Here is a 115,343-nt window from a genome sequence, read left to right as displayed (position 1 = left end):
GGTGCAGCTTTTGATAGTGGTGAGTTCTTGAAAAATGGAAATTTTAAAGTAATAAAGATTACCAATATCCAGCATGATAGAATTGATTGGGATGATATAGAATTCATATCTGATGATTATGCCCAAAGCTTCCTTAGGTTTAGAGTTGAAAATGGCGATATATTATTCGCTTTAACTCGACCTATAATTTCAACAGGAATCAAATCAGCAAGGGTAGTGATTGAAGAGGATGCTAAAGTTTTGCTTAATCAGCGCAATGCAATTTTAAGGGCTGATGAAACTACTTCACAGGAATTCCTTTACTACTATACCTTATCTGATTATTTCTTTAAAATGTTTGAGGCAAGTATAGATAGCACTGGACAGCAGCCTAATATCTCGCCAGTATCTATTCATAATTTTTCTATTTGTTTACCTCCTTTGAACGAACAAATTGAAATTTCAAAGGCTGTTCAAAGAGAGTGCACGAGAATAGAGAACTTGAAGAATAGCTTTGTTAAAGAGATTTCACTACTCAAAGAATATCGTACAGCATTGGTTTCTGAGGCGGTAACGGGTAAGATAGACGTGCGTGACTACCAACCAGAACCAATCAACTTACAGCAGCTTGAATTAGCATAGACCCATGGCAACAGGCATCCATACCGAGCAGACCTTTGAAGAGGCCATAGAAGACTACCTGATTGACCAGGGCGGCTACTCCAAAGGCGAAAGGCATGACTTCAACAAAGACCTGGCTCTTGACGAGACGGTGGTATTCTCTTTCCTGCAATCCACGCAACCCAAAGCTTGGGATAACCTGAGCCAAATACATGGTGCGGAGATAGAGAAGAAGCTGCTCAACAGGCTCAATAAGGAGTTAGAGCTAAGAGGTACGCTGGACGTGCTACGCAACGGCATCACCGACTACGGGGTTAAGTTCAGGCTGGCCTACTTCAAACCAGAGAGCGGATTGAACCCAGAAGCCGAGACGCTGTATGACTTGAACCAACTCACCGTCACACGGCAGGTGAAGTACAGTAAGGTGAACGAGAACTCACTTGACCTGGTGCTTAGTGTGAACGGCCTTCCCGTGGCTACCGCAGAGCTGAAGAACCAGTTCACCAACCAGACGGTTGAGGATGCCAAGAAGCAGTACATGTATGACCGTGACCCCAAGGAGCTACTGTTTCAGGGCAAGAAACGGGCGTTGGTGCATTTTGCCGTGGACAAGGACGAGGTGTTCATGACCACGAAGCTTGACCACAAGGAGACAAAATTCCTGCCGTTCAACCTTGGTTATAAGCACGGTGCTGGCAACCCCACCAACGAATATGGCTACAAGACATCTTACCTATGGGAGCAGGTGTGGCAGAAAGACAGTTGGATGGACATCCTGGGCAAGTTCGTCCATTTGCAGGTGAGCGAGTATGAGAGCAACGGCAAGAAATTCAAGAAAGAGACCATCATCTTCCCCCGCTACCACCAGTTGGACGTGGTGCGTGGGGTAGCCAGAGACGCCCGCACGAACGGTGCTGGAAAGAACTACCTGATACAGCATTCGGCTGGCTCAGGTAAGAGTAACAGCATCGCATGGCTCGCCTACAGGCTTTCCAGCCTTCATGATACTCATGACAAAAGGGTATTCGATTCTGTAATTGTGATTACAGACCGCAAGGTGCTTGACCAGCAGTTGCAGAACACCATCTTCCAGTTTGACCACAAGCAGGGCGTGGTGCAGAAAATAGACAAAGACTCAGAGCAGCTTGCCAAGGCGCTCAACGCTGGCTCCAACATCATCATCACTACCCTTCAGAAGTTCCCTTTCATACTGGACAAGGTGAAGGAACTGCCCGCCAGAAGCTATGCCGTGATTCAGGACGAGGCGCACAGTTCCGCTCATGGTGAGTCTTCCAAGAAAATAAAAGAGATACTGGCGGCCAAGTCACTGGAAGAGGCCGAGAAAAACGAAGCCCAGACGGATGAAGATAATGATGCCGAGGACGAAATTAGGAAGTCCATGCTCGCCCGTGGCAAGCAGCCAAACTTAAGCTTCTTCGCCTTCACCGCCACGCCAAAGGAGAAAACCCTGAACGTCTTCGGGCAGATGGGTGCCGATGGTAAGCCACGCCCGTTCCACCTTTACTCCATGCGACAGGCTATTCAAGAAGGTTTCATCCATGACGTTCTGAAAAGCTACACGACCTACAAAACCTTCTTCCAGCTTACCAAGGCCATTGAGGACGACCCCGCCCTGAACAAGAAGAAGGCGAACAAGGCCATCGGCAAGTACGTGTCGCTGCACCCGCACAACCTGGCGCAGAAGACTGAGATAATGATAGAGCATTTCCGCCAGGTGGTCTCCAAGAAGATAGGCGGTAAGGCCAAGGCCATGGTGGTGACTGGCTCCCGCCTGCATGCGGTGCGCTATTACATGGAATTCAAACGCTACATCAAGGAGAAAGGCTACACCGACATAAAAGCACTGGTGGCGTTCTCTGGAAAGGTGTTGGATGGTGGCAGCGAGCTGACCGAAGAGCAGTTGAACGGTTTTAAGGAAAAGGAACTGCCCGAGAAGTTCGATTCTGACAGCTACCAGTTGCTGTTGGTGGCAGACAAGTACCAGACAGGCTTTGACCAACCGCTGCTGCACACCATGTACGTGGACAAGAAGCTGTCAGGCGTGAAGGCAGTGCAGACCCTTTCCAGGTTGAACAGAACCGCCAAGGGAAAGGAAGACACTTTCGTTCTGGACTTCGCAAACGAGCAGGAAGACATCCTGAATTCGTTCCAGCCCTACTACGAACTGACCACGGTGGACACGCCCACCGACCCGAATCTACTATCTGACCTTAAATACAAGATAGAGTCAGCGCAGATTATCTGGAAGTCAGAGGTGGACGCTTTCTGCGAGGTCTATTTCAAGTCAACCGACAGGGTGAACGCCAAGGTGCAGAAGAAGCTGGATGCAGCCATAGACCCTGGGGTGCAGCGGTTTAAGTGCCTGCCCACGGACGAAGAGAAAGACGATTTCAAGCACACGCTTATCACTTACATCAGGCTGTATTCCTTCCTTTCGCAGATTATGCCCTTTAGTGACCTTGAGATGGAGAAGCTGTTTGCGTACGGTAGGTTGTTGTATAACAAGCTTCCCAAGAACACGGGCGGGGGCAGTATCCATCTGGATGACGAGGTAGCTCTTGAATACTACCGCATCCAGAAAATCAGCGAAGGCAACATCGTTCTTGAAGACCAGGGCGAGTACGGTTTGGAGGGTACCACGCAGGCGGGTATGCGAGGCGGCAAGGAAGAGCAGGCGCAACTGTCCGAAATCATCAAGGTGCTGAATGACCGCTTCGGCACGGAGTTCACCGAGGCAGATAAGCTGTTCTTTGACCAGATAGAGGCTGAGTTGATGCTGGATGAAGACCTATCTCTTCAAGCGAAGAGTAATTCCATGGAGAACTTCAAGTTCGGCTTCGAGGACAGGTTCCTGACCAAAGTAATCCAGCGCATGGAGCTTAACCAGGACATCTTCACCAAGATTATGGACAATGACGAGTTTTCTCAACTTGTGAAGAACTGGATGCTGAAGAAGGTTTATAAGAAGATGAATGAGTAGATTTATGCTGCAAGGTTAAATCTTCTTACAAAATCCTAATTAGCTTTTGATTTGATTTGTCAATTGCTGTGTAGTAAATAACTAAGCAATTTGCCTATCCTTAAATGATTGCTATACATTAACTGAGGTAGATTGTGAACTACATAAAATTAATATTATTACTGTAAAAATGGTAGAACCTAAAGGATTCACTGCCATAACCTCTAATGATTTAGAGGATGTCGCAATACGTTTCTATAAGGATAGATTCAGAGTTCTGCTTATACTTTACTTTTTTGCTGAAGATATCCCTACTGATAAAAAGAAGGGATATACAAAAGCTTTCAAGTCTGAAGTTAAAATTCAGGCATTAGATTTCTTAATCAGAAATCCTGATTATTTAGCGTATGAGCTTCTTGTGCTGGCTGAAAATGACCCTTGTATAGACAAAGCAGAAGTAAAGGGTATTGTAAAGATGATTTTTAGCAATAATGAGCCAATTATAAGAAGGGTAGAAATGGAACGCTTCTTCTACGGAGCTTATGAAGATATTGACAACATTGTTGCTTTCTTGAAGAGCATAGGTTTTATTGATTTTGAAAGCCAAAAGAGAATTGATGGCAGAGTAGCTAATAAAGTTTATTACGTATCTGACCTTGCCATAGATAGAATAGAAAAAAGCCTTTCACAAATGCCATCAATTCAATGGTATTTTGATAGATGTACCCTTTTGAAAAGATTCTTTGGAGAGGTTACAGGGTCAGAATTAAAAATATCACAGTACAAAGTCGAAGAATATAAAAATACACTATACAAAACCTATATCTCAGAAATAACCGAAAAGGTAAAAGAAATGTATCAGGACTTTTATGGTGAGAAACTATGAGCTTTAATTTTAAGCAGTTCCGAACAAAAGCATTAAAAGAATTTAGCGATAACCTAAGTGAACAAGAAATTGACAGCCTGCTTACAATAGAAGGAGGATATGAAAAGGATTCCCCTATCTCGACTGGTAAAAGGCTGCAACTTACAAAAATCTTATTTTCAGGAGTTAAGAAGCATGCAGGAGAACGGTTTCGCTATGAAAAAGAATTATTCTCGGGGGTTAATCTTTGGATAGCTGATAATCTTAAAGGGAAGTCAACCTTATTTAAAGTAATAAAATTTGCATTAACGGGGAGTAGCGAAAGCCTAAAACCACAAGTGAAGGCATGGTTTGAGACGATTCAACTTGAGTTCAAGGTAGGGGAAAACACCTTCTCCACATCTTTAAATATGGGTGATGGGAGATTGAACCGTGCGCAAGTTTTTAGCACTACAATCAATGCTATTGAGAAAGGTGTAGAAGCAGACCACCACCTCTTGTACGAAGGCAACTCTTTCACATCATATGAAGAGTACATGCAAAAATTCTTTTTTGGCCAGTTCTCCTTTTATTCACTTAAATGGACTCAAAAGGATTCAAGAAAAGAAATCAATGAATTACATGAAGCGGGAGCAAGTTGGAAAACTTACTATAAAACAATATATCTGGAATCTGCTGATTCCAATACTCTGGCAATGGCAAGCCAAAATGAGCTTGTCTTTCAAATGTTACTTGGCTTGGAGCTTACCTCTCCTATAAACAAGCTTAAAGTAAAAAGGGATTTGTTATTATTTAAGTCAGCAAAGTTAGGCGATGTAACAACTGCTCAGGATACATTGAACAATGACTCTGTAGAAAAGCTTACGAAAGAACTTGCTGAAGTCAATGTGCAGATACAAAATCTACAAAACGAGAAGATAACAAGTAAATTGGAAGCTTTACTAAAAGCTTATTCTGCCACCTCAGAGCAAGCCTTAGGGGAGCAACAAAAAGTAAACGCTTACCAAAGGGAGATTGCCAAGCTTTCAGAGGAAGCCAATTTTTTGGTAGAAAAGGAAAATAGTCTGAATCGAGACGTTAAGAAGTATACCAATGAAGTTTTTGGGTTAAGGCGAAAGATAACTGATATAAAAGAGTATTTAGACTTAGGAATATTTTTTACCAACCTCGACATTACATCATGTCCACACTGCGACCACTCCATAACAAAGGAAAAGAAAGCGCAGGAGAAAGAGACACATGCTTGTATGTTGTGCAGTGAGCCTGTTCATAAACATGATATTGATACTGTAGCTTATGATGAAAAGGTCAGAAGCATGCAAGAAGAAGCCGAGAAGCTTTCTAAGTTGATAGAATCAATTGAAGGAGGTATAACTACTGTTAAAGCTGAATCTGTTCAAATCAGGAATAAAATTGATAGGTATTCAAAAGAGGCAACAATATTAAAGAATGATACTGTAGTAAAGTCTACTATGTCAGAACTCGAGTCACAGATTGATAATCTCAGAAACTCGATGTCTACCTCAAATAATCAATATGAAAAACTTGTTGAGAAGAAAGGGGAGTTGCAGTATAGATTAAAGAACCTTGATATTAAAACCACTTCCAATAAAGATGAAGCCCAGAATAATGCCTCCCGTATCAAATTGCTTGATTGGGCTTTGGGTGAATTAACAGTTGAACGAAGAAAACGAAGCTTAAACATCTTGGATAGGCTTAAGTCGCTCATGCTTAATGAGCTACATAGCCTGGGTCTTCTTAATTTCACAGATATTGAGATTGACGATGCTTTTAGGCTTGTATACACACAGCATGGTGCTGCTGTCCAATTTAAAGATATTGTTGAAGGCGAAAAGCTTAGAGTTAAGATGGCTTTTTATCTAAGTTTGATTCAACTGGACGTTGAGTTTAACTTTGGGAGACATCCCCGCTTTTTAGTAATAGATAGCCCTGCCAAAGAGGAAGGTGATAAAAAGTATTTAGAGGGATTGAATGAAGTTCTTTTGCACATTGAGAATAAATTCTCAGGGCAACTTCAAATTTTTGTTGGTACTGCTGTGAGAGAGCTTGAGTTTGCGACTACAAATAAGAAAGTGGAGATAAAGGAGCCTGAACGATACTTGTTCTAAACCATTGTGATAGATTTTACCAGAATTAAAAATTCGGAGTTTACAGAATTAAAGCTTTTTCAGAAGGTAGAGTTCTTCTTGGAACTATCCCAAACTTTGGGAGACCCAGGCAATGTTCAGATTGAGTGGAAGAAAATCAGGAAATTCTTAGATGAAGTTGTCAGAAATACTTCAGAAAATAATTTCATTCGAAAGCAATCGCTCAACCTACTATGTAGTCTTACCTTCCTTGGAAAGATTTCTCCTTCACTTGCCATAAGCACATTGCTAAGTGTTGAAGAAGATGATGATGATTTTTTGCTGGTTGACCAGTTGAAGTATCTTTTCTTTCTGCACGAACAAGTACCTGAAGAGGCTTCTGAAGCAATCCAAACGTTGACAAAGCATACCAGTGCTGAAGTATCCTCTGAGGCTTATTTGCGATTAGGATTATTAAAGTTCTTTGAGGCTCACCGTAGTCAGGGAATTGAGGAATTTTTATCAAAACTTGAAGAAGCCTATATTTTTTTCCGAACTTCTACGGCTGAGATTGAGAATAGGGTTGATGCTGATTTCTACCAAACGTTGACAGAATTCTTAATAGTCTCTTCTGCCAATGATGCTGAAAGGAAGGATACTCTATTCAAAAAGCTATCTAATATATTGTGGACGTATTCTGTATTTGACATAAAGAATATAGCTGGCAGTTTTTATCTGAAGCTATACGAGTTGGTAACTCATGTCAATAATATCACTACTCAAAAATTGGGTTGGCTTGACATTAGAAGACAGTTGAATGCTTTATTCCACCTCAACTATCAATTAATAAATCTGCAAGTAGAAAGCCACATTGCTCAAAACCAACTTCTTGGATTGATTAAAGAGAAGGTAGTGGGTGTAATAGTAGAGCCTTACTTTAGGCTTAGTCTACAAGCAAAGATGACTGCCATCGATGAAAGAATTGCGGAGGTTCAGGCTAACCAACCTGAAATGGATTTTCTTCTTTACATCAAAGAACTACTTTCATCAGAAGTTAGTAAAAAAAAAGATTTGGCCAGTGAGCATATCGCACGCTTGAGCATTGCATATCCACATATGGATAAAAGTATTTTTGAGGAAGACATCGCTACCTTTGATGATGTGGACGATGAATTTCTATTATTCAAGTTGTCTCAAAAGTACAACAAGAACCCACGGTACCATTTATTGGATTCTATCTTATATGCTGCTTCAGAGTTGCAGGGAGGGCATAAAATAGTTACCCATAATGAGGACAGTAGAAATGCTTTTATAGCTTCTATATTGAAAGCACAGGGTTTTATTACAAAAGACCAGACCAGGTGGGGTTCTTCTGCAACTGGTAAAACTCAAGGTGAGTTAGATATAAAAATTGAAGATGGTAATGGTGCTACAATAAGTATAATTGAAGGCTTTATTCTTAAAAGCTTAGAAAAAGCAAACATAGACCTTCATTTAAAAAAAGTTTTCAAATACGACCCAAATGGAGTAGAACAGAATTTTATTGTTGTTTATTCTGAAGCACATGATTTCATCGGTTTATGGAGGAAGTATCTAATGTATCTTCCTGTCATTGATTTCGATTTTCCAATAGATGATAACATGAAAGACATCAGTAATAGATTTAACATTGGCACTGATATCAGATTAGGTCTTGCTACCCATATTAGAAATGCAGAGCGAATAAATGTATATCATGTATTTATAAACATGCATTACAATTGATTCTAATGCTCTTCTGATTCTATTGGCCATAAATGATAAGAGCTTGTCTTAGGAATTGGGTCAATTTAATTAAGCACACCATCTATTTTGAGCTTTCTTATTAAAGCCATATCAAGATAATGCTGCTTGTGACCATTAATCAAAACAGGAACCTCAATAGGCTTCCTGTTGCTATAATAGGCAATGCAGTAACCTGTCTGGTAGCACATCTCGCACAATAAAAGACGATTCGTTAATTCATTAAGGTAGAAGTTGACCGAAGACATTTCTTCCACGCTAAATCCTTCCGTCTCTTTCCAGCCTATCAGCTTCAAGCTATCCATTTCCAGTCGATGTAACTTGCAGTCAATTATAATATATAGTGCGTCACCTTGTTTGACCTCATAGCCATTATCATCTGCATACATCAACTTGAAGTTATTTCGTGATGCTTCTTCTAATGCTTTTTGGTCAATATTGCAGATTGAATCCTTTATGTGCTTATTCATTTCATGTTCTTTTCTTTTTAGATACTAAATGGTTGGCTAAGAAGTCCAACCCATATGTTTGTCCAATAATCTTGAAGATGCCCTGTTCCAAATCTGGCATCTTGCATCACAAAAGGTGCAGGCCGTTTTTTTATACTCAATGTTAAAGCAGTTGCATCGTGAGTTTTTGATGATAGTGCTTCTGTATTCTTCTTTTGTCTCTTCATCAAGCTCATGTGTTAAGCCATTATAGTCAACCCATAGATAGTTGTCTTTTTGGTCTACGGCCACGGTTCTTGTGGAACCTTCTTCGAATTTGAAGATGTGCAGGAACGTAGGTTTAATTATGGTTCTTCGTTTAGAAGAGTGGATTCCGTAAAGCGTCTTTGTTTCATTGATTGTCTTATACAATATCTCTTCTTCATCAAAGAAGAGTATCTCGTTGATTAGTGTCACCATGCTTATTGTGTTTTACACTATATATATAGATGCAAATCCCGTTTTGGTAGAAAAGTGTAGTAGTGTATAAAAGCGGTTTCAGATTCAGATATATACTCTAAAAGAAAATATATCTATATTATGCAGCGCACAATTAAGATTAGCAGTCAAGCGGATGAAAATTTGGATGCCCTCAAATTACTCATATCCAGAAGAATAAAGAAGAAGGTAACCAAAGGGCAGGTAGTTTCTTGGTCACTCAAAATGCTCAGCGATAAACTAAAAACTACGCAGGAAGGAGAAAGTGATGGAGAGGCGTAGAAGGTTGATGCTTGAAACCAAAACCTTCGAGAATTTCATTGATGATTACCCTGGGCTACCCAACATTCCAGGGATTATTGAGCAGAATGGATACTTGCTTGCCCTGCCTGCCCCAATGGAAATTAATGGAATAGACGGTCTTTACAAGGTTGAAGCAACCGAGCAATTAGAAAGCAGCGAAAGCGTCTTCCATATTGTGACTGACAATGAAGATTATGAGTATGCCCTGCATCAATTCCTGAAATCTGACAGGTTTGTGATACCTGATACTATTAAGGTTCTTGTCCTATATTTTGACAATGAACTCGGGGTTTACACCACTTTGGGTCTAAAGGTTAAATTGGTCAGGCTGGATTGCAATGATGGATGTCTTTGCCCAATCCAAGCTTACCAGCACGTGAAGCAATTCGGCTGCTTTTTGGGTTGACCAATAGGTTAAATCTTTAAATAGAGATAAGGCTGCCAATCATGGTGGCCTTATCTTATGGGCTTTTTTTTGACTCTTTTATCTTAGTTCCAGGTAAATCATGTGATAACCAACAAAAGAATATCTGAGTCACACTTGGATATTAATCTAAAAGTGACTATTTTATATATCCAGAAAAAGGAGTGAATGACTAAATGTAATAAAAAAATAGCATTTCGTTTTTTAAATCGGATTATTATCCCTACCTTTGTAATATCAAAAACGAACAGTGCATGAAAAGCAAGAAGGAAAAGCAGAATCTGGTAACCTTATCTAAAGAGGTAGCTGATTTGATAAAGAAACTGCAAATCAGCCACGTTTATATGGCGAGTATCCTGTTCGCCAAGGAATGGAATAAGGTATTTGCAAACGAGAAAGACCAGGAAGGCAATAAACGTAAACTGACAGGTCGGTTAAGGAATAAGATTCAGGGCAGTGGATACCTGACGGACGAAGAGTTCATCCAGATACAAAACATTCTGCTCAATATGGCTGAAACAATCCAGAAAGAGGTTCGCAAGTCAATGAGCATTAATGCTGATGTTAGAAAAGAGAAAATCCAAAGCCTTATCCAATTCATGGAAGAGGACGATAAAAATGAAGCTCTGAAGTAGGGTAAAAAAATTTGCCCTAACTTAAAGTGAAAAGCTATTTTTTTATGACATTTTAATAAAATATAAAGCTCGTCACCACGTGCTGTGGCCATGGGCCAAAATGAAAGAACAGTTTATTTTTTAACCTTTTAAAATCATTTATGAAGAAGAATTTACAGTTAGGGTTGCCATACTTTGGCGGGAAACAGAATCAGGCGAAGTTCATGGAGGCGTTGTTTCCGTCCTCCTTCAAGACATACTGTGAACCTTTTGGCGGTACTATGAAGAACTTCCTGGTCTCTGACCTTGACTGTAGCAATGTTGTCTACAATGATATCAGTTACTACCAGGCTAACATGATGATGGCGTTCAAGTACCCGAAGAGGTTCCTTCGGGAGTGCAGGAAGCAGCTTAAGCCTGGGGGGCGTCTCTTCCACGTAGGTTTAACGGACACCATCAAGTACAAGGCTTTGCTCAAGGAGCATTACGGAAGTCTGTTCCACACCCTTAGCGATTACTTCGCCTTTTCCAAGCCAAACCCGATTGGCGAGTTGAAGAGCGTCAGTTGGGTTGATGCGGTCTTGTACGCATTCTGCCTTTCACACTCCACCTTGGGGGTTCCCCTGAAGTCATTCGTTTATTCACATGAATCCAACGCAAGGCCGAAATTCATGTCCGTGCTGAACAACCTGCCAGAGTTTGTCAAGCAACGGAAATTCAACAAGGTTAATTTTCATGTTGGGGATGCTATGCAGCTTATCAGGCAGCAGGACAACGCAGACGCATTCTTCGTGGTTGACCCAGGGTATTTCGGCATGGAACACTATTACAGCAACAGGTCAAGAAAAGGCACTCGACAGAAGGTGAACAACAAAGTTGTAAAGAACCTTAGCAATGACAAGATGCACATCGAGCTTTCCCAGACCCTTAGAAAACTGGAAGGCAAGTTCATGCTGTGCTACTACTACCATGAAGACCTTGAAAAGCTATACCCACGCAACAAATACACTTGGGTGGTAAAGGGTTACCGCAGACCGTCCGCAAACACCGCCAAGTCGCAGACGAAGAAAATAGAGCAGGGCATGGAAGTGCTTATCATGAACTACGGTGAAGAATTAGGCCAAAATTCTTTTTACAAGCAACATCTTTTGGATAGCGCAACAGCATTGATGCCAGAAGCGGATGGCAGGAGAACCCGTGGCAGCTATACCCTCGAATTCAAGCACAAGGTAATTCTGATGTTGGAATCAGGTCTGTTCAAGAGAAAGGAGATACTGGCTGCGCTTGCCATAAAATCATATAACACGCTGGCCAAGTGGCTTTCTGAGAAGAAACGGATTGAAACCACTATGGTACGGTTGAAGCAAGCTAATGACTTCCTTCGTGAGTTGAAGAAACCCTTAGCCGACAAAATTAATGCTATGACTGGCAATGTTCTTGTGCCAGAAAAGGCAAGGAATTTAATCGCTGACCTACGTCAACAGGCGATATTGTCCAACAAGGCAATCAGGGAGATGTTCGGCATCTCAGCCAGATGCGTTGAGGATTGCTTCCAAGAATGGTATGGGCAAAGGATAGCTGTTCCTATGAAGACTAAAATAGCGAGGCTCCTAACTTATTGGCACAAGATGGCTGCCTGATTATAAGTTTACCATTGATAATTATCTTTTATCAAGGTAGGCATTGTGGTGGTATTTCGGGATGTAATTCGTGTTAGGTAGTTCATAATAAAGGTGTTTCCAAGAAGGCCAGTTATAAGCTTAAATCACCAATAAAATTATTTAAGAAAAGTGTTCACAATAAAGTTTCGTGAACATTATTTAAATTTTGAAAACAACAAAATGATTAGAGAAGATTACTATAAAACATTGGCAGAATGTGAAGAGAAGTTCGAGAATTTCCGACTTGAAGTCATACATGTAATAAACAAACTTGATGGATATGCATGTTGGGAAGGGTATGACAACACTATTATTTTCACTTCAGAAGGTAGCTATGGACTTGATAATGTAGAAAGTTATATGAAAGAATTGCCTTTCATTGATGTTCATTACCGAGGACCAGATGAAGATGGTTATGAGGTTCTGATGGCAACATTGATTGAAGACAAGTACTTTAATAGTAGAAAATATAAGATAAAAGTTCTTTTTGAGGAAGAGTAGTTAACCACACCTTATACTGCCAATCCTGAAGATAGACGAATTAAAGTCGTTGTAAAGTAAAGAGGTATAGACATTTATAAGTGATAGTTATATAAGATTAATAAATTATGGCAAAGTTCTCAAAAAAAAGGTCAAAAAGAGTTTTTGTAAGCGTAGATAACAGAATTGAACTATTGGCTGCCTTCGATGATGCATTGAGTAGCAGTTATAATGACGTTGATAACTCACCTGTGAACTTTACACATTGGTACCGAAGGTCTAACTTAATTCATTCCAGTGCTTATAAAGCTGAATATCAAGTCTTTTTAAAAACGGATGAACTTAGAGACTCATTGTTTGCACATATAAATGAGTACGCTGTTGATTGGGCTAAGCGTATTACTACTGAAGAATTAAAAATTTATATGAGGAAAGAGAGAATTGCGGAATTATTTAAAGAGGAATAATATAGCTAACTTATTCACAGATAATTATACAGTGAGGCTTAGAAATCATCATCCTTAGGCATGTTTTATCCAAGAACTGTTGCATTTCATTATAAAGGCAAAAATTATGTTCTTTCCTCTCACCAATATTATTAAATAGTCAACTTAACCAAGGTGGCAAATGCGAGACCAACCTTCGTGGACAAGTTGACTATGCTACTGTTTCATTTGATAAGCTTTTCATTGCCTTCTTAATACGCTTCACTGTCGAAAGCCCCTTCTTTACAATCTCAGATATTTTAGTGTCAGGTAGAGCCGAGTGCTTGACCAAGTTTACGATATCTGGGTGCTTGGCCATTAGCTGGTCAAGTGAGTAAGTTGAGCCTTTTATCCTGCCTTTATATACATTCTTCTTTTTAGCCTCAGCGATACCTTCCAACCTTCTGCTCTGCTGATAGGTCAACTCCATTTCAGCCCCCAAGCCCAACATCATCAACATGGACTTTTGCAGAATATCAATCTTGCCAAATTTATCTGGTGAAAAGGTAAGCGAGCTTGGGTGCTGAACATGAACAGTAATTCCATATTCTTCAACTAAGTTCTCTATAGTGGCAATGGTGTGACTCACCCTACGTGAAACCCTGGATATTTCAGATACAAAAATCGTTTTGATGTTCATGTCTTGGCAGAACTTAACCATTTTTAGGTAGCCATCTCTTTCAAGGGTATGGGTTTTACCCGTGATTGAGTCACTAAAGAATTTTTCAATTTTAAACCCTTTGCTCTGGGCGAACTCTTCTAAATTTACTTTCTGCCGATAAACGCTCTGCGAGCTTGTGGAAATTCGCCCGTATGAAACTGCTTGAGTCATATTCAAAAAAGGATTAAGAAGGTGAATACCTGCTGTAGTGAGTTAAGCTTGTTCTAAGATACAAAATAATATTCAAATTAAGGTATAATCTAATTTGAGTAGTTCGTTTTAGTAAATCTATGTTATGTGCAGCTTTTACAATTTCTACATCAAATACAATGGCTAAAACAGTCCCATTACAAGTGAGCAGAAATTAAGGAGACAAGTATGAATAGTATATCTGCCTATTAAAACTATTTATTCAAAAATTTAAAACAAGCACATTCATTTTGCTTAAAAGACTTAAACTATATAAAAGCAAAATGAACGGAACATATAAAACAAGTAAACGCAACACATGTGGCAATGGCCTCGCACAAGACGAGTTTCACCTTTTATTCAAAGACTCCACCTGGGAACAGATGGTACTTTTTCCTCCATCTGGCAATACACGATTCTTTAGCAGATGTAACTTTGAAGTAGAAGGTGATAACGCATGGTTCAACGAAAAACAACTAAAACCTACGGACGTGCTTTTCTGCAAAGGCGAAGACGGTAAGGATATTCTTATTCCGTTAGAGGAATTAAAAATTTATGCCTACCAGGGATTAAGGCACAGATGGGAAATCCAAGAAGTTTCTTTTTTCAGCCATACTACTACAGGCACCATATACTTCCTGGAATCCTGCATTGACTGGATGAATCAATCTGAAGAGGACGATTTCACTCAATCAATCGCTGACCAAACGCTTTTCGCCCTTCCCCTTGCTGGCAAGGAAAGCAAAGTCATAAAGAAGAAATTCATTACATACTTTAATAAGCGGTGGTTCAAGCTCCATGGCATCCTTTAAGATGCTTCTTAGTATGCTTCCTTTTATAAGATGTCTTATGAAAAATAAAACTAACCACTAATGGGTGAAAGAAAAGTAAGGGAACCCAAGCTTGAGACGCATAAGTTCAATTTGATTTGTTACCTGGTTTTCTTTCCTAAGATATCGTGAAGAATGGGTAGTCCTTAAACTCTTGAGGTTGAGTAAAGAAACCTTTCGTTAGCTTACCATAATTGTTAATCGCCTCTTTACTTATCGGCAAGTTAAGTTACCTGGCATGGTTAATGTAGAGGTATTTATCAGCCTGCCCCTCCCTATTGTTTAGACAATAAGGCAGTGAGGTAAAGTGGGATAAGGGCAATACGTATAAATACCAGTTTTAAAGGATTATATTCCATTTTCAGACCATAGGTGTTTTCTTTGCCCCAATTGCTCATTTCTTTCTAATTAATACCATCCCCCAGGTAGCAACAGGGGGTTTGACCGTTCATTCTCCTAAATATGGTAGAACTGAATATTATATTCTTATTTTATGATGGAAACTATAGAACACGAAGCAGGAAGATTGGAAGCATTAAGGCGTTATGACATATTGGATACTCCCCCAGACGGTGCCTTTGACCGCATCACGGCCTTGGCCTCCAAGATGTTCAACATGCCTATCGCCATCATTAGCCTGGTGGACAAGGACAGAATATGGTTCAAATCACAGCACGGGATTGATGGGGTAGAGCAGATTGACAGAGAGCCAGGGTTGTGTGCCTCAGCTATACTCTCAAAAGACGTATATCTGGTTGAGAACGCCATTGAAGACCCTCGGTGCCTTGCCAACCCGCTCGTGTGCGGGGAGTTCGGCCTGCGCTTCTATGCAGCTGCCCCCCTTCACACGCATGACGGCTATAACCTTGGAACCTTCTGCATCATAGACAAAAAGCAACGCTACCTTAGTAGAGAGCAGATGGAGATGCTCGAGGACCTGGCCTCCATTGTTGTGGACGAGATGGAGATAAGGCTGGCATCTCGCAACTCTTTGGCAAAAAGTTACCAGCGCATCGCCCAGCTGGAAAAAGAAAACAATGAGTTGAGGAATTCGTAAGGCATCCCAAGTATTAATATATTTAGCGTAGGCCCACGGTGAAACTGGGCAAAGTATGACACAGGAATATAAAAACGTTTTCGGGAAGGTATTTTTGAATGTTACCGTGGATAATGTGAACAGATGGGTCCATACTGACTGGTTCGGCTATCTGACGGAAGAGAACATAAAAGCTGGCGCACTGGCGTACACAGAGGCCGTGAGAAAATCGGGGTATAGCTGCGTGCTGAATGACACCAGTAACGTGGTAGGCGGGTGGGACCATTCGCTTGATTGGGTGGTGAATGAATGGAGTCCGCAGGCAGCGGGGGCGGGGGTAAAGCACTTCGCCATGGTTACCGCCCCAGAGTCATTCGCAGCTGCTACCGCCTCCAATTTCGTTTCTTCGGTAGAGGCTTTTGAAGTTAGGATATTCCAAAGCATAGGGGATGCCCAAAGCTGGCTCCACCAATATACTATAAACGCCTAAACAGAAGGCCCTTGAGTATAACCTGAATATAATGGGAAATAAGATTGAGTTGAAGAAGGTGTACGGTGACGTGTTTTTCGAGTGTGCCAGGGATTATGACGAAAATGTGGTGATTGCCCGCTGGTTCGGCCCCCAGTCCGTGGAGACTGTGAAGGAAGGCGGTGCAAAGCTGCTGGAAATGATGGCTGATAAGCCTTACACCAAGCTGCTCAACTGCAATAAGGGGGTAGTGGGTTCCTGGGACCTGGCCTTAGGGTGGGTGCAGGAAGAGTGGACGCCCCAAATGAGGAAAGCAGGCCTACGATATCTTGCCCAGGTAGTGCCTAACAGTATCTATGTTTCCATGACCATCGAGAACCTGATTCAGCGGATTGGAAACGAGTTCGAGATAAGGACTTTCAGGGAAGAGGCTGACGCCATGGCTTGGCTACTTTCCATTGAGGGATAACCCAATCAAAAAGGCTTGTGCCTAATTGCTATTTTTTCTCTATCTCGTCCATCACCACAGAGGCAAGGCTTTCAAGCATCTTCTGGTCAGACTCGGAGAACTCCCGTGGCACTTTGTCTACAATGCATAAAGCACCGATGTTGAAGCCATCAGAGGTGGTCAAAGGGGCAGCAGCATAAAACTGCAAGCCAAAATCCCCAACCACCATAGGATTTGCAAGCAGGCATGGTTCTGCTTTGGCATTCTCGAATACCGTAACGTCACTTCTTAAAACTGCCAGTGAACACAGGCTAACACCCCTGCTCACTTCGTTAGAGCCTTCAACGCCCACACCGCCTTTGGTGACTACATAATCCCTGTCAACAAAATTTACCAAAGCTATCGGCACGTTGAACAAGCGGGATGCAATGGCAGCGATATGCTTGAAAGTCCCGTTCTCTTCGTAAGTGTCCAGGACGTGCAGGTTGCGCAGCGTGGACAGCCTTTCTTCTTCATTATCTGGGATTATCGGTATTCCGAAGGTGTTGTCCATGCTCTAAAAATCTAAAGTAACTGTTAAGTATACTCCCTACGGAGGTTTAGGTTCAAGGTGCCTTCCTTTTGCTGGATATCTTAATGCATATATAGCACAAACAAATCAAAAGGTATCAAATTGGGGGCTATTGGCTTGTATATGTCTGCTGGTGCAACTTTCCGACTGAGCTATTTCACAAAGTCTACCTGTATCTGAACCCTTTCCTCTTCTATGGCTGAGATGCGTGTGACCTTGACCTGGTCACTTTCCTGGTAGTAGGCTGCAATCCCCCTAATGATACCGACCGCCACGCCCGCCATCCTGCGCTTTGAGTAGTAATCAACGATAAGCTGACTGTTGCCTTTCTTGGTAACCAAGAGCATAGGCGGGTTTGTTCTGCTGTCCTGTGATTTTACCGCACCATGCATGGATGCCTCTGTGTTGAGCAGCATCTCATAGGTTCTCCATTCTGGGTCAATGAATTTATGGTATACAAGCAGCAAGTCAGGCACGAGGAACTCCCCGAATTGTTCCATAAGCGTGTAGGTTGGGATTCCAGTCTCTGCGGAGGCGGTCTTCACAATAGCGAAAAGCTCTCTTGTGGGGTACATCCCGTTCATTTCATAAGCAGTACCCTCTAAACCAGCATCCTTTAAAAGCCTTAACCAAGTGCTGTAGTTAAAGGAGGTCTCCACGAACCGCTTCAGCAAAACGAATATCGAGCCGTGCATCCTGTCTTCGATATTTGCTGCGTTTTCCATAGGATATTTATTCAAATAGGTGGTGGTAAGACGAAACGTGTAATTCTTGGTTTGCTGCCGACTGTATTCAGTCCGTTGATTTGAGCCACTTCATTGCGGAGTCGGTGTCAGTGAACGCCTGCACCTCAAAGGAGATGTTCATCTTTGCCAAGGTTCTCTTAACCAGATTCTCCCTGATGGATTCGGGGGTGACCAGCCGTGCGACTCTCCGTACCCTGGTCAGCATGAGGTCACGGTAGAATTCGGTGATAATGGTGGCATAACCTTCATTGCCACCCAAAATATCTGTTTTCCTGGCGTCCAGTAGTATTCTCTTCACATCATAGTTGCGAACATGCTCCACAATTACCTTCAGGCACCGCTTCATCTCTGGCATGACCACATCATCCACGTTAGGCATCTCAAACCTGAGTATGTCTGTGGCAGGTTCATAGTCAAGCTCTATGAAGCCGTTCTTGAAAATAATCATACTATGGTAATCTGAAACATATGGAGTTAATGAGGCAGACAATAAGCCGTTAAGCATGTAAAAGCTGCCTTTAACGCTCTGATACGTGTCTTAAGTACGCTTAGCGCATCCCTCAGGGTTTAGGGAACAATTAGAATACTTAGTTGACTTCACTCCTCTGACTTGAGCCAATCCAATGCTGTGTCAGAGTCAGAAAAATTCCGAAGCATGAACGGTAGCGCCAAAGTCGATTGAATATGCTGGATATTGCCTTGCGTTCTCTGCTCCGCCTCAGCAACCAGTGACTGAACCCTTGCCAGCTTTTTAAGGCGGGTATTCACCAGGCCAGCAGCCAGATAGGAGGCAATCTCCCTGCTCTCTACCTCATTGACTGAGCTTGTGGAGTTGGAAGAGTCCAACAAGAGGTTCTTGACATCGTAGCTTCTTACGGTTTCCAGCAGGGTGTCTATGGAGTGCTTCACCTCAGGTATCAGGTACCCGTGTAGGTCAGGGTACTGAACCTGTAGGATATCGGTTGAAGGCTCATAATCCAATTTTATCACGCTGTTCTGGAATAGAATCATATCCACCCTTTGGTTGAGTATTGTAAGTATTCGTTAAAATCGGTGGCGGTGCTAAGGCTTTGCGTGACTGAAGTTAATTTTTGCGATGCTCTAACCTGTATTCGAGTTCTTCCATGACAATGGAGGCAAGCCCTTCCAGTAATCTGCCATCTTCCTCGGAGAATTCCCTGGGTGCTTTGTCGGCAATAGCCACTACCCCGATATTGAATCCGTCTGGGGTTTTCAAGGGTGCGGCAGCATAGAAACCTAAGCCGAACTCACCATGTACCATGGGGTTCCCTTTCAGTTCAATCTCCTTATGGGTATCTTTATAGACCGTGAATTCATCTTTGAGGATAGCCAGTGAGCATAAGCCTATCTCTCGGGCGATGCGTTGGTTGCCGTCAAAACCCACGCTTGCCTTAATCAAGATGTTTTCCATCTCCACCAAATTGACGAATGCCATGGGAACATCGAAAGCCAGCGCAGCCGTACTCACCACATGCTGGAAAGTGCCTTTGAGTTCATACTTATCTATGTTGCTATACCCGTATAACCTTGCCAAGCGCTCTTGCTCATTGTTCCCTATGCTTACTTTTTCCTTGCCCATTCTCCTAACAAGATAGTAGTTTTCACTTTGCTTTAAATTCTGGTTGTTTTCTGGCTCACGGTTAATATTCCCAAAGGCTGCGTATAGTTATGCAGTAGAAATCCCTTTTGCATTTTCATTGAAAAGGGGGTGTAAAATCCGATAAAGGTAGGAAGAATTTTGGTGATGGATGTAACAATCCAGACTTAAACCAATGAATATCAAAGCGTGTATCTTCCATTACACCATAGGAAGCGGACTTTTCGGTTTTGAATCATTTAGTTGAGATGGTCAGGAAGGCAGATAAATCATGAATCTGGTGCCAAACCCCACCCCACTGACTGCTTTGATAGAACCTCCCATGGCGTCCAAGTGGTTCTTTACGAGAAACAATCCCATGCCTCTCCCAGGTTGCTCTGCATGGAACCGTTTATACATCCTGAACAGGTTGTCTTTCGCCTTCTTCATGTCAAACCCTATTCCATTGTCAGAGAATGATACAATCGTGCCTCTGCTTGGGTTGCCAATGGCTTTGATGCGAATCCTCAAAGGTCTTTCAGGAGACCTGTATTTGATGGAATTGGACACCAGGTTATGGAATATGCTGTACATGTAAGCCCTGTTCGCCCTTAGGCTCAAGCCCTCCTGTATGTCCATACTAACATCAGCACCAATGGTTAGGAGCTTTTCCCCGAAAGATTGCGAAACCTCGTTGATTACGGCAGTGAGGTCAACCGTTTCAGTTTCCAGGTTATACTTGCTGTCTCGGATGCTGAGGATTGAGTTCATATCCCGCATGACCGTGTCCAGCCTATGGGCATCTTGCTTCAGGTAGGACAATGCTTTATGAAATGATTCAGATTGCTTATCCAACATATTCAAAGCGTCTGCCAGGCCCATGATGTTGGCGATTGGTGACCTGAGATTATGGGAGACTATGTAGGTGAACTGCTGAAGGTCGGTGTTCTTGCGGTAGAGTTCCTGCGCCAAGGCTGACAACTCTAACTCTTTGTTCTTCAGTGAACTGATGTCAGTCTGCACCTCAATAAACCTTGAAATCTCTCCGCTTTCGGAATAAGCTGGGCTGATTTCTATGTTTACCCAATATTCCTCCCCATTTTTCCTGACGTTCAATACCTCCAACGAGATAGGCTCCCCACCCAGAAGCTTCGGCTCTAAAAGCTTATACTCCTTTATGTCCGTCTTGTGGCTGTGCAATAGCTCCGAGGGTTTTCTGCCCATGGCTTCTACGAGGCTGTAACCAGTCAGGTCGGTGAAGCCTAAGTTCACCCATTCAATCCTCCAATCCTTGTCAGCTATCAACACGCTGTTGTTGGTCTTGCTGGCCACCAATGAAAGCTTCTCGAGTTCCTTCCTTGCTTTCACGTTTTCGGTAATGTCCGTGAAGTAGATGGAAATTCCCTCTGATGATGGGAATGCCTTTACTTCCAGCCAGACGCTGGTCATTGAGAAATATGCCTCGAAGTGGACAGGCTGCATCGTTTCCATGGCATGCTGGTATTGCCTATCGAACTCCCCGCCCAACTCGGAAGGAAATTCCTTCCAGGCATTCTTCCCTATATGGTAATTTTTGTTTATGCCCAGAATTCTCTCCGCCTCACGGTTGATAAAGGCGAAGTTCCATTCCCTGTCCATAGTGAAGAAGGCGTCTGTGATGCTCTCGAAGATGGTGTTGAGCTTTTTAGCCTGAAGTTGGATTGTCTCATAGGCATGAACCATATCCGTGATATCCTTGGCTATGGTTTGAACCCCAATGACTTCCTGGTTCACTTTCACTGGAAACTTCACAGTGTCAAATATCCTGGGTTTTTCTCCATCTTTCTGGTACTCAAGGTCAAACCTGACGGTGCTGCCCAACAGGGTCTGTTCAAGATACCTTTGGTTCATATCAGCCATTTTTGGGGGCAACAAGCAGGATAATGTGGAGTTGGTCACCTCTTCCTTTTTGCAGTTGAACGTCTCTATGAAGGTCTCATTCACCTTGGTTATCTTTCCAGCGGTGTCCTCGTAGAAAATAACGTCTGGGTGATTCTCAAACAATGACTTGTGCCATTGGACTTCCTTGGCCAACCTGACCTCGTTTTTCTGTTGGCAGGGCTTTTTGCGGGCCGAGCAGAACAAGAGGTTTTCCTCTGGTGACCAAACAGCCGTCCAAATAACTTTTACGGTACCCCCATCTTTACCTACATAACGGTTTTCGAAACCGTTGACGCTTTCTCCGTCCATGAGCTTTTCGGCAATCTTTGAGGTGAGAACCCTGTCCTCCTCATGCACGAAGTCAATAAAGGGCTTGCCTTCCAAGTCCACCCTACTGAAACCTAATATTTGTTCGCAGGAGTCATTCACCCGCACAAACCGACCGCTTTTGTCTATGGCGCAGAGCATGTCGGGCAAATGCTTCATAATCTTTTCTGGGATATTATCTTCCATTGAGCATCTGTTTTAAGGTCACAGCCAAGGATTATATGCAAAATAGTAATAATTGAATAACTATATCCCATTTCAGATTTATGAGTAGACAGTTCATAGGTAAAAGATTAGGCAAGTTTAGACAGCCTAAAGAGATGCGAATAGAGAACCCCCAGAGTTTAGTAAGCAGTATAAACTTGTTGGTCAAGTGTAGGCATTAGAGTTTGATTGAAAAAGTAATGGTAAATTAGGGAGACGCATAAAGCCCCTGCTTTTCTTTTCCTTTTTCTGTTGCACATGAATAAATTAATGCTTTTGTCAATGGTTGGATATTGTGCCATCATTTCAATGGTGCCAAAAACTAAAAGTGACACCTACACTAATGAAGAATTAATTAAGCTCAACCATGCCTACATCAAAGTATTAAAAGAACATAGGAGTAGGAGCGCAGGAATTGATGTCATGGTCAAATTGGATACTACTACCATGTACACTGCGCATGCTTTTGCGTATGAGTTGCAAAAAGAAAACAGGATTGGGCATCCACCTATAAGTGTATTAAAGAAGTTAGGTGTGGCTGAAATTGCACAAGGTATGAGTGCAGACGCTATCAAATACTATAGAGATAGAAACTACGATGCCCTTGCACGATATGCCTACATATTATTCTCAACTTCACCCATACATAATTCTATCCAGCGAAAATCTAACCTTTACTTTATAGGAGTAGGGTGTAACACGCATGCGTTTGTAGTAAGGTTGAGAGAAAGCCCAATGTCTAATGGGTTAACCGAGGGAGATAAACAATTATTGAATAAGCTTTTAGCAGAAAAGTAGTAGTAAAATATTTTACACAAATATTTTACACTTGTGATTTATTAAAGGGTTTGAAATTAGATAATATAAAGAATAAAAGCTTTTAAATGCTGTATGGTGGACAGGGAGTTGAATTAATAAAATATAGCGAATAAATGAAATTGTGGAAACTTCTATTCTATCCGTTGAACTACGGGGCCTTGCCTGACTTACAAAGTAGGTGCTGCAAAAGTAAAGAAATTATGGTGCCCACAAACCCACACGTCAGAAATTTTAGGCAAGACCTAAACCGTGCGCCAAATCATGCTTACTTCTTGGGCAGCACCCAGGTAGCTTTAAATAACGCGCCACGGCCAGGGAAAGTATAAGGCGCGCTTGGTCTATTACCACTTAATTTCTGGGCTAATTATTTTAATAGTAAATGATTTAATTCTTTAATTAGTCGCTTGAATATTCTTTGTAATTTCTATATTTGCTCCACAGTAACACATGTGTTATTTCAAACTAAATAATAATATGAGAGAGCAACTTAAAAGCAAGCTTGACAAAATGCAAATGGAGGTAATCAGAGATTGCCAAAATGTAGAAGATGTGCAGTTAATGCTGGGAATCTTTAGCCAAATGAACGAGGCGTTGAACCAGATTCCAGATTCAATGACCAGACCAAAAGGCGCTAAGAGAGGCCGCAAACCAAAAAATGCCGAAGCTAATTCCTAGTTTCCAGTCAACATAAAAGAAGAGGCGGTGGTAAAACATCGCCTTTTTTTATGGGTATTGTTGCGGCGTTAAAAAATGGAAATTAGCCTTTAGTTCCAAAGAAATAGCTTTGCCTGCCATGAAAGGGCGCCAAAGAAGATTTACGCCGCTCTGCGTTATTTTCCGTTTTCGGGCTCATTTCCAGAAATGAGCCTGAAAACGGAACTACTCCCGATATGGGCAGAATACGTACCCAGCAGGGGAGGATTCGCTTGGCAGATTACAACCTGGCGTATAATGGTTTTTGGTTTAAATGATTTCGGTTTCAAGGCTTTTTTGAAACTTTTGGCCATGTATAAGGTACAGTCAAGAAACCTTAGGGCGGCGCGTGAAAATAAAATTTGTACAAATCTGCCCAGGTAGCAAAGCAAAGCCGCATATTCACGTATAAGTGCCGAAACCAAGCATCGCCGCCAATCTGGCGCGTTGCTTTCAGCAAAAAGAAGATACGCCTGTTTCATGGAGTCAACAGTGACCAACCAATCTTTCTTACCCCATGACGCTGATGATTCTCAGCCGGCCTTGCTGTTTATACCAGACATAAGCGGCTTTACCCGGTTCATGCATGAAAACGGGGTGCGCTACAGCCGCAACCTCATTGCTGACCTGTTGGAAATCATTATTGAGGCCAACATCATCAACATGGAGCTCTGCGAGATTCAGGGCGACGCCATTCTGTTCTACAAGCTGGGCACGCCGCCTACCGTTGATGAGATTGTGAGCCAGTGCAAGCAGATTTTCCTTGATTTCCAGAACTACCTCAAAATCATGGACCGCGGCGCACTGGTTGGCGCACAGCTGGCAGAAAACCCGCTCACGCTTAAGATTGTGGTGCATTACGGGCGCATCAGCATCACCCAGATACGGGACTACACCAAACTCATGGGCACAGACGTGATTGTGGCCCACCGGCTCCTCAAGAACAGCATTGTGGGTGCGGAGTATGTCTTGATGACCGAAAAATACCTCAGCACGCAGAAGCCGGAAGACATTGCCAAAAGCTTTGAGTGGACCCAGCTTAAAGAAGGCTTCAACAACTATGAGCACATGGGCGATGTGCATTACCGCTATGCCTTTCTCACGCCGCTGCGCTTGCTGGTCACAGATCCCACTGCCGAGCATACCCGTGAGAATTACCCCAACACGTTTTCATTAAAAACCAAGATTGCCGCGCCTGTAGAGATGGTGTTGCGCATCATCAGGAACTACCGCTTAAAAAACAGGTGGCTGCACAAAGTGAAAAGCGTGACCTATGACACCAAAAAAATAAACCGGCTGGGCACGTATTTCCTCTGCGAGATGGAGAAAGGCGGCATAATAGAAATACAGACGCTGCAGTGCCGCGTTACCCCGGAGAAGGTGGAGTACATTGAGAAAATCTCCAACTTCAAGATGTTCCCCAACGCTCTGTTGTTCTTCTACCTCACGCCGGGCGTAGGGCCTGAAACCAACCTCACGCTGGAGTTTCATTACAGCCGGGTGTCAGTGGGAGATTACTTTTATGACTTCTTCGGAAGAAAGCAGATCAAAGGCTTCATGAAAACCTCCGTGAAACAACTCAAAGCCCTCTGTGAACAGGTGCACGCCAAACAGCAACTCAAATAAAAAGGCCGAAAGCAACAGCTTCCGGCCTTTTTTAATGCTCCTGAATTCCAGGGTTTCTTAACGCGCAATGGCAATCACAAAAGACAGCACGGTTAAGATTATGCCAATCATAAAGATGGTGTAGGAAATGCGCAGTAGCCGGTATTTCTTGCTGAGCACATCGCCTAGGTAATAAATGTCTGTGATCATGTTGTTGTAGAGCGCGTTCTTGTCCCGCATGATGTCATGCATACCCGACTGAAAATCCTCCAGCGGAATCTTGGTGAAATTCCCGAAGAACAACAGGTTGATGCGCCGGCTGGTGAGTTTGTTGGGCCGAAGCCGGAAACTGGTCACCTCTGGCTGCGCAGAGATAATAGCCGAAATCACGGATGCCAGAGAGGTAGCCAACAGAATGCCCACCGGAATCATGAGAATGGGATTTCTGGTGAACTCCGCGCCAATGATAGAGGACTTGGTGCCCAGGTAGGTGATGATGATGGACATGATGATGGCGTTGAGGCTGATCATCATGTTGGCTTTGTTGTCGGCAATGGCACTTAGACTGATGTGGTTGTCATAGGTGCTTTTGAACATGGTCTCAATGCCGCGTTTGGGCTGGGCCAGGTTCTCACGGTTCTGCTTCTCCTTCTTCTTTTTCTTTTTGGCCAGTTCCAGCAGGTGCGCGCGCTGGGCCTGTATGTTCTTGCTGAGTTGCTTGGAGTACTTGGTCTGCGCCGCCTGCGTCCGGAAACTGACAGACAGCAGAAAGTCCAGCTGGTATTGAGACCACTCCAGGTCTGTGAACGTGCGGTCCATGAAGATTTCCCATTCCACGCGCAGCAGTTCAGCGGTGGCAAAGAAGGTCTCCTTGCCAATGTTGGCAATGTCTGCGTCTACCAGAATGTCTTCCAGCAGATGGTGGGTGAGTTGGCCGTGTTTGGTGGCAATGATGCAGCGGGCCACCTGGTGGATCTTCTCCTCCGGGTAGTTTTCCTCGCGCAGAAAGGCGGTGGCAATCTCCACGCTTTCGTCTTCATGCCCTTCATAGGTGCTAATGTAGCCGGTGTCATGAAACCAGGCAGACAAGACCAGCACCTCCATGTCATCTTCAGACAGCTGGTGGCCTTCCGCCAGTTGGCGGGCTTCCTTTACCACCTCAAAGGTGTGTTTGTAGTTGTGGTAAACCAGCTTTTTAGACAACTTCTCTTTGAAAAGGGCAAATACATAGTTGCCGGCTTTTCTTATGAGATCTTCTTTTTCCATAAACAAGTTGGAGAGGCTCCGCCCGTAGCGCCGTTAAAAGGGTTGTGATGTATTAATGGGAGATAGTTTGTTCCAAAGGTCTACAACGCATTTTACCTGTGTAAGGTTAGCCGGTTGGTAATTCCGTTTTGGGGCTCATTTTCAGAAATGAGCCCCAAAACACTTGGTTGGCCCTTCTGGTGCCCCCGGGGAGTTGGGTTAATTTTATTTTACGGCCCGCTTAAAGTTTAACCGCCTATCTTGTCGAAATCTTCTTAACCCTGGCCCCGCTGCTTACGTCTTATGCACTATATACCCATAAAGCTATCTAAGTGCGGGGCCGCAGCATCACAAAGGCTAACCCCCCGTATAAGGACAAGTTTTTCAGGGAGGGCCGGCCGGTATATGCCAGATGGTTTTCCTGCCCTGAACAATTGAAAGTACCGGTTCATGAAAAAACACTACTACCTATTTCTTCTTCCGTTGGTTTTGCTGTGCCTCATGCAGGCGTGCACTACGTCAAAACCGTTCTACGCCCGCACCGTGGCCAACTGGAAGCAACAGCTGCCCAAAGACTCCACTGAGATCATGTACAGCGTCTTTCTCATTGGTGACGCGGGCGCTCCCCTCACAGATAAGCCAGACCCTACCCTCATGCTTCTCAAGTCTCAGATAGAGGCAGCCGGTGAAAAGAGCGCCGTGGTGTACCTGGGTGATAATATTTACCACAACGGGTTGCCCGAGCCTGGTGCCTATGACCGTAAGACCGCCGAAGACCGCATGAAAGCCCAGCTGGACATTCTCAAAGGCTACAAAGGCGAAAAATACATGATCCCCGGCAACCATGACTGGGGCGGCGGTAGCGGTACCCCAGACGGCTGGGATGCCGTGATCAGGGAAGAGCGCTTTGTGGAAGAATACCTGGCCGACAGCAACATTGTGGTGGGCACCGACTTCTTTGTGCCAGGCAACGGCTGCCCCGGCCCGTTTGAGGTCTTGATAGAAGAAGACATTGTCTTAATTGCGCTCAACTCCCACTGGTGGCTGCACCCCTACGCCAAACCCTACGGCGATGACAACATCTGCGGTGTGGCCAATGAGGTAGACATGCTGGTGCAGCTGGAAGACGTTATAGACAAAAACAAAGACAAGAACATTGTGGTGGTGGCGCATCATCCATTGGCTAGTAACGGCATACATGGCGGCTATTTCACGCTCACAGACCATTTGTTCCCTCTCACCATCATTAGAAAAGGGTGGGTGTTGCCGCTGCCTATAATTGGTTCCATCTATCCTTTGTCACGCAAGTACGGGGGCATTACCCAAGACATTCCGCACCCCACCTACCAGGCATACATCAAGGGGCTCATGGCCATCTTTGAGAAGTATGACAACATTGTGTACGCCGCCGGCCATGAACACAATCTGCAGTACACCAAACTGGGCAAAGTTAACCACATCATCAGTGGGTCTGGTTGCAAAACCCAGCACGTATCTGCAAGCGGCGATGCCCTGTATGCCCATAAGAACAAAGGTTTTGCGCGGGTCAATTACTACAAGAACGGCGAGGCCTGGGTTGAATTCTGGGTATCACATGATGATGCTGCCACGCCGCCGGAGTTGGCTTTCAGAACGCCCATGTATGCCAAAACCAAAGTTAAGGAAGAAGACATCGCGCTCATCAAGGAAACCTACGAAGACAGTTCCATCACGGTGCCAGCCAACCCCATGTACGCCGCCGGCGGCGTGAAAACCAGCTTCCTGGGCAAGCATTACCGCGCCGAGTGGATTACCCCTATCAAACTGCCCTTGCTGGACCTCAACTCAGAAAGAGGCGGCCTGGTACCTTACCAGAAAGGTGGTGGAAAGCAGACTACCTCGCTTAAACTAAGAAATGAAGACGGCCGTGAATACACCTTAAGGTCCATCAATAAAGACCCCACCAATGTGCTGCCCGTAGCCTTGCAGGAGACTTTTGCGCGGGATTTGTTACAAGATCAGATCTCGGCGCAGCACCCGTACGGGGCCCTCATTGCCGCGCCGCTGGCGGGTACCGTGGGCGTGTTCCACACCAACCCCAAACTGGTGTACGTGCCCAATGACCCGCGCCTGCGCCAGTACTTAGATGAGTTTGGCAATACGGTGGCTTTTTTGGAGGAAGACGCCGATGAAGACCACTCAGACGTGGCCAGTTTGGGCAACGCCACTAACATTGTAGGCACTGAGAAAGTGCTGGAACGCAAGAAAAACGACCATGACAACCAGGTAGACGAAGTTTCCTTTGCCCGGGCGCGCTTGCTGGACATGCTCATTGGCGACTGGGACCGGCATGAAGGCCAGTGGCGCTGGGTAGAAACCAAATCAGGCGAAGACAACCGCACCTTCCAGCCAGTACCGGAAGACCGCGACGTGGCCTTCTTCAAAGCTGACGGCATCATTCCCTGGCTGGTGAGCCGGCGCTGGGGCATCCGGAACTTTCAGAATTTTGGAAAGACCTTTGGCGATTACAAAGGCTTGAACCTCACCGCCCTGACCGCCGACCGCACGTTCCTGTCCAGTGTGACCCGCGAGCAGTGGCTGTCAGTGGCCAATGAAATGAAGGCTGTGCTCACAGATTCTGCCATTGAAGAAGCCGTGAAGAAAATGCCGCCGGAAGTGTATCTGCTTTCTGGGCCAGACATCACCGCCAAACTCAAATCCAGACGTGACCTGTTGCCGCAGGTAGCAGAGAAATACTACGTGCACCTGGCCGAGGACGTGGACATTGCGGGCAGTGACAAACGGGAACGTTTTTCGGTGAAACGCCTTAATGATGATGAAACCGAAGTGACTGTCAACAAAATCACCAAAGAAGGCCGCGTGGGCAAGAAACTTTATTACCGCAAGTTCCTGCACAAAGAAACCGAAGAGATACGCCTCTACGGCCTGGGCGGCGATGACGTGTTTGAGGTGACTGGTAATGCCAAGAAAGGTGTGATGGTCCGTATTATTGGCGGCGAAGGAAATGATTCCATCTCTGATCTATCTACCGTGCGGGGGGGCGTGCGAAAGACCAAGGTGTATGACAACACACAGGAGCAGAACGTGCTGGCACTTGGCTCAGAGACAGAAGACAAAACCGAGGCCTTTGAAGACGTGAACCTCTATGACCGCGACAACTACAAGCTGGCGTATTTCGGGCCGAGGTTGTCTTTGGAGTTCAACGTAGATGACGGGCTGTTCATTGGCGGAGGGGCGGTGTACCGCAACCATAAATTCCGGAAGCAACCGTATGCCTCAGAGCATTACCTGCGCGCCAACTACGCCTTCGCCACCGGCGCCTATAACATACGCTATGACGCGGAGTACAAACAGGTGTTCAATGACAAGCTGGATTTGGGCGTGAAGGCCGCCATTTTTGGACCGCAGTACCAGATCAACTACTTCGGGTTGGGCAATGAAACCGTGCAGCAAGGAGATATTGATGACTACCATGTGCGCCTGTCCAGGTTAATGGTGTCGCCTACGCTCAACACCAGTTTCACCAGCTTTGTGCGGGTGGGCGTTGGGCCATTCTTTGATAGGTATACGGTCAATGAATTCCCCATTGTGACCACTGGTGGCGCGGAAGCCCCTCCTCTGGAATTTACCACTGACAATTTTACCGGGGTGCGGGCCTTTTTGAATGCGCAGGCGGTCAGTACTCCCATTAACCCGCGCATTGGTATAAAATGGCTGAACGAGTTCTCCTACCACCACCAATTAGGCGGTCAGAAAACGAATTTTGGTAGGGTAGGGTCTGAGTTCGTGTTTTACATTGGGCCTCGGTTGCCGTTCCAGGTGACGCTGGCGGCACGGTTTGGCGGTGCCCACACGGTAGGCGATTTTCCCGTGTACCTGGCCAATACTCTGGGAGGGCTTACCAACCTGCGGGGTTACCGGCGCACCCGTTTTGCCGGCCGAAGCTCACTTTACCAGAACACAGAATTACGGGTAGAGGTCTTCAAATTCAACGTGTACCTGTTCCCCGGCAAGTTTGGCGTGATGGGCTTGGTAGACCACGGCCGCGTCTGGGCCGATGGCGAAAACTCCAACAAAATTCACCGGGGCGTGGGCGGCGGCATCTGGATAGACGTGCTCAAGCAGGCCGTGATCAATGCCACCTATACCGCCGGCGAAGATGAAAAACTGTTCAACCTCAATTTCGGGTTCCTGTTTTAAGCCGTGGACATCGCAAAAGACCAGTCTTTCAGAAAACGTAGCACTATGAGATTATTTTTAACGGTGGCGTCAGTGCTTGTATGCGTGGTGCAGGGGCAATCCCAAGGGTTGTTCTCAGACTCTGTGCGGGCGGCGCAGGCCGCAATAGACCCACAAGAGTTCGCCAACCCGTCTGTGTTGGGCCAGGGCAAAAGCAAAGGCGTGGTGATCAGGTATGAGACGCTGCCGCGATTTGGCATGTCGTCAGAGGGCAAGCAGAACGGCATAGGCGGCGCGAGGGCCAGCGTACTGCGCAGCAACCGGTTTGAGTTCAAGGCTTACGCACCGGTCATCAATAACCCGCATTTCAAGCTGGTGATGGGTGGCGGCTATTTTCTGGAGGAGTTCAACTTCAAAAAACCAGATAATCTGAATTACCCTTTGTACGAGAACCTGGAAGACAAAGACCTGCGCTCCCTTGACGGCCAGATTATCATGCTGCGGTTGATCAACCAAAGGAACTGGCTTTTATTTAGGGTGAAGGGCGAACTGAACGGCGATTACGGCAAGTACTCAGACATCAGTTTCACGCGCTACCTGCGCACTTCTCTGGAAGCTATTTATGGGTGGAAGAAAAGCCCGTACCTGTCCTACGGGGTGGGCGTGCAGCTGGGCTACGCCTTCGGGCGGCAGACCATTTACCCGGCCTTGCTCTACAACCGCACCTTCAATGACCGCTGGGGCGTGGAGGCTATCTTCCCGGCCAGCGTCATGTTCCGGCGCAACATCTCAGAGAAGTCGTTGTTTTTCATGGGCTACAAAGTGGAAGGCGCCACCTACAACATCAACATAGACACGCCGCCGTTCCAAAATTTTGAGACGGTGGAGCTGCGGAAGTCGGAGCTGCGCGGCCGTTTCAGGTGGGAGCGGGAGATCTATGATTTCCTGTGGTTCGGGCTGGAGAGCGGTTACCGCTACACCCACAAGTTTGACGTGTATGACGGCCGAAACAAAACCGCCAACCCCTTGATTGAGAACAACATCAAAGACGCCGTGTACCTGAACTTCGAGATTTTCCTGGTGCCGCCCAAGCGTTTCTTGAAGCAATAGAAATTTTTCGCTTGAGTCTTGAAAGCCATTGGCTACTTCTGTATTTCACAGGTAGCTGATGGCTTTTTTTGTTGTCCGCCAGTTTTCCGTTTTCGGGCTCATTTCTGGAAATGAAGCCAAAAACGCATTTCGAAACCGTAGACACCAGGCACTGCCTTGACTCCCACACATTGCCCACGCATTCTGAAGAACTCCCCTCCTGTCTTAGGAGGGGTTGGGAGTGGTCCATTTCCTCCTGGAAAAAGTAAACCAGTCAATAGAAATAGAAAGCTCCACTGGTGTTCGTATAGAAATCAAAAAGCCACCGTTCTCCTCAGAACAGTGGCTTTTTGGTGGAATTCAGATTTTCTGTTTTAGGGCTCATTTTCAGAAATGAACCCTAAAACAGAAAAATTGGAGGTACTTGTACAAGATCTATAACACACCGGCGTCTTCGGCTTTCTTTTTGAGGTAGTCATAGAGTTCATACTGGCCCCGAATGGTGGTGTTGGGCGTGTCAGAGACCCAGTAGCTGTTGTCAGAGTTGCGGGCTTTCTGGTTGTCTTGGCGCTGCACGTCTAGCATGTGGCGGATTTCTGCGCGCAATGCTGGGTCATAGATAGGGAAGGCCACTTCCACGCGACGGCTGAGGTTGCGGTTCATCCAGTCAGCGGAGGCGATGTAGACTTTCTCCTCGCCACCATTCCCGAAAACGTAGATGCGCCCGTGTTCCAGGTAACGGTCCACAATGCTGCGCACCGTAATGTTCTCGCTCAGGTTGGGCACGCCCGGTAAGAGACAGTTTATGCCGCGCACCAGCAGTTCTATCTTCACCCCGGCCTGGCTGGCCTCATACAGTTGGGCAATCATGCGGCTGTCTTGCAGGGCGTTGAGCTTGACCAGAATATAGGCGGGTTGGCCGGCGCGGGCCAGTTCCATTTCGTGCTGAATAAGTGCCACAAAGCTTTCACGCAGGTTGAAGGGGGCCACCAGCAAGTGCTCAAAAGTATGCTCGCGGTTGCCTTTCACCAGAAAATCGAAGACCTGGCCCAGTTCCTGGGTTAAGCGCTCATCTGTGGTGAACAAGGCGTGGTCTGTATAGATTTCTGAGGTTTTCTCATTGAAGTTACCGGTGCTCAGGTACGCATACGAGACCGATTTGCCTTCTTCCTGCCTGATTACCAAGCCTATTTTGCAGTGTACCTTGAGGTCTGGCACGCCGTAAATGACATTGGCCCCGGCTTTCTCCAGTTTGTTGCCCCAGAAAATGTTGGATTCCTCGTCAAAACGCGCCTTCAGTTCAATGATCACCGTGACCAGTTTTCCGTGTTCGGCGGCCCTGATCAAGGCTTTGGCTACCTTAGATTTGTCGGCTACGCGGTACATGGTGGCACTTATGCTGGTCACATGGGGGTCATCGGCGGCTTCGTCAAAAAAGCGCAGCACGTAGTCAAATTTCTGGTAAGGGTAATGCACCAGGTGGTCCCGGTCTTTCATGGCGGCCAAAATGCTGGGGGCTTTCTCCAGGCTTGGGTGCGGAAGGACGGGGTGCGCCTCATAATACAAATCTTGGCGGTCAAACTTGGGGAACTTGAAGAAGTCCCGGAAGTTGTGGTAGCGGCTGCCCACCACCAGTTCTTCTGCCGTAATGCCAATGCGTTCCAGCAAGGCCTGCATCATGGGTTCTGGGGTGCGCGGGTCATAGAGCAGACGGCTGGGGTGGCCTTTTTCGCGCTTTTTCAGGCTTTTCTTGATTTTGGCCATGAGGTTGCCAGACACTTCCTCCTCAATGTCCAGTTCCGCGTCCCGCGAAAGTTTGAGGGCGAAGGCCTCTACGTGCTCAAACCCGGGGAAAAGTTCAGGCAAGCCCACGCGTATCACATCGTCCAGCATCATCACGTAGTGCCGGCCTTCCTCAGAGGGCAAATCCACAAACCGGCTGCCGTGTTTCTGCGTGGGAATCTCCAGCAGGGCGTGCTGCTCGGGTTCATCGCCTTTGGGTACTAACCTGATGATGAGGTACACCGTCTGGTCTTTGAGGAACAGCGGGCTGGGGTTGGAACTGAAAATAAGCGGCACCAGCAGCGGTTTTACATGCTGCTTGAAGTACTGCAAGGCCATTTCACGCTGCCCGTCATGGCACTCCTCATTGGTGATGAGGTGAATGTTCTCTTTCCGGAGTTCGGGGAGGAGTTCGTTTCTATAGACCAGGCCAAACTCTTTCTGCTGGCGGGTGACTTCGGTGAGAATCTCGTCTAGTTCCTGCTTGGGGTCATCAGAGAGTTTTTCGCGGGTTTTCTTCTTGAGCTTGACCAGGCGGCGCATGGTGGCCACGCGCACTTTGAAATATTCATCTAGGTTAGACGAGAAAATGGCCATGAAGTTGAGGCGCTCCAACAGCGGCACCCGCGGGTCTTTGGCCTCCTGCAGCACGCGGTAATTGAACGCCAGCCAGCTCATTTCGCGGCTGAGCATGGGCACTTCAGGTTTCTCTTGTTCAGGTATAAGCGGTTCTGTGGGCTCAGAAGTGTCTTTTGCAGCCATGTAGAAGGTGGGTTTATGCGTGGCGCCGGCGGGCGGCCTAGCGGTAATTTTTTGGGAAATCTAGGAAAAGAAGCTTGGCGTTTTCCGCGGTGGCCTGGGACCAGTACTCCACGTCAAAGCTGAAACCGGCCACCCCGGCGGTGGGCAAATTGGCGATGCTTTTCTCTGGCGCCAGCAGGTTCACCAACTCTGTGAAGGTAGGGTTGTGGCCCACCAGCATCACGTAGCTGTACTCATCTGGCAGAGACTGCACAAAGAACAGCATCTCCTCTGACCCCATGCGGTAGAGTTCTTCCTGGGCGCTTATCTTTTCTGGGTCAAAATCCAGTTCCTTGGCAAACAGCGTGGCTGTGCTCAAGGCGCGCACCGCGCTGCTGGAGATGAGCAGATCCAGCTTTATTTTACGATCCAGGAGCTCCTGTCCCATGATCTGGGCATCATTGCGGCCCCGTTTGGCCAAGGGCCGGTCATGGTCGCTGAGGTCTTCAAAGTCCCAGCTGGATTTGGCGTGTCTTACTAAATATAAGGTCTTCATAGAATGCTGCTAACAGGAAAAGCCACAGTGCCCAGATTGGTTGGGTGCTGTGGCTTTTGTCTTTACTGAAACGCCCTGAAATAGTTGTGTCTAGCGGTTGGGTGGCGAAGGAAAAATATTTGTGAAACCTTGTTCATTAGAGTAGAAAGGAAATTTGCGTTTTCGGCCTCATTTCTGAAAACGGAGCCGAAAACGGGAAATACTACCGGCGGTATACCATGTCGAAGCGGCCCTCGCGCACCTCCACCTTCTCGCCCTTGCTGTTGACGGTGTCAAACCAGAAGGTGCCCGCCACAATATGGCGCTGCTCGTCAAGCTTGGTGATGCGCAGCTCGCCTGTAAGCGCGGAGGCCTCCATGTACAAGTCTTCCCCTGGGGGGCCAAAGAAGATATACTCGCCAAAGGCCCTCCCCTCAGTACCCCGTGTTGTCAGCGGGTACACCTCCCCTTCCTTCAACGCAAGGGCAGACGTGCCCACATTAACCAAGGCCCGGTTCTTGCTTTTCATATCAGCGCCTGCAACATAGAAGTAGTAACCCTTCGGCTTGTCATCATGTTGAATATTTTGGTAGTGACACTGATAAGATGGTACCCCAAAACCCATCTGGCCGGTGGGAAAGTGCGCCTTGCCGTTGACCAGGCACCCAAAAGTATTCTTGCCCTCCTGCGTGGCGGCCGGCAGACGCTCAATTTCAGAGATTTCCTCTTTTTTGCAGGAAGAAGCCATGAACAGAAGTCCGGTGAGCAGTGGCAGCAGGCGGCCTAAAATCAATTTTTTGTAGTTGTGCAGAAAGGGCCCCATAGGTTGAAAGATTGAAAATCAAATCAATATAGCAAACCCATTGAAATGTTTCCCAGTTTTTATTGCTACAAGTCAGGCCTCTAGGTTTCCGTTTTCGGGCTCATTTCCAGGAATGTACCCTAAAACAGAAAGCTTACTGGTGGTATCGCATGTCGAAACGTCCCTCGCGCACCTCCACTTTCTCCCCTTGGCTGTTGACGGCGTCAAACCAGAAGGTGCCCGCCACAATGCCGCGTTGCTGGTCAAACTTGGTGATGCGCAGCTCTCCTGTCAGTGGGGAGACAACCTTGTGAGAATTTAGGCCTATGGGTGAAAAGTCAACCATGGCAAAGGCTCTACCAACTTGATCAGGGCCCGTCAGGTGGTAAGTTTCCCCTTCCTTCAACTCTAGGGCGTTTGTACCTAGGACCACTACTATAAATCTCCCCTCTTTTCTATAATCTCCAGCGGACACTTCAAAGAAATGACCTTTTACCGGGTTAAAGTCCTCAAATAAATATTGGTAGAAGGATCTAAGCGGGGGCACACCAAAACCAGCGTTGCCATTGGGAACGAAGGCTTTGCCATTAATTAGGCACCCAAAGGTGTTCTTGCCCTCCTGCGTAGCTGCTGGCAAGCGCTCAATTTCAGAGAGCTCCTCCTTCTCACAGGAGACGGCCATGAGCAGTAGACTAGTGAGCAGCGGCAGTAGGCGGCCCAGCAGCAGGGTTTTGAATAGTTTACGGTTGGTTTTCATGGATGGAGGGTTGAAAATCAACTCAATATAGTAAATCGTAATGAAAGCAATACCAACCTCTTTTGTGCTTATAAGTATGTGGTTTTCCTGTTTTGGGGCTCATTTCCGGAAATGAGCTCCAAAACAGAAACCAATTATTCCACTTCTTTAAACGGCGCGTTGTTGGGGTAGCGCTCGTAATGAAGTTTTGCCACGGTGTCCAGCAATACGCGTCTGAGTTCATCTAAATTGCTGCGGTTGGTGGCCGAAATGAAGATGGCGGGCGCGTGCTCCTTGGCCATGTAAGACGATTTGAGTTCGTCAATCTCAGGTAGGGCATCGGGGTGATCGGCTTTGAGTTCGGCTTCGCGCTGCTGCAGGTACAGGTCGGTTTTGTTGAAGACCAGAATCACCGGCTTGTCAGCGGAGTGAATGTCTTTGAGCGTGTTGTTTACTACGTTAATGTGTTCCTCAAACGAGGGGTGCGACACATCTACCACGTGCAGCAGCAAGTCAGATTCCCTGATTTCGTCTAACGTGGTTTTGAAGCTTTCAATCAGTTTGGTAGGCAGTTTGCGTATGAACCCCACCGTGTCTGAGAGCAGGAACGGGATGTTGTCAATGACCACTTTGCGTACGGTGGCATCAACGGTGGCAAATAATTTGTTTTCGGCGAACACATCTGCCTTGGTGAGTTGGTTCATGAGCGTGGACTTGCCCACGTTGGTGTACCCCACCAAAGACACCCGCACAATACCAGACCGTGACTTGCGCTGCTCAAAATTCTGCTTCTCAAACTTCTCCAGCTTTTCCTTGAGCAAGGTGATCTTGTCACGCACAATCCGTCTGTCGGTCTCAATCTCGGTTTCACCCGGTCCGCGCATGGCCACGCCCCCGCCTTTCTGACGGCTTAAGTGGGTCCACATATTGGTCAGGCGGGGCAATAAGTAGCGGTACTGCGCCAGTTCTACCTGTGCCCGCGCCGTGGCGGTCTGGGCGCGCAGCGCGAAGATGTCCAGAATCAACAAGCTCCTATCAATGATTTTCACCTCCAGTTCACGCTCCAGGTTGCGCACCTGTGAAGGGGAGAGGTCATCGTCAAAAATAACCATGTCTACCTTGTGCTCTTTCACGTAGGCCACAATCTCTTCCAGCTTGCCCTTGCCCACGTAGGTGCGTGACTCCGGTTTGTCTAGTTTCTGGGTGAAACGCTTGAGGGTTTTGGCGCCCACGGTCTCGGTCAGAAAGGCCAGTTCGTCCAGGTATTCCTTCGTTTTCTCGTCGGTTTGTTTGTAGGCGGGTACGGCCACCAGCACGGCGGTTTCCTGCTCTTTGGCCGTTATATGTAGTTGGTCTTTCATGCGGTTGGGTTAGGTTTCAGTGGCCTTATGGCTTGGGATAAGGCTTTTGTTTTCTCTACGGGAAACACGCGGTTTCAGCCAAGCGGCGCGTTGCAAAGTACGTACATTGCCGGGTATGTCCATACAACCCCATCCAGTTTCTGCGTATAGAAACCGCACTACTGCTAATTTGCTATCTTTGTCTTTTATTTCTGCCCATGCGCATTGCCATCGTTATCAACAAGTCCTGGAATATCTTCAACTTTAGGCTGAGCCTGGTCAAAGCCTTGTTGGGCGCCGGGCATGAGGTTGTCGCCATTGCCCCGGAAGACGCCTACAGCGCCAAACTGGTGGCCGAAGGTTGTCAATTTCTACACCTGCCCATGGAAAGCAAAGGCACCAACCCCGTCAAAGACCTGCTGCTGATCAAGAGTTTCCTGAAGGCCTACCGCCAGGTAAAGCCTGATGTGATTTTGCAGTACACCATCAAACCCAACATTTACGGTTCCATTGCGGCCAAGCTGGCGGGTATTCCCACCATCAACAATGTGTCGGGTTTGGGGACGGTATTTATTGTGCAGAACCTGGTCTCCAAAGTGGCCATGGCCTTGTATAAATTCTCGTTCCAGTTCCCGGCCAAAGTCTTTTTCCAGAACCAGGATGACAAACAGTTATTTCTGGACCGAAACCTGGTGAACGAATCCATTACCGAAGTGCTTCCGGGCTCCGGTATTGACACCAACCGTTTCCAGCCGGCGGCCGAATTCAAACGTCAGGACCCGTTCGTGTTTCTGATGGTTTCCCGCGCGCTCTATGAAAAAGGCCTGGTGGAATACGTGGAAGCCAGCAAGATTTTGAAAGCCAAATACCCCAACCTCAGAATTCAACTCTTAGGGGCCATTGACGAAGAAGGAAATATTGGCATTAAGCGTACCCTGGTGGAACAGTGGGCCAGAGAAGGCTGGCTAGAATACTTAGGCACCTCAGATGACGTGGCTGGCCTCATGCACCGCGCCGATTGCGTGGTCTTGCCCTCTTACCGTGAAGGCACGCCCCGCACGTTATTAGAAGCCGCCGCCCTGGGCAAACCTTTGGTGACTACCAACGTGCCCGGCTGCAAAGAAACCGTGATTGACGGCTACAACGGCTATTTATGCGAAGTGCGCAACGGCGCAGACCTGGCCGCCAAAATGGAACAAGTCTATCTGCTCTCTGACCAAGATTTGGAGGAAATGGGCAAAAACAGCCGCCAATTAGCCTTGAAGAAATTTGACGAACGCTACGTGATTGAACGCTACTTTGCCGCCATAGCCGCGGCTACGTCTAAACGGTAACGTCACAACGGCAAAGTAGAAAAGATTGTACCTTTGCCCATCCACACCTTCACACATTCGCTCCTTCATTCAATAAAAAATATATGCAAGTAACAACCTATCCTTTGGCGGGTGTGGTGGAAATCACCCCTCGTATTTTCGCCGATGACCGCGGTGCTTTTCTGGAAACGTTCAGCGCCCGCCAGTTTGCGGAGGCTGGTATCACCGAGACCTTCGTGCAGGACAACCTCTCCATTTCCAAAAAAGGCGTGGTGCGCGGGCTGCATTTCCAGAAACCACCCTTCGCGCAGGCTAAATTGGTCACGGTAATTGCAGGCAAGGCCTTGGATGTGGTTGTGGACATCAGAAAAGACTCGCCCACCTTCGGGCAGCACGCTACCTGTATCTTAGATGCTGAGAAACGGAACATGTTTTATGTTCCAATAGGGTTTGCACACGCTTTTATGGTTCTTGAGGAAGGAACGGTTTTTACCTACAAATGCAGTAATTACTATAGCAAAGAATCTGAAGGCGGACTGCTCTGGAACGACCCCGCGCTAGGTATTGACTGGGGCATTGTGAACCCGCTGGTGTCTGAGAAAGACGAAATCCTGCCCACGCTGGCTGAGCTGGATTCTCCGTTTTAAACTGGGTTAAATTGGATTTTAAACCTCACAGGTCTCCATGACCTGTGAGGTTTTTGCGTTTTTGGCTTCGTTTCTGGAAATGAGCCCGAAAACGGAAGGTGTTTCTTACATGGCAAAGGCCAATCTAGTTTGCCACCAAGATCCTTTCAGGAAAACAAAAATAGATAGGTCTGCCGCAAGTTTAGGACTATTGTAACTTGTGGCAGATAATTTTGTAGAGACCAGGCACTGCCTTGTCTCCACGCATTTCCATATATCTGTTTTCTGCTTCATTTTCAGAAATGAGCCCGAAAACGGCAACGGCTACAGCAAGTCCACCACGGTTTCCAGGCCAATGCCGCGGGAGCCTTTCACCAGCACGTGGCTGTTCCTGATGGGGTGGTCCTGGAGCCATTGCTGCAGGGCGCTTTTCTCGGCAAAGTAGCGGAACTCCGGGTGTTCTTCGGCGGCGTAGCGCATCTCTTTTCCGCAGAGGAAAACTTCAGAAAAACCTAAATTGGCCACCTGATTTCCAAGTAATTTGTGTTCGGCTTCGCTTTCCTGGCCCATTTCCAGCATATCGCCTAAGATGACTACCTTTTGGTCGCCGGCCATGATGGCGAAGTTGCTGACGGCGGCGGCCATGGAACTGGGGTTGGCATTGTAGGCATCCAGCAGAATGGTGTTGGTGTCTTTCTTGACAATCTGCGAACGGTTGTTCACAGGCGCGTAGGCGGCAATGGCGGCATTGATGTCTGCGTGCGGCACCCCAAAATACTGCCCAATACAAGCGGCGGCGGCCATGTTCTCAAAATTGTAGGAACCCATGAGGTGCGTGTGAACCTCATCACCGTTGGCGGCCCGGTAGAAGACCTGCGGCGCGGCCTGGAGCAGGGTGGCGCTGTAAGTATCTTCCGGCTGGTAATACGTGACTTTATTGGCCAAGCGGCGTACCATGCGCATCAGATGTTCGTTAGACGTATTGACGAACACGGTGCCATCGGTTTTGTCTAAGTGCAGGTAGAGTTCGCTTTTGGTGCGGGCTACGCCCTCCAAATCCCCGAAGCCCTCTAAATGCGCCTTCCCAATATTGGTGATGAGGCCGTGCGTGGGCAGGGCATAGGAGCAGAGTTCGGCAATGTCGCCGGGGTGGTTGGCGCCCATCTCAATGATGGCTAACTCGTGCTCAGGCTGAATACTGAGCAGGGTGAGCGGCACGCCAATGTGGTTGTTGAGGTTGCCGATGGTGCAAAGCACGTTGTATTTCTGGATCAACACCGCATTGATGAGTTCTTTGGTGGTGGTTTTTCCGTTTGAACCCGTAATGCCTATAAACGGAATGGTCAGTTGTTTTCTATGATGCAAGGCCAGTTCCTGCAAGGCTTTCAGCGTGTCTGGCACCTGTACAATGTTGGGGCCGGTGATGGCTGGGTCCTGCACCACCGCATAGCGGGCGCCTTTGTCCAGGGCCTGCTGCGCGAACTGGCTGCCTTTGAAATTAGGTCCGTCCAGGGCAAAGAAAAGCGTGTTTTCTTTCGCGGCGCGCGAATCTGTGCTTACTTTCCGGCATTCCAGGTACTTTTGATAAAGGTGCTCTAGGGGCTCCGTCATAGAAATAGAAGTATTGTTCACATCAGATAATCACTACGGATGAACCGTAAAGTAAAGGTACTAGCCTTTTTCATAAGTTGCATGGCCGCGGTCACGCAATCTGCCTGGGCCCAGCACGCCATCAGGTTCCAGGAAACCGCCGGCCCGGCCGTGCGCGTGCAGGACCAGATTTTGCCCATGCCCTGGGCCGGCGGCTTCAACAGTCCGCAATTCTCGGCCATTGATCTGAACCACGACGGCCAGCAGGATTTGTTTGTCTTTGATAGGAGTTCGCGGCGCGTGACCACATTTTTGGCGGTACAGACCAACGGGCAATGGGCCTACCAACACGCGCCTGCTTATGAAAAAGCCTTCCCGAAGGAGTTGCAGGTATTTGCCCTGCTCCGGGACTATGACCGCGACGGCGCGCCGGATTTGTTTACCGCCTCTAACCTGGGCATGAAAGTCTACCGGAACACCTCGGGCACCGGCACCCCTACTTTCGACTTAACACACCCGGTGCTTTTTTATAACATAGACGTGAACTTAGTGGTTGGCGCTGAAGACTTGCCCGCTATCACAGACATGGAAAAAGACGGCGATTTGGATTTGCTGCTTTGGGAATGGTCTGGGGGGCTTCGGCTGGAATATTTCCAGAATATGCAGCAGGAGCAAAATCTACCCGCAGCACAAATGAAATTCACCAAAGCCAGTTCTAATTGGGGAGACGTGAGCCGGTGCATAGGTTCTTGCAACAAGTATGCGTTTAACGGAGATTCTTGTCCGGCGGTACAGCACATTGGCGGTTCTAGCGTGCTGCCGCTAGATGTAGATGCCAACGGCGTTTTGGATTTAGTAGTAGGCCATGACGATTGCCCAGATTTAGTGAGTTTGATGAACATTGGCAGTAATCTTCAACCTAGGATTTCCAGCGCGCAATACAATCTTCCGCCAGATATTACGGGCAACCAGTTCAGCGTTTTTCCGGCGGCGTATTATTTAGATGTCACGTTTGACGGAATCCCAGACTTGGTGGTAGCGCCCAACGCCACCTCTAATTCGCACCAGAACGTCAATTTGGCGAGCTCTACGTGGGTGTACGCCAACACGGGCACTGCTATTCTGCCAAGGTTTACTGGTGCCAAACAGCCGTTCCTGCAACACCAAATGGTAGATTTGGGCGAAGGTGCCGCGCCCGCCTTAGGTGCGCTTACCGGCGGCAATACACTAGACTTGTTGGTGGGCAACACCGCGCTCCTGAACGGCACCCAATATGCCGCGTCGCTCACGCTTTTTCAGAACAAAGGCACGGGCAGTCAGCCGCAGTTTGAACTGGTGAACACAGATTACCTTGGTTTTGCGAGCCAGAAATTGCTGAACCTGAAGCCCCAGTTAGTAGACCTTAACCAAGACGGGGCCATAGATTTAGCCTACAGCGCTTATAACCCCGCCACCACCACGCAGGAATTCCATTATCTCCTGAACCAAGCCGCGGCGCAGCAGCCAGCCCAGTTTTCAGCGGCGGCCGTGCGCCTCACCGGGGTTACTTTTACAAGAGGAGACACGCCGTATCTGTATGATGTAGACCAAAACGGAACCCTGGATTTGTTAGTGGGCCGGTCTTCTGGCGCGTTGCATTATTACCGGAACACAGGCACGTCCACTTCGCCGGTTTGGGCCTTGGTCTCAGATGCGCTGGGCGGCCTTGCGGCGAATTCTGTGAAACGAAGACTGCAACTTCACATCGCCCACTTAGACCAGAACACTATCCCGGATTTACTCACCACCGATGACAGCGGGCAGTTAAACCTCTACCCAGATTTCACGGCCCAATTGTCGGGGACTTTCCCGGTGCAGGAAAATGTGCTTTGGGATGAACTGCAGTTTGATTACAAGCCGGCTTTGCTGGGTCCTGGGAATTTCATCACTTCCGGAAATTTGCAACAACTGGTAAACGCGCGGCCAACCGTGATTCTAGGCACCCACGCGGGCGGATTGAAGCATTGGCAAGTGTTGTCACACCCCTTGAGCGCACGTGACCAGGAGCTTGCGAAACAGGTGTTGGTGTTCCCCAACCCCGCGCAAGGTTTTGTACAGGTGCAGACTCCGCAGGCGGCCACTCTTCAATTATTCACGCTCACCGGCACCAAGGTGTTACAAGACAAAACCGCTTCGCAGGAAACCCAACAGCTAGACGTGCAGCATTTGCCTGATGGTTTCTATCTCCTGCGCGTCACGTTGCCCAGCGGTCAAACTTCCACGCATAAACTGTTGCTACAGCGGTAGGAACTGGCGGACAATGGCGGAGACACTCGTAGGAGCTGCGCACACTACGAGGTCTTTTGAGCAAGCGTCTGTCGGTTCCTCCACAGTAGAGACAAGGCAGTGCCTGGTCTCTACAACCGGCACGCGCATTGCCAGTTTCGGCTTCATTTCCAATTTAGAGCCCGAAAACGTAATTGGCGCAGACCTCACAGGTTTTGGAAACCTGTGAGGTCTTTTGAGCTGGCGGCATTGTTTTATACCCAAAACGAAGACTGCCTACCAACTAGCACCTTTTCCAGCCTTTCCATCGAGCGCCTAAGCAGGTTCCGTCGCCGTCAGGCGGGTGGCGAAGGCGCCAGGAAGCTGGTACAGCGCGAGAGGGGAAGGCGGGGCCTCGCGGCCGTGAGCGCTCGGAGCCCGGCTATGGAATGAGCCGTCTTGTAGAACTCAGGAGTAAGCAGAAATTTGGAAGGAAAGCAAACTGCGTGCAAAAAAGCAGCTGGAACCGTAGTCTTGATTGTTGGCCCCTATGAACACCAACAACGGCGAGTAATAACAACGACGGAGGTGCTTGAGGTAGGCAGCTGCTAATTGTGTCTTCGTTAGATTCTTCGGCAAGCTCAGAATGACAAAAGTAAAGTGATAATCCCGTTTTCGGGCTCATTTCTGAAAATGAAGCCAAAAACGGGAATTCTGATTAGATCCTGAGGCTATTTAGAATTACAGAATTGTAAAGGCATCGGCGTCTACATCCCAGGGAAGTTTTTTACGAGTTTCCTCTAAATGGGCGCGGGACAGGGTAATGGTGGTGAACGCTTCTTCGTGTTCTGAATGGTAGAGCTCCTCACCCAGTAAATTGTAGGCGGCGGTGTCGCCGGCGTAAAGGTGGCCGTTGGCGTCGGTGCCTACGCGGTTCACGCCCAGGCAAAAGGCCAGGTTCTCAATGGCGCGGGCCCGGAGCAAGGTCTGCCAGGCCAGGCGGCGTTTGTTGGGCCAGCTGGCTATGTAAATGAGCACATCATAGTGCAAGGGCGTGTTGCGCGCCCACACCGGGAACCGCAAATCATAGCACACCAGCGGGCAGATTTTCCAGCCGTTTAACTCCACAATCAGCTTTTGATTACCGGGCGTATAGGCCTCGCATTCGCCGGCCATCCGGAAGAGGTGGCGCTTGTCATAGGTTTCCAGCGAGCCGTCTGGCCGTACCCAGAGCAGGCGGTTATAGTAGTTTCCCTGGTCTTTGATGATTGCGCTGCCCATGACCACCGCCTGGGTTTGCTGCGCCACCTGTTTAAGCCAGGTCACGGTGGGGCCGTCCATTTCCTCGGCCAGCGCCGGAGCGTCCATGCTGAAACCAGTGGTGAACATTTCGGGCAAGACCACTAAGTCGGTGGCGGGGAGTTGCTGTATTTTCTCCTCAAAAAGAGCGCGGTTGGCGGCGGCATCGTGCCATTTTAAGTCGGCTTGGATCAAGGAAACGCGCAAATCGGTCATTTACTTAAGAATTAAGAATGGGGAATCAAGAATTAGGGGTCAATATTTCAGAATCAGAAACTTCCTTTTCTTATTCCCGATAAAGATAGAGAACGTTCACCAAGAATACCCAAATGCAGCCAACCAAGAAAAAGATAGCCATTGACATGGATGAAGTCATGGCCGACCCCATAGCCAAGTTCATTGACCTCTATAACCGCGACTGCGCCCTGAACCTTACGCTGGAGCAACTGCACGGCAAGGAAGTGTATGAGTGCGTGCCCGCAGAGCACAAAGACAAAGTCTGGGAATACAACAACGCCGAAGGATTTTTCAGAGATTTGAAGGTCATTCCCGGCAGCCAGGAAGTCATAAAAGCGCTCACCGAGAAGTACGATGTCTTTATTGTGAGCGCGGGCATGGAGTTCCGGAATTCACTCATTGACAAGTTTGACTGGCTGCATGACCATTTTCCGTTTATTGGCTGGCAGAACTACGTGCTCTGCGGCGACAAAAGCATCATAGGCGCCGATATCATGATTGACGACCGGCCCAAGAACCTGCGCACCTTTAGCGGGGACCGTAAACTGCTCTTCTCCTCGCCGCACAACGTCAACCTCACCGAGTTTGAGCGCGTGAGCACCTGGCAGGAAGTGGCGGAGAAGTTGCTGTAGGCAGGCAGTTTTGTTTATTCTAAATTTATTTCCTCTTTAAACGTATTTATGGGATTTTCGGGCAAAGATGCCTTAGTGAATGAAAATGTTGCTTTACTAGGATTCTTGGGCTATTGTTCAAATAATATAGCTTCTAATTAAAGGAAACTTATAAAAAATTATGTTTAATGAACTTGCATTCATTAAACATAATTTTACATTTAAGCGTTTATAAAATTTATTTGCCTCGCTTAATTATAAAAAATATTATTAGGTTTCTAAAAGTTCGTTTATCCTTTGCCAATTATAATACTGAAACGCTATAGCCTGGTTCATTAATCAGGGATTTCTCAATTGTATAAAGTTGGGTTGCTGGCAATGCTCTGCTGGTGCCAGCACCTGCCTTTGTACGAATAGTATACATATTCCCTTCCCCCGGAATAGCTTACCCCCAACTTACGCTTTTCTTTTCCTCTTACCCATTACGGTGAAGTAACATTCACTGAATTTTTGCTGCCCCAAATGGTGGCCTGGCGGAGCTTTCTCTTTTTTCTACTACTAAACCTTTAACTATTTTTTTATGATGAAAGAATTACAAAGCTTCTTAGAAGAAGATTCTCTTCAGAAAAGGCAGGTGCCTATTCTGAAGAAAGACAATTTTTATTGTTCCAACTCCCTAATAAAAGGCAGGCTTAAATCATTATTTATCATTTTTGCCCTGTTTGCTTTTGTATTACTACCTCAGCTTAGTTTTTCACAAGCCCAAGTAATTGACCCAGCTTTATTAGACCCTACCTATAGAACCACTAAGGAGAGCAAGGCTAGAACTGCCTCGATTCCAGAGGTTGGAAGATTGTCACCTTCGTTTGCGAGCAGCAATCCCTTAGGGGGGCTTTTCGCGGGTGCTTTTACTAACACTTCAGTAGGTGCATTGGCCAGCTCGTGCTTTATTCCGCGCGATGGAAGTTATACAGCCGTACCCAAAAATGATGATGGATCTTATGGGCCAGTAGCCTTAGGTTTCAATTTTAACCTGTATGGCACCACTTATAATCAAGTTTACATTAATACAAATGGGAATTTGACCTTTGTTGCACCAGAATACGCCTATAACCCATCTGGTTTTCCATTTCATGTGCCCATGGTTGCCGCTTTTTGGGGTGATGTTGACACAAACGTACGGGGACAGATTTATTTCAAGCAGACTGCTGGTAATATTATAGTTACGTGGGACGGCGTAGGGCCTTATGGAAATGGAGCAGGTAGCAACACCTTTCAGATTATCCTGACAAACGGCACAGATCCTTTGTTAGGCTTTGGGCGAAATGTGGCCCTGAACCACCAAAACATTCAGTGGGCTTATGGTACGGCGTCAACCGGAGCCCCGGCAACGGTGGGTATTAACCACGGCAACGGGTCAAACTATGTACAGATAGGTAGATTCCTGCATCCTAATAGCTCCTACGATGGCCCAGGGGGTAACTTTGACGGACTTTATTATTTGAATGGCTTATGCTCAAACTTCAATGTTAGCAATGCCGGCAATATAGAGCCTTCCTCTAGCGGGTTTCCTCAGAACAATATCATTAACTTAAATGTTGGGCAATCTATTACTATTAATCCCCAGTTTATTGGGCCAGAAGTAGGCCAGTTCATTACTACCACGGTAAATGCCAACGGTATGTGTGGGGTAACTACATCAGTTACCAATGGGAGTGTCTCTACAGCCAATGTCACCATTGCCGCTAGTGCTTGCAATTTGGGCACAAACACAATTACGTTTACGGCAACAGACAATGGTACACCAGTGGGGATTACTACAGAGACTATAACTGTAAATGTAGTATCACCATGTACTGCACCTGCCATTGCAAATTGTCCGCAAACGCAAAATGAAGTACTATTTACCGATGTGAACAGTTGCTCTAGGGTGTTTACTTACAACCCCATCATCACAGGCACTAGCCCAAATGTGACATACAGTTTTTCAGGAGCTACCAGTGGTTCTGGCGCCGGCACCGGAAGCGGTTCAGCCTTTAACGTAGGCCAAACTACAATAACTATTACGGCCGCCAACAGTTGCGGTAACACAAGCTGTAGTTTTGTAGTGACTGTTGTAGATAATGCGAACCCTGTTCCAACACTTGCCGCTTTGCCAACAGTCACTGGTCAATGTTCAGCAACAGTGACAGCGCCAACGGCAACTGATGGTTGCTCTGGCACTATTACGGCTACTACCTCGGGTCCAACCACATTTGCCACGCAGGGAACTCATACCGTAACCTGGACTTACACAGATGCCGCTGGAAACAAAACCACGCAGGAGCAGACAGTGGTAATCAAAGATGTAACCCCTCCGGTTATCTCTGGACCATTTAACATCACGGTAAACGCTGATCCTAACACATGCGGAGCCAAGGTAACGTATACCACCCCGTCCGCTACTGATAATTGTGGGAATGGTAATTTGCCAACCTCTATACCAGGATATACCTATAAAGGAAATTTCGGCGGACATGCCTATTTCATTTCTAATACGGCTACTACGCCAGAAGATGCCCATGCCAAAGCCATTGCCTTAGGTGGGCACCTGGTGACTATCAGCAACTCTCAGGAAAACGCCTTTGTCTCAGCTATGAGTCCTTTTTACATTTGGATTGGGCATACTGATAGGGCAGTGGAAGGCCAGTATAAATGGGTAACAAGTGAGCCTGTCTCTTACACTAATTGGAATGCGGGGGAGCCTAACAATGCAGGCGGTGGTCAAGGCGAAGACTGGGCAGTTATCAACTGGGGGCCAAACGGCACCTGGAATGATTGGTTCTACACGGCTACCGCTTTTTATGTAGTAGAATTTGAAGGAGGCGCTATTCCGGCCACGCAAGTGGCGGGTATAGGAAGTGGCAATGTGTTCCCGGTAGGTACTACTACTGAGAAATGGCAAGCCGTAGACGCTGGCGGAAACGTGTCAACTGTTTCTTTCACAGTAACCGTAGTGGACAACCAAGCCCCAGTGCCCACATTGGCTACCTTGCCGGTAGTGAACGCAGAGTGTTCTGTAACCGTAACAGCGCCTATAGCCCTTGATGCCTGCAAAGGTACCATCACGGCTACCACCAATAACCCTTTAACCTACACGGCCCAGGGAACCTACACTATAACCTGGACTTACAATGACGGCAACGGCAACAGCGTCAGTCAGAGCCAGCAAGTGGTGGTGAAAGATGTAACCCCTCCAGTCATGGCCGCTCCGGTAAAGGTGACTGCTTTTGCTGAAGTTGGTAAATGCGGAGCTGCGGTAGCACTTTCTAGCCCTGCTACTTCTGATAACTGCAGCGTGGCTTCTGTGACTAATAATGCACCAGCCTTCTTCCCGGTTGGTACTACTACTGTGACCTGGACTGTGAAAGATATAAATGGTCTGGTTTCTACAGCTACCCAAGAGGTAGTGGTAGTAGACAACCAAGCTCCTGTATTCGCTGCCATTTCTAATGTAGCGGTCAACACAGACAATAACGTTTGTGGTGCTGCTGTAACCTATGCTACGCCAGTTGCTACTGACAATTGCGCAGTGACAACCGTACAAATTGCCGGTTTGCCCTCAGCTTCTGTTTTCCCGGTAGGGGCAACGGTCAACACGTTCAAAGCAACTGATGCTTCTGGCAACACCAGCACTGTCAGCTTCACAGTGACTGTTACAGACAGACAAGCCCCTGCGTTTGCATCAATTGCGGATGTGGCGGTCAACACTGACCAAGATGTGTGTGGAGCCATGGTAACGTATGTGACCCCGGTGGCCACTGACAACTGCGAAGTAAGCACCGTGCAGACGGCAGGTTTGGCTTCTGGTTCTGTGTTCCCGGTAGGTACTACCACCAACACGTTTGTAGCCACTGATGCCTCTGGCAACATCAGCACCATCAGTTTCAAAGTAACCGTAACTGACAAGCAGGCACCTTACGCATTGGCTAAGAACATCTCCGTTACGTTGGTCAACGGATCAGCTACCATCAGCGCGGCAGATGTGAACAATGGCTCTTATGACGCATGTGGCATTGCCTCTATGTCGGTGAGCAGAACCAGTTTTGACTGTTCCTCTGTAACAGCTGCCAGCACTTCTAAAGAGTATACAGTTATCTTGACGGTGACAGATGTAAATGGCAATGTGTCTTCTACCACCGCGGTGGTAACGGTTATTGGCACCAAGCCAGTAACGTCTATAGCGGTAAGCAGAACAGACAACACCAACACGGGGGTGAACACGGCCAAGACTATTTTCCTGGGATATGGCGCGCAAAGCCTCACCTTGACGGCTTCAAACGCTACCTCGGCGGCAGGAGCTACTACCTACAGCTGGTCACCAGCCGCTGGCTTAAGCAGCACTACAGCCGCAAACCCAGTCTTCACCCCAACGTCGGCGGGTACCTACACCTTCACGGTAACGGCTACCAACGAGTTCGGCTGCAGCTCTACGGCCACTGAAACCATTACGGTGGTAGATGCCCGCTGCAGCGCTGGCAAAAGCGGAAGAATGGACAAAGTGCTGGTTTGCCACAAAGGCCAGGAAATCTGCATTGACGCCAGCGGCGTAGCGGCTCATCTGGCCCACGGGTGCACCATTGGCAGCTGCTCTGGTACCATTGCGGTCACCAAATCATCGTCTTTGAGCATGGCAGAGGCCACGGGTACCTCAACTGTTGACGTGTATCCTAACCCAGCCATTGGGACCGTGAACATTAGCGTGTCCTTCGGAAGCAATGCTGCTTATACCCTGGAAGTATATGACCTCAAAGGCAGCCTGGTGACGGCGGTGAGTGCTGGCACAGGAACGGAAGGCGCTTCTAAGAGCTATGACCTTGACCTGAGCAAGTACCGCGCAGGCATGTACCTGGTGAAGCTTTCCACTGAAAGCGGCGTGATCACCAAACGCTTGGTGGTCGCTAACTAGGAAGCCAATTTTTTAAACCAACCCAAATTAAAAGCCCCGGCCATTGGTCGGGGCTTTTTTGTGCCTGCAAGATTTTCCGTTTTCGGCTTCATTTCCAGAAATGAGCCCGAAAACGGGATTTTACAACCTCACCAATCTATCTGCGGCGGCTTTTAACGTTTCGACTTTTTTGGCGAAGCAGAAGCGCACCACGCGGTGGTCTGTCTGGTCATGGTAGAACACGGAGACCGGAATTACCGCCACGCCCGCCTCTTTGGTGAGCCACTGCGCAAAGTCCACCTCGGGTAGATCAGATATCTGGTGGTAGCGGGCCAGCTGGAAATAGGTGCCTGCGCTGGGCAATAACTCAAACCGACTGGGCCGCAGCAGTTCAGTAAACAAATCGCGTTTCTGTTGGTAGAAAGCAGGTAAAGAAAGATACGGTTCGGGCCTTTCTAAATACGTGGCCAGGGCCTGCTGAAACGGTGTGGCCGTGCTGAAGGTGAGGTACTGGTGCACTTTTCTAAACTCAGAAGTCAGGTGCGCGGGCGCGATGCAGTAACCAACTTTCCAGCCGGTGGTATGAAACGTCTTCCCGAAGGACGAGATCACAAAACTCCGCTCCGCCAATGCTGGCTCCGTCAACAAACTCAGGTGCTGGTTTCCGTCAAAGACCATGTGCTCGTAGACCTCATCACTAATGATCAGAAACGGATGCGCATGCGCCAGGGCCTTAAGTTCCTGCAAATCTTGCGCGCTCAAAATGGCCCCGCTGGGGTTATGCGGCGAATTGATAATCAGCAACCTGGTTTTAGAAGTCAGCTTTTCTTTCACCCGCTGCCAGTCAATACTAAAGTCTGGGAAGGTGAGCGGGACAAATACGGGCACGCCGCCGTTCAGCTCAATGGCCGGAACATAACTGTCATAACACGGCTCCAGGACAATGACTTCATCCCCCGGCCGCACCACGGCGGTAATGGCGGCAAACAGGGCCTCGGTGGCGCCAGAGGTGACCGTGATCTGCGAGTTGGGGTCGGTGGTGTGACCGTAGAGGCGCTGGGTTTTCAAGCTGATCTGTTCCCGCAGGTTGGGCAAGCCAATGCTAGGCGCGTACTGGTTGAAGCCTTGGCGCATGGCATCTGTCACCAAATCTACCAGTTCTGGCGCGCAGTCAAAATCTGGGAAGCCCTGCGAGAGGTTGATGGCCCCGTGCTGCTGCGCCAGCTGGCTCATGGTGGTGAAAATGGTGGTGCCCACGTGGGGCAGTTTACTCTTAAAAGACGTGCTCATGCGTTTTGGGCCTCATTTCCCGAATGTAGCCAAAAAACGCCTTCGGGCAAGAATGGGAAAGGTACCATCTCTGAAATTCAGCAAAATCTAGACTTTTGTCTTATTGGTTAAGAGTACTGTTCACAATCTCCTGGAGCGTGGGAATCACTTCGTGCTCAAACCATGGGTGCCGTTTGAACCAGGCAATGTTGCGCGGCGAGGGATGGGGCAGGGGCAAATACCGGGGCAGGTAGTCGCGCCAGGCTTCCACGGTTTGGGTGAGGGTGGGCTTCGCCGAAGTTCCCAGAAAAGCTTTCTGCGCGTAATTTCCAATCAACAAAGTGAGCTGGATGTTGGGCAGCAGCGGCAAAAGTTGCGGGTGCCAGTGCGTGGCGCATTCGGGGCGGGGCGGAAGGTCGCCGCTGGGGCCGGTGCCGGGGTAGCAGAAGCCGGTGGGCATGATGGCCACGTGGGTTTCGTCATAGAATTCATCGGGCGTGAGCCCCAGCCAAAGCCGCAGGCGCTTGCCGCTCTGGTCGTCCCAGGGAATGCCCGACGCGTGGACTTTGGTGCCCGGCGCCTGCCCCACCACCAAGAGGCGCGCTGTGGCACTTGCCCGCACAATGGGCCTAGGGCCATGGGGTAAATGCGCAGCACACATCTGGCACGCGCGTATTTGGGTAAGTAATTCCTGTAGCATTTTTAGGATGGGCGTTTTCGGGCTCATTTTCAGAAATGAGGCCAAAAACGGAAATTTAGTGGTTGAATTCTTACTGAAACTAGAACAGCTCGCCGCCTATGAAAAGTGCCGTTGCGCGTGATTTAGACGAAGTTGGAATGCGTGATGCGTTATTTGTAGAGACGCAATACCTTGCGTCTTACTCGTGCAGATAGAATTCAGCAATGCGTGAGACGCAAGGTATGGCGTCTCTACAATGGCTTCGCTTGTTTCAAGAACCGGCAAAGAAAAAGCCGAAACATTTTGTTTCGGCTTTTAAGGAGGTCAAATACAGGTTAAGGAGCTAGCAGCGGGTTGTCGCCGGGCTCTTCTGGGGGAGGCAAAAGTTGCAGGAGCAGAATGGCGCCCGCTAGGCCCGTGATGAGGGCTGCCCAAAATACAGCTTTCATGGCTGGTTAGTAGTAGCGCGGGTTGTTGCCCCGGTTGTAGAAAAAGGAGTCATCGCCGGAATCTGTCTCATCTGACCAACGCGGACCACGTTCTGTGCCCTGGTCGCGGGTGGAGCGGTACTCCTGGCGGTTGTCTCTGCTGGTTCGGTAGCTGTCACGGTCGCGGTCATGGTCTGGTTGCACGGCGTTGGTGCCGCGGTTCCAGAGGTTCTGCACGCCGTGTTTCATGTCATGCCAGGCCTCGCGCACGCCTTCGCCCATTTCGCCCAGCATATCGCCTTTGTCACGGTCTGCGCGGTGGCCGTTGTTGTCTGTGTAGCGGCGCTCTTCATACCAGGTGTGGTTGCCGCTGCCGTAGCGGTAGTCATCGTCTTTGTAGCGGCTGCGGGTGCCGGGGTATTCATTGTAGGGGTTATCTTCGGGTCTGGGCAGTTCCTGCTGCACCCCTTTGGGGTCCATGTACGCGCCGCGGTAATAGTTTTCATTGGTGTCATCTAGGCGGCGTTGCATGGGCACGTTCTCACTGTAGGCCCGCACATGGCCCTGGCCGTAGGAATCTTGGCGAGCGCTGTAATTACCGCGGCCATCACCGTAAGAAGAATGGCTCTGTTGGTTTTGCTGGTAGCTGCCGGTGCCGCGTCCGTCTCCGTAGTTAGAGCTGCTGTTCTGGTGGGAACGCTGGCCTTGGTTTCCGTAGTGCTTGTTCAGGCTACCGCCCAAATCTGCGTTGGAGTTGCGACTGTACTGGTCTTCCGGGAAGCGGTTCTGGCCTTGATGCCCTTGCCCTTGCTGGTAGCTGCGGTCTTGGCTCCAGCGGTTGCCCCCTGATGAGGACGACGGTCTGTTCTGCTGGTCACGGTGGTGCAATTCACGGCCTATGCGGTGGTTGTCCATTTCGCCGTCTTGGTCTGGCGACTGCCAATTTCTCTGGTTATTTTGCATGTTAGTAGGGTGTTAAGGAATATTCATTGCTAGCAGGGCGCGGTGACCGGCCCTTGCCCTTGAATGTACGAGTGCCCCGTGGAAGGGTTAAGCTAGCGCGGTGGTCTGTTGCGTTTTGGGGCTCGTTTTGAGAAATGAGCCTGAAAACGGACCCGGCAGAAAAACCTTTCAACTAAAATTCAGTATGTGGAAGGAAGAACTTAACCGCTTCTGTTTTTATGAAAAGATATCTACCTCTGTTGGGTGTTTTCCTGTTGTTTTTTCTGGTAGTTTCTGGCTTCGCAAGGGGTGAGGCCGTTAAAACCACCACTGTCTCTAAAAATTACCAAACCGTTTTTCCGGGCCAAGCGGCCTTGACTCCTAGCAGATAAAAGGCTGTGGTCTTTTCGTGGGGAGTGTCACCACATAACCAATCGTTACAAATACCAGCCAAAAAGGCCACCCGTGTTTGCACGGGTGGCCTTTTGTTGTAGTTCAAGGAAAACTCCTGGGTGCTGTTAAACCAGAAGCAATTATTTATTCTGAAACGGTAGGGAAATAAATCTGGAAAGTGGTGCCTTTGCCCACCTGGCTGCTGACCTCAATACGGCCGTTGTTCTTCTGAATAATTCTGTTGATGATGTAGAGGCCCAGCCCGGAGCCGGACACGTGGCTGTGGAACCGCTTGAACATCTGGAACAACTTGTGTCCGTGGCGCTCCATGTCTATGCCCATGCCGTTGTCTTTGATGGTGAGCACCACAAATCCGTCTTGCTTCTCTGTGCTTAGCATGATTTCTGGGGTGCGGTCTACCGACTGGTACTTGATGGCGTTGCTGATGAGGTTGTAGAAAATGCTCTTGAGGTTGACCCGGGAGAAAACCAGCGAATCTGCCTCAGAGAAATCTGTCTTGATGCTGGCGTTTGAACTCTTGACCATGTCTTTGATGCTGAAGGTCACCTCTTCCACCAAATCCTGCAGGGGAACGACCTCGCGCTGGGCATTGATGCTCTTCTGTACTTTCACAATCTCGGCCAGGTCTGAGATGGTGGCGTTGATCTGCGTGAGCGATTTCTCAAACATGGTGATGAGCAGCGGCGCGTCTGGGTCATGGAAGGTGGCGTGGCTCGTGAGTTCCTTGAAAATACCGGCCATGTTGATGATGGGCAGCTTTAAGTCATGGGAGGCCGTGTAGACAAAGCTGTCCAGGTCTTCATTGATGCTGCGCAGTTCCCGGTTGGTCTGTTCCATGAGCTCTTCATGGCGTTTCTGGTCCTCAATGTCTGTACAGGTGCCAAACCAGCGCACAATCTTGCCGTCTGCGTCAAGCAGGGGCAGCGCCCGGCCCAGAAACCACCGCCACTCGCCGTCTGCCGCCCGCCTGAACCGGTACTCCACCTCATAAGGTTTGCCGGTCTGCAGAGAAATCTGCCAACGCTCAGAGGTGCGCACCTGGTCATCTGGGTGCAGGATGTCATTCCACATCTGGGTGCCTTTGCTGGTTTCTACGTCATAGCCGGTGTAGTCTACCCATTGCTGGTTGAAGTAGTCATGGAAACCGTTGGGGTCTGTGGTCCAGACCAGTTGGGGCATGCTGTCGGCCAGGAACTTGAAGTGCTGGGTACTCTCCTGCAAAGCCAGCTGCGTCTTTTTCTGGTCATGGATGTCTGTGTATGAGCCCACCCACATGGTAATGGCACCTTCAGAATCTCGCACGGGCATGCCCCGCACCAGAAACCAGCGGTATTCGCCAGTGGCTTGCGCGCGCCAGCGGTTCTCCACCATGTACGGCGTGCCGGTGGCCAGGCAATGTCGCCAACCCGAAATGGTGCTGTCCAGGTCTTCTGGGTGAATGTAGTCTTCCCAGCCCCAGCCGGTCAGGGTCTCACGGGTGCCGCCCAGAAAATCATACCAACGCTGGCTGTAATAATCCACGTACCCGTCTGGGCGGGAGGTGAAGGTCATGTGCGGCAGGGCGTCAAGAATCTGGTTCAGGCGGGCATGCGACGCCTGGAGTTCAGCGGCGTAGCGGTTTTTCTCGGTGAGATCCAGCATGGCTCCAATCATGCGCAAGGGCCGGCCGGTGTCATCACGGGCAATAATGCCGCGGTCAAATACTTCGGCGTAGCTGCCGTCTGCCTTTCTGAACCGGTATTCATCTTGCCAGTTCTTCTTGCCGTTGTCTATGGCGTCATGAATGCCGTGCACCACGCGCTCACGGTCATCCAGGTGAATGCGGCCGTACCATGAGTTAATGTATTTCTCAACGGTTTGGTAACCAAAAATAGTTTTGAAGCCGTTATTCCACCAAATGGTGTCATCTGCCAGGTTCCAGTCCCAGATCACGTCATTGGTGGCCATGGCCAGCAGTTGGAAGCGTTCCATGTTTTCCTGCGCCTGCCGGGCCTGCCGCTCCGTTTCCTGCTCGTACTTCTGCTGCTGGGTCACGTCTTCCACGGTGTGAATGAGGTAGAGCACCTGCCCGTTGGTATCTAGCACCGGTTTGTTGTGGGGCAGCCAGTATTTCTCCTCAAAACCGCCGCCGCGCTCAGCAGAACGGGTCACATCATAGCGCTGCAGGGGCATCTGGTGCGGGGCTTTGTGCGCCAGCACGTGTTCCAGAGACTGCTTAAGGTTCAATTCGCCTTGCGCCTGAAGCGCGTCTGGATTGTCTGGGAAAATCTCAAACAGATAATGGCCTATGATAGAACGGTCTTTGAAGGTGGCCTGCAGGTACGCCTCGCTGGCCTCTACAATGAGCAGTTCCGGTGACAAGATGAGGTATAGCCCCGGCAAGGCCCTGAACACCGAAAGGACGTCTGAGTTGGTGGCAGGGATTGGTGAAGAGTTCATGTGCAACAAATTCAGTGCGATTGAAAAGAACCGGGGGCTTGATGAAAAGTTGGTCAGCCGTAGGCTGGCCTGCTGTTTTCGGGCTCATTTCCGGGAATGAGCCCGAAAACAGAAATACATTATACTTTCAAATCCTCAAAAATGGCCTTGGCAGCATCAAGGGAGGAGATATTCTCCACAATCACGATGAGCTTGTCTTTGGCTTCCTTCAGTCTGGAACGGCGCGGATGCTGCTGAACGTACTGCAGAATGCGGCTAAAAGTTTCTGACTGAAAGAACGGCTCATTGTTCACGCTTGGTATGTAGCCTTTGAGGGTTTCTTTCTTAATGGTGAGTTTCTCAAAACCCAGTTGGCAGGCCTCCCAGCGCATTTTCACAATGTTCACCAGCTGCTCCACCTGCTCCGGCATAGGCCCGAAGCGGTCAACCATGCCGGTCACCAATTTCTCCAAACTTTCCAGGTCTTTCACGCTGTCCAGTTTGCTGTACATCTGCAGGCGCTCAGAAATGTTGCTGATGTAGTAGTCCGGAATCAGAATCTCCAAGTCTGTCTCCACGCTGCATTCGCGCACGGGATCCAGCAATTTCTCGGCGTCCAGTTCTTTGAAGAACAGTTCTTTGAACTCGGTTTCCTTGAGTTCCTGCACGGCTTCGTCCAGAATCTGGTGATACGCCTCAAAACCAAGATCATTGATGAATCCGCTCTGTTCGCCGCCCAGCATGTTTCCCGCTCCGCGAATATCTAAATCACGCATGGCAATCTTGAAGCCTTCGCCCAGGTCAGAGAATTCTTCTAAGGTACTCAAACGCTTGCGGGCATCTGACGGCAAACCGGAAACTGGTGGCGTCAATAAATAACAATACGCTTTCTTATTAGACCGGCCCACACGGCCGCGCATCTGGTGCAAATCACTCAGCCCGAACATGTGCGCGCGGTTGATGATGATGGTGTTGGCGTTGGGAATGTCCAGCCCGCTTTCAATGATGTTGGTGGAAACCAGCACGTCATACTCACCTTCCACGAAGCGCATCATGCGTTTCTCCAGCTCCTCGGGGTCCATCTGGCCATGCGCGAAGGTGACTTTGGCATCTGGTACCAGTTTGAGAATCAGGTTACCCATCTCCTCAATATCCGCTATGCGGTTGTGCACGAAGAAGACCTGGCCTTTGCGCTTGATTTCCGCTGAAACGGCGTCTCTGATTAAGATATCATCAAACACGTGCAGCTCGGTCTGTACTGGCTGGCGGTTGGGCGGCGGCGTGGCAATCACACTCAGGTCACGGGCACCCATCAACGAGAAGTGCAGCGTGCGCGGGATGGGCGTGGCGGTGAGCGTGAGCGTGTCAACGTTTACTTTTATTTCCTTGAGCCGTTCCTTGGTTTTCACGCCAAACTTCTGCTCTTCGTCAATAATTAGCAGGCCCAGGTTCTTGAACTTGACGTCTTTGCTGGCCAGGCGGTGCGTGCCAATCAAGATATCGGTTTTTCCTTCGGCTACGCGGCCCAAGGTTTCCTTTATTTGCTTTGTGGTTTTGAACCGATTGATGTATTCCACCTGCACGGGGAACGCCTCCAGCCGATCTCTGAATGTTTTGTAGTGTTGCATGGCCAGGATGGTGGTGGGCACCAACACCGCCACTTGCTTGCCGTCACAGGCGGCTTTGAAGGCGGCGCGTATGGCCACCTCCGTCTTCCCGAAGCCCACGTCTCCGCACACCAATCTATCCATGGGGTGTGGGAGTTCCATGTCGTTTTTCACGTCTTCGGTGGCCTTGCCCTGGTCTGGGGTGTCTTCATAGATGAACGAAGATTCCAGCTCGGCCTGCAGGAAACCGTCTCTGCTGAACGCGTAACCGGGCGCTTTTTTGCGTTTGGCGTAGAGCTTGATCAGTTCAGCGGCAATGTCTTTGACCTTGCTCTTGACTTTCTTCTTTTTGTTTTCCCATTCCGGCGAGCCCAGTTTGCTCATGGTAGGCGGCGTGCCTTCTTTGCCCGTGTATTTTGAGATTTTATGCAGCGAGTGGATGCTCACATACAGCAAATCATCGTCTCTATAAACTAACCTGATAGCTTCCTGCAACCGACCGCCCACTTCCACTTTCTCCAGCCCCGCAAATCGACCAATGCCGTAGTCCATGTGCGTGACGTAGTCGCCGGGCTTGAGCATTTTCAGCTCTTTGAGCGTGAGCGACTTGGCTTTGGAATGGCCTTCGCGGGTTTTGTGTTTGTAGAAGCGCTCAAATACCTGGTGGTCTGTGTAGCACACCAGTTTTACCTGGTCATCCACGAAACCTTCGCGCAGCGCCAGCATTAAATGGTGGAACCGGACGTCCTGGTCCAGTTCGTCAAAGATGGTGGTTAATCTATCTGCCTGGCGCGGCGATTCAGCGGCAATCACGTTCACGTAGCCGTTGCTCTGGTTTTCATGCAGGTTGGTCACCAGCCGCTTGAAATCTTTGTTGAAGGAGGGTTGCGGGTGCGCCTGAAACTGGATGACCTCGGCATTCTTGAAATTGAACCGCTTGCCAAATTCCACCAACGTGAATTTCTCCAGTGATTTCTTGAAGGCTTTGCCGCTTTCAAACAAATCCTCAGGTTTGGAGACAATCTGCACGCCCGCGCTGCCTTCCAGCATCTCCTGAAAAGACTGTTCTGCTTTCTCGTAAGACTCCGTGATAACTTCCACGGCCTGGCGGTAATCTTTCACCCAGATGTTACTGTCCTGCGGAATAAAATCCAAAAACGGTTCCCGCGTCTCCTGCAGCAGTTTAGTTTGTACGTTGGGAATGATGCTGATTTGCTTTTTCTGCTCCACGCTCAGCTGCGTGTTGGGGTCGAAGGTTCTGATGCTCTCAATTTCATCGCCGAACAATTCTAACCGGAACGGCAAGTCGTTGGCATAACTATACACGTCTACAATGCCCCCGCGCACGGCGAACTGACCGGCTTCATACACAAAGTCTGTCTTCTCAAAGTCATAGCTGCTGAGCATTTCGGTGAGGAAGGCCACGTCCAGCTTTTCGCCTACTTTGGCACCCAGGGTGTTGGCCACCAGTGACTTTTTGTTGATGACTTTTTCGGTGAGGGCTTCGGGGTAGGTGACAATGAGCGCACCGGCGCCCGCGCGGTCGTTGAGTCGGTTCAGGACTTCAGCCCGAAGGAGAATATTTGCATTCTCTGTGCTGTCAAACTGGTAAGCGCGCTTGTAGGAACTGGGGAACAGCAGCACTTCCTGGCCGTCTTCCAGCAGGCTGGTGAGGTCGCTGTAAAAATAGGCGGCCTCTTCGCGGTCATGCAGAATGAACAGGTGCGTGCCGGCCTGCATGGTCTGCAACGCCGACGCCACCACGGCGTCCAAACTGCCCACCAGGCCTTTCAATTGTATATGGTTCGGTGCCGTGGACTGCAGCTTGAGGGCCACGGTTTGCACCACGGGGTCTTGCCGGTACAGCTCTAGAAATTGGGTTGCTTTCAAAGGAAAATCTGTTCAGGAAATAGTAAGGCAAAGCTAGCCATTCTTGCCGGTTCATGGAAACGCAGCCGTGCCGGCTTAGTTGCTGGTTTTTAGTGATTAGTTGTTGGTGACCTCACCCCCAACCCCTCTCCCACGGAGAGGGGAGTTTTGGCATTTGCGTTTTCGGGCTCATTTCTGGAAATGGAGCCAAAAACGGAAAGAAGAATTCCCTCTCCCTCTGGGAGAGGGCTAGGGTGTGCCTATTAAAAGAAACTGAATTCTCAAGTACCCAGAAAGTGCCCTCATCCTAACCTTCTCCCAGAGGGAGAAGGGACTGGTAAATCCCGTTTTCGGCCTCATTTCCAGAAATGAAGCCCAAAACAGAAGTTGTTACAGCTATTAATTTAAAATTTACAAATTTCCACATTCACAAATCTCCAAATTGGGAATTAGCACATCAGCACATTAAAAAATCAGCCCATTACTCGTCCTTCAACTTCCCTTCCATCTTCTGCTTGAACTTCTCCAGTTTGGGTTTGGAGACGCTTTGCATGTAGGGGTTGTCTTGGTTGTAGCGGTAGAAGTCCTGGTGCTCGGCCTCAGCGGGGTAGAACTCGGTGAGGGCGGCCACTTGCGTGACAATAGGTCCCTGAAACACGCGGTTGGCATTTAGTTTCTTGATGTAGGCGTCAATCTGGGCTTTTTCCTGTGGCGTCTTGTAGAAAATGGCCGAGCGGTACTGCGTGCCTACATCGGGTCCCTGGCGGTTGAGCGTGGTGGGGTCATGCGCCGCGAAGAAGGCTTCCAGCAGGGTTTCATAGGTAATGACCGTGGAGTCATAGTAAATCTGCACCGCTTCGGCGTGGCCGGTGAGGCCGGTGCTGATCTGCTCGTAAGTCGGGTTTTTGGTGGAGCCGCCGGTGTAGCCCGAGATCACGTCTTCCACCCCGCGCAGTTTCTCGGCGGCTTCCTCAGTGCACCAGAAACAGCCGCCGGCAAAAGTGGCCACCGCCACATCTGCCTTGTTCTTGGTTGATTTTTTAACCGATGCTGGTTCTGCCGAGCCTGTCTGTTTGTTGTTCTGGCTTTGCGCGCAAGACGCCAAGCTCAGCAGCAAGAGTATGGAAAAGAGAAAATGTCTCATAGAATAAGTGGGTAGAAAAGATGTAAAAGTAAAACCGGTGGACCAGGGGAATAGTTTAGGGTAAGGGTCATTGGTGGATGTGGGGCAGAAAGCAATTACAGGGATGTTCAGGTTTTGATCAGGTATTGAATGTAATTGATAAGTGGAACCAAAGCTAGTGTTTACTGTCTGCTGAGCATAGTTAAAAGGTTGTCCTGTATCTTTCCTAACATTGGTACTATCTTCTGAGTAATTGTCTAATCCAATCATTGCCTATGTCAGGAGCATGGAGAGACCTTGCTTTCATATGAGTAATTCTGTAAATATATGATTCATACTCTATTATAAATTGTCTGTCAAGGAGGAAGGATTCTTGCAGGAAAACAAATTCAATTTATTTGTCAAACATTTTATAGTAATAATCACATATCTTTACAGAAGGACCATATAAAATGTATTTCTCTTTAACTGCTTCCCCTTGCCTTCTAAAGCATATTCTGCCGCAAAGCTTATTCTCACAGTTGTCCTTCTGCTTGGGATGTTTCCTGTATCTGTCCAGTCAATCGCTGGGGAGACGGGCAGGCAGGAAGTAGGTGTGAAGATTTTATGGGTAATGCCTGACCGGGGCTATTCCTTTGACAGGGTGCGCTTAGATGCCTCGCTCGTTCGTGAGAAGGATGATTCTTTGCGGGTGACTAAGGCAGGCCGGTTCTGGCTAAAGTTGGAAGCTGTCAACCGGGGGCTGTACGCGCAGGCTTACAGGGTCAAGGTGTATCCCTTTCTCCACAACACCATCTTTTATTACGCGGAGAATACTTCCTCGTGGACCTCCCAGCAGGTAGGAATCACGGCCTCCTCTGACCTGTACGTCTCAAAGGGGGAGATGCCCTTGATCATACAGGGTAGGTCTACCTGCATTTTCTATGTGCTGGTAAAAGTAGACCTGGGAAACGCCCTGCCCAAGGTTGTCCATGCGCGTGCGACCATGGAAGAGGAGAATGCCGCGGAAGAAAGAGAGGGCTTTCTGTTTACGGCATGGGCCGTCTCCATGGCAGTGCTGTTGATTTTGACGCTCAACAACCTGCACCTGTATTACCGCTTCCGGGATTCCGCCATATTGGCTTTCCTTATCACCCAGGTGGGAGGTATGCTCTATATCACTGCTTTCCGGTTTATTTTCAATGTCATCTTCCCCGGCATTGTTTTCAGCTCAGAGGTACTCGCAGATGGCACTTGTTCTTTCTACAACATGAACAATTTGTTCATGCACTTGAGCGTAGTGATGATCATGTACGGCTCTACCCAAATGACACGGGCCTTCCTGAACACTAAAAAGAATTTACCTAAACTTGACAAATGGCTCCTCTGGTCTATGAAGGGGTATATGGGGTTCAGCGCAGGGGTGGCACTGGTCAATGTCAGTGGTTTTTACATAGAGCGGTATACCATATTATTTGACAACCTTTTGGTATTGGCGCTGGCAGGCCTGCTCCTCTTCACCGGAATAGTGGCGTTTCGGGCGAGGCTGCCTTTCTCCAAGTCCTTTCTTTTTGCCCACGTCCCGCCTTTGGTGTTCATTCTGAGCGTGGCGTTTTATCATGTGTTTGTCAGCTTTACCAATGGCAGGCTGCTGTTGCCAGACCTGGCCATTGTTTCACAGGCCCTCTGCTTTTCGGCGGCGGTGGTCACCCGAATCCAAGCCCTTCGGAAAGATCTCTTGGACAAGGAAATGGAAATGGACGAACTTGCCCTTGATATAAGGAAGCAGGAAATCAGACAGCGGGAAACACTGCGGGAGAAGAATAACATACAGGCCGCGCTCCAGCAAATGGATGTGCAGCGGGAAAGGAAGGAGATGGAGATCCGGCAATTAAGCTCTGAAATGCAGGAAAAACAATCTGCTAACAAGGAGTTGTTGGAGCAACTGGATGCCAAGCGCCGGGAGTTGGCTTCCTCCACGCTGTATATGGAGCAGAAGAACGCTATGTTGGCCCAACTGAAACAGCAAATCAAGGACTTGGACAAAAATAGTCCGAACGTTGAACCCAAGGAGTTGGCCGGGATAAAATCATTGCTGAATGCCAACCTTCATTTAGATGACGACTGGCTTAAATTCAAGCTGCATTTTGAGCAGGTTCACCCTTATTTTTTCCAAGACCTGCAAGCCAGGTATCCCGCGCTCACCAAAAACGAGCAGCGCCTGTACAGCTACTTTCACATCAACCTTTCCACCAAGGAGATCGCCGCCCTGCTCAACATAGATCCGGCAAGCGTACGGAGAGCTAAAACCCGCCTCCTCAAAAAGATGGCCGCTACTGATAACGGTTTGGCTCCAGATGCGCCAGACGAGACGGAAGCTACCCAATAGCGTTTGTAATCTTCCCACTCTGTTAAGGCGGTAATTGCTTATAAATGTCACTTTATTAGTGACTTATAAAACTGCGTCTGTCTTTTTGTTTCCAATGACAATCCCAGATTTATTGAGGCTGTACACACTTTGTCTACGGTCTTAATTAGGAAAGAGGCTACTAGTTCCTGAAACTTTGCTGATGGTAGAAGTAGCAGGGAATCATAGGTGTTACCTAGAGATTTTTATCTGGAATTTTAAAGCGAATGCAGCAAATCTTCCTAAGGGTGCTGTCTGGTGGGCCTTCACTTCCCATAGTGCAGAGCTAATGCCACGGTATACTTGATTCCACTAATTAAAATCCACCCTAAAGCTAGCTCTTTGATTTAACTGCTATCTAGGTTGGACTAAAACCTAGCCCCTAATCAGTTTTTGACCCTAGCATGAGGGACACATGCACCTCATTTTTTTATAATTCATACAAATATGAAAGGTAACCTACCCCCAATTGCCCTTAGTAAAGCAAGCTTCCTGTTTTGCCTGTTTTTTATGGCAACTATGCTTTTAAACAGCCCTGCCGTTTTTGGCCAATCTACCGGCGTGCGCATTGGCGGCACCCCAGCCGCTTCGCCTGACCCCAGCGCCATGCTGGACATTGCCGCCACTGATAAAGGCCTGCTTATTCCCAGGCTCACCGAAACCCAGCGCCAGGCCATTGCCAGCCCGGCCACCGGCCTGATGGTTTTCCAGACCGATGGTACTTCCGTAGGGTTCTGGTATTATGTGAGTACGGGCGGCTGGACTTTCCTGAACCCGGCGGGCGATGGCCTGGGCAACCATACCTTAACCCAAAACCTGAACACAAATGGCAAGGAAATACGGAGTGGAAATTATCCAGGTCTAAGTATAGCTTCTGACGGGCAGGTAACAATTGGCACTTCAAACCGCAATATAAGCGGAAGCGACATTGATAATAATAAATTAGGTTTATGGCTGCGTAATACCGATGCCGGTTTAACCATTACCGGCGGGATAGGCTACGGCTTCAGTTCGTTACCGGTAACCGGCGCCGGCGACCGGCTGTTTTACGCGCCGCATTACGCGGCTTTCCGGGCAGGGGGCGTTAGTGCAGACCAATGGAACACCTCTAACCTGGGTTTTTATTCAACTGCCTTCGGCTACGATGTGAAAGCGAAAGGCAACTATACTTTTGCTGCCGGTTATCAGGCCGAAACCTATGGAGCCTACTCCGCTGCCATTGGTTATCTGGCAAAGGCCCAGAGCGCCGCGTCGATGGCAATTGGATACCGCGTTACTGCTTCCGGCGATTATTCTACTGCTTTAGGTTACCGGGTTTCCACCAATGGTTATGCAGGGTCTTTCATAATAGGCGACCAGAGCACAACTTTTGAAGCAACTTCTGAAGCCAGTAACCAGATGAAAATGCGCTTTGCCAACGGCTACAAACTCTACACCAATTCGGCCGCTACGGTAGGCGCGGTTTTGACCGCTAACGGCAATGCCTGGAGCACCATTTCGGATGTAAACCGCAAAGAGAATTTTGCCCCGGTAAACGGCGAAGCCTTCCTGCAGAAAATTGCCCGCTTTAACCTTACCAGCTGGAACTACAAAGGCCAGGACAGCAAGACGCTCCGCCACTACGGGCCCATGGCCCAGGACTTCCACGCCGCTTTCGGCACGGATTCCTTCGGCACCATCGGCAATGACACCACCATCAACCAGGCTGATTTTGACTGCATCAACTTAATTGCCATTCAGGCGCTGGAGAAAAGGACCGCGGAGCTGCAACGGGAAAACAGCCTACTGAAAAAACAACTGTCTGAATTAGCGCAGGATAAACCCAAAACTGCCGCCGCCCTGAAGAAGGAGAATAAATTAATGAAAGCCCGCTTCGGTCAACTGGAATCTGAACTGACCGAAATAAAAGCATTATTACAAGGCAGCCAAAGCCAAGCAGTTCAAAACGCCCAGCCGCAGGCGGCTCCTAGGAACCCAACAGCCCTCATATAAACCAGATATTAAGAAAACCGAATATATGAAAACAATACGCTATCACCGTTTAGGCTTACATTTTGCCCTCTTCCTGCTGAGTACTGGAGTGTTTGCCCAGCAAAATGTGGGTATTAACAACCCTACCCCCCATGCCTCGGCCGTGCTAGACATTGCGGCCACCAATAAGGGCCTGCTGATTCCGCGGCTCACCGAAGCCCAGCGCCAAGCCATTGCCTCGCCGGCCACCGGCCTGATGGTTTTCCAGACCGACGGCTCCGTGGGGTTCTGGTACTACGTGAGCACCGGCGGCTGGACGTTCCTGAACTCGGCAGGCGATAACCTAGGCAATCATACTGCTACCCAGACCCTAAACCTAAACAATCAGCGTCTGCTTGGCACCGCCACAAGCGCCCTTGGGGATTCCACGGCCCAGGTGGAGATACAAGCCCACGTGTCCAATAAAAGTGCCGCCTTTATCACCCGCAGCGAAGAAAATAGCAGAAAATACACACGCACCATTCTCTCCGGTTACGGGACAGGTCCCATGGGTCAGGGTATTGATTATGCCGTTTGGGGCAATGCTTACCGCTCTGGCGGCTGGGGCGCTATCTTTTCGGCCGGTAATCCCGTTGCGCCCACACGGTGGGTAGGGCTGGCCCAGCACCCGGGCTTTACAAATGCCGGATCGGCTATCCGGATTGTGGACGGTACCCAAGGCGTGGGCAAGGTGCTTACCTCTGATGCCGAGGGGAATGGCAAATGGGCAAGCCCAAGCCAAACGGCCACACAGAATTTCAATCTGGCCACCTTTAAATTAGTAGGCAACGGAGGAAGCAGAGGCATTAGCATCAGTAATACCGGCGATATATATATGGTAGAAGACCCGGCCAACGGCAATAACCAGACACTTTACCTGCCAGGGCACCTGTATCTAAGTCCATTAAATGCAAGTACTCCAATAGCTTATATTCAAGCCCGCGTGCCCGTCCCCTCTGCCAGTACAAACATTGGCCTGACCCTACGCACTACTATCGCCGGAGGTGTCCGAGATGCGCTTACAATCTCCCCAGATGGATCAGCAAACTTCTATGGAACCGTAAAAGCAAATAACGTTACGTTAACCTCCGATGCGCGCTTTAAGCAGGGGGTGCGGCCAGTGGCAGGAGCACTAGCAACGGTACAGGCGCTGCGCGGGGTGCGCTACACCTGGAATGAATTAGGCATAGCGCACGGCGGCCAGGCCAATGCAGAACAGATAGGTTTCCTGGCCCAGGAGCTGGAAAAGGTATACCCTGAACTGGTCACCACCGATGCCGAAGGGTATAAAGCCGTCAACTACGCCCAGCTTACGCCGGTATTGCTGGAAGCCATCAAAGAACTGTCCCAAAAAGAGGCAGCGCTGCAGAAACAGGTTGAACTCCTTAATAAACAGCAGGCAGTGCTTCAAATCAAAACCGACCAGCACAGCACCGCCTTACAAACCTTGCAGAAGCAAATGGCAACGCTCTTAGGAGAAGCCCCAGCCGGAACCCAAGCCCGGAAATAATTTTCATAAATCAATCAGGCGAATAGCATATGAGATTTTTAAAAGGAATGAAAGCAGCGTTGCTTCTCCCCGTTTGCCTTGGTTGGCTTGCCTTTGCCAGTCAGGCGCAGGTCATCACGAATAATGGCGCTTCCATCTTTGTGTCTGGCGGCGCCGTGCTGACCGTGAAAGGGAGCTTCATGAACATCGTCAGCGGGAACGCCGTGCCTTCCGTAGAAAACAACGGGACCATCCAAGTCTCTGAAAATTGGCAGCTCACCAGCCCAGCCCTCTACTCCGGCACCGGTACTTTAGAATTGAACGGTACCAGCGCGCAGCAGATTTCAGGCACCACGGTAAACAGCTTACTCATCAACAACCCCTCCGGTGTCACGCAACTGGAGAACCTGACCGTTACCGGCAACCTGACCTTTACGAACGGGGACCTAACGGCCACCGCCGGTAAAAGCCTGAAACTGGAGGGGAGCATCACAGAAAACAAAAACAGGATTTATGAAGGTGCGTTAACCAAAGCTATGCCCGTAAACCCTGCTACAGTCAGCCAGGACTTTGGCAACATAGGCGTTACGTTTGAAAACCCAGACGGCGGTAATTGGGGTGAGGTAATCATCTCACGGGTAACCGGAGCCCTTGGCGCAAAAGCCAACCCCAACAACCCTGGGATGAAAGGCATTAAACGGCACTGGGAAATTGAGCCACAGTTTACTCCGGCGGGCAAAACCATTGACCTTACCTTAACCTGGCTTACAGATGAAAACAACGGACTTACTTTTCCGGGGAACCTGGCCCAGGTCTGGAAAAGCGAAGACAAAGGGGTGACGTGGCTACCGGTGGGCGATATGACTCCTATTATCTTATCTGCAGACGGTAATATGCAGAGCGTGACGGTGCAGACGGGCAGCTTCTCCATGTGGACCGTCAGCGATGTCGCCAACCCATTGCCGGTCACGTGGCTTTCTTTTGACGCCAAGGCCTCTAAACAGGGCAACGAGCTTTCCTGGTCAACCGCCTCAGAAGTGAACACGGCTTCCTTCACTGTAGAACGGTCCTATACCGGTAAGGATTTTACTGATATTGGGCAGGTGGCCGCGGCTGGGAACAGCACGCTGGTTCAGAAGTATGTATTTTTGGATAAATCAGCTTTGCCCGGGTCTGGTGCCGTGTATTACAGACTGCGCCAAATTGATACAGACGGTAAGTTTGAGCACAGCAAAATAGTGGCCTTGGAAAAGAAGGGACAGCCGTCTGGTTTGAGAATGTCAGCGTTCCCCAACCCCTTCTCGGGGGAACTGACGGTGAGTATTGACCAATTGTCTGGGATAGCGCAAATCCGTCTTTATGACCTGCGGGGAAAAACCTACTACCTCCAGCAGGTGGAGGTTAGGGAGGGCAGGGCGGTCCTGGACTGGCTGCCAGATCTGGCCGTAGGCCTTTATTTATTAGAGGTCATAATAGCGGGAGAAACGGAAGTAGTAAAGGTTATGAAAGAATAAAAGAAGCCCGGTGCCGTTTATGGTGCCGGACTTGCTTTTAGGTTTCCCCCTCCAAGGCTGTGTCAGGGTTTATGGCCTTTCATGTTAGATACAAAGCGAGTAATCTCGTCTGAGATACAAGTCTGCGCCTCCCGTTTTCGGTCTCATTTCCGGAAATGAGACCGAAAACGGAAATTCTTATTCTGCGGAGATGACAAATATCAGCTTAAAGTATTTGGACTAATTCTAAACAAGGCTTACTTTTGTAGTGTTCTCTCATCAGACACCAGCTTACCGTATGCCTACGCCTCCCCAGTTGCATGAACTTTTCAAGACCGCCTTCGGGGCTATCTACCAATGTAACCGCTACAACTGTTACTTTGTGGAGTTCGCGGGTGGGGTGTCGCCGTTCAAGGTGCGGGATTTTCTGGAGCTCAAGCAGCAGGTAGACGCCATTGACCTCTCAGTGATGGCCACCAACCCGGCGCGGGCCTTAGACGTGCATGTGTTGATGCCGCCGCGTTCTGAGCGTTGCTTTGTGCTCACGCTCACAGATATTGTGCGGTTCAAAGAGCTGCTGCAGGGCGCCAAAGCCATGATCAGCCTCAACAGCCTATTGCGCGAGTGTTTGGCGGTACCGGCCTTCGCGTAAGCGCTCCTCTTAAAATCCTTATATTTAGACTGAATCTGTATTACCCAAATTTTGGGGCTTTCCAGAACCATGCACGTGGTTTACTGGTATATTTGATTTCAGCGTTGCCCAACCTTCGCTGTTAAATTTACCAGAACATGAAAGACTTACTGAGACTGCGTACCTCTCTTTCTGAGGAAACTGAGACGCTTTTGAACGAACAGATAAAAGTAGAAGCCCATTCCTCGGCGGTGTATTTGGCCATGTCCAGCTGGTGCAACAGCCAGGGTTTTGACTACAGCGCAGATTATTTCATGAAACAGAGCCACGAGGAACGCGAGCACATGCTCAAGCTCTTCAACTTTGTGAGCGATCTGGGCGGTCGCGCCATCTCGCCGGAGGTGACCAACGTGCCCCAGGAGTTTGACTCATTCAGAGATGTGTTTGAGAAAGCGCTGCAGCAGGAGATTTTTGTGACCCAGCAGTTCAACCGCATTGCCGGCCACTGCACCAAGACCAATGACTTTATGACGTTCCAGTTTCTGCAGTGGTTCCTGAAAGAGCAGGTAGAAGAGGAATATGTGGCCCGCCGCGCCCTGGAACTCTTTGACGTGATTGGTGAGGAAGGCACCGGCCGTTACGAGATTGATAAGGCCGTACGCAAGATTTCTTATGACAACGGCGGCGATGAATAAGCACCAGAAAATCTAGCCTTCGGCCGAAGGCCAGAAAAGCAAAATCCCTCAGATTCTTTACGAGTCTGAGGGATTTTTTTGGTTCTGCCCGGTTTGAATGTGCTCTTTTAACGCCTGCAAGGTCTGTTGTTCACTCAGGTCATGCAGCCAGATGTTCTGCGGTTGAATACAGAAGATGGGGCCGTGTTTGCAGCGGTCAGTGCAGTCAGTTTTAATGATTTCCACGTCGTCTTTCAGGCCGGCCATCTTGAGGTGGTCGCGCAGGGCCTTGCGTATTTCTTTGCCGCCGCGTTTCTGGCATTTGCCGCTGCTGCAGGCGTAAATCACCTGTTTGGGGTTGTCTGGGAATCTGCTCATGGGGTGGTGCTTCGTTCAAACGTACATACGGCAAAGTCTGTTTTGGGGCTCATTTCTGGAAATGAGCCCCAAAACAGACTTACATTTCTTCCTGCGCGTAAGCTTTTTCCTGGCGTCTGTACTCTACAAGTTTATAGATAAAGAGCAGCGCACCCACCACAATTAACCCATACTTGAGCCAGTCCAGCCATTTTTTCTCGTCCTTCTCAATGGTTTCCTCGCCCCTGAAATAGGTTTTCTGCAGCGCGGGCACTGACAAGGCATAGAGTTTGCGCTCGCCCTTGGTGGCCATGGTGTTCTCTTTGTCATTGTACTCCACGGCCACGCGGCTGCCCGGCGGCACAGTGGTTTTGAACGCGGCGGTGTCAAAGGTGGCCATGGTGTAGTTGGGCAATACCAGGCGCTCAGAGAATTCGCGGAGCCAGATGCCGTAGGTGAGCTTGCCCTCTGCGTCTTTCTTGAAGGAATAGTTGATGAGCGTGCCTTCCTTAGAAATGAGTTCCTTGGCAGACTGGGTGGTTTTGGTGGCGTTCTGGTACAGAAAAATGCCCAGGCCTAGTAAAATCAGCATGGTGGCAGGCAAAAACCTGCCGGAGAACGTCATGGGCACCGAAGGAACTCCCAGGTAGCGTTGTGATCTTTGAGCCATATAAAAATTGAAAAACGATGGTTAAAGGTAGGAAAACTATTACCCAAAAAACCATTGGCGGGGCATAAGAGTTCGGGCCGGGCCTCAATCTTAGGGCTTTTAAAGGCGCAAAGGTAAAAGCCCCGGCGCCCGTTTGCCAGAAAAGGTTTTTTAAGGTAGATGCGCAGAAGCCGTAAATTTCACAACGCCGGGCCGGGTTTACCGCACAATCTCCAGCCAGCCTTTGGCCGAAGCGCCAGACTCGTCTTTGAGCAGGAAGAAGTAGGTGCCTTCCACCAGATTGCCGCCGTTCCAGTTCTGCTGGTAAATGGCCTCGCGGTGGACTTCCTTGCCCCAGCGGTTGTAGACAATCAGTTCGGTGGGCAGGCAGCTGAAGCGCTGGATGAAGACATCATTGAGGCCGTCGCCGTTGGGCGTGATGATGTTGGGCAGGAAATTGGGCTCTACCACCACTTCGGCAATCTGCCTTACTTCCTGGCAGTTATCCCCGAAGATGAGGGTGAGGGTCACCTGGTATTTGCCTCGGTTGTTGTACACATGGCTGGGAGCCTGAGCCGTGGACTGGTTGCCATCGCCAAAATTCCAGAGAAAGCTCCGCGCATTGGTAATGGTGTTGGCGAACCGGGCCGTGAACGGCGCGTAACCCGTTATTTCAGGGTTAGACGGGCAACTGGAGATGAGGCTGGCCTGGCCGGCGGGCAGTGGGGTGATCTGGATGGTTTTGCGCACCGTGGCCACGCACGGCGACGTGATGGCGTACGTGACCTGCACACTGCCCGCCAGACCCGGTGCAGGCGTAAACAAACCCGTGGCCGACACATGGCTCCCAGACCAAACACCACCGGCAATATTGGCTCTCAGCTGAAAAGGAGCGGTGCTGCCCGGGCAGATTACGGTATCTGGGCCAATGTCCAGCACGGGTTGGTCCACCACGACGGTTTTGGTAACCACGCCGCAGAAACCATTGAGCCCGGTGCTGCGGTAGGTGAGCACGTGCGTGCCTATGCCCGCCACCGCCGGTATAAAGGTAGTACCACTCACCCCAGGCCCCGAAAATGTGCCGCCTGCCGGGCTGCCGGTCAACGGAATAGGCGTGGCATTGCCGCAGAAAGGTCCGTCTGGCAGTGTGAGACTGTGCGGCACCTGTTTCCCCACGTACACGGTTCTGGAACTGGAGCGCGAGCAAGCCCCCGTGCCGGTGACGGTGTATGTAAGCACATGACTGCCAATTAAAACAGACGAAGGTGTGAACTGATACGCATTGTTGTTCAAACTCACGCCCGTGCCCGTCCAGACGCCACCCGCCGGAAAGCCGGTGAGGGGGACCACGCCGTCATCTTCGCAGACTTCCAGATCTGGCCCGGCGTTGGCCGTGAGCTCCTCCACAAAGTCAAACTTGAAAGCCGCGTTGTTGCAGCGTTCACTACCGTTGTTCTGGGTGAAATAATGCGCGCCCGGCGGAATAGGGAAATTGGAAAACCCGCCGCAACCCCCGCAGACCGCCTGGTACACAATGCCCCGCTTGTCAAACCGGCTGGTGCCGCCGTCTACGTGTTCGCCGCTGCTCTGGAATTGGTTGCCGCCGTAAAAAGTGCCATACAGTAACCTGGACGCATTGGTGCCCAGCTGCAGGAGGTAGAAATCGCGGCCATCGGTGGTGGGTTTCAGGGCGTCTGGGGTTACGGGCAGGCCGGTGGTGGTGCCGTTGCCGTATGATTTGCCGTACCCGTCTATGATGCCTGAGTTGGTGCCACCGCCCCAGCCAGACACATAAATGCGTTGGCAGTCATCTACCAGAAAAGCCGTGGGCGAAATGTCAATGGTGGCCCGCCCCGCCCCAAACACCGTGGAGAATTCTGTGGCAGAGAGGCTGTTGTTCAGCTTATGGATGAACTGGCGCCCATTGGCATTGCTGTACACACTATCCGTTACAGGATATTCGCCCAGGGTCTGGCCCAGCACGTACACGTTGGCGGCCTGGTCTAACTGCAGAAAATAGGCTTGGTCATAGGCGCGGGTGCCCAGAAACGTAGCCGCCAATACCGTCTGCCCGTTGGCGGCAATTTTCGCCACAAAGCCGTCTGTGCCGCCGGTCTGTGTTTTCTGCAAAGCGGCGTCGGTGGCCGGTAGGGTGGGGCTGGTGGTGCCGCCGGCCACATACACGTTCAAACTGGCATCTAACTGAATAGAATAAGCTGCGTCAAGACCGGTTCCGCCAAAATAGGTGCTCCACACCACCTGGCTCAAGTCTGGGGACATTTTGCTGATGACCGCATCTCTTCGGCCGCCATTTGGTGTTAACCTAAACGCATTGCGCGTGGGAAAATCCTGTGACACGGTGTTAGACGCAATGTACACGTTGCCGGCCGGGTCTGTGATAATATCTCCCCTGAACTGGTCTCCGTAGTTTTTGGTCAGCGGCGTGTCTTCAGATGAAAGGGAATCCATGACGCCCTCATTGCCGGTGCCGCCCAGAAACGTGGAGGCCAGCAACTGTTGGCCGTTGGCGCTCAGCCGGGTAATGGTTAAATCTGAGCCTTTGCTGTAAAACGGCCCACCCGAAGAACCGAACGGATACGAGATGGGCCCTCCCTTGAACACCTTGCTGAACGCCGTGGCAGACGTGGGGAAATTTTGCGAGCTGGTGGTGCCCAAAACCAAAAGTTCATCGGCTGAATTCACCACCAGGCTGTTGGGAATGTCGGTTTCCAGGCCGCCCAGGTAAGTGGCGTACAGCCTCGCGGCCGCACCCGTTACTTTGGTGTTGTATTTGATGATGGCCATGTCCCAGGCCCCGGAATACGTACTCATGAAAGCCCCCAAAGAAACCGGGTAGCCCACGCCCGCCACAATGCCACCCGAGTACATGTTGCCCTGGCTGTCATGGGTGGCGGTATAGCCCCAGTTGTCTGCGGTAGAACCCGTGAACGAGGAAAACTCAATGACCGGGTCAATCACCAGCGGCAACGTGTTGTCATACCCCGCCGGGAACGAGAACTGCAGCACCGTGCCCGCCAATTCATAGGCGCAGGGGACCAACACGCGCTGCCCGTTTTTCAGTTGGTAGGCCACGGGTTTCTGTTCCAAGATGGTACCCACTGAGGTTGTGATCACCAGATTTCCTGCTTGCAGCTGCACCGATGAAGCACCTTGGTAGTTGACTTTTATCTGTTGGGTAGAAGCCCCCGGTGTCACCAGTAAATCATATTTCAGGTGCCCGTTCTGTTCATAAAGCGCCATGTCCACGCCGCGGTACAGGCCCTGGTAAGTCACCTGTCGGAAGCCTCTGGCCCCGCTTCCCCACTGCTTGGGGTCATTGCCCAGGTAATAGTTTCGGGTGCCGGGGGTGGTTTCCTGGCCAAGGGTAGGGGTTTTGGTACTGGCGCCCAGGAACGTGACGGCGTAGGCGTGGTTTTTTCTTGTCTTGGGGGTAAGGGGCGGAAGGTTTTGCGTGGGGCTGGCCGTTCTCAGGCTCTGGTAGGAGTGGGCATGCGGTGAGGCTACGGGTTCCTGCAAGGTGTAGACAAACCCGTTGGGCTGCAGGAACAGCTTTCCGCCGGGCACCTCTGCGGCAAATTTAACCTTGGCGGGCCACTGGCCTTTGTTTTCCACAAATTCCAGGGTTTTCTCATACGCGGCGGCATCTGTGAATTCAGTGCGTTCCCTCTTTTCCGGGGCAGGGCCATGGCCAGACAACAATAGCCAGAACGACCAGACCAGGGAAAAGAAAGACACAGTAAAAAGTGCGCGCATAGCCAGAAAGATAACTTCTGACAAAATACTAAATTAAAAGCGAAGGCGGTGATACCCACGCTGTTTTCGGGCTCATTTCCGAAAATGAGCCCGAAAACAGCGCCAGCCTTTACCAGCCCATGCGTTCCCGCAGGCTGGTGATGTGCGCCAGGTGGTGCTGGCCGTGCCACGCGTACTGCCCGGCGGTCTGGAACAGAAACATCTCGCCGCCCTCTGGGTGCACAAACGTGCGGTGCCACTCATTGAACCCCAGAGACTGCAAGAGCAGCACCCAGCGCTGGTGCAAGGAATCCAGCAACTGCAGAGATACTTCCGGAAGGGCCTCCTTGGAGTCTGCCAGGTGCGCCCAGGCCGCTTCGTCATACGGTTTAATGGTGGGCCGTTCCTCAGTGAGCGCCAGCTTGAACCTGATGTAGGCGTTCATGTGACTGTCGGCTAGATGGTGTACCACTTGTTGCACGGTCCAGCCGCCGGGGCGGTAGGGCGTGTCCAGCTGTTCCTGGGTGAGGCCGGCGGTGGCGTCGCGCAGCAGGCCAGGCAGTTGGGTCAGGGCCGTCAAGGATTCTTTGATAAGCACAGACTGAAACACGGCCGGTAATTTGTAGCGCCCCAGCGGGAAACGCAGTTGCTCAATTGATAGGGTAGGGGTTTCCATATGTTGTTGTCGGTTGTCTGTAAAATCTTAGCTAAAAGTAAATGGGCGGCGGCCTTCGGGTTTCTGGAGGGGGTTTCTGCCAGTTTTTTCTTCGGTCAAAAATGAAAAGTAACACCAAGGATTTTACCTTTCTGGGGCAGCGCCATTGGTCAGGCTAGTGTTACCCAAATCTAGCGAATCTGGTTGTTCTATTTCCGTTTTCGGGCTCTATTTCTCAAATGAAGGTGAAAACACCCAAAGCCAGCGTTAAAATCAAAGGTACAGCCGGCTGGCTTGGAGAGAACGTAACAAATGGCCGGGTTCGTCTGTTTGAAAGGAAGTCGTTTTCGGGCCCGTTTCCGGAAATGAGCCCCAAAACAGAAGCGCCATGCCGGAACTGCCAGAAGTTGAAACCTACCGCCGATTCATTGACCAGACGTGCCTGCATTTGCCCATTTCTGAGGTGGAAGTACAGGACCCCAAACGCCAACTGCAACTGGATTTAGATGATTTCCGGAAGGCTTTAGTGGGCAACCAGTTCACCAGCACGCAGCGCCTGGGCAAGCAGTTGTTTCTGGAAACCCAAAACGGACCCGTGGTGCACCTGCACTTCGGGATGACCGGCGATGTGGCCTTCTACAAAGATGAATCTGAAACTCCCAGATTTGCCCGCGCGGTGTTCCATTTCCAGAACGGCTTCAAGTTCGCGTTCATAGATTCCCGCAAGTTTGGCAGGTTAGGATTGACCCAAAGTGTGGACGTTTTCCGGAAACAGAAAAAACTGGGTCCAGACGCGCTCACCATCACCGCCGCCGCTTTGGCGTCTGGGCTGGGCAAAAAGAGCGCCGCCATTAAAACGCTGCTGCTGGACCAACGCATTGCCCCCGGCATTGGCAACTGGCTCGCCGATGAAGTTTTGTTTCAGGCCAAACTGCACCCAGAGCGCCCCGCCAATTCTCTGCTAGCCCCTGAACTAGAAACGTTGGCCAACGCCATCAGAGACGTGCTGGAAACCGCAGTAGCCGCAGAAGCCATTTACCGCGATTTTCCGGCCCATTACCTGATCCACGCCCGGGAATGGGACACCGCGCCCGCCGCCGCAACTCCAGACGCGCACCTGCATTGCCCGCACTGCCAGCACCTGATTGAGAAAAAATACGTGGGCGGCCGGGCCACCTATTTCTGCAGCCATTGTCAAAAGTAAGGGAGCCAAGGTAACCTTTGGTTGCGTGTGGGTAAGCTTCTATGGGAATGGTGTAATTATTCTGCCAATTTCAGAGTATATGTCTGTGCCTTCGCCTGCCAGGGAGAAGGGAAATCCTCCATGCGGAGAAGAAAGCCGTTTATGAAATCTGCAATAGAGCCAGCTGTTGGGTAAGTGAAATTGATGAAGTCATAATGCAACTTCCTTCTGTTTTTGAAAATGCTAACAACCGCCTTTTAAAGCGCTAGCCTTGGTTTTACCAGATTTGATGTAGTTATGATGTAGTGCCTAAAGTGGAAGTGATGTAGTTATGATGTAAAGGTTTTGTGGTGCGCTTGGATTTATAGTAGGTTATTTATCCATCTGAAACCAGAGCAAAGATCAAGAGGCTTTTCCTGTTCCTGTGATCTGCTTGTGGTTCTTGGTTCCTTCACTTCATTCTAACCTATTTATTATGAAACACTTCTACTCCCCAAGCTCTGTTGGGTTAAAGAAAGACCAGCCAAGGCACAGCACTGCTCTGTTGGTGCGGTACGTGCTCGCGCTATTGGTTTTTGTGCAACTAGGTTTAGCCTCCTCTGCGGTAGCAGAAACGGCCCGCGTTTACCGTGCTGATTATTGCGGAACGGCCACCAATGGTGATTACAGCTATGATGTCACCACCTCGGGCGGTAAGTTGAACTTCACCTTTGTGCCCCTCGCCCCCATTGCTCAGAGCAACATGGCTCTCTTGTACACCAGGCCAGGTACTACCGGCGGATGGGCCGGTCATCCGCAAATGGTAAAAGAAGGCAACGAATTTAAACTCTCTATCAACGCTCCGGCAGACGGCTCTGTCATCTCCTTTTACTTTACCTACAGCGCCGCGCCAGACCCCGGCGAACGTAATTCCAGCGCCACGCCCCATGTGTACACCGTGGGGTCCACTTGCGGGGCTGCTCCGGCCAACACGGCACCCACGGTCTCCATGACCACCTCCGCGGGACCGTTTATCGCACCTGCCACCATTCAACTGCAAGCCAATGCCACAGATGCAGACGGCACCATCACCAAAGTGGAGTTCTTTAACGGCGAAACCTTGTTAGGCATGGATGATACTGCTCCTTATACTTTTGAGTGGACGGGCGTTGCCGCCGGCACGTATTCTTTAAAAGCCAAAGCAACAGACAATGGCACCTTGTCCACTACCTCAGAACCGGTGGCCGTAACGGTAGCAACCTCGGGCGGTACTACGCCAACCTACTGCGGGGTGGCCGCCAACGGTGACTATGCCTATGACATTAACACCGCCGGTGGAAAAGTGAACATTACGTTTGTGCCGCTGGCGCCCATTGCGCAAAGTGATATGGCCTTGTTATACACCCGTCCGGGCACTACGGGCGGTTGGATGGGGCACCCGCGCATGGTAAAAGAAGGAAACGTTTTCAAGCTGTCAGTAGATGCCCCGGCAGACGGTGCTGTCATGTCTTTCTACTTTACCTACAGCGCCGCGCCAGACCCCGGTGAAAGAAACTCCTCAGCTAACCCGCATGTGTACACCGTAGGAAGCACCTGTGGCACGGCGCCTGCCAATGCGGCCCCCTCAGTTACCTTAACTACCTCCGCTGGACCATTTACGGCACCTGCCACCATCACTTTATCGGCTAACGCCATAGACACAGACGGTACCATTGCCAGGGTTGAATTCTACAACGGCGCCACCCTGCTTGGCTCTGATGATTCTGCCCCCTATACCTTTGAATGGACCAACGTGGCCGCGGGCACTTATTCATTGACGGCCAAAGCCATTGACAACGGCGGCTCATCAGGAACCTCTTCGGCAACTTCTATCACCGTGAATGGTACTGGCGGCGGAGAAACACCGGTGGCCTGTGGAACCGCCGTAAACGGTGATTACAGCTATAATGTGACCACCGTAGACGGTAGGCTGAACTTCACGTTTATTCCCTTGGCCCCCATTGCCCAGAGCAACATGGCGCTGTTGTACACTCGCCCCGGCACCACCGGCGGTTGGGCAGGAAATCCGGCTATGCAGAAAGAAGGCAATGTGTTCAAGTTGTCTATCACTGCACCTGCAGACGGGTCTGTGATCTCGTTCTATTTTACGTATAGTGCCGCCCCGGACCCCGGCGAGCGTAACTCCCTGGCTAACCCGCATGTGTACACCGTGGGCTCCACCTGTGGTGCCGCCCCTGCCAATGCCTTGCCTACCGTTACGTTGACCAGCCCAGAAGCCAACGCCACGTTTGCGGCACCGGCTACGGTTTCCCTGGCTGCTATGGCCACAGACACTGACGGTACCATTGCCAAAGTGGAGTTTTTTGAAGGCACTACCTTAATTGGGACAGCCGCCGCCAGTCCGTTCACCGCCACCTGGTCGGCCACAACGGCCGGCACCTACAGCATCACCGCTAAAGCCACCGATAACGCGGGCGGCACCAGCACCTCAGAACCCAGAACCATCACCGTGACGGGCGGTACTCCGCCAACGTATTGCAGTACGGGCAACAGCGGCGACTACGGCTATAATGTCACTACGTCTGGCGGTAAGCTGAACTTCACGTTTGTGCCTTTGGCGCCTATTGCCTTAAGTGATATGGCCTTGTTATACACCCGTCCGGGGACTACGGGCGGCTGGATGGGGCACCCGCGCATGGTGAAAGAAGGCAATGTGTTCAAACTGTCCATTGATGCCCCGGCAGACGGAACGCTGATTTCTTTCTACTTCACGTACAGCGCCGCGCCACAGCCAGGTGAAAAAAATTCCATGGCCACCCCGCATACCTACACGGTGGGCACCACCTGCAGTGCAGTGGAAAATGTAGCGCCAACGGTGACCATGACTGGTCCGGCCGCCACGGCCTCCTTCACGGCGCCCGCCTCAGTTACCTTGACAGCCACTGCTGCTGATACAGACGGTTCTATTGCCAAGGTGGAGTTCTACAACGGTGCCACCTTGCTGGGCGAAGGTACCTTGGCAGACGGTGTGTATTCTTATAAATGGAGCAACGTGATGGGCGGCAGCTACACCATTACCGCCAAAGCCACTGACAATGCCAATGCCGCCACCACTTCTGCCGCCTTGACAGTAACGGTAACCAAGGCCATGCCAACGGTGAGCATGACAGGCCCTGCTACCAACACGTTCACCGCACCGGCCGCCCTTACCTTGACGGCCACTGCCGCAGATGCAGATGGCACCATCTCTAAAGTAGAATTCTTCAACGGAACCACCCTGCTAGGAGCCGGAACAGCCACCAATGGCGTGTACAGCTTTACCTGGAACAATGTCATGGGCGGAACTTATACCATTACCGCCAAAGCAACAGACAATGATGACCAGGTGACTACTTCATCTGCCTTGACGGTAACGGTAACCAAAGCAATGCCAACCGTTACCATGACGGGGCCGACTACTGGCACGTTCACAGCGCCGGCCGCCCTGGCTTTGTCGGCTACTGCCGCAGATGCTGACGGAACCATCTCTAAAGTAGAATTCTTCAACGGAACCACCTTGTTGGGAGCAGGAACCTTGAGCAACGGGGTGTACAGCTACAGCTGGAATAACGTGATGGCCGGTACGTATTCCATCACCGCTAAGGCCACCGACAATGATGACTTAAGCACTACTTCCCAGGCCATGACAGTAACGGTGAACAAAGCCATGCCAACGGCAGCTATCACCAGCCACACCAACGGTGCGCGCGTGAACGGTCCGGGTAACGTGGTCTTGACGGCCACGGCTTCTGACCCAGATGGTACTATTTCTAAAGTGGAATTCTTTAACGGTACTACCTTGCTAGGCCAAGCAATTTTAGCAAACGGCGTGTACAGCTACACCTGGATGAACGTGGCCTTGGGCACCTACTCCATCACCGCCAAAGTAACCGACAATGATGACCAAGCGTTCACCAGCGCTGCCATGTCTATCATTGTTCGTGACCCACTAGGCGTGAAAGAGGTGATTGCTGCGTCAGATGACTTTAAAGTGTATCCTAACCCAGCCGCCGGCGTGGTGAACATTTCATCAGCCATTCTGAAAGGGAGCGCTTACACCATTGTAGACATGCTGGGAAAAACAGTGCTTGTGGGCAACGTGAATGAACAGGAGGTCTCTATAGAGCATCTGCCAGCCGGTATCTACACCATTATTGCGGTGAAGAACGGGGAGCGTGTACAACGGCGCTTTGTAAAGCAATAGCTTAAACTAAGTCAGGGCAGAAGTTCATTGCAGAACTTTTGCCCTGCATCTTACTAAAATACCCAGGAAAAGAGAGGCCTTCCGGGCCTCTCTTTTATATTCTTGTCAGGCTGCTTCCGCAGTGCTGCGCTTTTCCTTTAAATCATTGATTGTATGAATTCTTTCTCCCAATATTTCCGTTTTCGGGCTCAATTCTCAAAACGAAGCCTAAAACGCAATTCCCTTTCAGCCTTAGCGCTGGTCAGTCTTTTTTTATGGCCTGCTCTGGTGTCTGCTCAAATAGTTACTGTGGGCAGCGGAAGCTACACCAAAACCCACCCGGGCGTTGATGCCGCGGGCCGGAACGGCGTTCCACCCGGCACGGCCCAACTCAGCGGCAATGCCGTGGGCAAACCGGTGCCTACCAATGACTGGTGGTCGGCGAAGCTGAACAACAACCACGTCAATAATATCTTCAACTATCCTTTGGGCTTTAGAACACATGCCACTGGCTTGGTGACCAGCTACGTGGTGCCATCGTCCACGCCGCAAGAAAGCCGCGAACCCATGAGCGACGTGATGCCCGTGACTGTGGGGGTGACCGGCCTGAACGCCACCCGCGCCACCATCTCAGATTACTCAGACTGGACCGTGACCATGAACTGGGCCAACGGCACCCACTCCTTTGATGCCACCATTGGCATGGCCATGCCCATCACGTATTACACCAAAGCTGCGTCTGACGAAGCTTCGGTAACCGTAACCTTGGGCACGGTGACTATTGCAAATGAAATGCTCCTGATTCTGAATTCGCAACGCGGCGCCAACTTTGCGGTGTACGCGCCTACGGGCTCCACCTGGACGAAGACTGGCAACACCTACACTTCCTCCCTGAACGGAAAGAACTATTGGTCCATGGCCTTCTTGCCGCCCTCGGCCACCAATGCGCAGGCCGTAGCCAATGAATACAAACGGTTCGCCTACGTGTTCCCCATTGACACCCGCGCGGTGTGGGCGTACAATGAAAGTAGCTCTACCATGAAGACCGATTTCACGGTAACGCCTGTAGTGAAAGAAGGCGTAGAGAACAAAGTATTGCTGGGTTTGCTTCCGCACCAGTGGGATTATCTGGCCTCTTCCTCGGCGCAGCCGGAAGGCTATTCGTACCCATCTGTGCGTGGTGAAATCAAAACCATAGCCGGCAACACCTTTTCCGTGGAGAATAAATTCCATGGCATTCTGCCTACGCTGCCCTATGTGAGCAATTACAGCCAAGGCTTCAGTCCCGCGGCGTTGGCCAGCAAAATTCAGTCAATTGAAAACAACGGCCTGGACGAATGGACCGATTCTTACAACGAAGGTCAGATGATGAACCGCTTAATCCAAACCGCGCGCATTGCTGACCTGATGGGCAACACCGCGGCCCGCGACAAAATGCTCCAGACCATTAAAACCCGCCTGGAAGATTGGCTGAGCGTGGAGAATGGCGAGAAAGCATTCCTGTTCTACTACAGCCCCGCTTGGACAGCTTTGATTGGCTATCCAGCTGGTCACGGGCAAGACAATAACCTGAACGACCACCACTTCCATTGGGGCTATTTCATTCACGCGGCATCATTTGTAGAGCAGTTTCAACCCGGTTGGGCAGCGCAATGGGGCGAAATGGTGAACATGCTGGTGAAAGACTCGGCCAACCCCAACCGCACCGATGAAATGTTCCCATTCCTGAGAAACTTCAACCCGTATTCCGGTCACAGCTGGTCAAATGGGTTTGCGTCGTTCCCCTTCGGGAATGACCAGGAATCTACCTCTGAGAGCATGCAGTTCAACTCGTCGCTGATTCATTGGGGCACCATTACGGGCAATACCCAAATCAGAGATTTAGGCATTTACCTGTACACCACCGAACAGACGGCCATTGAAGAATATTGGTTTGACATCCACAACCGCACCCTCAAACCAGAATACCAGTACAGCCTGGTATCTAGAATCTGGGGCGCGGGCTATGACCGCCAAACCTTCTGGACCAGTGATATTGCCGCCACGTACGGCATTGAGATGTACCCCATCCACGGCGGTTCTTTGTACTTAGGCCACCATTTAGAATACTCGCAGAAACTGTGGGACGAAATCTCCCGCAACACCGGCATTCTTACCAATGAAGCCAACCCCAATCTCTGGCATGACGTGATGTGGGAATACCTGTCGTTCATTGACCCAGCCAAAGCCATTGAACTCTATAACTCCAACCCTAACCGAAGCCTTAAATTCGGGATTTCTGATGCGCAGACGTATTACTGGCTGCACAGCATGAACGCCCTGGGCAAGGTAGATGCCACGGTTACGGCCAATTATCCCATTGCGGCCTCGTTCTTGAAAAACGGACAGAAAACGTATGTGGCGCATAACTATTCCAACGCGCCTATCACGGTTACGTTCTCAGACGGCGGTTCTTTGACCGTGCCGGCGCGTTCCATGGCCACCAGCAAAGATGTAGCGGTGGGCGGCACTATTGCCACCAATTACACCCAAGTGCCCGTGAACGGAAGCGTGGAATTGACCGTGTCTACCACTGGCTCTGGCGTGACCGCCGTGGAGTTCTTTGACTGTGACCGTTCTTTGGGAAGATCCACTACTGCTCCTTTCAAAACGACTGTGGCTAACCTGGCCATTGGTGTGCACCAGTTCTACGCCCGTGTGTATGCCGGAACCAACTTTACGGTTACCAACAGCGTGGCGGTGCAAGTTGGCGGGCAAGTGGCGTATTCCGGCACGCCAGCCGTGATTCCGGGTACCATTGAAGCTGGTTTGTATGACAAGTACGAAGGCGGCTTGGGCCAGGGCATTACCTATAATGACGCCACGGCATATAATGAAGGCAATTTCAGGAAAGATGAACACGTAGACGCCAGCCAGGAAGGAGCCGAAGGCGCCACCGTGGGCTGGATTGACGCCGGCGAATGGATGGAATACACCGTGCAGGTGACCGAGCCGGGCATTTATTCTGTGGCCATCCGCTACGCCTCGGGTGCAGCCAACGGCGGCGGACCTTTCCACCTGCAATTAGACGGACGTAAAGTAGGAGCAGACATCACGGTGGCTTCTACCGGCGACTGGGGCGCCTGGGCAACTAAAAATGTGACTGGGCTGGAACTAACTTCCGGGGAACACGTGCTGCGTGTACAGGTAACGCAAGGCGGTTTCAACTTAGGTAAGATGACCTTCACGCGTACCGCACCTTTGCCATACGGCGTACCGGTGGCCAACGCGGGAGCCAACGTGATTGTGGTGCTTCCGCAGGCAACGGCTACGCTAAATGGCTCAGGCAGCAGCCACCCAGACGGTACGGCGCTTACTTACGCCTGGACGCAGATTTATGGACCTTCTACCGCGGTTTTCTCCAGCAACACAGCTATCAACCCGACTATTTCTGGTTTGGTGGAAGGTGTATACCAACTCAAACTGACCGTAAGCGATGGCATCAATACTGCGCAGGATGAAGTCTTGGTTATTGTCTCAGCAGATGCGAAGATTAAACCCATTGTTTCGCTCACGTCACCCGCGCCAAATACGTCGGTGACCGAAGGAGCCACGGTTTCCATTTCGGCCAGCGCCGAAGACGTGGACGGCACCGTGCAATTGGTGGAATTCTATCTGAACGGGAACAAGATTGATCAGTCTACCGGAGCGCCGTACCAGATGAACTGGACAGCCCGCCTGGGCACACACCAGCTCACCGCCAAAGCCACCGACAATGACGGCGGCACTAGCTTAACCCAAGCCCGTACGCTGACCGTGACCCAAGCGCCCTCCTGCACCGGCGGGCCTGCCAACGGAGATTATACCTATGAATTTTCCCAGGACAGTGACAACCCAACCCTCACGTTCCGTCCCGGCAGAACCGGCGTAGGCAGCCCCACCTTGCTGTTTTACTACTCCACTTCGGCCAACGGCCCGTTCCCGGGCAGAGGCGTGACGGCCAACACGCCGTTCCAAGTCACCGCCAGCCGCGGGCAGACCATTTACTTCTATTTCACCTACAGTACATCCGCCGGTGAGGCGAACACCGCCAATGCCAAGCATTCTTTTGTAATAGGCGGCTGCGGAAGCACTACCACCAACACCGCACCTGTGGCCATGGCTGGACCAGATAGAACCATTCAACTTCCAATGAACAGCCTCACGTTGAATGGTGCCGGCAGCTATGACCCAGACGGAGATGTGTTGACCTATGCCTGGACCAAAGTATCGGGACCGGCCGTGACTATGGGCACTACTTCGCAGTCCACGCTTTCCTTGTCAGACCTGGTAGTTGGCACCTACGCATTTGACCTGACGGTGGCAGACGGACGCGGCGGCACACACACTGCTAGAATGACCTTAACAGTGCAAAGTCCTAATTCTGTGTATGGTGCATTAGACGGAAACTTCCGCTTTTATCCCAACCCGGTGGTAGACTTCCTGCACCTGGAACTGGAGCACGCCAAAGGCGAACTCGTGATCACAGACATAGCCGGAAGCCGGAAGCAGACCGTTTCCATTTCTTCTACTAAACCAGTCCTTGACCTTCGGAACTATGCGGCTGGGGTTTACTTCATCACCATCACGCAAGACAAGAAGACCGTCCGGTTGAAAGTGTTGAAACGGTAGATTTAGGTAATCTTTGAATCGAAGAGCGAGGTAGCCAATTGGTTGTCTCGCTCTTTTTTTGTGCCTGTTTTTGTGCCCTGTTTTGGAAATGAAGCCGAAAACGGAAATAGATGGAGACGAAGTGGTGTAAGTGGTTTGATATTGAGTGGATGTTAGGAATACGTAGGTGACCACCCCCAGCCCCTCCTAGGACAGGAGGGGAGTTTTCTGGAATGCGTAGGATTTGGATTGGACAGCAATGCTATAGAGACAAGGCGGTGCCTGGTCTCTACAAGTACGAACTTGTTTTCACCTCCATTTCCAAAACAGAGCCCAAAAACGTAATTGGCAGAGACACTCGTAGGAGCTACGCACACTACGAGGTCTTTTGAGCAAGCGTTCGTCGGGTCCTCCACCGTAGAGACAAGGCAGTGCCTGGTCTCTACCACCTGCACACGCATTGCCCAGTTTCGCCGCCATTTCAAATCCAGAGCCCGGAAACGCAATTGGCGTAGACCTCACAGGTTTCCAAAACCTGTGAGGTCTTTTGGGCAGGCGGCACTGCTGATGCCCAAAACGCAGACTGCCCATGAACACGCACCTTTTCCAGCCTTTCCTTCGAGCGCCTAAGCAGGTTCCGTCGCCGGCAGGCGGGTGGCGAAGGCACCAGGAAGCTGGTACAGCGCGAGAGGGGAAGGCGGGGCCTCGCGGCCGTGAGCGCTCGGAGTCCGGCTATGGAAAAGGCCGTCTTGTAGAACTTAGGATGCAGCGGCGATTTGGAAGGAAGGCAAAGGGTGTGCACCAAAGCTGGTTGAACCGCAGTCTTTGTCGTTGGTGATAACACCAACAACGGCGAAAGCTGTTTTGTGAAACTCAGGATGCAGCGGTCATTTGGAAGGACGGCAAACTGAATGCACAACTCTGGCAAACGCGAAGAAGGAAGTAGGAATCTTCGTTAGATCCTTCGACAAGCTCAGGATGACTATAAAAAGAAATTTCCGTTTTAGAGCTCATTTCCAGAAATGAGCCCTAAAACGGAAATCAACAATTATCAATCAGCAATCAACAATTCTAGAAAGGATACCCAATCGCCAGGTTCAACACACCTTTCCCGAACAACCCAGTAGTAGGCCGATCACCATTAGGGAAAGTAGGGTCCCGTAACGGATAGGCCAGGTCAAACCTGATCACGAAGAACTGCACGTCTACCCGCACGCCAGCCCCGGCGCCAATGGCCAGTTCGCTCATGAAGTTGCCGGAAAATTTGCCGCCTTTGCGGTCACCTTCGTTCACCAGCCAGATGTTACCGGCATCTACAAACACGGCTCCTTTCAAATAAGGGTCCATGAGCGGGAACCGGAACTCGGCGTTGCCTTCCAGCCTGATGTCGCCGGTCTGGTCAAAGAAAGCGAAACTGTTGGCCACGGACCCATCTACCGTTGTTTGGGAATTTGGGTTGTACACGCCGGGGCCAATGCTGCGGGGCGCAAACGCCCTGATGCTGTTAGGGCCGCCAATGCCGTATTGCTTGATGTAAGGCAGTACCTCGCTGTTACCGTAAGGTAGGCCATAGCCGCCTAACAGGCGCGTGGCCAGCACCAATTTGTCTGTGATGTTGAAATAATAGCGCGTCTCCAGGTCCAGTTTCACGTACTGAGCCAGAGCCTGTCCGCCCAAGGTATTGGGGTCTTTGGGGTCAGCGGGGCGTTTGTTTTTGGCCCTATAAAAAAGGCCCCACAGACCGCCGGCTGCGTCTATTCCTGGGCTTACATAGAGTTGGTGCTTTTTGCCCGGAATGGCCTGCGCGTTGTAGACCATGCGATAATTGCCCCCAATAATCAGCTGTTGCTCAAATGCCCTTTCCAGAAAAGGACGCTGGTCCAGAATCTTCTGAAACGCCGGGGTGGGGTTGAGCAAGCGGCTGTACTGCACGGCCACCGGATTCAGGATGATTTCGGTGGTTGCGCGTTGTTTCCAGCTGTAGCCGTACTCAAAGTTGACCGAGTTCTGCTGAAAATATTCCCGTCGGTCAATAAACCGAAAACCCACCTTAAACCGTGTGCGGGGCTGGTACATACTGTTGGAGATTCTGATGTCAAACGGGGAGATGATACGCGGCACGTGCAACTCGGCATCGGCGCCCATTTCTATGGAAGTAAGGCCAGACGTGGTGGTGTCGCCGCTAAGCTGCGACTCAAACGAGCCCACCAGGTTGATCAGCAATAATTCGGCGCCGCGGAGGGCGTTGCGGTTCCTGAAGCTGACCGTGAGGCCCGGACCGGCGTAGCCATTGGACTTTTGCACCGTCTGTACTTCAGCCCTAAGTGATTTTTTCTTGCTCTGCGTGAGCAGAATGGCGGCGTTCAGGCGACCGTCAAGACCGGCAGAATCCTGGGGGGTGAGCCGAACCTCCGCGAATTTGAATGTTCCCAAATCCATGAGGCGGTTAATGGTCTGCAAATGCCTTTTTCGGCTGTACAAATCATTGTTCTCAATAAAGACCGCGTTCAGAATGGTTTTGGCCTTAAAGGTTTCTTCGTCTGGGTAATATTTGTAGTCTTGGTACACCACGGGCGCCTCAGAATCTCCAATACTGTCGGTGAGGGAGTAATCTGTGTAAATGCTCACCTGTTTGTAGCGGTAGGGGATGAGGGCTTTGGAGGGCGCGTTGTCTTTGAGGCGCACAAACACGTTCACCTTGTTGTTGCGGCTGCTGTCTACGTGAAACACCAGGTAGTCCTCGTCAAAGAAAAAGAAACCCTGCTCTTTCATGAACTCGTCAATGCGAAGGCGTTCATTGATCATGTTCTGCAGGTTGTACGGCTCGCCGGGTTTGAGCAGGCTTAGCGGGGCAGTCTCACGTATGCGCTGCGAGGCGCTGTCTTGCCCCTGCGGGAACTGCACGTTCTCAATGATGTACTGCTTGCCCACCGTGGCGGTGTAGTTGACCATGGCCATCTTGCGCTTGCTGGTGGTGTCTAGCTGGTGCTCCAGGGTGGGCGAAAAATAGCCGTTGTTGTAGAGCCGGTTGGTCATTTGGCCCCGTACGCGCCTCGGGTCAGCTTCGCTTAACAAAACGGGCGGTTCGCCTAAGCGCGTCTTGATCCAGTTCTTGATGCCCTTGGTTTCTTTGTTGCCGCCCATGGCGTTGTAAAGCCATAACTTGGGACGAATACCCAGAAAAGACGTGTTAGGCTGCGGCCTGATGGCGGCGGCCAACTCAGACTCCAGTGGTTTGGTATCGGTTTCTGGGTTAGGCGAATTGACCTTGATGTTGCCGCCAATGTAAAGATAATCCCCGGCCGGAACGCTTTTGGTGCTGCTGCAGCCCGCCGCCGTAAAGAGCACTAGCAACAAGCCCAGCCAATGGGAACGTGTGAAAGAAGAAAGGTTGAGTGCCGATATCATTATTTTGCTTTGCCTGTGTTTTTGAAAAGTTCGGCCAGGCTGTCATAGTCCCGCACGAAAATTAAAGAGAGCCCGGTGCGCTGCAACTGCCCGTCTAAGAAACCTTCATAGGCGTTCTGCCGGAAGGCCCGCAACCGCAACCGCCCGTCTGGCATGATGGAATATTCCACAGAAACGTCACCGGCAAACCCGCTGGCGTTGCCGTTCTGGGTCTGGCCGCTGCCTTCCAGGTTCACGTCTGTACCAAAGCGCACGGTGAGGCGATCATTGAGCAGTTGCCGCTGCATGGCGATGTTCAGGTCAGTGCGGCTCTGGGCCTCGCCGCTGGAGAAGTCATCATAGGAGTTCAAGCCCAGTTCCAAACCCAGCCCGCCCAGGTAATCGCCGGTGAGGTTGTTGAGTTGGTCTGAGAGCACCTTGCTGGCACTTCCGCGCAGCGCACTGTTAATGCCCCCGCCCGCCGAAGACGCCAACGGATCCTGCGCCATGAACCTGCCCAACACCAATAAAGAGAAAACCTGCTTGGTGCGCTCAGATTCCTGGGTGGGTTGGCTCAGTTGCTCCAGACGGGCATCTACTTCGGCCACGCTTCCTTTGCGTTTCTCGTCTACCTCAATGTTGAAGGAAATTTCTGGCTTCATCAATTCGCCCTTCAGCATCAGGTGCACATCAAACGGCATCTTGTTGCGGTACTGGTTGGTTTGGGCCGCGTCCATGCCGCCCACCTGGCTCTGAATCAACTCCAGCGGCGAGGCGTCTACGTTGTAAATGGCGGTAATGTCTGCGTTGCCTTCAAAGGGGTCACCAGTCCAGACCACCGAACTGCCCGGCGCTATCTGGAACTCGCGTTTGACCAGTTCATAGAGGTTCAGGGAATACTGGCCTTCAGTCACGTCAAACCTACCAGTGAGGGTAATGTTCTCGGTCACGTCATACCCCACGTTCATGATGGCATCGCCGTTAATAGTAAGGTTGTCACCGGAGTTCTGGTCTACGATTACCGTGATAGGCGTTTCATTGGTGAGTTCCAGGGTCATGGCCATTTCAATACCGCTCATAGCTTCCTCCACGTCGGTGGTGTCCAGTAATTTCTGGCGGGCCAGGCGGCGGTTGCGGGTGCTGTCTACGTCAATGAACACCACAATACCGTCTTTGTTAGGGGTCACTTCCTCATCGGGCAACACATAGGTGAAGTTGGAATTGGGACCAATCTTCACGTTGGTATTAATGACGGGCACGTTCTGGTCACCGGTTATGCGGGTATCACTATCAACATACACAGTACCGAAGTACAGCGCATTGTCGGCGGCGGTGCTGTTCATGACCAAAAAGTTGTCTGTGACCGCGCGCAGGTCCAGTTTGTAATCCAGGAAGTTGGTGGTGGCAATGTTGCCGTTGATGGTGGCCTTGTTGTTCAGAGAATCCAGCAATACAAAATCATCAAACTGAATGCCCTGGTTAGTCACGCTCAGGCGCTCATCTGGAATTCTATAGGTAGAGTTGAGCATGGCCACGTTGAAGGTAGCGTTGCTGAACTGTAAGTCTCCGGCCATGTTGGGTTGGTCCATGGAACCGCGTATGGCTACTGTTCCCAGTAATCCACCGCTCATGTTCTTCAGCATACCTTGGGTGAAGGGCTGCAAACTGGCCAGGTTCAGTTGGTCAAGGTTTAAGTCAAACGACATGGGTTGGTTGCCGGTGGTGAGGTAATAGCCGCCCAACGTCACGTTGTTACCGTTGCCGGTAAGCCTGGCGGTCATATCATAGCGATCGGGGCCGTTGTTACGCGCCTGTAATGAAAGATCGCCCACGGGGCTGGTTTGGTACCGAAGTCCCGTAAGGGCCATATCGGCGGTAAAGCTCATGTTGCCCGTGAGGTCATTGACCGTGGCCGTGCCGTTAAGCGTACCGGCCACCAGGCTGTCATCTTGTATGACGGCTCTGGTCAGATATCCCAGGTCAAGGTTCTGTAAATTCACATTCAGCGGCGAGGTCTGCGAGTTAGGTTTCTGACTTTGCAGCGTGATGGCCTGCGGACCGTTGGACAAGCGCAGGTTGTTGGCTACTACCGCCCCGTTGGCTGTGTAATACCGCACGAAGTTGCCGGCTGCCACTTCCCATCGGTCCCGGTTAATGATCAGGTCTGGCGTGAAGGCGATTTCAAAGCCGGTGCCAATGTTTTTCATTTGCAGCCCAAGCGCGGTTTCTTCTTCGCCGGCTGCGCTTTGGTTGGCCGCCCTAAGCGCCACCACATTGTCCTGCACGTTGCCGCCCAGTACAATATTGTTCGCCCTGAAAGAGGTGTCTTGTCTGATGGATTCTGCCCGAACGGCGTAGTTCAACTGTTCAGGATTGGAATCAACTTTTAACGTGAGGGAATCTAACCGATAGCCGCTGTAGCGCACGCGCGGCACAATGGCATTTACCTGAAGATTGGCGGTTCGGCTGTCATAAGAACCATACAAGGTGTCTAGCTGAATTCGGCGCAAACCGGGGACAAACGCGGCGAAGATGCGGGGCTTGTGCAGCGCCATACCAAAACTGAACTGCTGCGGTGTGCCAGATGGTTTGTACGGCCCGTTGCCAATGTCATAATAGCGACTGATGTGGTTCATCAGTTCCGGGGCCAGGTTGCCTAAGCCCAGGTTGCCGTCTAAGTTGGCCGTTAGAATATCTGACCGCAAGCGAACCTCTGTCTGGCCGGGGCGCTGCACCAACGCCAGGTTCAGGGAGTCAATGGGCAAGACCTGGTTGTTAGACGTAATAGCTGCATCTCTCGCGACCAAGGTACCGTTCAGGCTGTTGGCATCTGCGCCGCTCATGTTGGCTTCAATTCTGCCGCGCAGGCGCAAGTCTTCTGAGTAAAGTTTCAGGGCCTGGAAATCTATGTGCGCAATGTTAGCCGCGAAGTTGTACGTAGGTTGAGCGCCGCGCAGGTTCACCACGCCGTTCAGTTTAAAGTCCAGGTTGTCGTCTTTGGCGCTGAGGGCTTTGATGTCATAGCGGTTTCGGTTCACGTCCACGTCCAGGTCAATGTTTCGGTAGGCGTAGCCGTTGTATTCCAGGCTCTGCACCTTTCCGTCAATGCTGGCCACCATGTTCTCCGGGGCCAAGCCGGTGCCGTTGATGTTGGCCACCAAAGACGCTTTGCCCAGGGCTGGGTTCTGCAGCAGCTTGCCCAAATCAAACCGAAGGAGGCGTACATCACCTTTAATGCGTTCCTGGCCCGGCGAACGGCCCGGAGTCATGTCAATCTTGGCCACGGCGTTGCCGAAGGAAGTCCGGATGGTGGCATCTACGTCAAAGGCTGTCATGGAACCGCTGAACCTGCCGTCTACCTCAATGGAAGGCGGCAAGGTGATGTTGGCCGGCAGCGTGCCCGCTGGAACCAAAGATTTAATGTCTGCCGCCGTAGTCTTGAACCGGTTGATTTGAATATTTGCCAGCAGGTTCTCCATGTTCGGCAACCCTCTGATGCGCCCGCTCAATGCCAGTTCAGTGTTTCTATAACCACTTACCCGGAAGTTGTTGAGCAGCAAGTTGTCCATGCGGCCGTTGATTTGTCCGTTCAAACGCACAGTCTGCGCCAAATTTCCCGCAATGGGCGGTTGGCTGGCCAAGGCTGGTTGCAGCAAAGCAATGTCTCTAAACCCGATGTAGGTGTTCTGGAAATCGGCGTTCAAGGTGAGTTTGGACAAATCATCCGCGGCGTTTTCCAGAGATGGATAACCTACGCGAATGCGGCGCGCGATGCGGCTGTGGCCGGTTTCCAGCACCAAATCAGAAAGTTCGGTCTGCACGGAGTCAAACAAGATGCCCGCGTTGAACTGCTTGATTTCAAACCCGCTCTGCTCCTGAAACGCCAGTTGGTTTAGTTGCGCGGTGGTGCGGTTGGTGCTAAAATTCAGGTCTTCCAGTTGAATGTTAAGATTACGGGCCAGCAGGTGGTTGAAGTCCATGCCTTTGGCCTGCTTGGGCGCGTCATAGTTATCAAAGGAAGCATCTACGCCGGTCACGTTTAGTTTGTCCAGGGTCACTATCCAATTGACGGGTTCACCGGTGGTTTTCTCCACGGCTTCCTCCAGGGCTTCCACGGCCTCTACGGGGTTCACCACGCGGTATTCGGCGGGCACGTCTGCATTGTGGGCGTAGGCCAGGGTGCTGTTGTGCAGTTCCAGGTTGGCCAGGTCCAGGCGCGTGTTCACCAGGTCAATGTTCTCTGGCGCTACGCGGGCTTTGCCTACGTTAAAGTCAATGTACTGCCGGGAAACGCCGTTTCGGTATTTTACTTTTACGCGGTCCAGGGCCACGTTGCCCAAGCCAAACTGCATAGTGAGCGGCTCTGACTCGGTTTCTGGCGGCACTTTGGTCTGTACCATGTCTACCCAGGTGTCTTTGAGCGCGATGTCGCCTATGCGGTAAATTTCCTTCTCCAGGTCCAGTTCGTCCATGGCCAGGTTGAGGCTGCCCACGCGGGTGCGCACGTTCTGACCGTTGACCTGGTCTTTGTAGGTGAGGTAGATGTTCTTTAAGTCAATGGTGCCAATGTCATAATTGAACCCGGCGGTGGTGTCTGTAACCGTGGTGTCTGCGGGTGTGGTGGCGAAGGCGGCCAGGATGTAGTCAAAGTTGAAGGTGCTGTCGGGCAGGGAGCGCTGTATGTTGAGCGTGGCGTTCTCCAGTTCCAGGGACTTGAGCGCGACTTTGGACTTCAACAGACCCAGAATGTCCAGGTTTACGGCCAGGTGCTCAGAGTACCAAAGCGTGTCACCTTTCTGGTCTTCCAGGTACACGTCGTCCAGGAGAATATCTTTCCTGAAATCGCTCCGGAATTTCCCGATGCGCACCTCGGTGCCGAGCTTGTCCTGAAGGTAGCCTTCGGCTTTGCGCGTGGCAAAATCCTGCACCTTGGGTACCTGCAACGCCAGGAGCAAGCCCACCACCAGCACCAGAATTCCCCCAATCACCCACAGGAGCACTTTTAAGGTGCCCAGGACGTATTTTTTTACAGTATGCGTAGACAAAGTAAATGCTGGTAAAATCTTAAGATGTTCCTTGTACTCCAACCAGATAGCCGTGGTTACATAGCAAAGCGCATATACATATAAGAAAAGCCGTTTTTGGCTCCATTTTCAGAAATGAAGGTAAAAACGGGTAGTTGCCGCAATGCCGACGCAGGTACCCGTTCCAGCCAAAGCGACGTAAAACCAATAAAAACTGTCTATGCCCCCTAAGCTAACGCCTACTGCCGCCAACCAAGACTTGAACCGTGAGCGCCGCCAGCTCCTGCGCCAGGTGCAGCGCGCCATGGAAATGCCCATGATTGTGCTGGGTTTTGCGTGGCTGGTGCTGCTGGTGGTGGAGTTTATCTGGGACCTGGGGCCGGTGCTGGAACTGGTGAACTACTGCATCTGGGGAATCTTTGTGCTGGACTTTCTACTGAGACTGATGCTGGCCCCTGAGAAAATGCCCTTCCTGAAAACCAATTGGCTCACGCTGATTTCACTGGCCGTGCCCGCCTTGCGCGTGTTCCGGCTGGCGCGGTTTGCCCGGGTGTTCCGGACCGTGCGGGCGGCCCGCGGCGTGCGCTTGGTGCGGGTGCTCAGTTCGCTGAACCGCGGCATGAAAAGCCTGGGCGCCACCATGGGACGGCGGGGCTTCGGGTACATGCTGGCTTTGTCCTTAGCAGTTTTGTTTGCCGGCGCGGCTGGCATGTATGCGTTTGAAAAAGAGGTTGACGGCGGTTTGACTACTTACGGCGAGGCGCTCTGGTGGACGGCCATGATCTTGATTTCCATGGGAAGCGAGGCCTGGCCCAAAACCCCCGAGGGCCGGGCGCTTTGCTTTGTGCTGGCCTTGTACGGGTTTGCCGTCTTCGGGTATTTCACGGCCTTGCTGGCCAGCTTTTTCCTGGACCGTGACGCCGCCAGTGCCACCTCTGAAGTGGCCGGTGCCCAACAGATTACCCAATTACAGAACGAAGTGCGCGGCCTTCGAGAAGAGCTCCGCCAGGTATTGGCCATGGTTCCTCGTTCTGACCCTGAGCAGGGTCAGGAGAAAAACTCTGACCTGCGGTGAGGTCCGTTTTCAGGCTCATTTCTGGAAATGAAGCCGAAAACGGGGAATTGCTGCTTGTGAATGGCTGATTGTTTTGGAAGGGTTGGATTTCTATTATCCAAAGCTGAATAACAGCAGGAGCCTTTACTACGTGCTGATTCCCCCTTTGAAGGGGGCGGAGGGGGATGTTTACACCAGCTGATTTTTATACCTCTGGTTCAAGTTTTCAACTTGGACCTATCCACATCCTGAAGTTTGCAACTTCAGTGAGGCGTCAGCCTCAAAACACGTACTGCGACTATTTTATTATTACAGCGGCCACCAAGACATTCGCCGTCGGCCGTTGTTGGTGCTCTCACCAACGACCAAAACTGCCTTTCAATTCAGCTGTTATCACTTTAAAACAGCTACCACCCACCACCCTTCTGCTTTATTCCCACTTTCCTACTTCGCCTCTAGCGTTTGTCAGGTTGATTCTTGATACTTAACCTAACCAAAAGAATCAAGAACCCCCGAACTCGCTGCCGCTCAGACAGGCGGGTGTTCATTCACTAGCACCTGGCCAATGGTATCTGTTCCATAGCTGACAAAGACCACTATCAATTCAAACGCCACTGCTGCTCCTTCCCATGCTCCGGGCACATCGCCTTCCGGCGACCCTTCGCAAGGTCAGTCGGTGGCTGCATTTGTTGTTGGAGCCGCTGCATCAACTTCCTCGCCCTTCAGGGCTGGAGGAAGAATGGCACTTTGCTGGCATCTGCTGAAATCAATAGACCCGTGCTTTAGCTCGGGTTGCTTTATGCGTTCCGTTTTTGGCTTCGTTTTCAGAAATGAGCCCGAAAACGGAAAGACGCATGACTAGTACAACGGCTTGCGCATCTGGTAATGTTGCACTTCGCCGAAGAGCAGGTGCGTGGGGTATTCCTCGGTGAAGCCGTTGCGCTTGTAAAAGTTCTTGGCGTACTCGCGGGCCTGGACAATGAGGTCTTTGGCGCCCATTTTTCGGGCTTCCTCCTCCACAGCTTGTAATAATCTGCGGCCTACCTGCTTGTTCTGGTATTTGGGTCCCACGGCCAGAAACCGAAGCTGGGCCTCGGTGTCAGATTCCAGGTGCACGCGGCAGCCGCCCATGATTTCGCCGGAGTCACTGTGGATGGCCATGAGGTGAATGGCCTGGTCGTCGTCGTCGACGCGCTCGCTGCCCAGGGGCTGGTGCCAGGGCTTGCGCAACATTTCATAGCGAAGGCGGTAATACTGTTCAAACTCGTGGAAAGACGAGGGCTGGATGATTTGCATGCGGGCGTTTTTGTACTCTGTTCCGTAAAATCGCCTAAATCTACTAAGTTTGTCTGGCATTAGGCAAACGGCCACACCAGAATTGTCCATGTTTTACTTTACTAATTTATTATGCCGTCATTTGATATTGTGAGCAAGGTTGATCCGCAGACGCTGGACAACGCCATGAACACCGTTAAAAAAGAGATCCAGACCCGTTTTGACTTCAGAGACACCAAAGGGAGCATTGAGCTGGACAAGAAAACCAACGTGGTGCACATTACCACCGAGAATGACATGCGCTTGCGCCAGATTGAAGACATCATTCTGAGCAAGATTGTGAAGCAGAACATTGACGCCACCGCGCTTGATTTCTCTAATGAGGCGTTCCCCAGCGGGCCCATGATCAAGAAAGACGTGAAGGTGCGCGCCGGCATTGACAAGGAAGACGCCAAGAAAATGGTGAAAATCATCAAAGACAGCAAACTCAAAGTGACGCCCGCCATCATGGATGACCAGGTGCGCGTGACCGCCAAGAAGATTGATGATCTGCAGGACGTGATTGCCTTGCTGCGCCGCTCAGAACTGGGCATTCCGCTGCAGTTTGTGAACATGAAATCATAATGATTGGCACAGCAGCCACTGGCCGAAAATAAAAGCCCGGCCCGCGTTCAACTTGCCATGAAAGTGCACGTTTAATGCGGTATCTTGTCGCGTTAAAGGCAATCTATACAACCTATAAAACTATGTTTGACGTTTTCTCCAACCCAGATGTCTGGCTCAGCCTGCTCACCCTTACCTTCATGGAAGTGGTGCTGGGCATTGACAATATTGTGTTCATCTCCATTGTGGTGGGCCGCCTGCCCAAAGACCAGCAGGCCCGGGGCCGTACCATTGGCCTCATGCTGGCGCTGGTGTTCCGGATTATTCTGCTGATGTTCATCAGTACCATTGTCAATGCCAAGGAGCCTATCTTCACCTTAAATCTGTTCTGGATGGAGGAACCGTTTGGCGTGTCCTGGCGAGACATCATTCTGTTGGCGGGTGGTTTGTTCCTGCTGGCCAAGAGTACCACTGAGATCCACAACAAACTGGAAGGCGAGGAAGAGTCGCACAACGCTGCCGGCGGCACGGCCACCATGGGCAAGATTCTGCTTCAGATTATTGTGATTGACCTAGTGTTCTCCTTTGACTCTATCTTAACCGCCGTGGGCATGGTAGACCACCTGATTGTAATGGTGATTGCCGTAATTCTGTCTATGGGTATTATGCTGGCCTTCGCCAAGGTGATCAGTGATTTTGTGAACACGCACCCTACCGTGAAAATGCTGGCCCTGTCTTTCCTGATCTTGATTGGGGTGATGCTGATAGTAGAGGCGTTCCACGGTGAAATCCCGAAGGGCTACATCTACTTCGCCATGTTCTTCTCCCTCATGGTAGAGATGCTGAACATGAAACTCCGGAAGTCTGTGCCGCCGGTGCAGCTTCGCCAGAACGAAATCAAGGACAACGACGGCAACCCCGGCACCTTGATGTAGTCGTTTTTGATGGCTAGGGAAAGGGCGGCGGCAGGCAACTGGCTCCGCCCTTTCTGTTTTTGGCCCCGTTTCTGGAAATGAGCCTGAAAACGGAAATAGGAACCCGCGCGTTTTAAACCATTGAAAGATGATGCCATTCTAAAGAACCCTGTCACCGTCAAAGACTTGCGCCAGCTAAAAGCATTTTCCAAGCCCGGTAGAAAACCAAAACTATTTGGTGAAGTAGAAAAAAGCAGGTAAGTTCAAGAAAGAGTGGACCCAGGCCCGGGGTTTCAAAAGACGGGCCAACTTAAAGCGTACCCTTATCACCTATGAAAAAAGTAATCTTCCTCTTTAGTGTCGCCGCCACGTTGGCCGCCTGCACCAGCAATTCCAGCACAGAAACTACTCAAACCACCACGGCAGAGACAGAAACGCCCGGCACAGGTGTCTCCACTTCCACAGACTCCACGCGTGCGGCCGGGCCAGCCGCCAATGAGGCCATTGCCAACGGCGCCAAACTCATTGCCCAGTCAGACTGCATTGCCTGCCACAGCGTGAACGAAAAACTGATTGGCCCCTCTTATGAAGCCGTGGCGCAGAAATATGACGCCACTGAAGAGAACACCGCCTACCTGGCCGGCAAGATCATCAACGGCGGCAGCGGCGTCTGGGGCGATGTGGCTATGACCCCGCACCCCACTATCTCTGAGCAAGACGCCCGCCAGATGGCGCAATACGTCATGTCGCTTAAAAAATAAGTCCGTTTTCGGGCTCATTTCCAGGATTGAGCCCGAAAACGGAAAACACTGGCAAATCTTTAAACCGGCGCGCGCGCCTAGCTAACCAGAAAACGACCAGCGCGGCACGCCATCATTTACGTCAAGGAACACTCTATGAAACTAGCAGGAAATACTGTTTTGATCACCGGTGGGGCCTCGGGCATTGGCCTGGCCATGGCCCAGCGTTTTCTGGCCGCGGGCAGCACGGTCATTATCTGCGGCCGCCGCGAAGACAAACTCCAGGAAGCCCAGCAATTATTCCCCGCGCTGCACACCCGGCCCTGCGACGTGGCCAGCGAATTAGACCGCATCAACCTGTTTGAATGGGCCGTGGAGGCTTTCCCGCAAATCAACGTGCTGGTAAACAACGCGGGCATTCAGCGGCGCATCAACCCGGCGCAGGAAGAGGAGGAGTGGGGCTTCACGCAGCAGGAAATAGCCATTAACCTGGAGGCGCCCGTGCATCTGAGCTCGCTGTTCATTCCGCATTTCAAGCAGCAGGAGAAAGCCGCCATCATCAACGTGACCTCGGGGTTGGCCTTCACGCCCGCCGCCTTCGCGCCGCTGTACTGTGCCACCAAAGCTGCGCTGCATTCCTACACCGTGTCGTTGCGCTACCTGTTGGCCAAGACCCCCGTGGAAGTGGTGGAACTGGTGCCGCCCGCCGTGAACACAGATTTGGGCGGGGCCGGCCTGCACACCTTCGGGGAACCGCTCCACGAGTTTGCCGACAGCGTGATGCAGCGCCTGGACCAGGGCGAACTGGAAATTGGCTACAAATCCTCTGAAGAACGCCGCATGGCCTCCCGCCAGGAAAACGATGCCTTTTCAGAGCAGATCAACGCCCGCATGCTGGGGAATTCTTAGTTGTTAGCAGACATTTTGCAAACCCCGTTTTCGGCTTCATTTTCAGAAATGAGCCCGAAAACGGGGTTTTATTGTTTGTTACACCAAATTGCAAGCATAGCTGATAATTGTACGGACAGGTCATGACCTGTCCACCACGCATTCCTGGTTTCACATATTCAAGTCTCACGCATTCCAGATTATGTAGGGGCTTAAGGCATACGCCCTGACGCATTACTGATTATTGTGCCCCGTTGTCTCCTCCAGTTTAATTCATAAAAGCACAGATAATACAAAAGCCACCGCAAGGGCGTATGCAATACGCCCCTACATCAGGAACGCGTACATCATCCCGGGCCTTCAAAGGGAAACGAAATGCGAGGTTTTAAAATTGATAGTGCTTCGTTTTTGCCTCCATTCCCAAAAATGAGCCCGAAAACGGAAACGCGGCTATCTGCCAAGAACAGAAGCAGTTGCGGGAATAATTGTGGGCAGGCATACCTAAACATTCAGAAGGATTTTCTATCTTCATTTTTCCAAACAAACACCACCTAAACCTTTATTTCATGAAACAGCTGTTTACCGCCCACACCCACGGCTGGAAAAAGTCTGTGCTGCTGCTCTGCACACTGGGGCTGCTAACCGAGCCGGTCTTGGCACAGAACGCGCCCGCCGCGCAGAAAGACGCGCCCAAAAAAGACGAAAAAAAAGACCTTCCGCTGGTTTCTGACCGCAAGATTGACATCAACACCACTGAAGGTTCCTGGCTGGCGCTGGACGTGCACCCAGACGGCAGTAAGTTGATTTTCAGCTTATTGGGAGATTTGTATCTGTTGCCCATGACCGGCGGCAAAGCCGAACAGCTCACTGAAGGCATGGCCCTGGACGTGCAGCCGCGCTTCAGCCCAGACGGCAAGTCCCTGGCGTTCATCTCTGACCGTGACGGCGCCGACAACCTCTGGATCATGGACCTGGCCACCAAAAAAACGCGCCAGCTCAGCAAAAGCAAAAACGAGAACTTCCAGGCTGCCGAGTGGACGCCAGACGGCGAATACCTGGTGGTGTCTAAAGGACGAAGAAACCTGAAACTGCACCTCTTCCACAAAGACAGCGGCACGGGCGTGGAGTTGATTAAAACCCCGGAGACGCTGAAAACCGTGGAACCGGCCTTCGGGAATGATGGGCGCTACATCTGGTTTGCGCGCCGCACCGGTGCCTGGAACTACAACGCGCAGCTGCCGCAGTACCAACTGGCCACCTTTGACCGCGAGACCGGCGAGATTGATACCCGCACCTCGCGCTATGGTTCCGCGTTTTCGCCTACGCTTTCCTCAGACGGCCAGTATCTGGTGTACGGCACGCGCCACAACAACCAATCTGGCTTGATCATCCAAAACCTGAAATCTGGTGACGAGAAGTGGCTGGCTTACCCGGTGCAGCGCGATGAACAGGAATCCATTGCCCCCATGGGCGTGTTGCCGGCCATGTCGTTCACGCCAGACAACAAAGAAGTGGTGGCCTCTTACGGCGGAAAAATCTACCGCATACCCGTAAGCGGCGGTGCGGCCAAGGAAATTCCGTTTCAGGTGCAGACGCAAATCGCCATCGGTCCCAAGCTGGAGTTCAAATACCCCATCAAAGACGACAAAACCATGAAGGTGACGCAGATACGCGACGTAGCCGTGTCTCCGGATTCTAAATGGATTGCCTTCACGGCCTTGGATAGACTGTATGTTTCGGCGTACCCCAACGGTGCGCCCAAGCGCGTGACTACCAATGACTTCACTGAGGCGCAACCGGCATGGTCGCCAGACGGCAAAAGCCTGGCTTTTGTAACGTGGCAGGAGAAAACCGGCGGCGCCATTTATAAAGTAGCCGCCAACGGCAAAGGCAAGCCCGAGAAACTGACCGTGGAGAGCTCGGTGTTCCAGGAGCCGGTGTGGTCGCCTAAAGGAGACAGAATTGTGTTCATCAAAGGCTCGGCGCAAACGTACCGCGAGAGCGCTGGTCCGGGCGCATTCGCGTCGCGCCAAACCATCAACTGGATTTCCTCTAAAGGCGGGGCCAGCACGTTTGTGACCAAGGCCAACCTGGGCGCCAACCCGCATTTTGTGCAAGGCGATGACCGTATCTATCTATATAGTTCTTCTGATGGCTTAATCTCTATCAGATGGGATGGTACTGACAAGAAGCCATACGTGAAAGTGAAAGGCATCACCACCTTCGGGTCTTTTGCCGATATGCTGGAGGAGGAGATGAGCCACAACACCCACGTGAACGAGCGGGAACCGCAGATGCAGGCTTCTACCGCCACCACCGTCATCAAAGCGCCTAAAGGCGACAAAGCCCTGGCCCTGATCAACAATGAAATCTACGTAGTGACCATTCCGTTTGTAGGCGGCGAAACGCCCACTATCTCCGTGGCAGACGTAGCCAGCTCGCAATTCCCTTCCTGGAAACTCACAGACATTGGCGGTCAATTCCCTAGCTGGTCAGCAGACGGCAAATCTGTTTACTGGTCCATCGGGAACGCTTTTTTCGCTTATAACTTAGACCAAGCCTTTGCCAAAAAACGCGAACTGGAAGCCCTGGAAGAGAAGAAGAAAGATGCCAAACCAGAGGTAGAAGCCAAGAAAGACAGCACCGGGGCCAAAGAGGCGGTGAAGATTGAAGGCTACAAACCGGTAGAAACTAGAATTGCCATTGAAGTGCCACGTGACATTCCTACCGGAAATATTCTATTGCAAGGTGCGCGCATTATCACCATGAACGGCGATGAAGTAATTGAAAACGGCGACATTTTGATTGAGAACAACCGCATCAAGGCCGTGGGCAAAACTGGCACCTTAACCGCTGCCAATGCTACCGTGGTAGACGTGAAAGGTAAAACTATTACGCCCGGTTTCATTGACACTCACGCGCACATGTGGCCACGCTGGGGCGTGCACTCCAACCAGGTTTGGATTTATGCGGCTAACCTGGCCTACGGCGTAACTACCACCCGTGACCCGCAGACCGCCACCACCGATGTGTTAACCTACGCTGACATGGTGGAAACCGGTAAAATGATTGGGCCGCGTGTGTATTCAACTGGCCCGGGTGTGGGCTACTGGTCGTATAACCTCAAGAGCCTGGACCATGCCAAGAGCGTGCTCAAGCAGTATTCTGAGTACTATAACACCAAGACCATTAAAATGTATTTGGTGGGCAACCGGCAGCACCGCCAATGGATTATCATGGCCGCCAAAGAGCAAGGCTTGATGCCTACCACCGAAGGCGGTCTGGATTTTAAACTGAACCTGACGGAGATTCTGGACGGCTACCCTGGCCATGAGCATTCATACCCTGTGTTCCCGCTGTACAAAGACATGGTAGATTTCACGGCGCAGTCGCAGATTGCGTACACGCCTACCTTGCTGGTGGCCTACGGTGGACCTTGGGCCGAAAACTACTATTATGCCACTGAGAACCTGGTAGATGACAAAAAGCTGAACTACTTTACGCCCAAAGTGGAATTGGACGAAAAATCGCGCCGCAGACCGGGCTGGTTCATGAAAGAGGAACATGTGTTTGACAAGCACGCCCAATTTGTGAACAAACTGGTGAAAGCCGGAGGTTTGGCGGGCGTGGGCTCCCATGGGCAGTTGCAGGGCTTAGGCTACCACTGGGAACTCTGGTCTATGCAGTCGGGTGGCATGTCGCCGTTAGATGCTATCAAAACCGCCACCATCTTAGGCGCGAAGTCTCTGGGCTTAGACGGTGACCTGGGTTCAATCCAAGGCGGAAAGCTGGCGGACTTGGTAATCATGGACCAAAACCCGTTAGAGAACATCAGGAACACCAACACCATCAAGTACGTGATGCGCAACGGCCGTCTGTATGATGCCAACACCTTAGATGAACTGGCGCCTACTAAGAAAAAAGCCCCAGACTTTGACTGGCACAGCGCCCTGCCCATGGGCGTGCCGGGAATTCAGGAGTAAGTTTGTTTCAAGTAGCAGGTAGCAGGATTTTTTCTTGAGCTTCCTGGAAAAACAAAAAGCCTTCTCTGGAAATAGAGAAGGCTTTTTTATGATCAGAAACTAGATTAAGTATGTACTTATGTCTTGCTACCTGATACGTGCTACCTGATATTTGCTACCTGATACCAAAAAACTATTCCGCCTTGGCGTTGATGTAGCCTTTGGCCAGTTTGTTCAGGAGCGTGTCGGTTTTCTGTTCTTCTTCCAGGGTCTGGCGAAGCAGGGCAGCGGCCTCTGTGTGGCCCAGGCGCTCGGCATAGTGAGCAGCGGTACCGTAACCGGCAATCTCGTAGTGCTCAATGCGCTGGGCGGCGGCAATCAGGCTGGCGTCTTTTACCTCGGGGGTCGCTTCTTCGTCAATAGCTTCTTCGCCTTCCTCTACCAGGCCTTCCATGGCTTTGCACTTCATGCGGCCCGGGCTAATGCCCAAGATTTCGCACACTTTTTCTAAGCGGGCTTTCTGCTCCTGGGTTTCGGCCAGGTGGTTTTCAAAGGCTTGCTTCAGTTTGGCGTCTTCAGTGTTCTTGGCCATTTTAGGAAGTGCCTCAATCAACTGCTTTTCAGCAGAGTACAAATCCTTTAATTGGTGCTCCAGTAAATCATCTAATGTTTTCAGCTTAGACATAGTTTTATGTGTTAGGTTATGTTTGAATTCTTATCCAAGCTATACGCGGCCATACGGCCAGGGTTCCTGCACAAATACGGGTTCTGCCTAGAAATATTCTGAGAACCTTTGGCCACGGCTAGGCTGCGGATTTAATTTTTGCAGAGTGGAAAGTGGAGAGAAGGTGCGAAGCGGATTTTCTGTTTTCGGGCTCATTTCTGGAAACGGAGCCAAAAACGGAAACATATTTTCTTTTCGAAGACTGAAACCGACACTACGTGGCGCTACGCAGCAGAAAAGTGTGTTTCCTGAAAAACCTTTATTTGCAACCAAGGACCGCAATGTGCCCAGGGGAAAGGATTTCGCTGGCTTTAGGCATTCCTGTTTCATGGGTACACGTTTTGGGGCTCATTTCTGGAAATGAGGCCGAAAACGGAAAATAAAAAAAGGAAGATACGGCTGATGTTAGGGGTGGGCGGAAGGCGTGGCTTCTGTTTTGCCGCCGTAATATTTTCTTCGGAACCAATAAGCCAGGTTTACCAGCGCAATCAAGGCCGGCACCTCAATCAACGGACCCACCACGCCCGCAAAAGCCTGCCCAGAGTTGAGCCCGAACACCCCAATGGCTACCGCTATGGCCAGCTCAAAGTTGTTGCCCGTGGCCGTGAACGCCACGGCGGCATTCTGTCCGTAATTGGCGCCCAAGGCCTTGCCCAGGTAGATGCTCACCACAAACATAAGGGCAAAGTAAATCACCAGCGGAATGGCAATCCGGACCACATCAAAAGGAATCGTCACCATTAAATTCCCTTTCAGGCTGAACATGACCACAATGGTGAACAGCAGCGCAATTAAGGTAATGGGGCTGATGGCGGGAAGGAAAATTTGCTGGTACCAGGCATCGCCTTTGAGGCGGCGCAGGAAAAAGCTGGAAAGGAAACCCAGCAAGAATGGAATGCCCAGGTAAATGGCCACGCTCTGGGCAATGGCCCCCATGCTGATGTCCACCACGCTGCCTTCCAGGCCAAACCAGGTGGGCAAAATGGTGATGAACACGTAGGCGAACACGCTGTAAAACAGTACCTGAAAAATACTGTTGAAGGCCACCAAGCCGGCGGCATATTCGCGTTCGCCCTCGGCCAATTCATTCCAGACCAAGACCATGGCAATGCAGCGCGCCAGGCCAATCAAGATAATGCCCACCATGTAGTCAGGGTAATCCCGAAGGAAAATAATGGCCAGCAGAAACATCAGAATTGGCCCGATAATCCAGTTCAAAACCAGCGACAGGGTGATGACTTTCACGTTTTTGAAAACTCGACCTAACTGACTATACCGCACCTTGGCCAGCGGCGGGTACATCATCAAAATCAGGCCAATGGCAATGGGCACGTTCACGGTTCCGGCCTGAAACGTATTGAGCACGTCTTCCACGCCGGGGTACAGATAGCCCAGCAACACGCCCGCGCCCATGGCCAGAAAAATCCAGAGCGTGAGGAACTGGTCTAAGCGCGACAGCTTCTTTCTTTTATCTACGGTGCACTGGCTCATGTTCAATCTTTAAGCGGTTCTCAGCATCTGGGCGAATTCATTGGGCAGTGGGCTGGCTTCTATGGCCTGCGCCGCTTTCTCCACGTCATAGGCCACGCGCACAAATTCTACCTTCAGGCTTTCTGGGTTGGTGAGAGTGCTCTCTGGCGTGAGTTCCAGAATGACGTAACCGGCGCGCGGGTCTCCGTCTTTGGGTTTGCCCACTGAGCCAATGTTCACGGCATGGCGGTAGCGGGTCTGCCCATCTTGTTCATAAGCCAGCGTGCGATGATATGGCTTGTGCGTGTGCCCGAAGAACAGAAAATCAGCATCGGCTTCTTCCAGTAGGCGCAGGAAACTCTTCTCGGGCCGGTCTTCAAACAGGTACTCGTTGATTTTACGCGGGCTGCCGTGCACCAGCAAGACTTCAATCTTGTTCTCCGGCTTAGAGTCATCCATAAAGGTGAGTCTAATCTGGCGCGGCAACATGCGCAGGTAGTTCCGCGTCTCTTCTGTGACAATGGAATTGGTGTAGTCAATGGACTGCTGGCCCAGGTCTTTCTCTGCATCGGTTTTGTAGGCGCAGCCGCAGTTGGGGCTGGCCAGGCCCACACCTTCATCATAATTGCCGGCAATGGTGGGAATGCGGCGCTTTTTGATTTCAGCCACCACTTCATTGGGCCAGGTGCCATAGCCCACCAGATCTCCCAGGCAATACACAGCATCCAGGTTTTGAGTGTCCATATGGGCCAAGACCGCTTCCAGCGCGGGCAGGTTGGCGTGAATGTCGCTGAAGAGGGCAATTCTCATGGTGTTATTTCTAGGGTTATTACTCTTTACTTCGGGTAGCAGCGCGGGGTAAAACGGTTACATCTGCAGGGAAAAGCTTAAGCAGCTTTTACTGAATGGCGTTCTTTAAAGGAAGGTATGTATCTCAGTTCATGCCTGCTACTGGGCTGCGTCTTTCCAGCAGGTACACATCTCGCCAGATGCCGTGGTGTTTGGCCAGTCGTTCCCGCACGCCCACAATCCGGAAACCCAATTGCTCATGGAGGGTCACGCTGGCCACGTTCTCCGGGAAAATGCCGGCTTGTAAGGTCCAAATACCGTCTTTCTCACTTTCTGCTACCAAATGCCGAAGTAAGTTTTTGCCAATGCCTTGTCCCTTATAGTCATTGGCTATGTAAATACTTACTTCGGCCACGCCGGTGTACACGCAGCGGCTGGAGACAGGGGAGAGGGCAGCCCAGCCGCAGACCGCACCGTTTTGCAGCACCACCCACCGGCCGGTGTTGAGGTGAGCCTTGTCCCAATCTTCCCACAAAGGCGCATCTGTCTGGAATGTAGCCTGGCCCGTGGCAATGCCCTGCAAGTAAATTTCCCGCACGCTCTGCCAGTGGTCAAAAATCATTTCTGTGATGACCATCCTTATCTATTTAGCAGCAACCGGACCCTGGCGCGCAGGAATTCCCCGAGGTCATGTCCGCCAGGTTCAATCTGATTTTCTCCGGCGGAATGCCGCATTTGTCCAGGGCCAGGCACGCCGTGGTGGTAGATTGCAAGATGAACCTCTGACCGTCATGGGCCAAGTGGTATTTCCCGATGGTGTTGCTCTGGTATTCCACTTCAATCTCAAGGTCTTCTTCCAGGGCCAGTGTTTTCTCAGACAAGGCAATGATGTTGAGGAGTTTCTGGGGTTTAAGGCGGTGCTCAAAGTCGTTAGCGTCCCATAACTGGAAGTTGGCCACTTTCTCATGGCGCACGGTGCCACCGCAGTCAATGAAATGCTTGGTGACCAGGCCTACTTCGGTCACGTGGAAATGCTCTGGCACCGTGGCACCGTTTTCCAGCACAAAGTCAACCGACTCTGCCGTCTCTAAAATGGTTTTTATCTCAGCTAGTTTCATAGAGGTAAGGTAAATTATAGTATTGCAATGTTACGATGATTAAGAACAAATTTTAGCAGCATTGGTCTTGCTGGCACGCCACCGGCTGCGCGAACAGGTGTAGGAACAAATCCCGCACTTCTTCCCACTTATGTTTATTGATGCAGTAGCAAACGCTGGTGCCTTCCACGGTTCCTTGTATCAGGCCGCAGGCTTTCAGCTCTTTTAAATGCTGGGAAACGGTGGCCTGGGCCAGGGGCAGCACCTCCACCAAATCGCCACAGATGCAGGTCTTGCTCTTGAGCAGGTGCTGCAGAATGGCCACGCGGGCGGGGTGCGCCAAGGCCTTGGCATACAGCGCCACCGTATTCTGCTCCTGGGTAAAATTCTGTGTCTTGGTAACTCCCATGAGGTTGGTTGATTATTATATCGCAATGATACGATAAAGGTAAACGCTTGTCAAGTATTTCGGGTTTTTTTGTGATAGCTTCGCTCAGTCCTGTTAGGATATGATAGGGAGAATTTCCGTTTTAGGGCTCATTTACAGAAATGAGCCCTAAAACGGAAAGTAGTCTTCTTCGGCTTCTTATAAAATGTGGAGTACAGTTGTTAGAAAGAACTACGCTTAGAACACTTTGGTCACGCGGGTCATGAACACTTTGCCGTTGGTGACCAGACGTACAATCAACACCTGGCCCTGGAGCGTGCGGGCGTTCACCTCAAAGCTGTAAGATTTCTGGCCTTCCAGTTTTCCAGAGTAGATTTCCTGCACTTTGCGGCCGTAAAGGTCAAGGATTTCCAATTGCGCGTCATGGTCGGTTTGGCCTATTTGCAGCCGGATGGTGAGCTGGTCCAGGAACGGGTTAGGGAACGCCATAAGCGACGAATGGGCTGCCAGTTCTTCTTCCGGCGTAGACGTAACCGTACCATTGTGCGTGTTAGACAACGCGCTTTCATTATGGAACCGGTCTAGCGCCGTAATAGCGTAATAATACGTTTTGGTACGGTCTGGCAGCTTGGTTTTGTAGGCTACCGCGTTGGTATTTGTAACGGCCACCAACTGGCTCATGTCAGCTACGTCAATGGCAGCGCTCTCTGACCGGTAAATGGCATACTGCCGAACTTTGTCAAATTCACTGGTAACGGGTGCCGGAGCAGACCAGGTGAGCGAAACAGAATCGGGGTCAAAGTTGAAGGCCACTAACCCGGTGGGGGCTGACGGAGGCGTATCATCTTTCCAAGGCATGGTAGGCTGCAAAGACGGCTTGGCGTAGAAATTAACCCGCAGCGAATCACGGAAACCAAGTTTAGAAGAAGTACGCAGGCTGCTGGTGTTGTAAACAATCTGCCCCACCACATTGGGTTGCTGCCGGTTTAACCGCATCTGGTCTGGGAAATGAGACGAATTGGTCCAGGGGGCGCCTTGGCTGGCATCATTCACTTTGTAGCCGCCCATGCCAATGTACATGTGCCGGCCAAAAGTGTTGTTGTTCCACCACGGCACTACCACATTAAAGTTGGCCGCCGTTTGCCCTATGTGCCAGTATACCTGGGGCGCCAGGTAATCTATCCAGCCTTCCTGAAGCCATTTGCGGGTATCTGCATAGAGTCTGGTGTAATGTTCCATGCCACCGGTGTTAGAGCCAATGGCCGGGTTGGTGCTGTTGCGGTAAATGCCAGACGGCGAAATCCCGAACTTGACCCACGGCTTTAGAACGTTGATGGTGTCATTCAAGCGCTTGATGAGCAGGTTCACGTTGTCACGGCGCCAATCTGCCCGGTTAGAGAACCCTCTGGGATAGGCGTTGAAAGTGACGTCATCATTAAATGTGTTGCTGCTGGGGTAGAAATAGTCATCAAAGTGAATGCCGTCTACGTCATAGCGTTCCACAATATCGGCAATGACTGTCATGATGTAGGTACGCACGGCGGGCAGGCCGGGGTCTAAGGTGCGCAGGTTCTCGGCGGCCAGGAGCCATTCCGGGTGTTGCTTGGCCACGTGGTTCGCCGCGAAGTTGGCCAGGTTGTTCACGTTGCTCACTGCCCGGTACGGGTTGAGCCAGGCGTGCAGTTCCATGCCCCGTTTGCGGCATTCTTCAATGGCAAACTGCAACGGGTCCCAGGCGGGGTTTGACTGCCGGCCCTGCAGCCCGTTCAAATCAGCCGAGATAGGTTCCAGCTGACTTTGGTACAAAGCATCGCACTGGCTTCTCACCTGAAGATAAATGGTATTGATGCCAGTGGCTTTGTGATGGTCAAGAATGGTTCTGAGGGCGTTTTGCTGCTGGGCTGGGGATTGGTTCCGGACAGGCCAGTCAATGTTTCCCACAGTGGCAATCCAGGCGCCCCGCACTTCCCGCTTCCGCGCTTGCGCCCACGTGTTCAGGTGGATTAAAAAGAGGCAGGAGAGCAGGAGTAACGATTTTCTCATAGGAGTAAAAGTTGGGACAATCAGGAAGGATTTTAATATTAGTCATTTTACCTACATTTTCAAAAATATTAAAAAGTCTAGATTGACATAAGTATAGCTGGAACGGCAAACCCTATGCAGGGAAAGGCCAGTTTCTACCGAGCGAGCCACCGTGCGAACTACTGCATGACCAAATCATAGGCACAGAAGAACTATGCCTTTATGTTTATGAAGGTAACTGGGAATACAATAGTGATGAAAAGGCTGCTTCTCTAAAGCCAAAGGATGTTTTGGGGCTCATTTCCGGAAATGAGCCCCAAAACGCAAAAAGCCTGACTATCAATCAAGATAGTCAGGCTTTTCATTTAGTGGAGATGCAGGGATTCGAACCCTGGTCCAGACAAGGAAACTTGAGCGCTTTCTACATGCTTAGTCTTGGTTGGGTTTTCGTGTGGTATCAGGCCCAAGCCTGGCCTATTGATAACACCTTATGTGCTTTGGTTTCATGCAGACCCCGCACCTTGGCCTACACTAGATTGGCATTACGATGCCCTGTGACCAACCCCCACCAATCCGAGGGGCTGCAGGACAATGGCAAAATGCTTAGTACCTAGACTAGGCAGCCATGGCGTAGTTAGACTCGCCAGATAATGGTCGGTCAATTCTGATTTACGGGAAAACTGCCAACTCCCGGCATGCTTACACCCAGCTTGCTCAAGCTGTCAATTCCGGTCATCCCCAAAATGTAAAAGAACGTGCTCAGTTACGTGTTCTACGGCCGAGGCCTGCAAAAGTAACCAAATTAAAGACAATAACTACAGGTTTCTGGTTCCCCCGTTTTTGGCTTCATTTCCAGAAATGAGCCCGAAAACGGCTTACAGAATCTTTTTGAGTTCGCTCAAACAATGCACTTCATAGGTGGGCTTGAGCCTTGGCCGTTTTTTCTCTGGGTTGAACAGCACCTGGTCAATACCCGCGTTCATGGCACCCAGAATATCAGCGTCCAGACTGTCGCCAATCATAATGCTTTCCTGGGCGGTGATGCCGGCGCGCTCCAGGGCGTGCTGGAAAATGCGCTTGTCTGGCTTGGTGATGTTGATGCACTCAGACGTGATGACCTCAGAGAAATATGCGTCCAGCCCCGAGGATTTCATCTTGATGAACTGCACGTCTTTGAACCCATTGGTGATGATGTGCAGCACATATTTTTCTTTAAGGTAGGCCAACACCTCGTGCGTGTATGGGAAAACGGCCGTTTTGGTAGGGCAAATGGTGGTGAAGGCTTCGCTCAGGCCCTGGGGCACATCAGCCTCAGCCATGCCCAACCCGGTCAGGCACTTTACAAAACGTTTTTCCCGCAGTTCCTGCTGCGTAATCTTGCCTTTGTGGTACAAGTCCCAGAGCCGGTGGTTGATGAAGCTGTATTTCTTGTAAAAGGATTCACGGCTGAAGGTCCCCAACTCGCCCAACTTGAACTCGTCATACAGGTGGTGCAGCGTTTCTTCTGAGTTTTTCTCAAAGTCCCAGAGCGTGTGGTCCAGGTCGAAGAAAAGGTGGCGGTAGGTTTTGGGTTTTCTCATAAAGGCAAAGGGTGGCTCTGTAGAACGGCCGCGGTGGCGGCAAAGTTCTGCCAAAGAAAAGAAACAAATTACGCAGGATTTGGTTTAGGGCCTTGGGTTTTCCGCAGGAGCCAGCGCTACAAACCGGTGAAATGCCGCTGCTGCAGGCGGTTAATGGCCAGTTCCCGGTTGGAGAACAGGGTTTGATACACTTCCTGGTCTTTGAGCAGCTGCGGGTCTTTCTCTAAGTAACTGAACATTTGCTGCAACAGATCCATGGCTTCATCTTTGATGTAGTAAAACGCCCATTGGTCTAGTTTCTTGAACGTGACAAGCCCCGCGTTTTTGAGGTAGATGAGATGGCGCGAGGTTTTGGTCTGGGTGAAGTCCAGCACCAGTTCCAGGTCGGCGATGCAGAGTTCTTTGTTGCGCAGCAGCAAGTTGAGCACCCTAATCCGGGAGGCATCGCCCAGGGCTTTGAATACTTGTTCGCCAAATCCTACGTTAAAATTTTTGAGCCTCATGGCAATCTGCTGCGTAAATGAAAAAGGCGGTTTGCCCCGCAAGGCCGGTTCTGCCACCTGAAACTAAAATTAAAACGGCCTTTGGTGTTCTGTGCGGCACAAAGTACCATAAAAAGGGCTATACTTGTAAACGATCTTCTCCATGACAACGCAATATTTCAGATTTCAGGGTTCTTTTTCCGGTGGCCGGGCTGTGTACAGGCAGTTGGCGCTGGTATTTTTCTTGTTCCTGGGCCTAGGCCTTTCTAGCGCGCATGCCCAGGGCGGCCGAAAGGTGATTCAGCTGACTGGTGTGATCACCGCCGGCGACAGCCTGCTGGGCTTGCCGGGCGCCAATGTGGTCATCCCCAAAGCGGGCCGAGGCACCAACACCAATGAGTACGGCTATTTTTCGCTGCCCGTGCTGGCCGGCGACAGCGTGGTGTTCAGCTCCATCGGTTTCGCCAAACAGTCGTTGATCATTCCGGCCACTTTTGAGCGCGACAGTTACTCCGTGATCATTGAGATGCTGGAGGATCCTAATATTCTTCCGGAGATCAGGGTGTTCCCGTATGCCACGTTCCGTGATTTCACGCAGGCCGTGCTAGCCATGAAACTACCCGAGGAGGGCATTGACCGCCAGACCGCCATGAGCGAGCAAATCATGCGCCAGATGTTCAGAGACACGCCCATGGATGGCGGCTCTAACCACCAGAACTACATGCGCGCCCAGAACCAGCAGATGATGCGCCGCGGCGGATACAACCAGGCCGCCAACAACCCATTGCTCAACCCTTTCGCGTGGTATGAGGTGATCAAATCCATTAAGCGCGGTGATTTCAAGAAGAAGGAATAGCGGTTGAAGAATATTTTGCCTGTTCCCGTTTTGGGGCTCATTTCCAGAAATGAGCCCCAAAACGGGAATTTTTATTTTAGAATTGCTGCTTGTTTGGGAGGTCTTGGCTTTTCATTGTCTAAAGCTAGATTCAACAAAAGCCTTTTCCACACGCTGATTTCCCCTTTGAAGGGGCGAAGGGGGATCATTTTAATTACTGATCTGTCTACATTTCCCACGGTCATCCTGAGTTTGTCGAAGGATCTAACGAAGAAACATTTCTAAGGCAATTACTTCCGTCTTCCATCTTTACTCCTCGCCGTTGTTGGTGTTCTCACCAACAACCAAAACGGCCTTTCAAACAAGGATTTACCACCCAAAACCTTCCATCTTTAATCTCTTCTTTCTTACTTACTTCGCCTCTCAGGTTGATTCTTGATAATTAACCTAACCAAGAGAATCAAGAACCCCCGAACTCGCTGCCGCTCAGACAGGCGGGTGTTCATTTCTTTGCACCTGGCAAATGCTACTTCTTTCATAGGTAACTTATGCTACTGCCACTTCATAGACCACTGACGCTCCCTCCCATGCTCCGGGAAACGGCTAAAGCTGCCCTGCGCAAGGTCGGTCGGTTGCTGCATCTGCTGCTTGAGCCGCTACATAAACTTCCTCGCCCTTTAGAGCGGGAGGAAGAATGGTGCGTTTTTGCTTTTGCTGAAATCAATAGACCCGTGCTTTAGCTCGGGGATCTGAATTAGAGCGTTTTCGGGCTCCAAATTGAAAATGGAGCCGAAAACGAAAATTGGAAATTGAAGATGTAGAGACCAGGCACTGCCTTGTCTCCCACGCATTGCTCACTAGTTACCTTGAACCAAAAAGCCACCGCTCTCTCCAGAACGGTGGCTTTTGTATGAAATCAAATCCTGTTTTCGGCTTCATTTCTGAAAACGAGCCCGAAAACGGAAAGTTATTGCCGCTGCTGGCCTTGTTGCATCTGCTGTTGCAGCGGGTTTGGGGTGATGCCTTGTGGTTGCTGCTTGAACAACTCAAAACGGCTGGGCTGGTTACGCTGCGGGTAGGCGTTGTTGTTCATGTCAATGTCGGCCAGTTCCTGGAACGGGTCAAGCAGGAAGCTGGCGACAGGTTTTTCGGTGACGAATACTTTGGTGATTTCGGTGTCATTGTAGCGCCAGATTTCCGCCGGAATTCTAACAATTTGGGTGGTGCCGTCCTGGAAGTTCATCTGCACTACCAGGGGCATCACCAGACCGCCGTTGTTGCGCACGCCCACTTCGTAGAAATGCAGGCCTTTGTCTAATAATGCTTTTTCTTCTGGGCTGAGGCTCTTAAAGTAGTTTTGGTAACTGGCTTTGCTTTGCTCCGTCACGGCCAGTGGGTCATAGGTGTTGTAGAAATCGTTGAGTTCGGGCTTTACTTCCACCAGGGTTTTAGGGATGGCCTGCAGGTTGCGCTGCTGCGTGATGCTCTTGGGTGCGGCATTGATTTCGGTGCGGCGCTTGGCGTTCTCTACCTCGGGGTTGCGGGTGTCTACGGTGTACCATTTCACGCCGGTAAGCTCCTGGTCTACGTGGTCTGTAGTGTAGAACCAGCCGCGCCAGAACCAGTCCAGGTCGGTGCCGGAGGCGTCTTCCATGGTTCTAAAGAAATCGGCGGGCATAGGGTGTTTAAAGGCCCAGCGGCGGCAATATTCCTTGAACGCGTAGTCAAACAGTTCGCGGCCCAAGACGGTCTCGCGCAAAATGTTGAGCGCCGTAGCCGGCTTGCCGTAAGCGTTGTTGCCCAGCTGCGTGATGGATTCTGAGTTGGTCATGATGGGCTGCTGCAGGGCTTTGTCCATTTTCATGTACGTGACCATGTTGCGGGCCTCGCCACGGCTGCTGGGGTAATCACGCTGCCATTCCTGCTCGGCCAGAAACTGCACGTAGGTGTTCAGGCCTTCGTCCATCCAGGTCCATTGGCGCTCATCTGAGTTGATAATCATGGGGAAGAAGTTGTGGCCCACCTCATGGATAATCACCGAGATCATGCCGTATTTGGTGCGCTCGGTGTACGAACCGTCTTTCTCCGGACGCCCGCCGTTGAACGAAATCATGGGATATTCCATGCCGCCCACCGCGCCGTGCACCGAGATGGCCACCGGGTACGGATAATCAATGGTAAAGCGGGAATAAACACGCAGGGTGTGTGCTACCACTTCGGTGGAATACTGGCCCCACAACGGGTTTCCTTCTTTGGGGTAGTAGCTCATGGCCAAAATGTTCTTGCCGCCCACGTTCACGTTCATGGCATCCCAGATAAACTTGCGGCTGGAAGCCCAGGCAAAATCCCGCACGTTTTTGGCTTCATAGGTCCAGGTTTTCTTGCCTTTGGCTTTGTTTTTCTCAGCGTTAAGGGCTTCTTGTGGGGTCACAATCAACACCGGTTTGTTGGCTTTCTGGGCTTGGGCCAGGCGGCTGCGCTGGGCGCTGGTGAGCACGTCTGTGTTCTGCAATTCGCCGGTAGAGGCTACTACGTGGTCAGCAGGCACGGTCAAACTCACTTTGTAATCACCGAAGGGCAAGGCGAACTCACCGGTGCCCAGGAATTGCTTGTGCTGCCAGCCGTTCACGTC

At 50.5% G+C, this 115,343-nt stretch carries 81 protein-coding genes, 1 other RNA gene and 1 pseudogene (2 of these 83 cut by a window edge); 42 read left to right on the top strand and 41 right to left on the bottom strand.

Annotated elements, in window-relative coordinates:
- The 5 genes from IMY23_RS10850 to IMY23_RS10830 form a co-directional block, all read left to right on the top strand.
- Positions 1-621: the 3' end of a restriction endonuclease subunit S gene (locus IMY23_RS10850; RefSeq protein ID WP_192822105.1), read on the top strand. The gene continues 747 nt to the left of window position 1, outside the view; the window shows 621 of its 1,368 coding nt (coding positions 748-1,368); its start codon lies beyond the left edge, outside the window; it ends in the stop codon at positions 619-621.
- Between the two features lie 4 nt (positions 622-625).
- The gene (locus IMY23_RS10845) at positions 626-3,601 is read left to right on the top strand and encodes a type I restriction endonuclease subunit R (RefSeq protein ID WP_192822104.1); all 2,976 of its coding nucleotides are present in this window, start codon (positions 626-628) and stop codon (positions 3,599-3,601) included.
- Between the two features lie 169 nt (positions 3,602-3,770).
- Positions 3,771-4,466 carry a hypothetical protein gene (locus IMY23_RS10840; RefSeq protein ID WP_192822103.1) on the top strand — a complete coding sequence of 232 codons (696 nt, stop codon included), beginning with the start codon at positions 3,771-3,773 and terminating at the stop codon, positions 4,464-4,466.
- On the top strand, positions 4,463-6,574 hold the full coding sequence (locus IMY23_RS10835) for a hypothetical protein (protein WP_192822102.1): 2,112 nt from the start codon (positions 4,463-4,465) through the stop codon (positions 6,572-6,574). Before IMY23_RS10840 ends, IMY23_RS10835 begins: the two co-directional genes overlap by 4 nt.
- Positions 6,575-6,580: 6 nt before the next feature.
- Positions 6,581-8,296 carry a hypothetical protein gene (locus IMY23_RS10830; protein WP_192822101.1) on the top strand — a complete coding sequence of 572 codons (1,716 nt, stop codon included), beginning with the start codon at positions 6,581-6,583 and terminating at the stop codon, positions 8,294-8,296.
- A 65-nt stretch (positions 8,297-8,361) separates the two neighbouring features.
- On the opposite strand, the gene IMY23_RS10825 is transcribed toward IMY23_RS10830, so the two are convergent.
- A complete protein-coding gene (locus IMY23_RS10825) occupies positions 8,362-8,784 on the bottom strand; it encodes a hypothetical protein (protein WP_192822100.1) in 423 nt (140 codons plus the stop codon).
- Positions 8,785-8,820: 36 nt separating this feature from the next.
- A complete protein-coding gene (locus IMY23_RS10820; RefSeq protein ID WP_192822099.1) occupies positions 8,821-9,222 on the bottom strand; it encodes a hypothetical protein in 402 nt (133 codons plus the stop codon).
- Positions 9,223-9,529: 307 nt separating this feature from the next.
- On the opposite strand from IMY23_RS10820, the gene IMY23_RS10815 reads away from it, so the two are divergent.
- From IMY23_RS10815 to IMY23_RS10795, 5 genes are all read left to right on the top strand, one after another.
- The gene (locus IMY23_RS10815; protein WP_192822098.1) at positions 9,530-9,949 is read left to right on the top strand and encodes a hypothetical protein; all 420 of its coding nucleotides are present in this window, start codon (positions 9,530-9,532) and stop codon (positions 9,947-9,949) included.
- Between the two features lie 272 nt (positions 9,950-10,221).
- A complete protein-coding gene (locus IMY23_RS10810; RefSeq protein ID WP_192822097.1) occupies positions 10,222-10,602 on the top strand; it encodes a hypothetical protein in 381 nt (126 codons plus the stop codon).
- A gap of 140 nt (positions 10,603-10,742) precedes the next feature.
- A complete protein-coding gene (locus IMY23_RS10805) occupies positions 10,743-12,221 on the top strand; it encodes a DNA adenine methylase (RefSeq protein WP_192822096.1) in 1,479 nt (492 codons plus the stop codon).
- 201 nt (positions 12,222-12,422) lie between these two features.
- Positions 12,423-12,743 carry a hypothetical protein gene (locus IMY23_RS10800; protein ID WP_192822095.1) on the top strand — a complete coding sequence of 107 codons (321 nt, stop codon included), beginning with the start codon at positions 12,423-12,425 and terminating at the stop codon, positions 12,741-12,743.
- Positions 12,744-12,850: 107 nt separating this feature from the next.
- Positions 12,851-13,189 carry a hypothetical protein gene (locus tag IMY23_RS10795; RefSeq protein WP_192822094.1) on the top strand — a complete coding sequence of 113 codons (339 nt, stop codon included), beginning with the start codon at positions 12,851-12,853 and terminating at the stop codon, positions 13,187-13,189.
- Positions 13,190-13,379: 190 nt separating this feature from the next.
- Here the strand turns inward: IMY23_RS10795 and IMY23_RS10790 are convergent, their stop codons facing one another.
- Entirely contained in the window at positions 13,380-14,039 is a 660-nt protein-coding gene (locus tag IMY23_RS10790; protein ID WP_192822093.1) for a recombinase family protein, read from the bottom strand.
- Positions 14,040-14,341: 302 nt separating this feature from the next.
- Between IMY23_RS10790 and IMY23_RS10785 the strand changes: the two genes are divergently transcribed.
- The 4 genes from IMY23_RS10785 to IMY23_RS10770 all read left to right on the top strand — a co-directional run bounded on the left by IMY23_RS10785 (position 14,342) and on the right by IMY23_RS10770 (position 16,861).
- Positions 14,342-14,869, top strand: a complete 528-nt coding sequence (locus tag IMY23_RS10785; protein ID WP_192822092.1) for a hypothetical protein — start codon at positions 14,342-14,344, stop codon at positions 14,867-14,869.
- Positions 14,870-15,380: 511 nt separating this feature from the next.
- On the top strand, positions 15,381-15,944 hold the full coding sequence (locus IMY23_RS10780) for a GAF domain-containing protein (protein ID WP_225986478.1): 564 nt from the start codon (positions 15,381-15,383) through the stop codon (positions 15,942-15,944).
- A gap of 55 nt (positions 15,945-15,999) precedes the next feature.
- The gene (locus IMY23_RS10775) at positions 16,000-16,413 is read left to right on the top strand and encodes an STAS/SEC14 domain-containing protein (protein WP_192822091.1); all 414 of its coding nucleotides are present in this window, start codon (positions 16,000-16,002) and stop codon (positions 16,411-16,413) included.
- A 31-nt stretch (positions 16,414-16,444) separates the two neighbouring features.
- Positions 16,445-16,861 (top strand): hypothetical protein, encoded by a 417-nt coding sequence (locus IMY23_RS10770; RefSeq protein ID WP_192822090.1) that lies wholly within the window; start codon positions 16,445-16,447, stop codon positions 16,859-16,861.
- Between the two features lie 28 nt (positions 16,862-16,889).
- On the opposite strand, the gene IMY23_RS10765 is transcribed toward IMY23_RS10770, so the two are convergent.
- The 6 genes from IMY23_RS10765 to IMY23_RS10740 form a co-directional block, all read right to left on the bottom strand.
- Positions 16,890-17,393: a GAF domain-containing protein gene (locus tag IMY23_RS10765; protein ID WP_192822089.1), complete on the bottom strand. Its 504-nt coding sequence runs from the start codon at positions 17,391-17,393 to the stop codon at positions 16,890-16,892.
- Positions 17,394-17,563: 170 nt separating this feature from the next.
- Positions 17,564-18,136, bottom strand: coding sequence for a heme NO-binding domain-containing protein (locus IMY23_RS10760; protein WP_192822088.1), 573 nt, complete (start codon positions 18,134-18,136; stop codon positions 17,564-17,566).
- A gap of 67 nt (positions 18,137-18,203) precedes the next feature.
- Positions 18,204-18,605: an STAS/SEC14 domain-containing protein gene (locus IMY23_RS10755; RefSeq protein ID WP_192822087.1), complete on the bottom strand. Its 402-nt coding sequence runs from the start codon at positions 18,603-18,605 to the stop codon at positions 18,204-18,206.
- Between the two features lie 149 nt (positions 18,606-18,754).
- On the bottom strand, positions 18,755-19,168 hold the full coding sequence (locus IMY23_RS10750; protein ID WP_192822086.1) for a hypothetical protein: 414 nt from the start codon (positions 19,166-19,168) through the stop codon (positions 18,755-18,757).
- Between the two features lie 73 nt (positions 19,169-19,241).
- Positions 19,242-19,757, bottom strand: a complete 516-nt coding sequence (locus IMY23_RS10745; RefSeq protein ID WP_192822085.1) for a GAF domain-containing protein — start codon at positions 19,755-19,757, stop codon at positions 19,242-19,244.
- Positions 19,758-20,027: 270 nt separating this feature from the next.
- Entirely contained in the window at positions 20,028-22,187 is a 2,160-nt protein-coding gene (locus tag IMY23_RS10740; protein ID WP_192822084.1) for a PAS domain S-box protein, read from the bottom strand.
- A 276-nt stretch (positions 22,188-22,463) separates the two neighbouring features.
- On the opposite strand from IMY23_RS10740, the gene IMY23_RS10735 reads away from it, so the two are divergent.
- From IMY23_RS10735 to IMY23_RS10725, 3 genes are all read left to right on the top strand, one after another.
- The gene (locus tag IMY23_RS10735) at positions 22,464-23,003 is read left to right on the top strand and encodes a hypothetical protein (RefSeq protein WP_192822083.1); all 540 of its coding nucleotides are present in this window, start codon (positions 22,464-22,466) and stop codon (positions 23,001-23,003) included.
- Positions 23,004-23,471: 468 nt separating this feature from the next.
- A complete protein-coding gene (locus IMY23_RS10730) occupies positions 23,472-23,699 on the top strand; it encodes a hypothetical protein (protein ID WP_192822082.1) in 228 nt (75 codons plus the stop codon).
- A 498-nt stretch (positions 23,700-24,197) separates the two neighbouring features.
- The gene (locus IMY23_RS10725; RefSeq protein ID WP_192822081.1) at positions 24,198-25,343 is read left to right on the top strand and encodes a DUF2652 domain-containing protein; all 1,146 of its coding nucleotides are present in this window, start codon (positions 24,198-24,200) and stop codon (positions 25,341-25,343) included.
- Between the two features lie 57 nt (positions 25,344-25,400).
- On the opposite strand, the gene IMY23_RS10720 is transcribed toward IMY23_RS10725, so the two are convergent.
- Positions 25,401-26,588 (bottom strand): Pycsar system effector family protein, encoded by a 1,188-nt coding sequence (locus IMY23_RS10720; RefSeq protein ID WP_192822080.1) that lies wholly within the window; start codon positions 26,586-26,588, stop codon positions 25,401-25,403.
- A 429-nt stretch (positions 26,589-27,017) separates the two neighbouring features.
- Between IMY23_RS10720 and IMY23_RS10715 the strand changes: the two genes are divergently transcribed.
- Entirely contained in the window at positions 27,018-30,767 is a 3,750-nt protein-coding gene (locus IMY23_RS10715; protein ID WP_192822079.1) for a metallophosphoesterase, read from the top strand.
- 45 nt (positions 30,768-30,812) lie between these two features.
- Complete coding sequence (locus IMY23_RS10710) at positions 30,813-31,856, top strand: DUF6268 family outer membrane beta-barrel protein (protein WP_192822078.1); 1,044 nt, start codon at positions 30,813-30,815, stop codon at positions 31,854-31,856.
- A gap of 414 nt (positions 31,857-32,270) precedes the next feature.
- Here IMY23_RS10710 and ppk1 read toward each other — a convergent pair whose 3' ends face one another.
- The 5 genes from ppk1 to hflX all read right to left on the bottom strand — a co-directional run bounded on the left by ppk1 (position 32,271) and on the right by hflX (position 37,792).
- Entirely contained in the window at positions 32,271-34,379 is a 2,109-nt protein-coding gene (gene ppk1 / locus IMY23_RS10705) for a polyphosphate kinase 1 (protein WP_192822077.1), read from the bottom strand.
- A gap of 37 nt (positions 34,380-34,416) precedes the next feature.
- Entirely contained in the window at positions 34,417-34,914 is a 498-nt protein-coding gene (locus IMY23_RS10700; protein ID WP_192822076.1) for a histidine phosphatase family protein, read from the bottom strand.
- Between the two features lie 202 nt (positions 34,915-35,116).
- The gene (locus IMY23_RS10695; RefSeq protein WP_192822075.1) at positions 35,117-35,716 is read right to left on the bottom strand and encodes a hypothetical protein; all 600 of its coding nucleotides are present in this window, start codon (positions 35,714-35,716) and stop codon (positions 35,117-35,119) included.
- 133 nt (positions 35,717-35,849) lie between these two features.
- Positions 35,850-36,452, bottom strand: coding sequence for a hypothetical protein (locus IMY23_RS10690; RefSeq protein ID WP_192822074.1), 603 nt, complete (start codon positions 36,450-36,452; stop codon positions 35,850-35,852).
- 134 nt (positions 36,453-36,586) lie between these two features.
- The gene (gene hflX, locus IMY23_RS10685; RefSeq protein ID WP_192822073.1) at positions 36,587-37,792 is read right to left on the bottom strand and encodes a GTPase HflX; all 1,206 of its coding nucleotides are present in this window, start codon (positions 37,790-37,792) and stop codon (positions 36,587-36,589) included.
- A gap of 197 nt (positions 37,793-37,989) precedes the next feature.
- On the opposite strand from hflX, the gene IMY23_RS10680 reads away from it, so the two are divergent.
- Together IMY23_RS10680 and rfbC are read left to right on the top strand one after the other, a co-directional pair.
- Positions 37,990-39,105 carry a glycosyltransferase family 4 protein gene (locus IMY23_RS10680; protein ID WP_192822072.1) on the top strand — a complete coding sequence of 372 codons (1,116 nt, stop codon included), beginning with the start codon at positions 37,990-37,992 and terminating at the stop codon, positions 39,103-39,105.
- An 83-nt stretch (positions 39,106-39,188) separates the two neighbouring features.
- Positions 39,189-39,731 (top strand): dTDP-4-dehydrorhamnose 3,5-epimerase, encoded by a 543-nt coding sequence (gene rfbC / locus IMY23_RS10675; RefSeq protein WP_192822071.1) that lies wholly within the window; start codon positions 39,189-39,191, stop codon positions 39,729-39,731.
- Positions 39,732-40,034: 303 nt separating this feature from the next.
- Here rfbC and murF read toward each other — a convergent pair whose 3' ends face one another.
- Positions 40,035-41,321, bottom strand: coding sequence for a UDP-N-acetylmuramoyl-tripeptide--D-alanyl-D-alanine ligase (gene murF / locus IMY23_RS10670; protein WP_192822070.1), 1,287 nt, complete (start codon positions 41,319-41,321; stop codon positions 40,035-40,037).
- Positions 41,322-41,360: 39 nt separating this feature from the next.
- Here murF and IMY23_RS10665 point away from each other — a divergent pair, with 39 nt between their 5' ends.
- Positions 41,361-43,586 carry a T9SS type A sorting domain-containing protein gene (locus IMY23_RS10665; RefSeq protein WP_192822069.1) on the top strand — a complete coding sequence of 742 codons (2,226 nt, stop codon included), beginning with the start codon at positions 41,361-41,363 and terminating at the stop codon, positions 43,584-43,586.
- A 699-nt stretch (positions 43,587-44,285) separates the two neighbouring features.
- Here the strand turns inward: IMY23_RS10665 and IMY23_RS10660 are convergent.
- Positions 44,286-45,059 carry an amidohydrolase gene (locus tag IMY23_RS10660; RefSeq protein WP_192822068.1) on the bottom strand — a complete coding sequence of 258 codons (774 nt, stop codon included), beginning with the start codon at positions 45,057-45,059 and terminating at the stop codon, positions 44,286-44,288.
- 113 nt (positions 45,060-45,172) lie between these two features.
- On the opposite strand from IMY23_RS10660, the gene IMY23_RS10655 reads away from it, so the two are divergent.
- The 3 genes and pseudogenes from IMY23_RS10655 (at position 45,173) to IMY23_RS10650 (ending at position 50,639) form a co-directional block, all read left to right on the top strand.
- Positions 45,173-45,712, top strand: coding sequence for a 5'(3')-deoxyribonucleotidase (locus tag IMY23_RS10655; RefSeq protein WP_225986477.1), 540 nt, complete (start codon positions 45,173-45,175; stop codon positions 45,710-45,712).
- Between the two features lie 559 nt (positions 45,713-46,271).
- Positions 46,272-47,114, top strand: a pseudogene (locus IMY23_RS20315) (nidogen-like domain-containing protein); the annotation flags it as partial.
- A gap of 762 nt (positions 47,115-47,876) precedes the next feature.
- On the top strand, positions 47,877-50,639 hold the full coding sequence (locus IMY23_RS10650) for an HYR domain-containing protein (protein WP_192822067.1): 2,763 nt from the start codon (positions 47,877-47,879) through the stop codon (positions 50,637-50,639).
- 120 nt (positions 50,640-50,759) lie between these two features.
- Here the strand turns inward: IMY23_RS10650 and IMY23_RS10645 are convergent, their stop codons facing one another.
- The 3 genes from IMY23_RS10645 to IMY23_RS10635 all read right to left on the bottom strand — a co-directional run bounded on the left by IMY23_RS10645 (position 50,760) and on the right by IMY23_RS10635 (position 53,957).
- Positions 50,760-51,908: a pyridoxal phosphate-dependent aminotransferase gene (locus IMY23_RS10645; RefSeq protein ID WP_192822066.1), complete on the bottom strand. Its 1,149-nt coding sequence runs from the start codon at positions 51,906-51,908 to the stop codon at positions 50,760-50,762.
- Positions 51,909-52,008: 100 nt separating this feature from the next.
- Complete coding sequence (locus IMY23_RS10640) at positions 52,009-52,587, bottom strand: uracil-DNA glycosylase family protein (RefSeq protein WP_192822065.1); 579 nt, start codon at positions 52,585-52,587, stop codon at positions 52,009-52,011.
- 434 nt (positions 52,588-53,021) lie between these two features.
- Positions 53,022-53,957: a hypothetical protein gene (locus IMY23_RS10635; protein WP_192822064.1), complete on the bottom strand. Its 936-nt coding sequence runs from the start codon at positions 53,955-53,957 to the stop codon at positions 53,022-53,024.
- 218 nt (positions 53,958-54,175) lie between these two features.
- Here IMY23_RS10635 and IMY23_RS10630 point away from each other — a divergent pair, with 218 nt between their 5' ends.
- Positions 54,176-54,328, top strand: coding sequence for a hypothetical protein (locus IMY23_RS10630; RefSeq protein ID WP_192822063.1), 153 nt, complete (start codon positions 54,176-54,178; stop codon positions 54,326-54,328).
- 145 nt (positions 54,329-54,473) lie between these two features.
- Here the strand turns inward: IMY23_RS10630 and IMY23_RS10625 are convergent, their stop codons facing one another.
- The 3 genes from IMY23_RS10625 to msrA form a co-directional block, all read right to left on the bottom strand.
- Positions 54,474-56,789, bottom strand: coding sequence for a PAS domain-containing protein (locus tag IMY23_RS10625; protein WP_192822062.1), 2,316 nt, complete (start codon positions 56,787-56,789; stop codon positions 54,474-54,476).
- Between the two features lie 119 nt (positions 56,790-56,908).
- Entirely contained in the window at positions 56,909-60,265 is a 3,357-nt protein-coding gene (gene mfd / locus IMY23_RS10620) for a transcription-repair coupling factor (RefSeq protein ID WP_192822061.1), read from the bottom strand.
- Between the two features lie 460 nt (positions 60,266-60,725).
- The gene (gene msrA / locus IMY23_RS10615; RefSeq protein ID WP_192822060.1) at positions 60,726-61,388 is read right to left on the bottom strand and encodes a peptide-methionine (S)-S-oxide reductase MsrA; all 663 of its coding nucleotides are present in this window, start codon (positions 61,386-61,388) and stop codon (positions 60,726-60,728) included.
- Positions 61,389-61,905: 517 nt separating this feature from the next.
- Between msrA and IMY23_RS10610 the strand changes: the two genes are divergently transcribed.
- The 6 genes from IMY23_RS10610 to IMY23_RS10585 all read left to right on the top strand — a co-directional run bounded on the left by IMY23_RS10610 (position 61,906) and on the right by IMY23_RS10585 (position 70,071).
- Entirely contained in the window at positions 61,906-63,735 is a 1,830-nt protein-coding gene (locus tag IMY23_RS10610; protein WP_192822059.1) for a 7TM diverse intracellular signaling domain-containing protein, read from the top strand.
- A gap of 528 nt (positions 63,736-64,263) precedes the next feature.
- The gene (locus IMY23_RS10605; RefSeq protein WP_192822058.1) at positions 64,264-65,745 is read left to right on the top strand and encodes a tail fiber domain-containing protein; all 1,482 of its coding nucleotides are present in this window, start codon (positions 64,264-64,266) and stop codon (positions 65,743-65,745) included.
- 25 nt (positions 65,746-65,770) lie between these two features.
- Positions 65,771-67,273: a tail fiber domain-containing protein gene (locus tag IMY23_RS10600; RefSeq protein ID WP_192822057.1), complete on the top strand. Its 1,503-nt coding sequence runs from the start codon at positions 65,771-65,773 to the stop codon at positions 67,271-67,273.
- Between the two features lie 47 nt (positions 67,274-67,320).
- Complete coding sequence (locus IMY23_RS10595) at positions 67,321-68,766, top strand: T9SS type A sorting domain-containing protein (protein ID WP_192822056.1); 1,446 nt, start codon at positions 67,321-67,323, stop codon at positions 68,764-68,766.
- 277 nt (positions 68,767-69,043) lie between these two features.
- Positions 69,044-69,397 carry a hypothetical protein gene (locus tag IMY23_RS10590; protein ID WP_192822055.1) on the top strand — a complete coding sequence of 118 codons (354 nt, stop codon included), beginning with the start codon at positions 69,044-69,046 and terminating at the stop codon, positions 69,395-69,397.
- Between the two features lie 137 nt (positions 69,398-69,534).
- Positions 69,535-70,071, top strand: coding sequence for a ferritin (locus IMY23_RS10585; RefSeq protein ID WP_192822054.1), 537 nt, complete (start codon positions 69,535-69,537; stop codon positions 70,069-70,071).
- 57 nt (positions 70,072-70,128) lie between these two features.
- Here IMY23_RS10585 and IMY23_RS10580 read toward each other — a convergent pair whose 3' ends face one another.
- The 4 genes from IMY23_RS10580 to IMY23_RS10565 all read right to left on the bottom strand — a co-directional run bounded on the left by IMY23_RS10580 (position 70,129) and on the right by IMY23_RS10565 (position 75,485).
- Complete coding sequence (locus tag IMY23_RS10580) at positions 70,129-70,428, bottom strand: ferredoxin (RefSeq protein WP_192822053.1); 300 nt, start codon at positions 70,426-70,428, stop codon at positions 70,129-70,131.
- Positions 70,429-70,507: 79 nt separating this feature from the next.
- The gene (locus IMY23_RS10575; RefSeq protein WP_192822052.1) at positions 70,508-71,077 is read right to left on the bottom strand and encodes a hypothetical protein; all 570 of its coding nucleotides are present in this window, start codon (positions 71,075-71,077) and stop codon (positions 70,508-70,510) included.
- 198 nt (positions 71,078-71,275) lie between these two features.
- Positions 71,276-74,830, bottom strand: coding sequence for a gliding motility-associated C-terminal domain-containing protein (locus IMY23_RS10570; protein WP_192822051.1), 3,555 nt, complete (start codon positions 74,828-74,830; stop codon positions 71,276-71,278).
- A 109-nt stretch (positions 74,831-74,939) separates the two neighbouring features.
- Positions 74,940-75,485, bottom strand: a complete 546-nt coding sequence (locus tag IMY23_RS10565; RefSeq protein ID WP_192822050.1) for a YfiT family bacillithiol transferase — start codon at positions 75,483-75,485, stop codon at positions 74,940-74,942.
- A gap of 367 nt (positions 75,486-75,852) precedes the next feature.
- Between IMY23_RS10565 and mutM the strand changes: the two genes are divergently transcribed.
- The 3 genes from mutM to IMY23_RS10550 all read left to right on the top strand — a co-directional run bounded on the left by mutM (position 75,853) and on the right by IMY23_RS10550 (position 85,498).
- Entirely contained in the window at positions 75,853-76,668 is an 816-nt protein-coding gene (gene mutM, locus IMY23_RS10560; protein ID WP_192822049.1) for a DNA-formamidopyrimidine glycosylase, read from the top strand.
- A gap of 454 nt (positions 76,669-77,122) precedes the next feature.
- Positions 77,123-80,869: an Ig-like domain-containing protein gene (locus tag IMY23_RS10555; protein WP_192822048.1), complete on the top strand. Its 3,747-nt coding sequence runs from the start codon at positions 77,123-77,125 to the stop codon at positions 80,867-80,869.
- A 267-nt stretch (positions 80,870-81,136) separates the two neighbouring features.
- A complete protein-coding gene (locus tag IMY23_RS10550) occupies positions 81,137-85,498 on the top strand; it encodes a glycosyl hydrolase (RefSeq protein WP_192822047.1) in 4,362 nt (1,453 codons plus the stop codon).
- Positions 85,499-86,548: 1,050 nt separating this feature from the next.
- Here the strand turns inward: IMY23_RS10550 and IMY23_RS10545 are convergent.
- Both IMY23_RS10545 and IMY23_RS10540 read right to left on the bottom strand, forming a co-directional pair.
- On the bottom strand, positions 86,549-88,885 hold the full coding sequence (locus IMY23_RS10545) for a BamA/TamA family outer membrane protein (protein WP_192822046.1): 2,337 nt from the start codon (positions 88,883-88,885) through the stop codon (positions 86,549-86,551).
- A complete protein-coding gene (locus IMY23_RS10540) occupies positions 88,885-93,909 on the bottom strand; it encodes a translocation/assembly module TamB (protein ID WP_192822045.1) in 5,025 nt (1,674 codons plus the stop codon). The genes IMY23_RS10545 and IMY23_RS10540 overlap by 1 nt, the downstream gene beginning before the upstream one ends.
- A gap of 199 nt (positions 93,910-94,108) precedes the next feature.
- Here IMY23_RS10540 and IMY23_RS10535 point away from each other — a divergent pair, with 199 nt between their 5' ends.
- Positions 94,109-94,963, top strand: a complete 855-nt coding sequence (locus IMY23_RS10535) for an ion transporter (protein WP_192822044.1) — start codon at positions 94,109-94,111, stop codon at positions 94,961-94,963.
- 837 nt (positions 94,964-95,800) lie between these two features.
- On the opposite strand, the gene IMY23_RS10530 is transcribed toward IMY23_RS10535, so the two are convergent.
- Entirely contained in the window at positions 95,801-96,328 is a 528-nt protein-coding gene (locus tag IMY23_RS10530) for a GNAT family N-acetyltransferase (protein WP_225986476.1), read from the bottom strand.
- A 21-nt stretch (positions 96,329-96,349) separates the two neighbouring features.
- Here IMY23_RS10530 and IMY23_RS10525 point away from each other — a divergent pair, with 21 nt between their 5' ends.
- The 5 genes from IMY23_RS10525 to IMY23_RS10505 all read left to right on the top strand — a co-directional run bounded on the left by IMY23_RS10525 (position 96,350) and on the right by IMY23_RS10505 (position 103,345).
- Entirely contained in the window at positions 96,350-96,841 is a 492-nt protein-coding gene (locus IMY23_RS10525) for a YajQ family cyclic di-GMP-binding protein (protein WP_192822043.1), read from the top strand.
- Between the two features lie 122 nt (positions 96,842-96,963).
- Positions 96,964-97,755 (top strand): TerC family protein, encoded by a 792-nt coding sequence (locus IMY23_RS10520; RefSeq protein ID WP_192822042.1) that lies wholly within the window; start codon positions 96,964-96,966, stop codon positions 97,753-97,755.
- Between the two features lie 311 nt (positions 97,756-98,066).
- Positions 98,067-98,495 carry a c-type cytochrome gene (locus IMY23_RS10515; RefSeq protein ID WP_192822041.1) on the top strand — a complete coding sequence of 143 codons (429 nt, stop codon included), beginning with the start codon at positions 98,067-98,069 and terminating at the stop codon, positions 98,493-98,495.
- A gap of 135 nt (positions 98,496-98,630) precedes the next feature.
- Positions 98,631-99,383, top strand: coding sequence for an SDR family oxidoreductase (locus tag IMY23_RS10510; protein ID WP_192822040.1), 753 nt, complete (start codon positions 98,631-98,633; stop codon positions 99,381-99,383).
- A 545-nt stretch (positions 99,384-99,928) separates the two neighbouring features.
- Positions 99,929-103,345, top strand: coding sequence for an amidohydrolase family protein (locus IMY23_RS10505; protein ID WP_192822039.1), 3,417 nt, complete (start codon positions 99,929-99,931; stop codon positions 103,343-103,345).
- Positions 103,346-103,517: 172 nt separating this feature from the next.
- On the opposite strand, the gene IMY23_RS10500 is transcribed toward IMY23_RS10505, so the two are convergent.
- The 10 genes from IMY23_RS10500 to IMY23_RS10455 form a co-directional block, all read right to left on the bottom strand.
- Complete coding sequence (locus IMY23_RS10500; RefSeq protein ID WP_225986475.1) at positions 103,518-104,009, bottom strand: ferritin-like domain-containing protein; 492 nt, start codon at positions 104,007-104,009, stop codon at positions 103,518-103,520.
- Positions 104,010-104,453: 444 nt separating this feature from the next.
- Positions 104,454-105,539, bottom strand: coding sequence for an ACR3 family arsenite efflux transporter (gene arsB / locus IMY23_RS10495; RefSeq protein ID WP_192822038.1), 1,086 nt, complete (start codon positions 105,537-105,539; stop codon positions 104,454-104,456).
- Between the two features lie 9 nt (positions 105,540-105,548).
- Complete coding sequence (locus IMY23_RS10490) at positions 105,549-106,328, bottom strand: metallophosphoesterase (protein WP_192822037.1); 780 nt, start codon at positions 106,326-106,328, stop codon at positions 105,549-105,551.
- 124 nt (positions 106,329-106,452) lie between these two features.
- Positions 106,453-106,944, bottom strand: coding sequence for a GNAT family N-acetyltransferase (locus IMY23_RS10485; RefSeq protein WP_192822036.1), 492 nt, complete (start codon positions 106,942-106,944; stop codon positions 106,453-106,455).
- A 10-nt stretch (positions 106,945-106,954) separates the two neighbouring features.
- Positions 106,955-107,425: a DUF6428 family protein gene (locus tag IMY23_RS10480; protein ID WP_192822035.1), complete on the bottom strand. Its 471-nt coding sequence runs from the start codon at positions 107,423-107,425 to the stop codon at positions 106,955-106,957.
- Positions 107,426-107,477: 52 nt separating this feature from the next.
- A complete protein-coding gene (locus IMY23_RS10475; protein WP_192822034.1) occupies positions 107,478-107,813 on the bottom strand; it encodes a helix-turn-helix transcriptional regulator in 336 nt (111 codons plus the stop codon).
- A 216-nt stretch (positions 107,814-108,029) separates the two neighbouring features.
- Positions 108,030-109,835 carry a family 10 glycosylhydrolase gene (locus IMY23_RS10470; RefSeq protein WP_192822033.1) on the bottom strand — a complete coding sequence of 602 codons (1,806 nt, stop codon included), beginning with the start codon at positions 109,833-109,835 and terminating at the stop codon, positions 108,030-108,032.
- 345 nt (positions 109,836-110,180) lie between these two features.
- Positions 110,181-110,554, bottom strand: a transfer-messenger RNA (tmRNA) gene (gene ssrA / locus IMY23_RS10465).
- Positions 110,555-110,689: 135 nt separating this feature from the next.
- Positions 110,690-111,394: a YjjG family noncanonical pyrimidine nucleotidase gene (locus IMY23_RS10460; RefSeq protein ID WP_192822032.1), complete on the bottom strand. Its 705-nt coding sequence runs from the start codon at positions 111,392-111,394 to the stop codon at positions 110,690-110,692.
- Between the two features lie 116 nt (positions 111,395-111,510).
- Positions 111,511-111,897 (bottom strand): metalloregulator ArsR/SmtB family transcription factor, encoded by a 387-nt coding sequence (locus IMY23_RS10455; protein ID WP_192822031.1) that lies wholly within the window; start codon positions 111,895-111,897, stop codon positions 111,511-111,513.
- Positions 111,898-112,039: 142 nt separating this feature from the next.
- Between IMY23_RS10455 and IMY23_RS10450 the strand changes: the two genes are divergently transcribed.
- Positions 112,040-112,732, top strand: a complete 693-nt coding sequence (locus IMY23_RS10450; RefSeq protein ID WP_192822030.1) for a carboxypeptidase-like regulatory domain-containing protein — start codon at positions 112,040-112,042, stop codon at positions 112,730-112,732.
- A gap of 946 nt (positions 112,733-113,678) precedes the next feature.
- Here the strand turns inward: IMY23_RS10450 and IMY23_RS10445 are convergent.
- Positions 113,679-115,343, bottom strand: partial view of a M1 family metallopeptidase gene (locus IMY23_RS10445; protein WP_192822029.1) — the 3' portion only. Its footprint extends 654 nt past the window's final position; the window shows 1,665 of its 2,319 coding nt (coding positions 655-2,319); its start codon lies off the right edge, out of view; it ends in the stop codon at positions 113,679-113,681.

This window comes from Rufibacter sp. LB8 (assembly GCF_014876185.1).
GTDB lineage: Bacteria > Bacteroidota > Bacteroidia > Cytophagales > Hymenobacteraceae > Nibribacter.
Note: the sequence above shows the minus strand (reverse complement) of the source record. Positions and strands in the feature narration are given on the sequence as shown.

What these genes read in the sequence shown, in the direction of transcription:
- IMY23_RS10845 (WP_192822104.1), top strand. Translation starts at nt 626, where the DNA reads ATGGCAACAGGCATCCATACCGAGCAGACCTTTGAAGAGGCCATAGAA.
- IMY23_RS10840 (WP_192822103.1), top strand. Translation starts at nt 3,771, where the DNA reads ATGGTAGAACCTAAAGGATTCACTGCCATAACCTCTAATGATTTAGAG.
- IMY23_RS10835 (WP_192822102.1), top strand. Translation starts at nt 4,463, where the DNA reads ATGAGCTTTAATTTTAAGCAGTTCCGAACAAAAGCATTAAAAGAATTT.
- IMY23_RS10825 (WP_192822100.1), bottom strand. Translation starts at nt 8,784, where the DNA reads ATGAATAAGCACATAAAGGATTCAATCTGCAATATTGACCAAAAAGCA.
- IMY23_RS10820 (WP_192822099.1), bottom strand. Translation starts at nt 9,222, where the DNA reads ATGGTGACACTAATCAACGAGATACTCTTCTTTGATGAAGAAGAGATA.
- IMY23_RS10815 (WP_192822098.1), top strand. Translation starts at nt 9,530, where the DNA reads ATGCTTGAAACCAAAACCTTCGAGAATTTCATTGATGATTACCCTGGG.
- IMY23_RS10810 (WP_192822097.1), top strand. Translation starts at nt 10,222, where the DNA reads ATGAAAAGCAAGAAGGAAAAGCAGAATCTGGTAACCTTATCTAAAGAG.
- IMY23_RS10805 (WP_192822096.1), top strand. Translation starts at nt 10,743, where the DNA reads ATGAAGAAGAATTTACAGTTAGGGTTGCCATACTTTGGCGGGAAACAG.
- IMY23_RS10800 (WP_192822095.1), top strand. Translation starts at nt 12,423, where the DNA reads ATGATTAGAGAAGATTACTATAAAACATTGGCAGAATGTGAAGAGAAG.
- IMY23_RS10795 (WP_192822094.1), top strand. Translation starts at nt 12,851, where the DNA reads ATGGCAAAGTTCTCAAAAAAAAGGTCAAAAAGAGTTTTTGTAAGCGTA.
- IMY23_RS10790 (WP_192822093.1), bottom strand. Translation starts at nt 14,039, where the DNA reads ATGACTCAAGCAGTTTCATACGGGCGAATTTCCACAAGCTCGCAGAGC.
- IMY23_RS10785 (WP_192822092.1), top strand. Translation starts at nt 14,342, where the DNA reads ATGAACGGAACATATAAAACAAGTAAACGCAACACATGTGGCAATGGC.
- IMY23_RS10780 (WP_225986478.1), top strand. Translation starts at nt 15,381, where the DNA reads ATGATGGAAACTATAGAACACGAAGCAGGAAGATTGGAAGCATTAAGG.
- IMY23_RS10775 (WP_192822091.1), top strand. Translation starts at nt 16,000, where the DNA reads ATGACACAGGAATATAAAAACGTTTTCGGGAAGGTATTTTTGAATGTT.
- IMY23_RS10770 (WP_192822090.1), top strand. Translation starts at nt 16,445, where the DNA reads ATGGGAAATAAGATTGAGTTGAAGAAGGTGTACGGTGACGTGTTTTTC.
- IMY23_RS10765 (WP_192822089.1), bottom strand. Translation starts at nt 17,393, where the DNA reads ATGGACAACACCTTCGGAATACCGATAATCCCAGATAATGAAGAAGAA.
- IMY23_RS10760 (WP_192822088.1), bottom strand. Translation starts at nt 18,136, where the DNA reads ATGGAAAACGCAGCAAATATCGAAGACAGGATGCACGGCTCGATATTC.
- IMY23_RS10755 (WP_192822087.1), bottom strand. Translation starts at nt 18,605, where the DNA reads ATGATTATTTTCAAGAACGGCTTCATAGAGCTTGACTATGAACCTGCC.
- IMY23_RS10750 (WP_192822086.1), bottom strand. Translation starts at nt 19,168, where the DNA reads ATGATTCTATTCCAGAACAGCGTGATAAAATTGGATTATGAGCCTTCA.
- IMY23_RS10745 (WP_192822085.1), bottom strand. Translation starts at nt 19,757, where the DNA reads ATGGGCAAGGAAAAAGTAAGCATAGGGAACAATGAGCAAGAGCGCTTG.
- IMY23_RS10740 (WP_192822084.1), bottom strand. Translation starts at nt 22,187, where the DNA reads ATGGAAGATAATATCCCAGAAAAGATTATGAAGCATTTGCCCGACATG.
- IMY23_RS10735 (WP_192822083.1), top strand. Translation starts at nt 22,464, where the DNA reads ATGAATAAATTAATGCTTTTGTCAATGGTTGGATATTGTGCCATCATT.
- IMY23_RS10730 (WP_192822082.1), top strand. Translation starts at nt 23,472, where the DNA reads ATGTGTTATTTCAAACTAAATAATAATATGAGAGAGCAACTTAAAAGC.
- IMY23_RS10725 (WP_192822081.1), top strand. Translation starts at nt 24,198, where the DNA reads ATGGAGTCAACAGTGACCAACCAATCTTTCTTACCCCATGACGCTGAT.
- IMY23_RS10720 (WP_192822080.1), bottom strand. Translation starts at nt 26,588, where the DNA reads ATGGAAAAAGAAGATCTCATAAGAAAAGCCGGCAACTATGTATTTGCC.
- IMY23_RS10715 (WP_192822079.1), top strand. Translation starts at nt 27,018, where the DNA reads ATGAAAAAACACTACTACCTATTTCTTCTTCCGTTGGTTTTGCTGTGC.
- IMY23_RS10710 (WP_192822078.1), top strand. Translation starts at nt 30,813, where the DNA reads ATGAGATTATTTTTAACGGTGGCGTCAGTGCTTGTATGCGTGGTGCAG.
- ppk1 (WP_192822077.1), bottom strand. Translation starts at nt 34,379, where the DNA reads ATGGCTGCAAAAGACACTTCTGAGCCCACAGAACCGCTTATACCTGAA.
- IMY23_RS10700 (WP_192822076.1), bottom strand. Translation starts at nt 34,914, where the DNA reads ATGAAGACCTTATATTTAGTAAGACACGCCAAATCCAGCTGGGACTTT.
- IMY23_RS10695 (WP_192822075.1), bottom strand. Translation starts at nt 35,716, where the DNA reads ATGGGGCCCTTTCTGCACAACTACAAAAAATTGATTTTAGGCCGCCTG.
- IMY23_RS10690 (WP_192822074.1), bottom strand. Translation starts at nt 36,452, where the DNA reads ATGAAAACCAACCGTAAACTATTCAAAACCCTGCTGCTGGGCCGCCTA.
- hflX (WP_192822073.1), bottom strand. Translation starts at nt 37,792, where the DNA reads ATGAAAGACCAACTACATATAACGGCCAAAGAGCAGGAAACCGCCGTG.
- IMY23_RS10680 (WP_192822072.1), top strand. Translation starts at nt 37,990, where the DNA reads ATGCGCATTGCCATCGTTATCAACAAGTCCTGGAATATCTTCAACTTT.
- rfbC (WP_192822071.1), top strand. Translation starts at nt 39,189, where the DNA reads ATGCAAGTAACAACCTATCCTTTGGCGGGTGTGGTGGAAATCACCCCT.
- murF (WP_192822070.1), bottom strand. Translation starts at nt 41,321, where the DNA reads ATGACGGAGCCCCTAGAGCACCTTTATCAAAAGTACCTGGAATGCCGG.
- IMY23_RS10665 (WP_192822069.1), top strand. Translation starts at nt 41,361, where the DNA reads ATGAACCGTAAAGTAAAGGTACTAGCCTTTTTCATAAGTTGCATGGCC.
- IMY23_RS10660 (WP_192822068.1), bottom strand. Translation starts at nt 45,059, where the DNA reads ATGACCGATTTGCGCGTTTCCTTGATCCAAGCCGACTTAAAATGGCAC.
- IMY23_RS10655 (WP_225986477.1), top strand. Translation starts at nt 45,173, where the DNA reads ATGCAGCCAACCAAGAAAAAGATAGCCATTGACATGGATGAAGTCATG.
- IMY23_RS10645 (WP_192822066.1), bottom strand. Translation starts at nt 51,908, where the DNA reads ATGAGCACGTCTTTTAAGAGTAAACTGCCCCACGTGGGCACCACCATT.
- IMY23_RS10640 (WP_192822065.1), bottom strand. Translation starts at nt 52,587, where the DNA reads ATGCTACAGGAATTACTTACCCAAATACGCGCGTGCCAGATGTGTGCT.
- IMY23_RS10635 (WP_192822064.1), bottom strand. Translation starts at nt 53,957, where the DNA reads ATGCAAAATAACCAGAGAAATTGGCAGTCGCCAGACCAAGACGGCGAA.
- IMY23_RS10630 (WP_192822063.1), top strand. Translation starts at nt 54,176, where the DNA reads ATGAAAAGATATCTACCTCTGTTGGGTGTTTTCCTGTTGTTTTTTCTG.
- IMY23_RS10625 (WP_192822062.1), bottom strand. Translation starts at nt 56,789, where the DNA reads ATGAACTCTTCACCAATCCCTGCCACCAACTCAGACGTCCTTTCGGTG.
- msrA (WP_192822060.1), bottom strand. Translation starts at nt 61,388, where the DNA reads ATGAGACATTTTCTCTTTTCCATACTCTTGCTGCTGAGCTTGGCGTCT.
- IMY23_RS10610 (WP_192822059.1), top strand. Translation starts at nt 61,906, where the DNA reads ATGTTTCCTGTATCTGTCCAGTCAATCGCTGGGGAGACGGGCAGGCAG.
- IMY23_RS10605 (WP_192822058.1), top strand. Translation starts at nt 64,264, where the DNA reads ATGGCAACTATGCTTTTAAACAGCCCTGCCGTTTTTGGCCAATCTACC.
- IMY23_RS10600 (WP_192822057.1), top strand. Translation starts at nt 65,771, where the DNA reads ATGAAAACAATACGCTATCACCGTTTAGGCTTACATTTTGCCCTCTTC.
- IMY23_RS10595 (WP_192822056.1), top strand. Translation starts at nt 67,321, where the DNA reads ATGAAAGCAGCGTTGCTTCTCCCCGTTTGCCTTGGTTGGCTTGCCTTT.
- IMY23_RS10590 (WP_192822055.1), top strand. Translation starts at nt 69,044, where the DNA reads ATGCCTACGCCTCCCCAGTTGCATGAACTTTTCAAGACCGCCTTCGGG.
- IMY23_RS10585 (WP_192822054.1), top strand. Translation starts at nt 69,535, where the DNA reads ATGAAAGACTTACTGAGACTGCGTACCTCTCTTTCTGAGGAAACTGAG.
- IMY23_RS10580 (WP_192822053.1), bottom strand. Translation starts at nt 70,428, where the DNA reads ATGAGCAGATTCCCAGACAACCCCAAACAGGTGATTTACGCCTGCAGC.
- IMY23_RS10575 (WP_192822052.1), bottom strand. Translation starts at nt 71,077, where the DNA reads ATGGCTCAAAGATCACAACGCTACCTGGGAGTTCCTTCGGTGCCCATG.
- IMY23_RS10570 (WP_192822051.1), bottom strand. Translation starts at nt 74,830, where the DNA reads ATGCGCGCACTTTTTACTGTGTCTTTCTTTTCCCTGGTCTGGTCGTTC.
- IMY23_RS10565 (WP_192822050.1), bottom strand. Translation starts at nt 75,485, where the DNA reads ATGGAAACCCCTACCCTATCAATTGAGCAACTGCGTTTCCCGCTGGGG.
- mutM (WP_192822049.1), top strand. Translation starts at nt 75,853, where the DNA reads ATGCCGGAACTGCCAGAAGTTGAAACCTACCGCCGATTCATTGACCAG.
- IMY23_RS10555 (WP_192822048.1), top strand. Translation starts at nt 77,123, where the DNA reads ATGAAACACTTCTACTCCCCAAGCTCTGTTGGGTTAAAGAAAGACCAG.
- IMY23_RS10545 (WP_192822046.1), bottom strand. Translation starts at nt 88,885, where the DNA reads ATGATATCGGCACTCAACCTTTCTTCTTTCACACGTTCCCATTGGCTG.
- IMY23_RS10535 (WP_192822044.1), top strand. Translation starts at nt 94,109, where the DNA reads ATGCCCCCTAAGCTAACGCCTACTGCCGCCAACCAAGACTTGAACCGT.
- IMY23_RS10530 (WP_225986476.1), bottom strand. Translation starts at nt 96,328, where the DNA reads ATGGACAATTCTGGTGTGGCCGTTTGCCTAATGCCAGACAAACTTAGT.
- IMY23_RS10525 (WP_192822043.1), top strand. Translation starts at nt 96,350, where the DNA reads ATGCCGTCATTTGATATTGTGAGCAAGGTTGATCCGCAGACGCTGGAC.
- IMY23_RS10520 (WP_192822042.1), top strand. Translation starts at nt 96,964, where the DNA reads ATGTTTGACGTTTTCTCCAACCCAGATGTCTGGCTCAGCCTGCTCACC.
- IMY23_RS10515 (WP_192822041.1), top strand. Translation starts at nt 98,067, where the DNA reads ATGAAAAAAGTAATCTTCCTCTTTAGTGTCGCCGCCACGTTGGCCGCC.
- IMY23_RS10510 (WP_192822040.1), top strand. Translation starts at nt 98,631, where the DNA reads ATGAAACTAGCAGGAAATACTGTTTTGATCACCGGTGGGGCCTCGGGC.
- IMY23_RS10505 (WP_192822039.1), top strand. Translation starts at nt 99,929, where the DNA reads ATGAAACAGCTGTTTACCGCCCACACCCACGGCTGGAAAAAGTCTGTG.
- IMY23_RS10500 (WP_225986475.1), bottom strand. Translation starts at nt 104,009, where the DNA reads ATGTCTAAGCTGAAAACATTAGATGATTTACTGGAGCACCAATTAAAG.
- arsB (WP_192822038.1), bottom strand. Translation starts at nt 105,539, where the DNA reads ATGAGCCAGTGCACCGTAGATAAAAGAAAGAAGCTGTCGCGCTTAGAC.
- IMY23_RS10490 (WP_192822037.1), bottom strand. Translation starts at nt 106,328, where the DNA reads ATGAGAATTGCCCTCTTCAGCGACATTCACGCCAACCTGCCCGCGCTG.
- IMY23_RS10485 (WP_192822036.1), bottom strand. Translation starts at nt 106,944, where the DNA reads ATGGTCATCACAGAAATGATTTTTGACCACTGGCAGAGCGTGCGGGAA.
- IMY23_RS10480 (WP_192822035.1), bottom strand. Translation starts at nt 107,425, where the DNA reads ATGAAACTAGCTGAGATAAAAACCATTTTAGAGACGGCAGAGTCGGTT.
- IMY23_RS10475 (WP_192822034.1), bottom strand. Translation starts at nt 107,813, where the DNA reads ATGGGAGTTACCAAGACACAGAATTTTACCCAGGAGCAGAATACGGTG.
- IMY23_RS10470 (WP_192822033.1), bottom strand. Translation starts at nt 109,835, where the DNA reads ATGAGAAAATCGTTACTCCTGCTCTCCTGCCTCTTTTTAATCCACCTG.
- IMY23_RS10460 (WP_192822032.1), bottom strand. Translation starts at nt 111,394, where the DNA reads ATGAGAAAACCCAAAACCTACCGCCACCTTTTCTTCGACCTGGACCAC.
- IMY23_RS10455 (WP_192822031.1), bottom strand. Translation starts at nt 111,897, where the DNA reads ATGAGGCTCAAAAATTTTAACGTAGGATTTGGCGAACAAGTATTCAAA.
- IMY23_RS10450 (WP_192822030.1), top strand. Translation starts at nt 112,040, where the DNA reads ATGACAACGCAATATTTCAGATTTCAGGGTTCTTTTTCCGGTGGCCGG.